The organism is Enterobacter sp. ENT03, assembly GCF_019218745.1.
GTDB lineage: Bacteria > Pseudomonadota > Gammaproteobacteria > Enterobacterales > Enterobacteriaceae > Enterobacter_D.
This window is the reverse complement of the sequence record NZ_JAHUXA010000011.1, coordinates 56,375-157,216: the sequence shown is the minus strand read 5'-3', so window position 1 is coordinate 157,216 and position 100,842 is coordinate 56,375. Positions and strand designations below refer to the sequence as shown.

Annotated in this window: 90 protein-coding genes, 3 tRNA genes and 1 pseudogene (1 of these 94 running past the window's edge); 32 read left to right on the top strand and 62 right to left on the bottom strand. The window is 56.4% G+C overall.

The genetic code is table 11. From position 1 onward, the window contains the following. Window positions 1–243: 243 nt before the first annotated feature. From KW828_RS15030 to ytfQ, 5 genes are all read right to left on the bottom strand, one after another. A complete protein-coding gene (locus tag KW828_RS15030; protein WP_218337079.1) occupies window positions 244–1,809 on the bottom strand; it encodes a methyl-accepting chemotaxis protein in 1,566 nt (521 codons plus the stop codon). 107 nt (window positions 1,810–1,916) lie between these two features. Beyond that, entirely contained in the window at window positions 1,917–2,918 is a 1,002-nt protein-coding gene (yjfF, locus tag KW828_RS15025; protein ID WP_088220591.1) for a galactofuranose ABC transporter, permease protein YjfF, read from the bottom strand. Next, window positions 2,905–3,930 (bottom strand): galactofuranose ABC transporter, ATP-binding protein YtfT, encoded by a 1,026-nt coding sequence (gene ytfT, locus KW828_RS15020; protein WP_218337078.1) that lies wholly within the window; start codon window positions 3,928–3,930, stop codon window positions 2,905–2,907. The genes yjfF and ytfT overlap by 14 nt, the downstream gene beginning before the upstream one ends. A gap of 10 nt (window positions 3,931–3,940) precedes the next feature. Then, window positions 3,941–5,443, bottom strand: coding sequence for a galactofuranose ABC transporter, ATP-binding protein YtfR (gene ytfR / locus KW828_RS15015; RefSeq protein WP_218337077.1), 1,503 nt, complete (start codon window positions 5,441–5,443; stop codon window positions 3,941–3,943). A gap of 110 nt (window positions 5,444–5,553) precedes the next feature. Next, window positions 5,554–6,510 (bottom strand): galactofuranose ABC transporter, galactofuranose-binding protein YtfQ, encoded by a 957-nt coding sequence (ytfQ, locus tag KW828_RS15010; protein ID WP_088220588.1) that lies wholly within the window; start codon window positions 6,508–6,510, stop codon window positions 5,554–5,556. Between the two features lie 399 nt (window positions 6,511–6,909). Between ytfQ and ppa the strand changes: the two genes are divergently transcribed. After that, window positions 6,910–7,440 carry an inorganic diphosphatase gene (gene ppa, locus KW828_RS15005; protein ID WP_218337076.1) on the top strand — a complete coding sequence of 177 codons (531 nt, stop codon included), beginning with the start codon at window positions 6,910–6,912 and terminating at the stop codon, window positions 7,438–7,440. Window positions 7,441–7,578: 138 nt separating this feature from the next. On the opposite strand, the gene KW828_RS15000 is transcribed toward ppa, so the two are convergent. The 3 genes from KW828_RS15000 to tamA are packed head-to-tail and all read right to left on the bottom strand — an operon-like array spanning window position 7,579 to window position 13,432. Beyond that, window positions 7,579–7,923: a gamma-glutamylcyclotransferase gene (locus KW828_RS15000; protein WP_218337075.1), complete on the bottom strand. Its 345-nt coding sequence runs from the start codon at window positions 7,921–7,923 to the stop codon at window positions 7,579–7,581. Window positions 7,924–7,925: 2 nt separating this feature from the next. Next, the gene (gene tamB, locus KW828_RS14995; protein WP_218337074.1) at window positions 7,926–11,702 is read right to left on the bottom strand and encodes an autotransporter assembly complex protein TamB; all 3,777 of its coding nucleotides are present in this window, start codon (window positions 11,700–11,702) and stop codon (window positions 7,926–7,928) included. Further along, the gene (tamA, locus tag KW828_RS14990; RefSeq protein ID WP_218337073.1) at window positions 11,699–13,432 is read right to left on the bottom strand and encodes an autotransporter assembly complex protein TamA; all 1,734 of its coding nucleotides are present in this window, start codon (window positions 13,430–13,432) and stop codon (window positions 11,699–11,701) included. The genes tamB and tamA overlap by 4 nt, the downstream gene beginning before the upstream one ends. Window positions 13,433–13,643: 211 nt before the next feature. Between tamA and msrA the strand changes: the two genes are divergently transcribed. Continuing rightward, a complete protein-coding gene (msrA, locus tag KW828_RS14985; protein WP_218337072.1) occupies window positions 13,644–14,288 on the top strand; it encodes a peptide-methionine (S)-S-oxide reductase MsrA in 645 nt (214 codons plus the stop codon). 85 nt (window positions 14,289–14,373) lie between these two features. Here msrA and KW828_RS14980 read toward each other — a convergent pair whose 3' ends face one another. Further along, window positions 14,374–15,420 carry a LacI family DNA-binding transcriptional regulator gene (locus KW828_RS14980; RefSeq protein ID WP_218337071.1) on the bottom strand — a complete coding sequence of 349 codons (1,047 nt, stop codon included), beginning with the start codon at window positions 15,418–15,420 and terminating at the stop codon, window positions 14,374–14,376. A gap of 190 nt (window positions 15,421–15,610) precedes the next feature. Between KW828_RS14980 and KW828_RS14975 the strand changes: the two genes are divergently transcribed. The 6 genes from KW828_RS14975 to KW828_RS14950 all read left to right on the top strand — a co-directional run bounded on the left by KW828_RS14975 (window position 15,611) and on the right by KW828_RS14950 (window position 23,127). Then, window positions 15,611–16,765 carry a Gfo/Idh/MocA family protein gene (locus KW828_RS14975; protein ID WP_218337070.1) on the top strand — a complete coding sequence of 385 codons (1,155 nt, stop codon included), beginning with the start codon at window positions 15,611–15,613 and terminating at the stop codon, window positions 16,763–16,765. A gap of 19 nt (window positions 16,766–16,784) precedes the next feature. After that, complete coding sequence (locus KW828_RS14970) at window positions 16,785–17,861, top strand: Gfo/Idh/MocA family protein (RefSeq protein WP_218337069.1); 1,077 nt, start codon at window positions 16,785–16,787, stop codon at window positions 17,859–17,861. Next, window positions 17,862–18,884: a Gfo/Idh/MocA family protein gene (locus KW828_RS14965; RefSeq protein ID WP_218337068.1), complete on the top strand. Its 1,023-nt coding sequence runs from the start codon at window positions 17,862–17,864 to the stop codon at window positions 18,882–18,884. 165 nt (window positions 18,885–19,049) lie between these two features. Further along, window positions 19,050–20,387 carry a hemolysin family protein gene (locus tag KW828_RS14960; RefSeq protein WP_218337067.1) on the top strand — a complete coding sequence of 446 codons (1,338 nt, stop codon included), beginning with the start codon at window positions 19,050–19,052 and terminating at the stop codon, window positions 20,385–20,387. A 293-nt stretch (window positions 20,388–20,680) separates the two neighbouring features. Then, the gene (locus KW828_RS14955) at window positions 20,681–22,102 is read left to right on the top strand and encodes an L-fucose/L-arabinose isomerase family protein (protein WP_218337066.1); all 1,422 of its coding nucleotides are present in this window, start codon (window positions 20,681–20,683) and stop codon (window positions 22,100–22,102) included. Next, window positions 22,102–23,127, top strand: coding sequence for an L-rhamnose/proton symporter RhaT (locus KW828_RS14950; RefSeq protein ID WP_218337065.1), 1,026 nt, complete (start codon window positions 22,102–22,104; stop codon window positions 23,125–23,127). Before KW828_RS14955 ends, KW828_RS14950 begins: the two co-directional genes overlap by 1 nt. An 80-nt stretch (window positions 23,128–23,207) precedes the next feature. Here the strand turns inward: KW828_RS14950 and KW828_RS14945 are convergent, their stop codons facing one another. Continuing rightward, window positions 23,208–23,414: a DUF1107 domain-containing protein gene (locus KW828_RS14945; protein ID WP_072570318.1), complete on the bottom strand. Its 207-nt coding sequence runs from the start codon at window positions 23,412–23,414 to the stop codon at window positions 23,208–23,210. Window positions 23,415–23,747: 333 nt separating this feature from the next. Here KW828_RS14945 and KW828_RS14940 point away from each other — a divergent pair, with 333 nt between their 5' ends. Beyond that, the gene (locus KW828_RS14940; RefSeq protein ID WP_088220582.1) at window positions 23,748–24,305 is read left to right on the top strand and encodes a YtfJ family protein; all 558 of its coding nucleotides are present in this window, start codon (window positions 23,748–23,750) and stop codon (window positions 24,303–24,305) included. Here KW828_RS14940 and cysQ read toward each other — a convergent pair. Beyond that, window positions 24,295–25,035 (bottom strand): 3'(2'),5'-bisphosphate nucleotidase CysQ, encoded by a 741-nt coding sequence (gene cysQ / locus KW828_RS14935; protein ID WP_218337064.1) that lies wholly within the window; start codon window positions 25,033–25,035, stop codon window positions 24,295–24,297. The two genes, KW828_RS14940 and cysQ, sit on opposite strands and share 11 nt — an antisense overlap. A 190-nt stretch (window positions 25,036–25,225) precedes the next feature. Here cysQ and KW828_RS14930 point away from each other — a divergent pair, with 190 nt between their 5' ends. Continuing rightward, window positions 25,226–27,172 carry a bifunctional 2',3'-cyclic-nucleotide 2'-phosphodiesterase/3'-nucleotidase gene (locus KW828_RS14930; protein WP_218337063.1) on the top strand — a complete coding sequence of 649 codons (1,947 nt, stop codon included), beginning with the start codon at window positions 25,226–25,228 and terminating at the stop codon, window positions 27,170–27,172. 154 nt (window positions 27,173–27,326) lie between these two features. On the opposite strand, the gene KW828_RS14925 is transcribed toward KW828_RS14930, so the two are convergent. Continuing rightward, window positions 27,327–27,719: a helix-turn-helix domain-containing protein gene (locus KW828_RS14925; RefSeq protein ID WP_218337062.1), complete on the bottom strand. Its 393-nt coding sequence runs from the start codon at window positions 27,717–27,719 to the stop codon at window positions 27,327–27,329. An 83-nt stretch (window positions 27,720–27,802) separates the two neighbouring features. Here KW828_RS14925 and KW828_RS14920 point away from each other — a divergent pair, with 83 nt between their 5' ends. The 3 genes from KW828_RS14920 (at window position 27,803) to KW828_RS14910 (ending at window position 30,577) form a co-directional block, all read left to right on the top strand. Beyond that, window positions 27,803–28,651: an SDR family oxidoreductase gene (locus tag KW828_RS14920; protein ID WP_218337061.1), complete on the top strand. Its 849-nt coding sequence runs from the start codon at window positions 27,803–27,805 to the stop codon at window positions 28,649–28,651. Window positions 28,652–28,732: 81 nt separating this feature from the next. Beyond that, a complete protein-coding gene (locus KW828_RS14915) occupies window positions 28,733–29,557 on the top strand; it encodes an AraC family transcriptional regulator (protein WP_218337060.1) in 825 nt (274 codons plus the stop codon). Window positions 29,558–29,632: 75 nt separating this feature from the next. Next, window positions 29,633–30,577, top strand: coding sequence for a DMT family transporter (locus tag KW828_RS14910; protein ID WP_218337059.1), 945 nt, complete (start codon window positions 29,633–29,635; stop codon window positions 30,575–30,577). A gap of 294 nt (window positions 30,578–30,871) precedes the next feature. Here KW828_RS14910 and KW828_RS14905 read toward each other — a convergent pair whose 3' ends face one another. Next, complete coding sequence (locus KW828_RS14905) at window positions 30,872–32,521, bottom strand: methyl-accepting chemotaxis protein (protein WP_218337058.1); 1,650 nt, start codon at window positions 32,519–32,521, stop codon at window positions 30,872–30,874. Window positions 32,522–32,781: 260 nt separating this feature from the next. Between KW828_RS14905 and ytfE the strand changes: the two genes are divergently transcribed. After that, window positions 32,782–33,444: an iron-sulfur cluster repair protein YtfE gene (ytfE, locus tag KW828_RS14900; protein ID WP_218337057.1), complete on the top strand. Its 663-nt coding sequence runs from the start codon at window positions 32,782–32,784 to the stop codon at window positions 33,442–33,444. Between the two features lie 124 nt (window positions 33,445–33,568). Here ytfE and cycA read toward each other — a convergent pair whose 3' ends face one another. Both cycA and fklB read right to left on the bottom strand, forming a co-directional pair. Then, window positions 33,569–34,996: a D-serine/D-alanine/glycine transporter gene (gene cycA, locus KW828_RS14895; protein ID WP_218337056.1), complete on the bottom strand. Its 1,428-nt coding sequence runs from the start codon at window positions 34,994–34,996 to the stop codon at window positions 33,569–33,571. A gap of 316 nt (window positions 34,997–35,312) precedes the next feature. Then, the gene (gene fklB / locus KW828_RS14890) at window positions 35,313–35,933 is read right to left on the bottom strand and encodes an FKBP-type peptidyl-prolyl cis-trans isomerase (RefSeq protein ID WP_218337055.1); all 621 of its coding nucleotides are present in this window, start codon (window positions 35,931–35,933) and stop codon (window positions 35,313–35,315) included. A gap of 232 nt (window positions 35,934–36,165) precedes the next feature. On the opposite strand from fklB, the gene KW828_RS14885 reads away from it, so the two are divergent. Further along, window positions 36,166–36,816, top strand: coding sequence for a LysM-like peptidoglycan-binding domain-containing protein (locus tag KW828_RS14885; protein ID WP_218337054.1), 651 nt, complete (start codon window positions 36,166–36,168; stop codon window positions 36,814–36,816). Between the two features lie 22 nt (window positions 36,817–36,838). On the opposite strand, the gene KW828_RS14880 is transcribed toward KW828_RS14885, so the two are convergent. The 11 genes from KW828_RS14880 to ulaA all read right to left on the bottom strand — a co-directional run bounded on the left by KW828_RS14880 (window position 36,839) and on the right by ulaA (window position 43,956). Then, the gene (locus KW828_RS14880) at window positions 36,839–37,774 is read right to left on the bottom strand and encodes a DMT family transporter (RefSeq protein ID WP_218337053.1); all 936 of its coding nucleotides are present in this window, start codon (window positions 37,772–37,774) and stop codon (window positions 36,839–36,841) included. A gap of 155 nt (window positions 37,775–37,929) precedes the next feature. Further along, a complete protein-coding gene (gene rplI, locus KW828_RS14875; protein WP_088220570.1) occupies window positions 37,930–38,379 on the bottom strand; it encodes a 50S ribosomal protein L9 in 450 nt (149 codons plus the stop codon). A 41-nt stretch (window positions 38,380–38,420) separates the two neighbouring features. Then, complete coding sequence (gene rpsR / locus KW828_RS14870) at window positions 38,421–38,648, bottom strand: 30S ribosomal protein S18 (RefSeq protein WP_000135199.1); 228 nt, start codon at window positions 38,646–38,648, stop codon at window positions 38,421–38,423. Between the two features lie 4 nt (window positions 38,649–38,652). Continuing rightward, window positions 38,653–38,967 (bottom strand): primosomal replication protein N, encoded by a 315-nt coding sequence (gene priB, locus KW828_RS14865; RefSeq protein ID WP_088220569.1) that lies wholly within the window; start codon window positions 38,965–38,967, stop codon window positions 38,653–38,655. Window positions 38,968–38,973: 6 nt separating this feature from the next. After that, a complete protein-coding gene (rpsF, locus tag KW828_RS14860) occupies window positions 38,974–39,369 on the bottom strand; it encodes a 30S ribosomal protein S6 (protein WP_218337052.1) in 396 nt (131 codons plus the stop codon). Between the two features lie 180 nt (window positions 39,370–39,549). Next, window positions 39,550–40,236: an L-ribulose-5-phosphate 4-epimerase gene (locus KW828_RS14855; RefSeq protein ID WP_218337051.1), complete on the bottom strand. Its 687-nt coding sequence runs from the start codon at window positions 40,234–40,236 to the stop codon at window positions 39,550–39,552. After that, a complete protein-coding gene (locus tag KW828_RS14850; RefSeq protein WP_218337050.1) occupies window positions 40,236–41,090 on the bottom strand; it encodes an L-ribulose-5-phosphate 3-epimerase in 855 nt (284 codons plus the stop codon). The genes KW828_RS14855 and KW828_RS14850 overlap by 1 nt, the downstream gene beginning before the upstream one ends. Window positions 41,091–41,099: 9 nt before the next feature. Next, window positions 41,100–41,750, bottom strand: a complete 651-nt coding sequence (locus tag KW828_RS14845; protein ID WP_218337049.1) for a 3-keto-L-gulonate-6-phosphate decarboxylase UlaD — start codon at window positions 41,748–41,750, stop codon at window positions 41,100–41,102. A gap of 12 nt (window positions 41,751–41,762) precedes the next feature. After that, complete coding sequence (ulaC, locus tag KW828_RS14840) at window positions 41,763–42,230, bottom strand: PTS ascorbate transporter subunit IIA (protein WP_218337048.1); 468 nt, start codon at window positions 42,228–42,230, stop codon at window positions 41,763–41,765. A gap of 9 nt (window positions 42,231–42,239) precedes the next feature. Next, the gene (gene ulaB / locus KW828_RS14835; protein ID WP_218337047.1) at window positions 42,240–42,545 is read right to left on the bottom strand and encodes a PTS ascorbate transporter subunit IIB; all 306 of its coding nucleotides are present in this window, start codon (window positions 42,543–42,545) and stop codon (window positions 42,240–42,242) included. 16 nt (window positions 42,546–42,561) lie between these two features. After that, the gene (ulaA, locus tag KW828_RS14830) at window positions 42,562–43,956 is read right to left on the bottom strand and encodes a PTS ascorbate transporter subunit IIC (RefSeq protein WP_218337046.1); all 1,395 of its coding nucleotides are present in this window, start codon (window positions 43,954–43,956) and stop codon (window positions 42,562–42,564) included. A 348-nt stretch (window positions 43,957–44,304) separates the two neighbouring features. Between ulaA and ulaG the strand changes: the two genes are divergently transcribed. Together ulaG and ulaR are read left to right on the top strand one after the other, a co-directional pair. Continuing rightward, window positions 44,305–45,369, top strand: a complete 1,065-nt coding sequence (gene ulaG, locus KW828_RS14825; protein WP_218337045.1) for an L-ascorbate 6-phosphate lactonase — start codon at window positions 44,305–44,307, stop codon at window positions 45,367–45,369. Window positions 45,370–45,490: 121 nt separating this feature from the next. Then, on the top strand, window positions 45,491–46,246 hold the full coding sequence (ulaR, locus tag KW828_RS14820; RefSeq protein ID WP_218337044.1) for an HTH-type transcriptional regulator UlaR: 756 nt from the start codon (window positions 45,491–45,493) through the stop codon (window positions 46,244–46,246). Here ulaR and yjfP read toward each other — a convergent pair. After that, on the bottom strand, window positions 46,243–46,965 hold the full coding sequence (gene yjfP, locus KW828_RS14815; protein WP_218337084.1) for an esterase: 723 nt from the start codon (window positions 46,963–46,965) through the stop codon (window positions 46,243–46,245). The genes ulaR and yjfP overlap by 4 nt on opposite strands. 186 nt (window positions 46,966–47,151) lie before the next feature. On the opposite strand from yjfP, the gene bsmA reads away from it, so the two are divergent. The 3 genes from bsmA to KW828_RS14800 all read left to right on the top strand — a co-directional run bounded on the left by bsmA (window position 47,152) and on the right by KW828_RS14800 (window position 49,999). Continuing rightward, the gene (bsmA, locus tag KW828_RS14810) at window positions 47,152–47,481 is read left to right on the top strand and encodes a biofilm peroxide resistance protein BsmA (RefSeq protein WP_218337043.1); all 330 of its coding nucleotides are present in this window, start codon (window positions 47,152–47,154) and stop codon (window positions 47,479–47,481) included. A 152-nt stretch (window positions 47,482–47,633) separates the two neighbouring features. Then, on the top strand, window positions 47,634–47,909 hold the full coding sequence (gene yjfN, locus KW828_RS14805; protein ID WP_088220559.1) for a DUF1471 family protease activator YjfN: 276 nt from the start codon (window positions 47,634–47,636) through the stop codon (window positions 47,907–47,909). A 164-nt stretch (window positions 47,910–48,073) separates the two neighbouring features. Further along, window positions 48,074–49,999 (top strand): methyl-accepting chemotaxis protein, encoded by a 1,926-nt coding sequence (locus KW828_RS14800; protein WP_218337042.1) that lies wholly within the window; start codon window positions 48,074–48,076, stop codon window positions 49,997–49,999. On the opposite strand, the gene KW828_RS14795 is transcribed toward KW828_RS14800, so the two are convergent. Then, the gene (locus KW828_RS14795; protein ID WP_218337041.1) at window positions 49,996–51,615 is read right to left on the bottom strand and encodes an isovaleryl-CoA dehydrogenase; all 1,620 of its coding nucleotides are present in this window, start codon (window positions 51,613–51,615) and stop codon (window positions 49,996–49,998) included. The two genes, KW828_RS14800 and KW828_RS14795, sit on opposite strands and share 4 nt — an antisense overlap. A gap of 253 nt (window positions 51,616–51,868) precedes the next feature. On the opposite strand from KW828_RS14795, the gene treZ reads away from it, so the two are divergent. Genes treZ through glgX form a run of 3 tightly spaced genes read left to right on the top strand, consistent with a single transcriptional unit; the run spans window position 51,869 to window position 58,263 of the window. Continuing rightward, window positions 51,869–53,656, top strand: coding sequence for a malto-oligosyltrehalose trehalohydrolase (gene treZ, locus KW828_RS14790; protein ID WP_218337040.1), 1,788 nt, complete (start codon window positions 51,869–51,871; stop codon window positions 53,654–53,656). A 41-nt stretch (window positions 53,657–53,697) separates the two neighbouring features. Further along, the gene (treY, locus tag KW828_RS14785) at window positions 53,698–56,172 is read left to right on the top strand and encodes a malto-oligosyltrehalose synthase (RefSeq protein ID WP_371316130.1); all 2,475 of its coding nucleotides are present in this window, start codon (window positions 53,698–53,700) and stop codon (window positions 56,170–56,172) included. 15 nt (window positions 56,173–56,187) lie between these two features. After that, complete coding sequence (gene glgX / locus KW828_RS14780) at window positions 56,188–58,263, top strand: glycogen debranching protein GlgX (RefSeq protein WP_218337038.1); 2,076 nt, start codon at window positions 56,188–56,190, stop codon at window positions 58,261–58,263. Between the two features lie 72 nt (window positions 58,264–58,335). On the opposite strand, the gene KW828_RS14775 is transcribed toward glgX, so the two are convergent. From KW828_RS14775 to nnr, 21 genes are all read right to left on the bottom strand, one after another. Then, window positions 58,336–59,499, bottom strand: a complete 1,164-nt coding sequence (locus tag KW828_RS14775; protein WP_218337037.1) for a glutathionylspermidine synthase family protein — start codon at window positions 59,497–59,499, stop codon at window positions 58,336–58,338. A gap of 2 nt (window positions 59,500–59,501) precedes the next feature. Further along, window positions 59,502–60,125: a DUF1190 domain-containing protein gene (locus KW828_RS14770; RefSeq protein ID WP_218337036.1), complete on the bottom strand. Its 624-nt coding sequence runs from the start codon at window positions 60,123–60,125 to the stop codon at window positions 59,502–59,504. Between the two features lie 9 nt (window positions 60,126–60,134). Further along, window positions 60,135–60,533: a DUF350 domain-containing protein gene (locus KW828_RS14765; protein WP_218337035.1), complete on the bottom strand. Its 399-nt coding sequence runs from the start codon at window positions 60,531–60,533 to the stop codon at window positions 60,135–60,137. Between the two features lie 14 nt (window positions 60,534–60,547). Further along, window positions 60,548–61,201 (bottom strand): DUF2491 family protein, encoded by a 654-nt coding sequence (locus KW828_RS14760; RefSeq protein ID WP_218337034.1) that lies wholly within the window; start codon window positions 61,199–61,201, stop codon window positions 60,548–60,550. Continuing rightward, entirely contained in the window at window positions 61,198–62,268 is a 1,071-nt protein-coding gene (locus KW828_RS14755; RefSeq protein ID WP_218337033.1) for a potassium channel family protein, read from the bottom strand. Before KW828_RS14755 ends, KW828_RS14760 begins: the two co-directional genes overlap by 4 nt. Beyond that, window positions 62,268–62,966 carry a PspA/IM30 family protein gene (locus tag KW828_RS14750; RefSeq protein WP_218337032.1) on the bottom strand — a complete coding sequence of 233 codons (699 nt, stop codon included), beginning with the start codon at window positions 62,964–62,966 and terminating at the stop codon, window positions 62,268–62,270. The genes KW828_RS14755 and KW828_RS14750 overlap by 1 nt, the downstream gene beginning before the upstream one ends. 15 nt (window positions 62,967–62,981) lie before the next feature. Then, on the bottom strand, window positions 62,982–63,383 hold the full coding sequence (locus tag KW828_RS14745; protein ID WP_218337031.1) for a YjfI family protein: 402 nt from the start codon (window positions 63,381–63,383) through the stop codon (window positions 62,982–62,984). A 122-nt stretch (window positions 63,384–63,505) separates the two neighbouring features. Then, entirely contained in the window at window positions 63,506–64,237 is a 732-nt protein-coding gene (rlmB, locus tag KW828_RS14740) for a 23S rRNA (guanosine(2251)-2'-O)-methyltransferase RlmB (RefSeq protein ID WP_218337030.1), read from the bottom strand. Between the two features lie 99 nt (window positions 64,238–64,336). Further along, the gene (rnr, locus tag KW828_RS14735; RefSeq protein ID WP_218337029.1) at window positions 64,337–66,802 is read right to left on the bottom strand and encodes a ribonuclease R; all 2,466 of its coding nucleotides are present in this window, start codon (window positions 66,800–66,802) and stop codon (window positions 64,337–64,339) included. A gap of 38 nt (window positions 66,803–66,840) precedes the next feature. Further along, a complete protein-coding gene (nsrR, locus tag KW828_RS14730; RefSeq protein WP_088220541.1) occupies window positions 66,841–67,266 on the bottom strand; it encodes a nitric oxide-sensing transcriptional repressor NsrR in 426 nt (141 codons plus the stop codon). A gap of 166 nt (window positions 67,267–67,432) precedes the next feature. After that, the gene (locus KW828_RS14725; protein WP_218337028.1) at window positions 67,433–68,731 is read right to left on the bottom strand and encodes an adenylosuccinate synthase; all 1,299 of its coding nucleotides are present in this window, start codon (window positions 68,729–68,731) and stop codon (window positions 67,433–67,435) included. Between the two features lie 102 nt (window positions 68,732–68,833). Continuing rightward, window positions 68,834–69,031 carry a DUF2065 family protein gene (locus tag KW828_RS14720; protein WP_088220539.1) on the bottom strand — a complete coding sequence of 66 codons (198 nt, stop codon included), beginning with the start codon at window positions 69,029–69,031 and terminating at the stop codon, window positions 68,834–68,836. 81 nt (window positions 69,032–69,112) lie between these two features. After that, the gene (hflC, locus tag KW828_RS14715) at window positions 69,113–70,117 is read right to left on the bottom strand and encodes a protease modulator HflC (RefSeq protein WP_218337027.1); all 1,005 of its coding nucleotides are present in this window, start codon (window positions 70,115–70,117) and stop codon (window positions 69,113–69,115) included. Window positions 70,118–70,119: 2 nt separating this feature from the next. Beyond that, window positions 70,120–71,376 (bottom strand): FtsH protease activity modulator HflK, encoded by a 1,257-nt coding sequence (gene hflK / locus KW828_RS14710; RefSeq protein WP_218337026.1) that lies wholly within the window; start codon window positions 71,374–71,376, stop codon window positions 70,120–70,122. Between the two features lie 67 nt (window positions 71,377–71,443). Beyond that, entirely contained in the window at window positions 71,444–72,724 is a 1,281-nt protein-coding gene (gene hflX / locus KW828_RS14705; protein ID WP_218337025.1) for a ribosome rescue GTPase HflX, read from the bottom strand. Between the two features lie 136 nt (window positions 72,725–72,860). Then, complete coding sequence (gene hfq, locus KW828_RS14700; protein WP_072570268.1) at window positions 72,861–73,169, bottom strand: RNA chaperone Hfq; 309 nt, start codon at window positions 73,167–73,169, stop codon at window positions 72,861–72,863. Between the two features lie 96 nt (window positions 73,170–73,265). After that, entirely contained in the window at window positions 73,266–74,216 is a 951-nt protein-coding gene (gene miaA, locus KW828_RS14695; protein WP_088220535.1) for a tRNA (adenosine(37)-N6)-dimethylallyltransferase MiaA, read from the bottom strand. After that, the gene (mutL, locus tag KW828_RS14690; protein ID WP_218337024.1) at window positions 74,209–76,101 is read right to left on the bottom strand and encodes a DNA mismatch repair endonuclease MutL; all 1,893 of its coding nucleotides are present in this window, start codon (window positions 76,099–76,101) and stop codon (window positions 74,209–74,211) included. The genes miaA and mutL overlap by 8 nt, the downstream gene beginning before the upstream one ends. A gap of 9 nt (window positions 76,102–76,110) precedes the next feature. Next, the gene (gene amiB, locus KW828_RS14685; RefSeq protein WP_218337023.1) at window positions 76,111–77,448 is read right to left on the bottom strand and encodes an N-acetylmuramoyl-L-alanine amidase AmiB; all 1,338 of its coding nucleotides are present in this window, start codon (window positions 77,446–77,448) and stop codon (window positions 76,111–76,113) included. Between the two features lie 16 nt (window positions 77,449–77,464). After that, on the bottom strand, window positions 77,465–77,926 hold the full coding sequence (gene tsaE, locus KW828_RS14680; protein ID WP_218337022.1) for a tRNA (adenosine(37)-N6)-threonylcarbamoyltransferase complex ATPase subunit type 1 TsaE: 462 nt from the start codon (window positions 77,924–77,926) through the stop codon (window positions 77,465–77,467). Beyond that, on the bottom strand, window positions 77,919–79,445 hold the full coding sequence (gene nnr, locus KW828_RS14675) for a bifunctional ADP-dependent NAD(P)H-hydrate dehydratase/NAD(P)H-hydrate epimerase (RefSeq protein WP_218337021.1): 1,527 nt from the start codon (window positions 79,443–79,445) through the stop codon (window positions 77,919–77,921). The genes tsaE and nnr overlap by 8 nt, the downstream gene beginning before the upstream one ends. On the opposite strand from nnr, the gene queG reads away from it, so the two are divergent. After that, window positions 79,444–80,583: a tRNA epoxyqueuosine(34) reductase QueG gene (queG, locus tag KW828_RS14670; protein WP_218337020.1), complete on the top strand. Its 1,140-nt coding sequence runs from the start codon at window positions 79,444–79,446 to the stop codon at window positions 80,581–80,583. The two genes, nnr and queG, sit on opposite strands and share 2 nt — an antisense overlap. Before the next feature lie 269 nt (window positions 80,584–80,852). On the opposite strand, the gene KW828_RS14665 is transcribed toward queG, so the two are convergent. The 4 genes from KW828_RS14665 to orn all read right to left on the bottom strand — a co-directional run bounded on the left by KW828_RS14665 (window position 80,853) and on the right by orn (window position 81,892). After that, window positions 80,853–80,928: transfer RNA gene (locus tag KW828_RS14665), tRNA-Gly, on the bottom strand. Between the two features lie 36 nt (window positions 80,929–80,964). Further along, window positions 80,965–81,040 (bottom strand) — tRNA-Gly (locus KW828_RS14660). A gap of 37 nt (window positions 81,041–81,077) precedes the next feature. Further along, window positions 81,078–81,153, bottom strand: a tRNA-Gly gene (locus tag KW828_RS14655). A gap of 193 nt (window positions 81,154–81,346) precedes the next feature. Continuing rightward, the gene (gene orn, locus KW828_RS14650) at window positions 81,347–81,892 is read right to left on the bottom strand and encodes an oligoribonuclease (protein ID WP_218337019.1); all 546 of its coding nucleotides are present in this window, start codon (window positions 81,890–81,892) and stop codon (window positions 81,347–81,349) included. Window positions 81,893–81,999: 107 nt separating this feature from the next. On the opposite strand from orn, the gene rsgA reads away from it, so the two are divergent. From rsgA to mscM, 3 genes are all read left to right on the top strand, one after another. Next, entirely contained in the window at window positions 82,000–83,052 is a 1,053-nt protein-coding gene (rsgA, locus tag KW828_RS14645; protein WP_218337018.1) for a small ribosomal subunit biogenesis GTPase RsgA, read from the top strand. A gap of 97 nt (window positions 83,053–83,149) precedes the next feature. Next, window positions 83,150–84,112, top strand: a complete 963-nt coding sequence (asd, locus tag KW828_RS14640; RefSeq protein ID WP_218337017.1) for an archaetidylserine decarboxylase — start codon at window positions 83,150–83,152, stop codon at window positions 84,110–84,112. Between the two features lie 19 nt (window positions 84,113–84,131). Continuing rightward, complete coding sequence (gene mscM / locus KW828_RS14635; protein WP_218337016.1) at window positions 84,132–87,467, top strand: miniconductance mechanosensitive channel MscM; 3,336 nt, start codon at window positions 84,132–84,134, stop codon at window positions 87,465–87,467. Between the two features lie 48 nt (window positions 87,468–87,515). On the opposite strand, the gene KW828_RS14630 is transcribed toward mscM, so the two are convergent. The 5 genes and pseudogenes from KW828_RS14630 to epmA form a co-directional block, all read right to left on the bottom strand. Further along, on the bottom strand, window positions 87,516–87,833 hold the full coding sequence (locus tag KW828_RS14630; RefSeq protein ID WP_218337015.1) for a YjeO family protein: 318 nt from the start codon (window positions 87,831–87,833) through the stop codon (window positions 87,516–87,518). Continuing rightward, complete coding sequence (locus KW828_RS14625; RefSeq protein WP_218337014.1) at window positions 87,833–88,540, bottom strand: hypothetical protein; 708 nt, start codon at window positions 88,538–88,540, stop codon at window positions 87,833–87,835. The genes KW828_RS14630 and KW828_RS14625 overlap by 1 nt, the downstream gene beginning before the upstream one ends. Before the next feature lie 175 nt (window positions 88,541–88,715). Then, window positions 88,716–89,099 (bottom strand): annotated as a pseudogene (locus tag KW828_RS14620) (amino acid--tRNA ligase-related protein); the annotation flags it as partial. Between the two features lie 36 nt (window positions 89,100–89,135). Further along, complete coding sequence (gene yjeM / locus KW828_RS14615) at window positions 89,136–90,626, bottom strand: glutamate/gamma-aminobutyrate family transporter YjeM (protein ID WP_218337013.1); 1,491 nt, start codon at window positions 90,624–90,626, stop codon at window positions 89,136–89,138. A gap of 243 nt (window positions 90,627–90,869) precedes the next feature. Further along, window positions 90,870–91,847, bottom strand: a complete 978-nt coding sequence (epmA, locus tag KW828_RS14610; RefSeq protein ID WP_218337012.1) for an elongation factor P--(R)-beta-lysine ligase — start codon at window positions 91,845–91,847, stop codon at window positions 90,870–90,872. A 282-nt stretch (window positions 91,848–92,129) separates the two neighbouring features. Here epmA and frdA point away from each other — a divergent pair, with 282 nt between their 5' ends. Genes frdA through frdD form a run of 4 tightly spaced genes read left to right on the top strand, consistent with a single transcriptional unit; the run spans window position 92,130 to window position 95,423 of the window. Next, entirely contained in the window at window positions 92,130–93,920 is a 1,791-nt protein-coding gene (gene frdA, locus KW828_RS14605) for a fumarate reductase (quinol) flavoprotein subunit (protein ID WP_218337011.1), read from the top strand. Further along, a complete protein-coding gene (locus KW828_RS14600; protein WP_088220524.1) occupies window positions 93,913–94,647 on the top strand; it encodes a succinate dehydrogenase/fumarate reductase iron-sulfur subunit in 735 nt (244 codons plus the stop codon). The genes frdA and KW828_RS14600 overlap by 8 nt, the downstream gene beginning before the upstream one ends. 10 nt (window positions 94,648–94,657) lie before the next feature. Then, on the top strand, window positions 94,658–95,053 hold the full coding sequence (frdC, locus tag KW828_RS14595; RefSeq protein ID WP_218337083.1) for a fumarate reductase subunit FrdC: 396 nt from the start codon (window positions 94,658–94,660) through the stop codon (window positions 95,051–95,053). Between the two features lie 10 nt (window positions 95,054–95,063). Continuing rightward, a complete protein-coding gene (frdD, locus tag KW828_RS14590) occupies window positions 95,064–95,423 on the top strand; it encodes a fumarate reductase subunit FrdD (protein WP_218337010.1) in 360 nt (119 codons plus the stop codon). 35 nt (window positions 95,424–95,458) lie between these two features. Here frdD and KW828_RS14585 read toward each other — a convergent pair whose 3' ends face one another. The 4 genes from KW828_RS14585 to KW828_RS14570 all read right to left on the bottom strand — a co-directional run bounded on the left by KW828_RS14585 (window position 95,459) and on the right by KW828_RS14570 (window position 100,540). Next, window positions 95,459–96,334: a MurR/RpiR family transcriptional regulator gene (locus tag KW828_RS14585; RefSeq protein ID WP_218337009.1), complete on the bottom strand. Its 876-nt coding sequence runs from the start codon at window positions 96,332–96,334 to the stop codon at window positions 95,459–95,461. A 68-nt stretch (window positions 96,335–96,402) separates the two neighbouring features. After that, window positions 96,403–97,272 (bottom strand): hypothetical protein, encoded by an 870-nt coding sequence (locus tag KW828_RS14580; RefSeq protein WP_218337008.1) that lies wholly within the window; start codon window positions 97,270–97,272, stop codon window positions 96,403–96,405. A 4-nt stretch (window positions 97,273–97,276) separates the two neighbouring features. Beyond that, window positions 97,277–98,998: a sulfatase gene (locus KW828_RS14575; protein ID WP_218337007.1), complete on the bottom strand. Its 1,722-nt coding sequence runs from the start codon at window positions 98,996–98,998 to the stop codon at window positions 97,277–97,279. Window positions 98,999–99,001: 3 nt separating this feature from the next. Next, the gene (locus KW828_RS14570; RefSeq protein WP_218337006.1) at window positions 99,002–100,540 is read right to left on the bottom strand and encodes a PTS transporter subunit EIIC; all 1,539 of its coding nucleotides are present in this window, start codon (window positions 100,538–100,540) and stop codon (window positions 99,002–99,004) included. 153 nt (window positions 100,541–100,693) lie between these two features. Between KW828_RS14570 and KW828_RS14565 the strand changes: the two genes are divergently transcribed. Continuing rightward, a protein-coding gene (locus KW828_RS14565) for an anaerobic sulfatase maturase (RefSeq protein WP_218337082.1) crosses the window boundary here: on the top strand, window positions 100,694–100,842 show its 5' portion. 1,093 nt of this gene lie beyond the right edge of the window; 149 of the gene's 1,242 nt are visible here — the first part of the coding sequence; the start codon lies at window positions 100,694–100,696; its stop codon lies off the right edge, out of view.

Genomic DNA, 100,842 nt, shown 5'->3' with positions numbered 1-100,842 from the left:
AAGGACGAGGAGAAAAATTTGTGGCAAACTGTCTGTAAAGGCACGATGAGGTCTCTTCTGTATTGTTAGCGCAACCAGTAGATCACACTTCATCGTGCCTTTCATTTTTCTGGGGATACCTCAGCCCACAGGGAGAGGGAACAGATCGAGCGCGGATTCACCTTTATCCCTCTCCCCAGGCAGAGCACTTGCCCGCTCTTCTCCCTCTCCCCCGGGAGAGGGCCGGGGTGAGGGGTAACGTACTTATCCCGCCGTCTGTAATCTGAACGACGCCATGGCTTCCATCAGCGCACGAGACTGTTCTTCCAGCGAACGGGTCGCGGCTGCGGATTGCTGGACTAGCGCGGAGTTCTGCTGCGCCGTTTCGTCCATCTGGTTTACCGCGATATTCACCTGCTCAATGCCTTTGCTCTGCTCGTGCGAGGCGCTGGCGATTTCACGCAGCAAGGTAGTCATACGCATCACTTCACCCGCGATTTCATCCATGGTTTCCCCGGCCTGCATCGCCAGATCGTTGCCTTCGCTGACGTGAGCTTTGGAATCGCCGATCAACGTGCGGATCTCTTTCGCGGCATCGGCGCTGCGTCCGGCAAGGTTACGGACTTCCGCGGCGACCACGGCAAAACCACGCCCCTGCTCCCCTGCTCGCGCAGCTTCCACCGAGGCGTTCAGCGCAAGAATATTGGTCTGGAAGGCAATGCCATCGATAACGCTGAGGATGTCGGCGATACGGTTGGCACTGCCGGCGATATCACTCATTTTTTCGATCACGTAGCACACCATTTCACTGCCGCGATCGGCGGTATCGGAGACGGTTTTCGCCAGCTGGTGCGCCTGTTCGGCGTTGTCGGCATTCTGCTTCACAGTGGAAGTGATCTCTTCCATGCTCGCCGCCGTCTGCTCAAGGGAGCTGGCGGTGGATTCGGTGCGCTGCGCCAGATCCATATTGCCGGCGGTCAGTTCGCGGCTGCCGGTATCAATGTGCGCACTGGCGTCCCGTACACGGGTGACGGATCCCACCAGCGCATGACGCATCTCATCAATAGCGGCGAGCAGGCGGTTGAACTCCTTGCTGGCGGGGGCGGCGCTGACCGGCGTCAGATCGCCTGCGGCCACCTGCTCCAGTTGACGAATCGAGACGTCGAGCGGTTTTAACAGCATGTGACGCAGTACCAGCCATGCCAGTACGATGACCCCGGCCGTCAGCAGCGCGGCAATAATGATAAACACCATGACGCGATTTTTACTGCTTTGCACCGCTTTCACTTCGTCTTTGCCACGGTTTTCGCCCCACGTGAGGAAGGCCTGCATGTCGTTATCGAACTGACGCGATACCGGGATCAGCGTGTTTTCCAGTAGATCGTAATAACCGTCCGGGCTTTGCTCATTGAGCGCTTTCTGCATCGGCACGATGCCCTGCGTATTGTATGCGGCATAGCTTTTCGCCAGGCGGTCCAGCAGCGGTTTTCCGGCCTCGTCATCGACGCCCGCCTCGATCACCGCCTGCAGGCCTTTTTGCGCCTGGGTGATTTCATTGTTGATGCCCTTGACGGATTTTCCGGCGTCATCCAGTAAGCCGACCTCCATCATGCGTACGGCCTGACCGGCCTCGTTGCGGGCGCGTAAAATCAGGTTATACCCTTCATTCAGGCGCGCCATCTGCTCACCCTGAAGGTGATTAATGCGTTGCAGGGAAGAGGAACTTTGCGTGAGGGCGTAAATCCCCATGCCGCTGACCAGCAGCAGGAGTAATGTCATAACGGCCAGTAAAGACAGCAAGCCGGTGCGAATCGATAGCGTTTTTAGCATGATGATGATTCCGGTAGCAGGGATACTTCGTGGCGCAAACAGAGCGTAATTTTGAGTTATCGGCTGCCACCGGAAAATCTTTAGCGTTTTTGAGGTAATTCAGTGTGTTATAGCTTTGTTGCCGCCGTGCTAATGCGTGTCACCGGCGAGCTCTGGCGGTTCTCCCACAACACCGTCAGGCCACGCTGTAGCGCGATAAAGATAAACAGCAGAATGCCAATGGCAATCTTCGTCCACCACGAGCTGAGCGTGCCGTCAAAGTTAATATAGGTCTGGATCAGCCCCTGGATCGCCACGCCGAACAGCGTACCTAATACCGTCCCGACGCCGCCGCTTAACAGCGTGCCGCCAATCACTACCGACGCAATAGCATCCAGTTCCACGCCCACGCCCGCCAGCGCATAGCCCGCCTGGGTGTATACCGAGAAGACAATGCCCGCCAGCGTCGCAAGACCCGTGGAGAGCATATAGATGCGCACGGTGGTGCTGCGCGTGGAGATGCCCATCAGGTTTGCTGAGGTGGCGCTACCGCCGATGGCGTAGACCTGATTACCAAAGCGCGTGCGGTGCGCGAGAAAAATGCCGATCACCACCACGCCGAGCATCAACAGCCCCATCGCGCTGAGCCGTCCACCGCCGGGGATTTTCCACGCCAGGCTGGAAAGCGTGTCGTAAATCGGATGGTTAATGGGAATGGACTCTTCAGACACCAGGTAGCTGACGCCGCGCAGAAAGAACATTCCCGCCAGGGTGATGATAAACGCCGGGATTTTCAGCCCGTCGATCAAAAGCCCCATAAACGCACCAAACGCACAGCCCATCGCCAGCACCAGCGGGAAGGCCACCAGCGGCGACATCCCCCAGAAGCCGATCGCTTTGGCAAGAAAAACGCCGGTAAACGCGATCACCGAGCCTACCGACAGATCGATACCGCCGGAGAGGATCACAAAGGTCATGCCGACGGCAATAATGCCGAGAAAGGCGTTGTCCGTCAGAATGTTACAGATCACCCTGGTCGAGGCAAAACCGGGGAACTGCGTCAGGCAGTAGAGGTAGCCAAGCACGAACACGCCGAGCGTGATCATCAATGGCAGGTTACGTTTTATCATGACCACGGTTCCTTTTAATCAGCGCAATAAATCGCGGGGACTGCACGATCAGCACACACATGACGACGACGGCTTTCACCACCTGATTGAGTTCCGGCGGGAAACCGGACAGCAGGATCCCGGTATTCATCCCCTGAATAATCAACGCCCCCACCACCGACAGCAGCAGGTTAAAGCGCCCGCCCATCAGCGATGCGCCGCCGATCACCACCGCCAGAATGGCATCCAGCTCCAGCCACAGCCCGGCGTTGTTGGCATCAGCGCCGCGAATATCCGCGGTGACGATAATACCGGCAATGGCCGCACACACGCCGCTCAGGACGTAGGTCAGCATCACCACCATGCGCGTGTTCACGCCCGCGTTTTTCGCCGCACGGATATTGATCCCCACCGCCTCGATAAACATGCCGAGCGCCGTTTTGCGGGTGAACAGCCAGAAGGCGATGAGCGTTAACAGCGCGATGATCACTGGCGTCGGAAACAGCAGCAGCGAACCGCTGCCGAGCCACGACAGACTGGGGGCGTTAAAGGTGACGATCTGCCCGGAGGTGATGAGCTGCGCCACGCCGCGTCCGGCCACCATCAGGATCAGCGTGGCAACAAAAGGCTGGATCTTTAAGATCGCCACCAGCACGCCGTTCCATAATCCGGCCAGCACGCCGGATCCGAGCGCGGCCAGGATCACCACCGGCAGACTGTGCCCGGCGACGGTCATCGAGGCCGCCGTCGCCCCGGCAATGGCCATCACTGCGCCGACAGAAAGATCGATGCCGCCGGTGGCGATCACCAGCGTCATCCCAATCGCCAGCAGCGCGACGGGGGCGGCGCGGTTAAGAATATCAATCGGGCTGCCGAACAGGCGGCCATCCTGCAAAATCACCTGATAAAAGTGCGGCGCGACCAGGCTGTCCACCACCAGCACCAGCAGCAAGGCAATGATTTGCGGCGTACCCACCGGCCAGCTGAAGCGGCGTTTGGGTTCCCCCGACCGGGGCAGAGACTGAGGCATCACATGCTTCTCCTTAGGCCGCAATGGCATTCATGATCGCCGGGACGGTAAGTTCCGCCAGCGGGATCTCCGCGACCTGTTTGCGATCGCGCATGATGATCACCCGATCGGCATAGCCAACCAGTTCTTCCAGTTCGGAGGAGATGACCAGCAGCGCCAGACCGTCGGCGCAGAGGGTTTCGATAAGCCGGATGATCTCGGCATGCGCGCCCACGTCGATGCCGCGCGTCGGCTCGTCGAGGATCAGGAACTGCGGCCGTGTCAGCAGCCAGCGGGAGAGCAGCACTTTTTGCTGATTGCCGCCGGAGAGAAATTCAATCGGCTGTTCGGCGCTCGGCGTGCGGATCCCCAGCTGACGAATAAAGCGCGCGGCGATCTCATTCTGCTCTTTACGCGGGATTGGTCGCAGCCATCCGCGCTGGGCCTGTAGCGCCAGAATAATATTTTCCCGCACCGAGGCGGCGGCAATAATGCCGTCGGTTTTACGATCTTCCGGGCAGAAACCAATGCCTAGGCAGGAGGCCTGGTGCGGCGAGCGCAGCGTTTGCGGTTTGCCTTTGATCAGCGCCGTGCCCTGATCGGCGGGTTTGATACCGAAGATCACCTCAGCGGTTTCGGTACGTCCGGAGCCTAACAGTCCCGCCAGGCCAACGATTTCACCGGGACGAACCTCAAGATCGAAGGGCGCGATCACGCCTTTTTTGCCGAAATCTTTAAACGCGGCGACCGGTTTGTCGCTGAGCAGCGTGCGCCCCGCCCGTTGCAGAGCGTTGTTGTCCAGTTCACGGCCAAGCATCATTTTAACCAGCTCGATTTGCGGCAGTTCCCGCGTCTCTTTGCAGCCGACAAAACTGCCGTTGCGCAGCACGGTGATGCGGTCGCTGACGTCATACACCTGATCGAGAAAGTGGGTGACAAAAATCAGGCTGACGCCCTGATCGCGCAGCTGGCGCATCAGGGTAAACAGCATCTCCACTTCCTGAGTATCGAGACTGGCGGTAGGCTCATCGAGGATCAGCACTTTGGCTGAGAGGTCGATGGCGCGGCAAATGGCGACGATCTGCTGCATCGCCACGGAAAAGCGGTTGAGCGGCTCGCGCACGTCGAGAGAGAAGCCGTAGGACTCCATCAACGCGGTGGCGCGTTTTTCCATCTCTTTACGGCGCAGAAACCCGAAACGCCGGGGTTCGCGGCCAATAAACAGGTTATCCGCCACCGACATATTCGGCAGCAGGTTCACTTCCTGATAAACGGTGCCGATCCCCAGTTGCTGGGCATGGGCGGTATTTTTTGGCGCGATAAGTTCGCCTTCCAGATGAATGGTGCCGCGCTCAGCGTGATACACCCCGGTCAACGCTTTAATCAGCGTCGATTTTCCCGCGCCGTTTTCACCGAGCAGCGCCATAATTTCGCCGCGCCGCAGGCTGAAATCGACGTTATCCAGTGCCTTGACGCCAGGGAAGAATTTGCTTAAGCCCTCTGTCCGGAGGATTTCCTGGTGCTGTTCAGTGGTCATGGTTCCCCCTGCATCAAGCCGGATGGCGCTACGCTTAGCCGGCCTACAAAAGCGTGTACTGTAGGCCGGGCAAGCGCAGCGCCGCCCGGCTTTTTTCCTGGCTTAAAGGCTTAATAGCCCATGTTTTTCTTCTTCTCTAACTCTTCTTTCGCCGTATCCGGCAGGTAGAGCGTGGATTTGGTGATGGTGACTTTTTCAGGCTGGGTGCCGTCTTTTTTGAATTTTTCCAGCGCATCGAATGCCGGGCCAGCCATGTTTGGTGTCAGTTCAACGCTGGCATTGGCTTCGCCGTCGATCATCGCTTTGTAGATGTCCGGTACGCCGTCGATGGAGCCGGTCAGAATGTCTTTGCCCGGTTTGAGGCCCGCTTCTTTGATGGCCTGGATCGCGCCGATCACCATGTCGTCGTTATGGGCGTAAACCATGCAGATGTTCTTGCCGTTGTTTTCCGCTTTAATAAAGCTTTCCATGACCTCTTTCCCTTTACTGCGGGTGAAGTCGCCGGACTGAGAACGAATAATTTTGATGTTAGGGGCTTTACTGATCGCCTCGGCGAAGCCTTTTTTACGGTCGATGGCGACGCTCGCGCCCACCGTACCCTGTAGCTCCACCACGTTACACTGCTTGTCGCCGACGGTTTTCACCAGCCATTCGCCAATCAGCTTGCCTTCCAGCACGTTGTCTGCGGTAACGGTGGTCATGTAGAGCGATTTATCTTTCACATCAATGTTACGGTCGAGCAGGAAGACCGGGATCTCCGCTTCTTTTGCTTCTTTCAGTACCGGCTCCCAGCCTGTCGCCACGACCGGCGCAATAAAGATCGCATCCACGCCCTGGGCGATGAAGGAACGAACGGCTTTGATCTGGTTTTCCTGTTTTTGCTGACCATCAGCAATTTTCAGGGTAATACCCCGCTTTTCCGCTTCGCTTTTCGCGACGCTGGTTTCTGCGGCACGCCAGCCGGACTCAGATCCGACCTGCGAAAAACCGACGGTAAGGGGTGCGGCCATCGCCATAGACGACATGGCTGCCGAAACTGCTGTGACAAGAAGTAAGCGCTTCCACATAGGGACATCCTCGTAGGGTTATTGTTGGCTATAACTTCACCTGCCTGGACACTATAGACAACCAGAGATGTAACAGAATGCGTTACATCACACTTCGGAAAAGTGAATGAAAGGTTAAGAAGCAGATGAGATCCAGCGCGCGAAAAGTGACGTTTTAACAGACCTTTGACATACCTGAAATTTGCGGAAATTTTACCTGCGTCAGGGTCACGGAATGCGTTGTGTAAACGCTTCCACAAATTTATTCAGTATGCAGCTAACTTTATGGACAATCCGCGCGTCAGAATGCTCCGGATCCGCCGATTAGCCGACTGAACGGAAGAAAACAGCCAGAGACATTCCCGAGGAGTTGGCTATAATACCCGGCACTTGTTTGCACACATTTTAAAGGAAACAAACATGAGCTTATTGAACGTACCTGCGGGCAAAGATCTGCCAGAAGACATCTACGTGGTTATCGAGATCCCGGCCAACGCCGATCCGATCAAATATGAAATCGACAAAGACACCGGCGCGCTGTTTGTTGACCGTTTCATGTCTACCGCAATGTTCTATCCGTGCAACTACGGCTACATCAACCACACCCTGTCTCTGGACGGTGACCCGGTTGACGTGCTGGTGCCGACGCCGTACCCGTTACAGCCAGGCTCTGTGGTGCGCTGCCGTCCGGTTGGCGTGCTGAAAATGACCGACGAAGCGGGCGAAGATGCCAAGCTGGTTGCGGTTCCGCACACCAAACTGAGCAAAGAATACGATCACATTAAAGATGTGAACGACCTGCCGGAACTGCTGAAAGCGCAGATCACTCACTTCTTCGAGCACTATAAAGATCTCGAGAAAGGCAAATGGGTGAAAGTGGACGGCTGGGACAACGCAGAAACGGCGAAAGCTGAAATCGTGGCCTCTTTCGAGCGCGCAGCGAAGAAATAATTCCGTATCGCGGGTTTATTTAAAGCATGACTAAAAACGAACCCTGCTTATGCAGGGTTCGTTTTTTTATTTCTTTTAAAAGCCAAAGTAAAAACTATCGCGCTTTAATCAGCCGGCAGACCGCGCCCGCCAGGGGGATTAATACTGATCCCGATCCAGCCAGTTTCCGGATTCTATCCATGTGCGTCCGTCGACCGGGCGCTGGTACACGTACATCCATGCGCTGCCGTACGGTGTCTGGATCAACTGACGTTTATACTCACCGCCTGCGGTGCGTAATGCATCCAGTTCGGCAAGGGTCGCCGAATCGATACGATAGACTTCACCCTGCACATGACCCGTACCCGGCACCGCGCCGGGGTAGTGGCCGAGGCTGTACAGTCGAAAATCTTCAACATTGTGATCGCCCAGCCACTGAGCGTTGGTCATCCAGTGGCTGTTGCCTTGCTTGCGTCGTAAACTGCCGTAGACAAATATTCGCATTGCTAAAACTCAAACTGATAGAGCAAATCAAGTGCCTGATCTATGCCAGACACCGCTTCGAGATAAAGCTTAGGCATCAGGCGATAGCGCAGCGTGAGCGTTGCCAGAGAATCAAAAATACCCACTCCATACTTCACCTGCAGACCCGGCAGTACGTAACCGCTGACCACCACCTGGGAGGAGTCCCCCACGCCGGCAGTATCCAGTGCCAGATTGCTGACGCCGAACGTCTCGCCGATTTTACCCACAACCTGCCCACTTTGTGCAACCCCCAGACCAACAAGGGCCGAGGTCATTGCCGCGCTGTCGCTCTGATCGCTATCGAGCGGCTGGCCACGCAGTAAATAAGAGAGCGCTTCCTGCTGCGACATCGCCGGATCGGAGAAGATCTCCGCCTTCGGTTCGTCGGCGGTACCGGTCACCCGCACGCCAGCAATCACATCGTTTTCGGTGGCCTCGGGGTTACGGATCGCTTCAATGTTAAGTAAAGGTTGATCCGGTGGACCCGAGAACAATAACTCACCTTTGCGCACAATCAAATCCTGACCGTAGGCATGGAAGCGTCCTTCGGGGATATTTATTTGTCCGTTCAGGCCAAGCCCTTGATTATCCTGAGCAACTTTTAAATCACCGTTCAGACGTGCTTTCAGGCCAAACGCGTCCATACGCACGTTATTGCCGACATGCACGATAAGGTTGCTGTTGATCGGGATGCTGGCGGACTGCGGTTTCTCCGGTTCCAGGTTGGCATTCAGCATGACTTCGTCGTTAGACACGCCGACCGCGCTCTCTGGTACGTCGTGTACCACGATGCGCGCCCACGGAATATCAATGCTGCCATCAAGGGTGAACAGATCCGGCGTGGCGACAAACACCACATCCGGCGACGCATCGAGACGGATCATCGGCGGCACGGTAATGCGCACCTTGCTGCCTTTGGCGGCAACCCGTGCGCGCCAGTTGTCGAGCTGGCTCCAGTCTGCATCGCCGCTAAGGTTGATCTGCCCCTGCTGGGTGCGCACCACCCCCTGAAGCGTCGAACTCTGACCGTTAAAGTTCATCGCCAGCTGGCTCGGCTGCATGTCGAACGGCATAAAGTTGCCGTCGATGTCCACGCCGTTCAGTTGCATTTGCCCGAACAGCTGTGGACTCTGCGCATCCCCCGCCAGCCGCAGGTTCGCACTCAGCGTACCCGCCGCTTTTTCGCCACGGGAGAAGATAGCGTTGACCATGCCGATGGAGAAGTTGCGGATATTAACGTTGCCGCCCAGATTACGCCGCCCCTGCGGATCGATGATCTGCACCTGGCCGTCAAACTGCCCGTTATTGGTCAGCCGCATCATCCAGCCCAGATCGGCCCGGTTGTCGCGCAGCCGCGCATTAAGATTTAGGGTGTCGAAAGCCACCAGCAGCGGCGCGTCATTAATAGTCTGCGTGACACGCACGTTGCGCCCGGAGAGGGTCACTTCACCCTGCGGCAGCCCTTCTTTCGTTGTATCCCAGCTCACATCGGCCTTACCGCTGAAAATACCGCTGGCCTGGGTGGCATTCGGCATAAAGGGTTTGACCATCGCCAGATCGAAGCGATTAAGGTTCACCACCGCGCGCCCTTCGGCTCCGGCGTCGATGGTTTGCGGCACGCACAGTTCCGCATTCGGGTTATTCCAGCAGTGTGGCCCGATGCTGATCTTCTGCTCCGCGTTGCGGTAATCCAGCGCAATCGCCCGATTAAGGGACCACGGCCCGACCGGGGTGGCAAAGCGGGTATCGCTCAGGCTGCCTTTCCAGCGTTCGGTGGCGCGATCGAAGCTGCCCGCGAGCTTGAGCTGACCGGATACCGGCTCGCCCTGCACACGCAGCTGTAGCGCATGCTGCTTCTCACTGCCTTTTGCCTCCAGCTGGACCAGGCTCAGGTTAACGCCCGGCTGCACGATGCGCTCAGCGCGCACGTTGAGGTGGCCGGCGATCTGATCGGTGGACTTCACATCGCCGTCCACGCGCACACTGGCGACGGACAGCTCCTGCCAGCGCAGTGCGCGGGCGGTAATATCTGCCAGCACCTGCGGGGCCTCCACGGTGCCGCGCACTTTCACCAGGCCTTTTGCCGTGCCGCCAAGCCCCGGCAGCGCGTTATCCAGCCCCGGCGCGTTAATCACCGCATCGAGGTTGAGATCTTTTACGCCCAGCTCGCCTTTCACCTCGGCGCTGTTCGGACCCAGTTGCAGATGCAGACCGGGGATCACCCATTGCAGATAGCTGTTCCCTTTCAGGGAGCCGTCCACATCCACTTTATTTTGCTTAACGTTACCGGTGATTTTCAGCTGCGGAATATCCATCTGCCAGGTTCCGCCGTACAGACTGCCACGGGTTTTGATAACGCCGTTCAGTTTTGACGGCCAGTCCGGGAATTCTTTCGCGGTATTGATGCCGTTCAACGTCAGATCGCCGCGCCAGCTGATTGCCTGCTGCCAGTCGAGCAGCGCTTTCAGCTCGGTCTTGCCCTCCAGCGCCGCAATGGTCAGCTTATCGAGATTGATCTGCTGCTCATTACCCTTCGCATCCAGCAGAATAGTGGCAGGCGGCACGCTCTGCCCTTTCACCGCGGTGCGGAACGACAGGGTGTAGTCGGTCATTTTGCCGCTGAGCTTCAGTTTCAGATCGTCGGCCTGATACTCGCGCTCGCCGGTAAACGGCCAGTACAGCTGCTCGCTCACCACCTCCAGGTTCAGCGGCAGACCCGCTTCGGCAAGCTGCGTTTGCGCACGCAGCACCATATCCACCGGGCCGGAAAGATTAATGCCAACGTCGAGCGTGTCACGCAATGCGCCGCCCACCTTGAGCTTCACTTTCTCGCCTTTCAGCGGCTCGACATTCAGCGTGCTGTTGAGCGTCAGATCTACCGGCCAGTTATGGCTGAGCTGCGCAGTACCGGTGGCGTTGACCGTGCCCTGGTTTGAGTCGATGTCCAGCGCGTCGAGGGTCATATTCCCATCCTGGGTACTGACTTTCAGCAGCATGTTACGCACCAGAATGTCGGTATCGCCGGTCAGCCGCAGGGATTCGCCGCGAAACTCCTCGATATTGAGATTCAGCGGTAGATGTACGTCGGTCATTTCCGGCAGCACCGGCTTCGAGAACAGGTCTTTCAGCGTTTCACCCAGCGGCTTTTCATCCGGATGCGGGTTATTGATCTTCGGATCGACCACCTCTTCCTGCGCCACTTCCGCCACTTTTGGCAGCGCGATCAGCAGGCCCTGAAGCGTAGTCGGCTTCAGCGTCAGGTTTTTCTCCTGCCAGTTCAGCCCGCTGGTGAATTCGATCAGCGACACGGTGGTGTCGTCAATTTTGATATTGATGTTATTGAGCGCCACCCGGCTCAAGGTGATGGCGTAAGGGGTGGAGAGATCCAGCGGGCCGGTATCCTCTTCTTCCACCTGCTCAGACTTCGGCATTTTCTTGCTGTCTATCACCACGTTAATGTCTTTTAGCGACAGATCGTTCACGCACAGGCTGGAGTCACGCAGGCAGCCGAGTTTCACCGCCAGATGAATATCCCCGGCGTTAACCGCCACGCCAGGCTGCGTGTAGCGCAGGTTTTTCAGATGCAGATCGCGCCAGCCGCCGGTGACCTGGCCAATTTCCAGCCCCGGTACCCAGCGATTGGCGGCCTTAAACAGCGTATGCAGGCCGGTGGTGGTCCCCACCAGAAACGCCACGGTGCCCAGCAGCAGCAGGATAAAGATCAGTACGCCGAGGCTTATTTTCTTCCATAAACTCATAATTCAGGCCCCAGACCGATGTAAAACTGTAATCCATGCTCGTCTTTGTCGCCGACAGGGACGGCGAGGTCGAGCTTGATCGGGCCGACCGGCGATTGCCAGCGCACACCGACGCCTGCGCCGGTTTTGAAATCGCTGCGGCGAATGTCGCTTACCGCTTCGCCGCTGTCGATAAAGGTCGCACCCCACCATTTCCCGGTGACGTTGTACTGGTACTCCAGCGAGCCGGTCGCCAGTTTCGACGCCCCTTTCAGCTTGCCGTCATTATCTTCTGGCGAAATGGATTTGTATTTATAACCACGAATACTGCGATCGCCACCGGCGAAGAAACGCAGATCCGGCGGCACTTTGTCGAAGTCGCCGGTTTCGATCCAGCCGAGGTTGCCGCGCGCCACAAAGCGATGGCGATCGTACAGCGTGCGGATCCAGACGTTCTGCGCCTGTAATACCGAGAAATCGACGTCCGAGCCCCAGGCGGTATTGGAGTAATCAATGGAGTAGCGCTGGGAATCGCCCCAGGTCGGCATCAGGCCGCCGCGCGAGCGGGTACGGCTTATCATCACGCCCGGATAGAGCAACATCGTGGTGTGGGTGACGTTGCCCTGGGTAAAGTGATCGAGACTCCAGCGCAGGTTAATGGCGCGTTGCCAGCCGCTGGAGAGATCCCAGTAACGGGACACCGCAAGCGTGGTGGAGTCGGCTTGCGTATCGTTCAGATCGGTACGCTTCAGGCCACCCTGCACCAGGTAATACTGCTCCAGCGGATTTTTTAACAGTGGCACTTTGTAGCTGAAATCCAGCTGCTGCTCCGGGGCAGAGATGCTGGCGTTGGTGGTCAGGCTATGGCCGTAGGAGTTCATCCACGGTTTTTTCCACGAGGCTTTTACCCGCGGTCCGACGTCGGTGGAATAGCCGACGCCGGTTTCAATGGTGTTTTCCGTGCGCGGCGACATCACGCCATGCAGCGGCAATACTTTGGTTTTACGCGATTTTTCAAATTCAGGGGCGACGATCACCGAGTTAAACCAGCCGGTGGCAGACAGGCGACGGTTCAGCTCTGCCAGGTCTTTGGTCTGGTAGTAATCGCCCTCTTTGAAGGGCACCAGATTTTGCAAATACTCTTCGCGGATTTGCGAGCCTTCAAACGTGACCGCGCCAAAGCGGTAGCGCGTGCCGCTGTCGTAATCAATATCCCAGAACGCCTGATGGCGATCGAGGGCAACACCCAACTGGCTTTTATTAAACTGACTGTCGAAATAGCCTTTGCGCAGGGCAACGTTGGTCAGGGATTTTTTGAAGCTGTCGTAATCGTGGTGATTCAACACAGTACCGATGGCCGGACGGGTTTTCAGCAGGTCGAGATAATCATGATCGGTACGTGCGCCGCCGCGCAGGATCACGTCCGTACCGCCGATGCGTACCGGTTCACCCGGCGACACGCGGGCGATCAGCACCTGGCGGCCTTTCGCCGGAGGCGGTCGCAGATCAAACTCAATGGTCGGCTCGTAGTAGCCAAGCGCCTTCAGACCATCACGGATCGCATCATCCACGCGAGCGCGAAAGCGGCGATCGGGGGTGACCTCATCGCTTTCAATCGTCGATAGCTGTGCGCGGACGTTTTTTTGTAGCGCGCCTGATAACCCCTCAACCTGCAAACGGACGTTAGCCGCAAAGGCGTGACCGCTTGCCAGCAGTAAACTGGCAACACATATAAGACGGATCTGTGGCACGTTCTCTCCTGAATATCCTTGTCCTGGCCCTGGAAGGAAACCAAAATGCCGCTCCCGGCTTAACAATAATTCAACAATGCGGGTTGAAAAACAGACGACAACCTCAATATTTCTTATGTTTAAATTTAGCCGTATTTAAGGCACTTATTGTGTTAAAAGACGAGCGCCGTTACAACCCTAACCACAATTCCCTTTCCCCGGAGGCCACACCGTGAGTCTATTTGATAAAAAACACCTTGTTACTCAGGCGGATGCATTGCCGGGCCGTAACACACCGATGCCAGTTGCCAGCCTGCATGCGGTCAATGAGCATTCGATGACGAATGTCCCGGACGGGATGGACGTCGCATTTTTCGCCATGGGCTGTTTCTGGGGCGTTGAACGTTTGTTCTGGGTTTTACCGGGCGTTTACAGCACCGCCGCCGGGTATATGGGAGGCTATACGCCGAATCCGACCTATCGCGAAGTGTGCAGCGGCGACACTGGCCACGCCGAAGCCGTGCGCGTCGTCTACGATCCGAACGTCATCAGCTATGAGCAACTGTTGCAGGTTTTCTGGGAGAATCACGATCCGGCTCAGGGGATGCGCCAGGGCAACGATCACGGCACTCAGTACCGCTCGGCGATTTATCCCCTGACGCCAGAGCAGGACGCCGCGGCGAAAGCGAGTCTGGCGCGCTTCCAGGCCGCTATGCGTGCGGCGGGCGACGATCGCGAGGTCACCACCGAGATCAAAACCGCCGGGCCGTTTTACTATGCGGAAGATGACCACCAGCAGTATCTGCATAAAAATCCGTACGGCTACTGCGGGATCGGCGGGATTGGCGTCTGTCTGCCGCCACAGGGTACCGCGTAATCTTCTTCCCTCACCCGGTCCTCTCTCTGGGGAGAGGGGGAAATCAGGCCCGCGCTCGATCTGTTCCCTCTCCCTGGGGAGAGGGTTAGGGTGAGGGGAAAACCTGCGCCGCATGGCGGGTCGCCTGGCTGACCGTTCCGCCCTCCACCAGCCGCCCCGGTAGCAGCAGATTAAACACCGGGGCCTGCGGGCGGTTCAGGCGCGTCTGTAACAGATGCACCGCCTCCACGCCCAGTTCGCGACAGGGCACCGCAATGCCGGTCACGCTGGCGTCCAGTTGCCCGCGCACATCGGTGCTCATCAGCGCCAGATCCTCTGGCACACGCAACCCGCGCTGTGCCAGCACGCGCTGGATCCCTGCCGTCATGTCGGCGCTGCCGCACAGCAGCGCCTGCGGCCATTGTTGCGCTGGCCGCGCGTCGAGCCACTGCGCCAGTCGCTGTGCGGCCTCGTCGCCGCTAAAACCTTCTGTCACCAGCAGATTTTCTTCGCCATCAAAAGCCACATGAAAGTGGCGGTACGCCTCTTTAATACCTTCCAGCCGCACATGCAGCGTTTCGCGTCGCAAAGTCGTGATGGTGAGAATACGCCGGTGGCCGTGGCTAAACAGATGGTGCGCGGCGTTAAAGCCGATGGCCCGGTGATCCGGCGATACCGCGTCAAGGTGGCTTTCGCGGTTACTGGCGTTAATTAACACGCAGGGTTTGCCGAGGGTTTGTGCCAGCCGATGAATGGCCGGATCGTCGACGCCAATAATAATCAGCGCGTTGATATTTTTGTGCCCTGCTTTCGCGAGGAACAGCGCCAGATCGGCTTCCTGCTCCTCCAGGCTGCAATAACTGAGATAAACATCATGGGCGGCGGTGGCCTCCGCAATGCCGCGCGTGACCGCATGATAGAAGGTATCGCCGCGCGCGCTGAACGTGCGGGCCGGCGCAAACACCGCGATGCCGTTGATCAAGAGGCGTCCGCAGGCCAGCTCATCCAGCACGCCGAGCCGCCGTGCGCAACTGACGATCGCCTCACGCGCCTGTTCACTGGTGGCGGATTTCCCGCTTAACACCCGCGACACAGTGCTGACGGAGTAGCCCGTTTGCGCGGCAATCACGTCCATTTTCAGCTTTCCTGCCATAGTGTGATCCTACTCTCAATCAAAAACTGCAAATTTTTGCAGCGTCAGTATGATGATTTTAAAACCCTTTTTCAGATTGCCGCGCAGTTTCCTCCCTGGCCTGCGAGCATTCTCACAAATTGTATTTGTCGCACTTTTGCCGCCTCTTTATTTTGCCGGTATCCCCCTGCTTTATTCACGAAGGTGAAACATGAAAAAGGTTCGTTTTGGCATTATCGGCATCGGTAATATCGGCACCGTGCACGCCCGCTATCTGCTGGCCGGAAAAATCAGCGATGCCACCCTGGCTGCGGTGTGCGATAACAATCCCGCGAAACATAAGGCGATCCGCGCGCTGACAGGCGATGACGTGCCGCTGTTTGTTGATGCGCAGGCCATGCTGGCAAGCGGGCTGATCGACGCGGTGATCGTCGCCACGCCCCACTACGATCATCCGGGTTTATCGATGATGGCGATGCGTCAGGGCATTCATACACTGTGCGAGAAACCAGCGGGCGTCTACACCGCTCAGGTGCGGGAGATGAACGCCTGCGCGCGGGAGTGCGATGTGGTGTTCGGCATGATGTACAACCAGCGCCCGGAGCCGCTGTATCAGAAAGTGAAAGATCTGATCGACAGCGGTGAACTGGGGGAGATCCGTCGCTCGAACTGGATCATCACCAACTGGTATCGCTCGCAGAGCTATTACAACTCCGGCGGCTGGCGGGCAACGTGGAAAGGCGAAGGTGGCGGCGTGCTGCTCAATCAGGATCCGCATCAGCTCGATCTCTGGCAGTGGCTGGTGGGCATGCCGGTGCGCTTGCGGGCGTTCTGTCACTTCGGCAAGCACCGGCAGATTGAAGTCGAAGACGACGTCACCGCCTATGCGGAATATGCCAACGGCGCAACCGGCGTGTTTATTACCAGCGTGGCGGAAACGCCGGGCACGAATCGCCTGGAGATCACCGGCGATCGCGGCAAAGTGGTGGTGGAAGACGGCAAATTACGTTTCTGGCGGCTGCGTGAATCTGAAACCGACTTCAACGCCCGCTGGCAAAACGGCTTTGGCGAGCCGGAATGCTGGGAGATCACGGTCCCCGTCGCCGCGCCTTGCAGCGATCACCAGGTGATCACCGCCAATTTCACCGCCGCTATTCTACGTGGCGAGGCGCTGATCGCACCGGGATGCGAAGGCATCCACGGCCTGACGCTCTCCAACGCCATGCACCTCTCTACCTGGACCGACGACTGGGTCACTCTGCCGCTGGACGAGGCGCACTTTCTGACGTTGTTAAAGGCGCGCATTGCGCAGTCGGTGGAAAAAAACGTTGAAAATCGAACCCTGGACGCTTCCGGGACCTGGTGATGGCCAAAGGAAAGAGATCATGAATAAGCAGGATGGAATGAACTATGCGCCGCGCGGCAAACCGCAGCCGGTGGTGGTGGCGGGCGAATTTGTCTTTGCCGCCGTCGCGCTCGATCACGGGCATATTTACGGCATGTGCAACGGCCTGACGGAAGCGGGCGCAACGCTGAAATGGGTTTATGATCCCGACCCGGCGAAGGTCGAAAAATTTCGCCAGCAGTATCCACAGGCACAGGCCGCGGCATCGCTGGATACGGTGTTAAACGATCCCGAAGTGAAGCTGGTTGCCGCGGCGGCGGTCCCCTCGGAACGGTGCCCGCTGGGGCTTACGGTGATGGCGGCCGGAAAAGATTATTTCACCGATAAAGCGCCGCTCGTAAGCCTCGAACAACTGGCGGATGCGAAAGCGATGGTGGCGAAAACCGGGCGCAAGTACGCCGTGTATTACAGCGAGCGGCTGCATGTGGAGAGCGCCGTGTTTGCCGGGCAGCTGGTGGCGCAGGGGGCGATTGGGCGGGTGATCCAGACGCTGGGCACCGGGCCGCACCGCGAAGGCACCGGGCGGCCGGACTGGTTTTACGATCGCCGTTACTACGGCGGCATTCTGTGCGACATCGGCAGCCATCAGATCGAACAGTTTCTGTTTTATACCGGCAACCAGGACGCGCGCATTGTGGCGAGCCAGGTACGCAACGTTAACCATCCGCAGTATCCGACCTTTGAGGATTTTGGTGATGCCATGCTGGCGGGTGCGAACGGCGCAAGCGGTTATTTTCGCTGTGACTGGTTTACGCCAGACGGCCTGTCCACCTGGGGCGATGGTCGCCTGACGCTGCTCGGCACGGACGGCTATATCGAGATCCGCAAGTATATCGACCTGACGCGCGGCGAACAGGATGTGTTGTATCTGGTGAATCAGTCGGGTGAGTTCCGCTATCCGGTGGCCGGAAAAATTGGCTTTCCCTATTTTGGCGAGTTGATCCAGGACTGTCTGCATCGCACCGAAAACGCCATGACCCAGGCGCATGCCTTCAAAGCGGCGGAGCTGTGCGTGCGGGCGCAAATGCTGGCAAATGCGCATCAGCCGGAGGCGTAAATGGACGGGCTAAACGTCGCGATTATTGGCGCGGGGGCGATCCACGGCTGTCATAGGGCGGCGCTGCAACACACGCCGGGCGTCCGTCTGCGCGCGCTGGTGGACATCGACGCTGAAAAAGGCGCGGCGCTGGCCCACCGTTACGGCTGTTGCTTTTATACGGATTATCGCGAAATGCTGCTCGATACGCGCATTGACGCGGTGCATATCTGTACCCCGCATCATCTGCACCGGGAGATGATCATCCAGGCCCTTGCCGCCGGAAAACACGTGTTCAGCGAAAAGCCCCCCGGCTTGTCGCTGGCAGATGTGGCGCTGATCCGCGAGGCCGCCACCGCTGCCAGAGGGCTGCTCGGCGTCTGTTTTCAGAACCGATACAACCCCACCAGTCAGGCGATCCTAAGGCAACTGGCGAGCGGCGCTATCGGCACTCTGCGCGGCATGAAAGCCAGCCTGACGTGGTCGCGCGGGGAAAACTACTATACGCCCGGCGGCTGGCGCGGACGCTTTGCCACCGAGGGCGGCAGCCTGTTGATCAACCAGGCGATCCATACCCTCGATCTGATGCAGTGGTTCGCGGGCGGGGTAACGCGGCTAAAAGGCGTGGTCGACAGCACCTTATTACACGGACTTATCGAGACAGAAGACAGCGCGATGGCGACGCTGGAATTCACCGGTGGGGCGCATGGCGTGTTCCATGCCACGACGTGCTACTCACGGGATGCAGCGCTGGCGCTGGAGATTGACGGCGAAAAGGCGTGTTTACGACTGGAGGAAAATCAACTCTGGCGCATTACCGATAAGGATCGCCTTCTGCTCGCCACGGATAGGCCGCCGAGCGGCGATGGAAAAGGTTACTGGGGCGACGGTCACGGCCGGGCGATACAGCAGTTTTATGCCACCATCCGCGATCCCGCGCACCCTGCGCATGTCTCTCTTGACGAGGCTGCCCGCTCGCAGGCACTGGTGGACGCAATCTATCGATCTTCGCAGATCCGCCAATGGATAAGTCTGGCGAATTGAAGGCGGTGCTTTCCTGACCAGCCCGTTCTGGCAACCCAACGCTGCCTTAGGCTATACTACCCCTGAAATTGCGGGTCAATCTTCCACGACCCGCATTTACTTTGCTTTACCACATAGATTTTCAACCTTCCCCTTTCGAGGATCTGGCCTATGGCTGGATAAGATATGTTAAACAGTATTTTACTAATACTCTGTCTGATCGCTGTGAGTGCGTTTTTCTCGCTGTCGGAGATTTCGCTCGCCGCTTCCCGTAAACTCAAACTTAAACTGATGGCCGACGAAGGCAATATCAATGCCATGCGTATCCTGAAAATGCAGGAAACGCCGGGGATGTTCTTCACGGTGGTGCAAATTGGCCTGAATGCGGTCGCCATTCTTGGCGGTATCGTGGGCGATGCGGCGTTTTCACCGGCCTTCTATAATGTGCTGATCAACGTCATGTCACCGGAGCTGGCCGATCAGCTCAGCTTTATCATTTCCTTCACCCTTGTTACCAGTATGTTCATCCTGTTTGCGGATCTCACTCCGAAACGCATCGGTATGATTGCGCCAGAAGCGGTGGCTTTGCGCATCATCAACCCGATGCGCTTCTGCCTGTTCCTCTTCACGCCGCTGGTGTGGTTCTTCAACGGTCTGGCAAACGTGATTTTCCGTATTTTCAAACTGCCGATGGTGCGCAAAGACGACATCACCTCTGATGATATTTATGCAGTGGTAGAAGCCGGTGCGCTGGCGGGCGTGCTGCGTAAGCAGGAGCACGAGCTTATCGAGAACGTTTTTGAACTCGAATCACGTACTGTGCCGTCGTCGATGACCTCGCGCGAAAACATCATCTGGTTCGATTTGCATGAAGATGAGCAGAGCCTGAAGAATAAAGTGGCGCAGCATCCGCACTCTAAATTCCTCGTCTGTAATGAAGATATTGACCATATCATCGGCTATGTGGATTCCAAGGATCTGCTGAACCGTGTGATTGGCAACCAGAGCCTGACGCTGGTCAATGGTGTGCAGATCCGCAATACGCTGATCGTGCCGGATACCCTGACCCTCTCCGAAGCGCTGGAAAGTTTCAAAGCGGCGGGGGAAGACTTCGCGGTGATCATGAACGAATACGCGCTGGTGGTGGGCATTATCACGCTGAACGATGTGATGACCACGCTGATGGGCGACCTCGTCGGTCAGGGCCAGGAAGAGCAGATCGTGGCACGTGATGAGAACTCATGGCTGGTTGAAGGCGGTACGCCGATTGACGACGTGATGCGCGTGCTGGACATTGACGAGTTTCCGCAGTCCGGCAACTATGAAACCATCGGCGGTTTTATGATGTTCATGCTGCGTAAAATCCCGAAACGCACCGACTCGGTGAAGTTCAACGGCTTTAAGTTCGAAGTGGTGGATATTGATAACTTCCGCATCGACCAGCTGCTGGTGACGCGCATCGACAGCAAGCCGACGGTGCTGGTGCCGAAAATGCCGGATAGCGACGAGAAAGGCGCGGCGTAATTCCCCTCATAATCCCCACGATGTTCCGTGGGGATTATCATTCACTCGTTGAATATATAATAATTCCCGTCCTCCCCCATTAACGCCTTTTTATTTCTGCTTTATTTCTGCGTCCTGCCTGTTACCAGGTAAATGTGATCCTCTGCACGGCAATCATGATATTTATGCCATGGTTTTACCCTCTGTGGCACTCATCAGCATGAATTAAATCACCAACGCGCTACTGTCCAATAACGTCATTTCTCTGTGACGCACTTTCTCTGAACCTTACCAAAACAACTAACAGGTATTCTATGAAAATTGGACTTTTCGGCATTGGCCTGGATACTTATTGGCCGCAATTTGACGGACTAAAAAATCAACTTAATGCTGCATTGCAGCACGTTTCCCAAAAACTTATTCAACAAGGCGTTACCGTCGTTGAGGGCGGTCTGGTGGACGGTACAGAAAAAGCCGACGCCACCGCCGCGCTTTTTAAAGAGCAACAGGTCGATGTGCTGGTGCTTTATATTACGACGTATGCGTTGAGTTCTACGGTGCTACCCCTGGTACAATATTGTCGTGTTCCGGTCATTATTCTGGCGCTTCAGCCACTGCCCGACATCCCGCGGGCCGCCATCAATACCCTGACCGACCGCGGCGCCCGAACAGGGCAATGGCTGGCACACTGCCAGGCCTGCACCGCGCCGGAACTGGTCAATGTTTTTCAACGCGCCGCCATTCCTTTTGAACTGATAGTGGGGTATCTGGACGATCCTGATGCCTGGCGAAAAATGGATGCCATCCTGACGGCGCTCACTATTCGCCAGCAATTACAGTGTTGTACTGTGGGCGTGCTGGGACATTATTACAACGGCATGTATGACGTCTATTCCAATATGACTAATTTGAGCGCGCAACTTGGGGTGCGTTTTAAAGTTCTGGAAGTCTGCGAACTGGTAGAAGATCTTTCCCGCATTAACGAGGCCGATATTAACCATAAACGCGCAGAGATAAATAAGACGCTCGACGTCGATCCGGGCTGTGAAGAAAATGAACTGACCAGGGCCGTAAATACATCAATTGTGCTTGATAATCTTGTCACCCGACATCATTTAGGCGCACTGGCTTATTATTATGAAGGCGCACCAGGTTCGCTGCATGAAAATATTATGACCTCCGTTATTCTGGGAAATACGCTCCTCACTCACCGCCAGGTGCCGGTCGCCGGAGAGTGCGAAATTAAAAACGTGCTGGCGATGAAAATATTCAGTCTGATGCAGGCAGGCGGTTCGTTCTCTGAGCCGTATGGCATTCATTTCGTTAATGATACGGTGCAATGGGGGCACGATGGTCCTGCGCATCCGCTGATGTCGGCGCATAAAGTCAGGCTGGTGCCATTACCGGTGTACCACGGTAAACCCGGTAAAGGCGTGTCGATCCAGATGAGCGTTGTCCCCGGCCCCGTCACCTTCTTGTCGGTCGTGGAAAAACAGGATGGCACCCTGGTGCTGCAATACGCGGAAGGCGAGTCCGTTGCCGGCCCGGTGCTGGATATTGGCAATACCAACAGCAACTATCGCTTTCCACTTTCGGCTCGCGAATTCACTGAACGCTGGTGCCTGGGTGGACCGGCCCATCATTGCGCTATCGGTCTGGGGCACCGGGGAGAGGTGATTGAGCAACTGGCAAAATGGACTGGCGTTACCGCGTATAACGTTTGCGGGAGGCAATAATGGACGCTTCCGTGGGACTGGGCATTTTCTATCACCTGCTGGGCGCCCTGGCGGCGGCCTCGTTTTATATCCCTGTTAAGCTGGTTAAGAACTGGGAATGGGAAGCCTCGTGGCTGGTCAACGGCATCGCTTCCTGGCTTATCATGCCGCTGCTGGTGTCATCGCTGTTGCTGCCGAACGTCCTTACGTTTTTCCTCGCCATTCCCCCGCAGGTGGCCGCCAAAACATTCGTGTTTGGCGCGCTATGGGGACTGGGAGGCTTAACGTTTGGCATGACGCTGCGCTATCTGGGGTTATCAGTAGGGTATGGCGTGGCAATCGGCATCACGTTGGTTGTCGGCACACTCACTCCGCCGCTGCTCAATGGCACGCTGATGACCTTATTCACCCATGCCTCAGGGCTGATGGCGCTGGCGGGCGTCGCCATCGCCGTCGTGGGCATCGCGCTGACCACCCTCGCGGGTCAGAAGAAAGAGCGATCTAAAGGGGTACAAAATAGCGAGCTGAATGTGCGTAAAGGCGTGGCGATTGCCATCTTCTGCGGCATCACCAGCGCATTTATGGCGTTCGCCATCGATGCCGCCGGGCCGATCCAGGCCATGGCGCTGGCCGCGGGCGTTGACCCGTTGTATCAGGTTATGCCCGGCTACGTCATTATCATGCTCGGCGGTTTTGTCACTAACGCCATCTATTGCCTGTACCAGGCGAAGCGCCACCATACCTTTGCAAAAATCAGGCGCGATCCTTCCCATTTCTGGCGGAATGTTATGCTTTCTGCCACGGGGGGCGTGATCTGGTATATGCAGTTTTTCTTTTATGGCTGGGGACATGTGCAGATGTCAGCGGTCAATCTGGCGTTTGTCAGCTGGACTTTTCATATGTCCATGCTGGTGCTGTGCGGTGGCCTGTGGGGGTTGATACTGAAAGAGTGGCGTAACAGTGGCAGAGCGCCGTTGTCTTACCAGCTTGCGGGAATGCTGGTGATTGTGCTTTCAACATTCATTATTGGTATCGGTGGCAGTTAGCCCCTGCGCCAGAAACATCAACGGCCCCTTTGGGGCCGTTTGCATAGTAGTTTTAGGCGAACAACTGCATAGCACATCAATTACGCCAAATCAGACTGCAAGCGCAGTACCTGGCGGTTAACTTCAGACATTACCGAGTAATGCTGTTTGTCTTTTACTTTCGGCAGCAGGATCTTACCCTTATCAAACTCGAAAGCCCCGACGTCCTTGATGTACAACCGTCCACGGAACAGGATTTTTACGTATTTCGCTACCTGCAGCGGGTTGTATCGTTGGAAAATTTTCATTGTTGTCTCTCTTATGCTGAGTCTACGCCCTTGCGGTACCACAATCGGACCGACTGTTATGAACGCAAATTTTGTTGCTCAATGACTATAGATCACAAACCCTCTGTTACCCAGTTTGCAGCAGGTTATTTACCGTTTGATGACAATTAATCAGAATATTCTTTTCCGTGTTGAAACAGAGGCAGTATAAGTCTTCGTTTTTTTACAAATGTGTGCGTTATGCCGCAAAGTGGCATCAGGATTGCGAGAAAACCGGATCGATCGCACTTATGATTAAATTGTTAAGACCAAGTGGTCGGATCACCTGCAAACAATAATACAGAAGGAAACCTCATGACCCTACGCACTCTGCTGGCAGCCACCTGCCTGCTTCTGCCGCTGATGGCGTCTGCCCATCGCTTCGAAAACAATCAGCGCGTTCCGCCGGTTGGCATCGCCGACAGGGGGGAGTTGATCCTCAGTAATAATGAGTTTAGCTACAAAAAATGGAACAGCTCGCAGCTGCCTGGAAAAGTGCGAGTGGTGCAACATATTGCCGGTCGTTCGTCGGCAAAAGAGAAAAACGCGGCGCTGATTGAAGCGATCAAGTCGGCGAATTTGCCCCATGACCGCTACCAGACCACCACAATTATTAATACCGATGATGCCATTCCCGGCTCGGCGATGTTCGTGCGCAGCAGCATTGAGAGCAATAAAAAGCTCTATCCCTGGTCACAGTTTATTGTCGACAGCGATGGCGTGGCGCGAAAAGCCTGGCAGTTAGATGAAGAAAGCTCTGCGGTGGCGGTGCTGGATAAAGACGGACGGGTGCAATGGGCGAAAGATGGCTCGCTGACGCCGCAAGAAGCGCAGCAGGTGATCGCCCTGCTGCGTCAGTTACTCAGTAAATAGAGACCCGGAAGCCGGGATTGAGGAAGGATTCACGCGGCGTATAGTCGAGGGTTTTACCCTGCCAGTCGTGAACGTGCGCCCCGGCGGCGGCGGCCACCGCATGGCCCGCCGCCGTATCCCAGACGTTGGTTGGCCCAAAGCGCGGATAAAGCTGTGCCTGCCCTTCTGCCACCAGGCAGAATTTCAGCGACGAGCCAATGGAAGTGGTCTGATGCTCGCCCAGCTGTTGCAGGTACTCTTGCAGTTCATCGTCACTGTGTGAACGGCTGATCACCACCAGCGGCGGGCGGGCATCGCGCACCTGGATCGGCTTGCGGATGCCGCTCTCTTCTTTCCAGGCTTTCCCGTCGGCGGCGCCGTACATCACGTTAAGCACCGGCGCGTAGACCACGCCGAGTACCGGCTTACCCTCTTCGATCAGCGCAATGTTAACGGTGAACTCGCCGTTGCGTTTGATGAATTCTTTGGTGCCATCCAGCGGATCCACCAGCCAGTAACGCTGCCAGTGCTGGCGAACGTCCCAGGACGGCGGATCTTCTTCTGACAGCACCGGGATCGCCGGCGTTAAGGCCATCAGCCCCTGCACAATGATCTGGTGAGCGGCAATATCGGCCGCCGTGACGGGTGAGTCATCGGTTTTACTGGTGACGTCCATCGGCTGATGGCCGTCGTACACCTGCATAATCGCATCCCCTGCCTCGCGGGCAAGCTGACAAATCGCATCTAACATCGTCCACCTCTTTTTATTTTCAGTGGGTTAACTCGTTGTTTTACTTATATCGCATCATAAAGGGATCCGCCATCTGTGATAGTGATTCCGGTTTCCATAACAACTTTTATGGCAAGATTCACAATTCTGTAAGCAACAAAATGTAAATACATTCTCTTTTGTGGCTTAGATCTTAAAAAGGACATCTCTGATGATTAAGTTTAGCGCAACGCTCCTGGCCACGCTGATCGCCGCCAGCGTGCAGGCTGCAACGGTGGACCTCCGCATTATGGAAACCACTGATTTGCATAGCAATATGATGGACTTCGATTATTACAAAGATAGTGCGACAGAAAAATTCGGTCTGGTACGTACCGCCAGCCTGATTAACGCCGCCCGCAGTGAAGCCACTAACAGCGTACTGGTGGATAACGGGGACCTGATCCAGGGCAGCCCGCTCGGCGATTATGTTGCCAGCCACGGGCTGAAAAAAGGCGATGTGCACCCGGTGTATAAGGCATTAAATACCCTCGATTATGCGGTGGGTAACCTCGGCAACCACGAATTTAATTACGGTCTGGATTTTCTGCACAAGGCGCTGGGAGGCGCAAAATTCCCGTACGTTAACGCCAATATCATCGACGTTAAGACCAAAAAACCGCTATTCACCCCTTACATCATCAAAGATACCCGGGTAAAAGATAAAGACGGCAAAACCCATACCCTGCGCATCGGCTATATCGGTTTTGTGCCGCCGCAGATCATGACCTGGGATAAAGCCAATCTCAACGGCAAAGTCACGGTCAACGACATCACCGAAACCGCGCGCCGCTATGTGCCGGAGATGCGCCAAAAAGGCGCGGATCTGGTGGTCGTGGTGGCTCACTCCGGGCTGTCAGCCGATCCTTATCAGGCGATGGCGGAAAACTCCGTCTACTACTTAAGCCAGGTGCCGGGAGTCGATGCCATTCTGTTCGGCCATGCCCATGCGGTATTCCCGTCAAAAGACTTCGCCAGTATTAAGGGCGCGGACGTGGAGAACGGCAAGCTGAACGGCGTGCCGTCGGTGATGCCGGGCATGTGGGGCGATCATCTGGGCGTGGTGGATCTGACGCTGAACAATGACAGCGGCAAGTGGCAGGTCACGCACTCGAAAGCGGAAGCGCGTCCGATTTACGATGCGGTGGCGAAAAAATCGTTGGCTGCCGAAGACAGCAAGCTGGTTAAGGTGCTCAAGCACGATCACGACGCCACGCGGGAGTTCGTCAGCAAGCCGATCGGTAAATCCGCCGATAACATGTACAGCTATCTGGCACTGGTGCAGGACGACCCGACGGTGCAGGTGGTGAACAACGCGCAAAAAGCTTACGTTGAACGCTTTATTCAGGGCGATCCGGATCTGGCAAAACTGCCGGTGCTGTCCGCCGCCGCGCCGTTCAAAGTGGGTGGCCGTAAAAACGACCCGGCGAGTTTTGTTGAGGTGGAAAAAGGCCAGCTCACCTTCCGTAACGCCGCCGATCTCTATCTTTATCCGAACACGCTGGTGGTGGTGAAAGTCAGCGGTAGCGAGCTGAAAGAGTGGCTGGAGTGCTCCGCCGGGCAGTTTAATCAGATCGATGTTAACAACAGTAAGCCGCAGTCGCTGATCAACTGGGACGGTTTCCGTACTTATAACTTCGATGTGATCGACGGCGTGAACTACCAGATCGACATCACGCAGCCAGCGCGCTACGACGGCGAATGCCAGAGCGTGAACCCGAAAGCAGAGCGCATTAAAGATCTGACCTTCAAGGGTAAACCGGTCGATCCGGCGGCGACCTTCCTTGTCGCCACCAATAACTACCGCGCTTACGGCGGCAAGTTTGCCGGTACCGGCGACAGCCATATCGCCTTTGCCTCGCCGGATGAAAACCGCGCCGTGCTGGCAAAATGGATTGGTGATGAGTCGGCGCGCGCAGGAGAGATCCACCCGGCAGCGGATAACAACTGGCGTCTGGCATCGATCCACAGCAAAACGCCGCTCGATATTCGCTTTGAAACCTCGCCGTCGGAAAAAGCCGCGGCCTTTATCAAAGAGAAGGCACAGTACCCGATGAAAAACACCGGAACCGATGACATCGGTTTCGCGATTTATCAGGTGGATTTAGGCGGGAAATAAACCCCGCCATATATTAGCCGACGAAACGCCCGGCGGCGCAGGCTTGCCGGGCCTACATGTTCACCATCTCGTAGGCCGGGTAAGGCGTAGCCGCCACCCGGCATATAGCACGCCATCCCCCAGGCCGGGTAAGGCGAAGCCGCCTCCCGGCACTTTACGCCGCGCGCTCGTCGCGAACCGCCAGCACCTGCGGCAAATTCAGCTCGATCCAGTCTGCCAGATCCGCCACTTTCTCACTCACCTGCTCGCCCAGCGGCGTCAGGCTGTATTCCACATGCGGCGGTACCACCGGGTACGACACCCGATTGATAAAACCATCCTGCTCCAGCCATTGCAGGCTTTGGGACAGCATTTTCTCGCTGACGCCGCCCATCTTGCGGCGCAGTTCGCTAAAGCGGTGCGTGCCGTCGCGCAACGCCATCAGGATCAGGACACCCCAACGGCTGGTGACATGTTTAAGCACATCGCGGGAGGGGCACTGCTCGGCAAAGAGATTGCCGTCGCGCAGCTGTTCGCTGAGCGTGGCCGGGCGGTCGACTTTTTTCATACTAACCTTTTTGTACGTACTTACTAAAAGTGAGTTAGGGTGCTAGTGTCTCATAACACACCCCAGAGACGAAGGAGTTTTCCATGATTGCGATCACCGGCGCCACCGGCCAGCTTGGCCAGTTAGTTATTGCCGCCCTGCTGAAATCCGTTCCCGCCAGCCAGATCGTGGCTGTTGTGCGTAACCCGGCAAAAGCCGATGCGCTGGCCCAACAGGGCATCGTGGTGCGCCAGGGCGATTACGGCGACGAAGCGGCATTAACCCGCGCACTGAACGGCGTGGAGAAACTGCTGCTCATCTCCTCCAGCGAAGTCGGCCAGCGTGCCGTCCAGCACCGTAACGTCATTAATGCTGCCAAGGCCGCGGGCGTCGGCTTCATTGCCTACACCAGCGTGCTGCATGCGGATACCTCACCGCTCGGCCTCGCCACAGAACATATCGAAACGGAAAACATGCTCGCGGCCTCCGGCATTCCTTATGCACTGCTGCGTAACGGCTGGTACAGCGAAAACTATCTCGCCAGCGCCCCGCCGGCGCTTGAGCACGGTGTGTTTCTCGGCGCTGCCGGTGACGGCAAAATCGCCTCGGCCACCCGCGAAGACTACGCCGCTGCCGCCGCCAAAGTGATCAGCGAAGAGGGTCATGCCGGTAAGGTGTATGAACTGGCGGGCGATACGGCCTGGACGCTCAGCGAGCTGGCGGCGGAGCTGTCTGCGCAGAGCGGTAAAAACGTGGTCTATCAGAACCTCAGCGAAGCCGAGTATGCCGCGGCGCTGCGTGGTGTCGGCCTGCCGGACGCCTTCGCCAGCCTGCTGGCGGATTCCGACACCGGGGCGTCGAAAGGCGGCCTGTTTGATGACAGCCATACGCTCAGCAAACTGATTGGTCGCCCGACCACGCCGCTGGCAGACAGCATTAAAGCCATGCTGTAACTGTTACAAACTGGTTAATTTTTGTAGCATGCCGCCGGGTCATCCTTAATAATGATGGCATGACCCTGGCGGAGAGAGCATGTGCAAGGCGTACCGGAACAGTTCAGCGATGAGAAAGACCGCGCCCGTTTTCGGCACCTGCCGCAGTTGCCCGGCGTCGAGCTGTATCAGGCGCATATCTCCCGTTACGCCTTTGAACCGCATACCCATGAAGCCTTCGGTATTGGTGCCATAGAAGCCGGTGCCGAGCGCTTTCGCTATCGCGGTGCCCAGCACGTCGCCCCGGTGAATTCCGTCGTCACCATGAACCCTGATGAACTGCACACCGGCGAAGCGGAAACCGCTGACGGCTGGCGCTACCGCATGATTTATCTCGAGCCTGACCTGCTGGAGCAGGTCACCGGCATCCGCCACTGGTGGTTTGCCGACGCGTCGCGTCACGATCCGCTGCGTTCGCGGCAGATCTGCGCCCTGATCCACGCGCTGTGGCATACCGACGACACGCTGGCGCAGCAGGGGTTTCTGCTCGATCTGATCGATGCCTTTCAGCCGCTGGCCCGCCATGCGCCGGTAAGTACCGAAGCGGCGCACCGTTTTGAGCGGGTGCGGGAATACCTGCACGACAACTATATGCAGCCGCTGACCCTCGACGAACTGGCGCGCGTGGCGTCACTCAGCCCGTACCATTTTCAGCGCCAGTTCAAGGCGCACTATCATGTCACCCCGCATCAGATGCTGATGGCGATCCGCCTGTGGCGGGCAAAAAACTTCCTCACCCACGGCCTGCCCGCCGCCGATGTCGCCGCCTTGACCGGCCTTACCGATCAGTCGCACCTGACCCGCGCCTTTACCCGCCGCTATGGCATCACGCCGGTACGCTATCAGAAGCAGGTTGCCCGCCGCTGATGCGCAATCTCATACAATATTCTTCCCCTGCCCTTCCCTACACTGATGACCAACCAAAACGGTCTGGAGGGCAGAATGATTAGTGGTGTGCTGTACGCCCTGGCGGCAGGGTTAATGTGGGGACTGATTTTTGTCGGGCCGCTGCTGGTGCCGGATTATCCGGCGATTTTACAGTCCACCGGACGCTATCTGGCTCTCGGGCTTATCGCTATACCGCTGGCCTGGCTGGGGCGCGGACGTCTGCGCCAGTTGAGCCGCCAGGACTGGCTGACTGCGCTGGCGCTGACCATGGCGGGTAACCTGATTTATTACGTCTGTCTCGCCAGCGCCATTCAGCGCACCGGCGCGCCCGTCTCGACGATGATCATCGGCACGCTGCCGGTGGTGCTGCCGGTGCTGGCGAATCTGCTCTACAGCCAGCGCGACGGCAAGCTGCCGTGGCTGCGCCTTACCCCCGCGCTGCTGTGCATTACCGCAGGGCTGGTGTGCGTGAACATCGCCGAGCTACGACACGGGCTGCCGGATTTTAGCGTGTGGCGCTATGGTTCCGGGATCGCGCTGGCGCTGGTGTCGGTGGTGTGCTGGGCGTGGTATGCGCTGCGTAATGCCCGCTGGCTACGGGAAAATCCGACCCGGCATCCGATGATGTGGGCCACGGCGCAAGGCCTGGTAACGCTGCCGGTGTCGCTGGCGGGCTATGTGGCGGCCTGTCTGTGGTTACAGGCGGATCAGCCCGCGTTTGCGCTGCCGTTTGGTCCGCGGCCGCTGGTGTTTATCGGCCTGATGACGGCGATTGCCATTTTGTGTTCATGGGTGGGTGCGCTGTGCTGGAATCTTGCCAGCCAAAAACTGCCGACGGTGATCCTTGGGCCATTGATCGTCTTCGAAACGCTGGCGGGCTTGCTGTATACCTTTTTGCTACGCCAGAGCGTCCCGCCGTTGTTGACGGCGTCAGGCATTGCCTTGCTGGTGGTGGGAGTGGTGATCGCGGTACGGGTAAAACGGGTGGTGAGCGGGTAAGGTTGCCGGGTGGCGGCTACGCCTTACCCGGCCTACAAGGTAGCCAGACGCCGCAAAGGTGCGACGCCGCGTACCAGGTTAAGTATGTAGGCCCGGCAAGCGTGCGCCGCCGGGCATCAGGTTAAGTATGTAGGCCCGGCAAGCGTGCGACGCCGCGCATCGGGTCAAGTATGTAGGCCCGGCAAGCATGCGCCGCCGGGCGTCAGGTCAAGTATATAGGCCCGGCAAGCGTGCGCCGCCGGGCGTCAGGTCAAGTATATAGGCCCGGTAAGCGTGCGCCGCCGGGCATCGGGTTTAGAAGGTTTCCCAGTTCGCGTCGGTGGTCGCGGCTACCGGCTTCATTTTCACCGCTGCCGGGCGCGTGGTCGCTACAGCCGCTGGCGCGCGACGGTTCACTTTGAACACCGCCACGGTATCGTTAAGCAGGGACGCCTGCTCTTCCAGCGCTGCCGCAGCGGCAGCGGATTCTTCCACCAGCGAGGCGTTCTGCTGCGTGACGCGATCCATCTCAGCCACCGCCTGACCGACCTGATCGATACCACGACTTTGCTCGTCGGAGGCCGACGCGATTTCGCCCATGATGTCGGTCACGCGGGTGACGGCGCTGACGATTTCCGCCATGGTTTCACCGGCTTCGTGCACCAGTGCGGAACCGGCATCCACGCGACTACCGGAATCGTCGATCAGTGCTTTGATCTCTTTAGCCGCCTGCGCACTGCGGCTTGCCAGGGTACGGACTTCACCGGCGACTACCGCAAACCCACGACCCTGCTCACCGGCACGGGCGGCTTCCACCGCGGCGTTCAGCGCCAGAATATTGGTCTGGAAAGCAATGCCGTCGATGACGTTGGTGATCTGCGCGATTTTGCTGGAGCTGGTGGCAATTTCGTCCATCGTGCGCACCACGCCGTCCACCACTGCACCGCCTTTCTGCGCGGTTTCAGAGGCCGTTTTCGCCAGCTGCGTCGCCTGACGGGCGTTGTCGGCATTCTGCTTCACGGTCGCGGTCAGCTGTTCCATGCTGGCAGCGGTTTCTTCCAGCGAAGCGGCCTGTTGCTCAGTACGGGAAGAGAGATCGTTACTGCCGGCAGAGATTTCACCCGCGCCGGTAAAGATGGTATCCGCGCCATCGCGCACTACGCTGACGGTTGTCGCCAGCGCCTGCTGCATGTCGCGCACGTTAGACGCCAGCAGTGCCATTTCGTTTTTGCCTTCTGCATCAATCTGATGCGTCAGATCGCCCGCCGCGATATGGCGGATATGGCCCATCACTTCATGTAACGGCTTGAGCAGTACACGCTGCATCGCGATCCAGCTGGCCACGATCACCGCCGCGACCAGCAGCATAATGGCGCCCACGATCCACATGATGCGCACATAATCCTTTTCGTTATCGATGACGCCTTTATTCGCCAGATCGGCCTGCACGGCGCGCCATTCACGATAGACGCTCTGCATGGCGTTCTGTTTCTTTTCTGCGCCCTGCTTGAACATCGCTTCCAGCTCACCCGCCGCCAGCAGGCGGTTCATTTCGGTCAGCGTGGTGGAATAGATTTCGTACTGTTTTTCCAGTTCCGGCGGCAGGCGGGGATCCATACCCGGCGTTTCCGGCAGTGCATCGTAGATTTCAAAATGCTTATGCGCATCGGCCAGCAGGTTTTTCGCGGTGTTCACCAGTTCACCCAGTTCGCCGCCGTTGATTTGGCTCGCGGTGCTGCTTTGCAAACGTAACATACCGCGGTTAAGCGTCACGCGGGCCTGGTTAAGGCTGATCCAGGCGTCGGTAAATTCCGCCACGTTCTGGCTGGCAACCTGAGAGACCGTAAAGTTGTTTTTGTCATTTTTGAGCGCGTTGATAAACACGCCCGCCGCAATAAGTTGCATCGCGCCAAGGACGAAAAGCACCATAATCAACAGGGTTATAACTTTTACACGTTTAAACATCGGGAACCTTTTATCGGATGCAGGATTTTTATGTGACGGGGGTATATCGGCAGGTTTTAACGCTTGTTTAACGAAGATATTGCACACTTGATACCAAATATTCACTTTAACAAGTAGTTTCAATGCGTTATGACCCGTAAATTTTTGTGACGCAGCGCACAAAATAGGACGAATAAATCCCATCACTCATCAGGGGTATAGCGCCCGCTTAAAGATGTATTTAAAATGCATCTTATATTCCGACTACTGAGGTAACTGTCATGGCCTTTCGCGATCAACCTTTAGGTGAGCTGGCGCTGTCCATTCCCCGCGCTTCTGCCCTGTTCCGTCAATACGATATGGATTACTGCTGTGGGGGTAAGCAAACGCTGGCCCGTGCCGCCGCGCGCAACGAGCTGGATGTGGAGATGATTGAAGCACAGCTGGCGAAACTGGCCGAGCAGCCGCCGGAGAAAGACTGGCGCACAGAACCGCTTGCAAACATCATCGACCATATCATCGTGCGCTATCACGATCGCCACCGCGAGCAGTTGCCGGAGCTGATTTTACAGGCCACCAAAGTTGAACGAGTCCACGCCGATAAGCCCAACGTGCCGCGCGGCCTGACCAAATACCTGACCATGCTGCATCAGGAGCTTTCCAGCCACATGATGAAAGAGGAGCAGATCCTCTTCCCGATGATCAAACAGGGAATGGGCAGTCAGGCTGCCGGGCCGATTAACGTCATGGAAAGCGAGCATGATGAAGCGGGTGAACTGCTGGAGGTGATCAAACATACCACCCAAAACGTGACGCCGCCGCCGGAAGCCTGCACCACCTGGAAAGCGATGTATAACGGCATTAATGAACTGATTGACGATCTGATGGAACACATCAGCCTGGAAAATAACGTGCTGTTTCCGCGAGCGTTAAGCGGAGAGTAATCCCGTTGCCCGGAGGCGCTACGCTTACCGGGCCTACATTTTGCAGACCGGATAAGCGCAGCAGCACCGCGCAGGATTACGGTGTAGGCCGGATAAGCACAGTGCCATCCGGCATTACAGGCGACTATTGGCGCATACGTGCCATACGCTTCTTACCCACTAAGAACCAGAACGCACCCAGCACAATAAACCACAGCGGCGTGACGAGCAGCGCCTGGCGGGTATCTTCTTCCAGCGTCAGCAATACCAGTACAAAGGCGAAGAACGCCATACATACCCAGCACATCACCTTGCCCAGCGGCATCTTATAAATCGACTTTTCATGCAGATGGGGACGCTGTTTGCGGTAGACCAGATACGAGCAAAGAATAATGGTCCACACGAACATGAAGAGGATCGCTGACACCGTGGTGATCATGGTGAACGCCGAGATCACGCTTGGATTGACGTAGAGCATCACCACGCCGCCCAGCAAACAGATGCAGGAGAAGGTCAGGCCCGTCGCCGGTACCGCGCGTTTTGACAGCTTACCGAAGCTTTTCGGCGCGGCCCCGTCTTGCGCCAGACCGAACAACATACGGCTGGTGGAGAATACGCCGCTGTTCGCCGACGATGCGGCTGAGGTCAGCACCACAAAGTTGATAATGCTCGCTGCCGCCGGTAAACCGACGAGGATAAACAGCTCCACGAACGGGCTCTTATCCGCCACCACTGAGCTCCACGGCGTCACCGACATAATAATGATCAGCGCAAACACGTAGAACATGATGATGCGGATCGGAATAGAGTTAATGGCGCGCGGCAGGGATTTTTCCGGGTCTTTGGTTTCTGCGGCGGTCGTGCCGACCAGCTCAATCCCCACGAAGGCAAACACCGCGATCTGGAAACCGGCAAAGAAACCACTGATGCCTTTCGGGAACCAGCCGCCGTCATTCCACAGATGCGCGAAAGAGGCCTGCACGCCGCTCGGCGAGGTAAATTCGGTCAGCACCATCACCAGGCCCACCACGACCAGCCCGACAATGGCGACAATCTTGATCATCGCGAACCAGAATTCCATTTCGCCAAACATCTTCACCGTCGCGAGGTTAAGGCTCAGCAACAGCAGGATCACCGCCAGCGAAGCCACCCAGTCGGATAAGTTGGGGAACCAGAATTGCGCATAGGACGTGATCGCCACCACGTCGGCCATGCCGGTCACTACCCAACAAAACCAGTAGGTCCAGCCGGTGAAATAGCCCGCCCACGGCCCCAGTAAGTCGGCGGCGAAATCGCTGAACGACTTATATTCCAGATTCGACAGCAGCAGCTCGCCCATGGCGCGCATCACGAAAAACAGCATAAAGCCGATGATCATATAGACGAATATGATCGACGGGCCGGCAAGACTGATGGTTTTTCCTGAGCCCATAAACAGGCCGGTGCCGATAGCACCGCCGATGGCAATAAGCTGGATATGACGGTTGGTGAGATTGCGCCGTAGCGACTGTTCAGCCGGAGCCTGCTGGTCAGCAGCCTGCTGGTCAGCGGCGACCTTCGTTTGATCTACCATGTATTTTTTCCTGTACCTGTCTGTGTTGTTGAGGCTCTTCTGGCCTTTCATGGTGTCACGTGCGTGACAATGCCTGGATTTTTGACTCATCGATAGTAGGTAAGAATCGGCGGGATGAATACTGTGATTTAAATGAGATGTTAAATTTATGTTTAAACTGAGTGTTATATCACTTCGTCTGTGCGAATTAGGTCACAAAAATACACGCAACAAATGCATTTGCAAGATTAAATATCGACTCTGAACCAAAGAATGGCATATGTGCACAGAAACGACGCCCCCTCCCCGTTAAGGGAGAGGGATCGTTGGAGGGGAATTACAGGATTTCCAGCAATTCCACTTCGAAGACCAGCGTGCTGAACGGCGGAATAGACGCGCCTGCGCCACGCTCACCGTACGCCAGGTTCTGCGGAATGGTCAGTTCCCACTTCGAGCCAACCGGCATCAGGGTCAGCGCTTCGATCCAGCCTGGGATCACGCCGTTAACCGGGAATTCAGCCGGTTCGCCGCGAGCCACGGAGCTGTCAAACACGGTGCCGTCGATCAGTTTACCGGTGTAATGCACACGCACACGGTCAGTACGGGCCGGGATCGCGCCTTCGCCCTGCGTCAGTACACGGAACTGCAGACCGGATTCGGTGCTGTTCACGCCGTCTTTTTCACGGTTTTCGTCCAGATACTTCACGCCTTCAGACGCCATCGCTTCGAAGCGCTCGCGACGTACTGCATCAGCGCGTTCGTGGATTTCACGCAGGGCGCGGTGAACCACATCGACCGGCACTGCCGGCTGAGTGCCTGCCAGCGCATCGGCAATGCCCGCTACCAGTGCTTCCGGTAACAGCCCCTGCAGGCCAGACTCGCTTAGTTGCTGCCCTACCTGCAAGCCAATGCCGTAGCTTGCCTGCGCTTCGATAGTGTCAAAAGTCGGGGTTGTCATGGGTTTTCCTTTCATCGCATTTAAAGTAGCGGGCAGCATAGCAGTCAGGCTGCGACGGGTAAAACTTTGTCGCGGTGATTGATGACAAATCGCAGGGAAAAAGAAACAATGGTCGCCGTAAGATTATTCCCGAACAGATGTCACGAAAGACCGGTTTGCCACGCTCATCAGGCAGTTACCCATCTATACTCAGTGACACAGGATACTAACGACGCGGAGCAGGAGGATAGCCATGCCCGGGCGATTTGAACTGAAACCAACCCTGGCGAGGATCTGGCACGCGCCGGACAACGTGCGCATCATGGATCCGCTCCCGCCGGGTCATCGCCGTGGCATTATTTTTGCCGCTGCGCTGATCGTCATTGGATTCTTGCTGCCGACTACTGACAACAACGATGCGCCGTCGGCCACGCGCGATGCGCAGCTCGACCTGCAGTCACAGTCCCAATCGCAACAGATGCAATCCGCACAGCCTGAACAGCCGCCGCTGGTATCATCGCCGCCACAAAATGACGGCCAGGTGGCACCCATCACGCCTGAGCCGATTCAGGAGCAGGAACAGGAGCAGCCGCAGACTACGCAGAATAGCGCCCCGTTGCAGGAGCCGACCGGCATTGAGCAGCAGTGGCGCACTTATCGCGTCGAGCCGGGCAAAACGCTGGCGCAGCTGTTCCGCGACCATAATTTACCACCGACGGATGTCTATGCGATGGCGCAGGTGGAAGGCAACGGTAAACCGCTCAGCAATCTGCAAACCGGGCAGATTGTGAAGATCCGTCAGAACGCTAACGGCGTGGTCACCGGGCTGACGATTGAAACCAGCGGCGACCAGCAGGTGCTGTTTACCCGTCAGACGGATGGCAGCTTTATCCGCGCACGCTAATCGCCACTCACAGCGGGGAACGTCAGGCGTTCCCCTGTTTTACTTTATTCACCCACCAGATGCCCGAGCAGACCAGCACCAGCGCCACCGCATATTTCCATTCGAGAATGTTCTCGCCTAAGAAAATCGACGACAGCACCGCGCCCGACACCGGGATCAGGAAGTTAAACGGCGCGATCATGCCCACGCGGTTGTACTTCAGCAGAATACTCCACAGCGCAAAGGCCACCGATGACAGCAGCGTCAGATAGCCCAGAATGGCTACTGAAGAAAATCCATGTACGGTGAGCGAGCCGCCCGACAGATAGCCGCCCACCACCAGCGCCAGCCCGCCCATTCCCAACTGATAGCCGGTCATGACCGTCGGATCCACTGTTTGCGAGATACGTTTGCCGTACAGCGTAGCCGCCGAAAGAATAAACGCCGCCAGCACCACCGAGCCGTCACCCAGCAGCGTGAAGCTAAAGTCCATGCCGCTGTTGAAGTTAACCACCATCACCCCGGCAAAGCCCAGCACGCAGCCCAGCGTTTTGTTGTAGCTCAGTTTGTCATTCTGATAGATGAAATGCGCCAGCAGCACACTGAAAAAGGTGCCGGTGGCGTTCATGATCGAGCCTTTCACGCCTGTGGTGAACGCCAGCCCGATATAAAAGAAGATGTACTGCAAAGAGGTTTGCGTCAGGCCAAGCACGGCGAGCTGGCCGTACTGGCGACCACTGAGGCGGGCAATGGGTTTACGCTGCATCATGGCGAACAGCAGCAGCAACAGCCCGGCAAACAGGAAGCGATAACCAGCAAAGACGATTTTTGATGGAATATCATCGGTGGCGATCTGAAAAATCTCGTAGCCGCTCTTAATCGCCGGATAGGCGCTACCCCACAGCAGGCAGCAGAGCGCGGCCCCCATATAGACGACGTTTTTGCGGGCAAACAGAGGTGTCTGGTGGTTTGTATCCATGCTTTACCAAAAAATAAAATAACGTTTTATTTTTCTATTATCGCGAAAAGGTAAAGCAATAGCCAGTCAGAAAAGTGTCAGGTGCGTGGAAGGCAGAAAAGCAAAACGCCGGCACAAGGCCGGCGTTTCGTTGTTATCAAAACGTGGGTTGCAGATTACTCAGCAACAACGTTGATGATAACTTTAGCGAACACTTCGCTGTGAACCTGGAAGCTCACTTCGTGCTCACCAGTGGTACGCAGAACGCCGTTCGGTAAACGAACTTCGCTCTTAGCCACGTCAACGCCAGCTGCAGTTACAGCGTCAGCGATGTCGCGAGTACCGATGGAACCGAACAATTTACCTTCGTCGCCTGCTTTAGACGCGATGGTAACAGTGCCCAGTGCGTTGATTTTCTCAGCGCGAGCTTCAGCAGCGGACAGAACGTCAGCCAGTTTGGCTTCCAGTTCAGCACGGCGTGCTTCGAAGAATTCAACGTTTTTCTTGGTAGCAGGAACAGCTTTACCCTGCGGTACCAGGAAGTTACGAGCATAACCCGCTTTAACGTTAACCTGATCACCCAGGCTACCCAGGTTTGCTACTTTATCAAGCAGAATAACTTGCATTACCTTATCCTCTCAAAGTCGTATTAATGGACCGTGACCGATTACTGATGACGATCAGTGTACGGCAGCAGGGACAGGTAGCGAGCGCGTTTGATAGCGCGAGCCAGCTGACGCTGATATTTTGCACGGGTACCGGTGATACGGCTTGGGACAATCTTACCGCTTTCGGTGATGTAGTTTTTCAGCGTTGCGATATCTTTATAGTCGATCTCTTGAACGCCTTCCGCGGTGAAACGGCAGAACTTGCGACGACGGAAATAACGTGCCATTTGGCTAGTCTCCAGAATCTATCAATTCAATCTGCTCGGCATGCAGTACCATTTTTGTCAGTCCGTTCTTTGCCTTATGGCAACTAATGAACCCCTGAACGGTGACTGCGCTACCGACCGTTATACTGTGAGTAATGGCCTGGTTCTCGTGCCCGCTGATTATTACAGGCATCTGACACCACGCCTGCCGGTGAAAACCGGCTTCCTCTTGCACAGAACGGTGCTCAAGCACGAACTGGCAATGAGGTATTCCTGATGGACTGACCTTTCGAAGGGGCATCCTGCACACAGTGCCGGACAACACCAGACGGTTGGTCATCAGAAATTACTCTTCAGAATCCCCAGCATCATCAGCATCTGCGGTTTCGCTTGCGAAATCATCGCGACGCTCACGGCGCTCGTCTTTCGCTTTAACCATCGGAGATGCTTCAGTAACAGCGTGTTTGGTACGCATAACCATGCTGCGGATAACGGCATCGTTGAAGCGGAAGTTTGTTTCCAGCTCATCGATCGCTTCCTGCGGTGCTTCAACGTTCATCAGAACGTAGTGGGCTTTGTGCAGTTTATTGATCGGGTAAGCCAGCTGACGGCGGCCCCAGTCTTCCAGACGGTGGATCGTACCTTCTGCTGCAGTGATTGCACCAGTGTAACGCTCGATCATACCCGGAACCTGTTCGCTCTGGTCAGGATGGACCATAAAAACGATTTCGTAATGACGCATCGAATTGCTCCTTACGGATTATTCAGCCTCCTGTCAGGGTCAGCCGCGGCCCATGGAAGCAAGGAACGTGTTTGAAAGGCGGCTGAAAAATTGACGCGTAATCATACTTGCGACGCCCATCGAACTCAAGCGAATTGCACAAATAATTCGCATACCGCGCAAAACGGGTCTACGCGCTATTTACTGCTGCCCATAATAGGCATCAGGGCCGTGCTTGCGCAGAAAATGCTTCTCTAGCAGATAGCCATCAATGGGTTTTAACTGCGGGTTAATGCCGCAGGAAATCCACGCCATACGCGCGACTTCCTCCATCACCACCGCATTATGCACCGCGTCTCCGGCGTCTTTACCCCAGGCAAAAGGCCCGTGCTGATACACCACCATCCCCGGCCTGTGCAGCGGATCGGCGTCCCCCAGGGTTTCAATGATGACCTTGCCGGTGTTCAGCTCATAGTCGTCCCGCACTTCCTGTTCGGTTAACGCGCGGGTGCAGGGAATATCACCGGCGAAATAATCCGCGTGGGTCGTGCCCAGCGCCGGGATCGCTCGTCCGGCCTGCGCCCAGGCTGTCGCGTGGGTTGAGTGGGTATGCACCACGCCACCAAGCGCAGGATAACGGCGATACAGCGCCAGATGCGTGGCGGTATCCGAGGAGGGACGCAGATGGCCGTGCAGCACCGCGCCGGTGAGGTCAACAATCACCATATCGTCGGGCGTCATGGTTTCATACGCTACGCCGCTCGGTTTGATCGCCACCCAGCCGCGCTCGCGATCGATGGCGCTGACGTTGCCCCAGGTAAACGTCACCAGCCCGTAACGCGGCAGCGCCATATTGGCGTCATACACCTGCTGTTTGAGTTGCTCCATTATCCCGCCTCCTGTAAACCGGCCCGCGCCATGCGTTCACGTACCCAGTCCCGCGCCTTCGTCACCTCGGCTGCCGGATCTGCCGCTGTTTCGCTCCACATTTCAATCAGATACGGCCCGCAATAGCCGCTCTTTCTGAGGGTGTCGAAGCAACGTTCAAAATCCACCACGCCTTCGCCAAAGGGGACATTTTTAAACTCACCCGGACGGGTATCTTTGACGTGTACCGCGACGATATGACCGATCCCGGCCTGCAATTCCATCTGCACGTCGTTATCCCAGGCCGACAGGTTGCCGATGTCCGGGTAGAGCTGGAACCAGGGGTTATTGAGGTAATGCGCGTAGCCCAGCGCTTTGCTGATGGAGTTCATTAGCGGGTAGTCCATGATCTCCATCGCCAGCGTCACCTGGGCGCGGCTCGCCATCACCACGCTCTCTTTCAGCCCGTCGCGAAAGCGGCGGCGCGTTTCATCGCTCGCCTGCTGGTAATAGACGTCGTAACCCGCCAGCTGGATCACACGAATACCGACGTCCTGCGCGAACCGGATCGCCTTACGCATGATCTCAAGCCCGTGCTGGCGCACGTGGTCATCTTCACTGCCGAGCGGAAAGCGACGGTGCGCGCTCAGGCACATGGACGGCACCCGCACGCCGGTTTCGGCAATGGCATTGACCAGCGCCAGCCGCTGCTCGCGGCTCCAGTCGAGGCGCGAAAGGCGGACATCGGTTTCATCTACTGACATTTCGACAAAATCAAACCCCAGCGTTCTGGCGCGCTGAAGGCGCTCAACCCAGCACTCCCCGGCGGGGAGTGCTTTTTCATAGATGCCAAGCGGCACCTGTTTCGACAACATAGCCGCTCCTTAGCCCCACAGCTGCGCGATGGTACGCTTGAACTGCCGGGCAGCTTCCACCGGCGAGGCAGCGTCACGGATACTGCGCCCGGCGATAAACACATGGATGGGAATGCCCTGAAACAGCGGCAGATCTTCCAGCGCCAGCCCGCCAGTAACCGTCACCTTAAAGCCCATATCCGCCAGACGCCTGATGGCGGTAATGTCCGACTCGCCCCACGCCACACCTGCCGCCTGCGCATCACGGCTGCGATGATAAACAACCTGCCCGATCCCGGCATCACGCCAGCCCTGCGCCTGCTCCCAGGTCCAGTAACCCGTCAGTTCAATCTGCACATCGCCGTTGAACTCCTGGGCCACTTCCAGCGCGCCTTTGGCGGTGTTCAGATCCGCACAGCAGATCACCGTCACCCAGTCGGCGTTTGCCTCGAAACACATGCGCGAGAGGATTTTCCCGGCGTCGGCAATTTTGGCGTCCGCCAGCACGATTTTATGCGGATAGAGTGCTTTCAGATCGCGAACCGCGCGCACGCCTTCGCCCACGCACAGGATGGTGCCGACTTCAATAATATCCACCTCTTCAGCAATCAGACGGGTGGTCTCATACGCGTGGGAAAGCGTCTGGTTATCCAGCGCCACCTGCAACATTGGTAATGCCATGGTAAGTCCCTCTTAAACAGCCGCCGCATTGGCGTAATCGATAAGATCCAGCACGTCCTGCGCAGTGCGGCAGGCGCGTAAGCGATCAAAATTGGCTTCGTCGTCAAACAGGTTGACGATCTGCATGATGCCCACTTCCTGATGGGTGTTAGCGTCTACCGCCGCCATGGTGATGAGAATATCCACCAGATCGTTATCCTCGTGGTTAAACGACAGCGGGGTTTTCAGCGTTATCAGGGAGAATCCGGTGCGTTTGACGCCCTCATCCGGGCGGCCATGGGGCATGGCCAGGCCGGGAGCGATAACAAAATAAGGGCCATACTGCGCCACGCCGTCGAGGATCGCCTGGTAATAGCGCGGCTCTACCACATCAGCGTCGACCAGCAGATCGACGCCGATTTTCACCGCCTCCTGCCAGGTGCTGGCCTCGACCTGCAAGCGAATCGAGTTATTTTCCACCAGCGAATCACGTAATTTCATTGAGCACCCTTACTTCATATCCTGAGGAAAATGCGCGGCAATCACTTCCATCAGCTTTGGTCCAAAATCAGCCGGCGACAGCATGTTGCGCACGCCGACCACGTATTTATTGCCGCTGACGGTGATTTCACCGGCAATGTGGGTGGACGCAATAATCACATCGGCACCGTTCAGCTCGCTTTTGTATTCGCCCACGGCGCAGCTGTTCACACTGTGATCCACGCCCTGTTGCGTCAGGAACTGATCCACTTTCATTTTCATGATCATGGAACTGCCCTGCCCGTTACCGCATACCGCCAGAATTCGTACAGTCATTACGTAACTCCTTTTATTAAGCAGAAGGTTCTGCCAGAGGGTGTTCTGCATCTTCTTCCGCACGCAGCGCGCGTCCTGCGAAGAACATGTATACCAGCGCGATCAGGATGATGACGCCCATAAACCACAGGCCGAGGGTGAAACCCTGCATCATCGGCGGCGCCAGAATCGACCAGTCCGCCATACCCATCCACGCGCTCATGCCGGTGAGTTTTACTGCCCACACGCAGCCAAAGATTTCGATCATGCCCATCACCAGGCAAATTTTGAGCGCCGCCCGCCAGCCGCCGAAATGGTTGGCAAAGACGCCGATGGTGGCGTTAGAGAAGAACATCGGGATAAAACCGGGAATGATCAGAATGGAGGAGCCGCAGGCCAGCAAAATACCCACGGCAATCAGCTGACCGACGGTACCCCACATAAAGCCCCACACCACCGCGTTAGGCGCGAAGCTGTAGATGGCTGCGCAGTCGATAGCCAGCACGGCGCCGGGGATCAGCCGCTGGGAGATGCCGTTGAACGCTTCCGAGAGTTCAGCGACGAACATCCGCACGCCCTGCACGATGATGAAAATCGCCACCGCGAACTGGAAACCGGTTTGCAGGATGTAGATCGTCCAGTGGGTTTTACCGGCCATCGCCTGGACCACATCAAGCCCAAAGGAGATGAGGATCGCGCCGAAAAACAGAGTCATGACGATGGCGGTAGAGACGATATTGTCGTGGAAAATATTCAGCCAGCCGGGCAGTTTCAGATCCTCCACGCTCTCCTCTTTTTTGCCGAGGAACGGGGCGAGCTTATAAGCCAGCCAGGAGGCAAACTGCTGCTGATGGCCAATGGAAAAACCGCAATTGTCGGTCACCTCCTGCGTGGGCTTGTACATCATGTTGGAGGTGATCCCCCAGTACAGCGATACCAGCACTGCCGTGCAGACGATAGTGGTCCACATCGGGTAGCCGAGGATAAAAAAGAACACGGCAATAAGCCCGGCCTGCTGAAACATAATGTGGCCGGTCAGCATGATGGTGCGGATACCGGTCACGCGGCGGAACAGCACATAGACAATGTTGAGCGCCAGCGCCAGCAACACCGCATACCCCACCCAGCTGTAGGCCTCGCCCATGCGTTCAATGGTGGCCATCATCGACGCATAGGTGTCCGAGATAGCGCCATTAATGCCGTAAACCTCCGACATTTTCGCCACGACCGGTTTAAAGGTGCTGGTCAGAATGCCCGACCCTGCCTGTAACAGCATGAAGCCGATAATGGTTTTGATGGTGCCTTTGACGATCACACTGACGCTTTTGCGCAGCAGGATATAGCCCAGGCAGGTGACGATACCCAGCAGCAACGGGGCATTGGTCATGACCTGGTTAAAGAAAACGGTAAAGACGCTGTAGAGGATCTCCATAACTCTCTCCGGAGGGTAAGGGGGCACCGGGCATCGGTACCGGGTGTGCCCACACTCTACCAATCACAAATAATCACCAAAAGATTGAATTTGATTATTTGTGATGCGCTGCGCAAATTATTTCCACACCACGACAAAGCCCATTCACTCACAACTAAAATTAATACTATTTACAGAGAGATATAAAAATACACCCCGTGTTTTCAGCGCGTTAAAATCACAAAATCAGAACGTTCCTCGCATAAATACTGCAAATCATCTCGTTGCATTGCTGAAAAAAGCGTGACAACATGAATCAATAACAATCACTATTTGATTACATTTGACATGAAAAGCGAGGAGTACAGAATGAGTAAAGTGGAGAGCATCAGCCGTGAATCATGGATCCTCAGCACCTTTCCGGAGTGGGGAAGCTGGCTGAATGAAGAAATTGAGCAGGAGCAGGTCGCACCAGGCACCTTTGCCATGTGGTGGCTCGGCTGTACCGGCATCTGGCTGAAATCAGAAGGGGGCGCCAACCTCTGCGTCGATTTCTGGTGCGGCACCGGCAAACAAAGCCACGGCAATCCACTGATGAAAACCGGCCATCAGATGCAGCGTATGGCAGGCGTCAAAAAGCTTCAGCCGAATCTGCGCACCACGCCTTTTGTGCTCGATCCCTTTGCCATTCGGCAGATCGACGCGGTGCTCGCCACCCACGATCACAACGATCATATCGACGTGAACGTGGCGGCGGCGGTGATGCAAAACTGCCCGGAGACGGTGCCCTTTATTGGCCCGCAGACCTGCGTCGATTTATGGACGGGCTGGGGGGTGCCGCGCGAGCGCTGCATCGTCGTCAAACCGGGCGATGTGGTGAAGATAAAAGACACTGAGATCCATGCGCTTGACGCGTTTGATCGCACGGCGCTGATCACCCTGCCTGCGGATCAGAAAGCCGCCGGGATCCTGCCGGACGGCATGGACGAGCGCGCGGTGAATTATCTGTTTAAAACGCCGGGCGGCTCGCTCTACCACAGCGGGGATTCACACTACTCGAATTATTATGCGAAGCACGGCAATGATCATCAGATCGACGTGGCCCTCGGCTCGTACGGCGAAAATCCGCGCGGTATCACCGACAAAATGACCAGCGTTGACATGTTACGTATGGCGGAATCACTGAACGCGAAAGTGGTGATCCCGTTCCATCATGATATTTGGTCAAATTTCCAGGCGGATCCGCAGGAGCTGCGCGTGCTGTGGGAGATGAAAAAAGATCGTCTGCAGTACGGTTTCAAACCTTTCATCTGGCAGGTGGGCGGCAAATTCACCTGGCCGCTGGATAAAGACAAGTTTGAATACCACTACCCGCGCGGCTTTGACGACTGCTTTACCACCGAGCCTGATTTACCCTTTAAATCCTTCCTGTGATCGCCACAGGCTTCACGTCCGGCGGCCTGTGCTGCCGGACGGGCATTTTTTTACTCACGCTTAGTAATTGCAGGCTATTTCAAATATCATCTAAAAAAATCATTATTTATCGGAATAGCTCATGACGGAAGCGCAACGACATCAAATTCTGCTGGAACTGTTGGCACAAACGGGCTTTATCACCGTCGAGCAGGTGATGGCGCGGCTGGATGTCTCCCCCGCCACCGCCCGGCGGGACATCAATAAGCTCGACGAGAGCGGCAAACTGAAAAAGGTCCGTAACGGCGCAGAGGCGATCAGCCAGCAGCGACCGCGCTGGTCGCCGATGAACATTCATCAGGCGCACAATCTGGATGAAAAAGTGCGTATCGCCAGGGCCGCCTCGCAGCTGGTAAAGCCTGGGGAGAGCGTCGTCATCAACTGTGGATCGACCGCCTTTTTACTGGGCCGCGAAATGTGCGGTAAGCCGGTGCAGATCATCACCAACTATCTGCCGCTGGCGAATTACCTGATCGATCAGGAGCACGAGAGCGTGGTGATCATGGGTGGACAGTACAATAAAAGCCAGGCCATCACCCTCAGCCCGCAGGGCAGCGAAAACAGCCTCTACGCCGGGCACTGGATGTTTACCAGCGGAAAAGGCTTAGCCGCCGATGGTCTGTACAAAACCGATATGCTGACCGCCATGGCAGAGCAGAAAATGCTGAATGTCGTCGGAAAACTGGTGGTTCTGGTGGACAGCAGCAAAGTCGGCGAGCGCGCCGGGATGCTGTTCAGTCGCGCCGATCAGATCGACATGGTGATCACCGGCAAAGCGGCCAACCCTGACATCATCAAGCAGCTCGAAAGTCAGGGTGTGAAGGTGATGTGCGTTTAAAGGTGCGCGCGGAAGAAATCGACGGTGGCCGCCAGCGCGACGGGCGTAATGCGATGCTTCACCCCCGCTTCCCATACGCAGGTTAGCTGCTGATCCAGCCCGGCCTGCGTCAGCGCCTGCTGTAACCGCCAGCTCTCCTCTGCCGGAACGACGTCGTCCTCCTCGCCGTGCCACAGCAGCAGTGGCCGGTCTGCCAGACGCGGTAAATGTCGGGAGACGTCCCGGTCGGCAAGCGGGGCTATCGCCTGTTGCAGATCGTCAGGCGGAAACAGCGTGCGGGCAAGCGTAGTGAAGTAACCGGAGCCCATCAGGCTGGCGACGCATTTCACCTCCGGGTGCTGCGTCATGATGCCCAGCGCGGTCATGCCGCCCATCGACGCACCGCCTACCGCCAGCCGGGCATCCTTGATCAGTCCTTCGTCATAAAGCGCCTTTTGCAGCGCAGCAAACTCCAGCAGATTGCTGTGCAGGATCTGCCAGAACTGCCCGAGCCGCGCGATGGCGTCGCCGTTGAATCGCGCGCCGTGATCGCGAGCGTCCGGCATCACCACTCTCATTCCCGCCTGCGCCAGCGCAACGGCAAAGTAGCTGTACACCAGTTTCGATGAGCTAAACCCGTGGTAAAACACCACTGTCGGCAGCGGTTGTTCACGCTGCCCGGCGGGGGTGGCATGAAGGATTTCAATCCCGGCAAGGTGCCGCGTTTCAAGTTCAATCATCATCTTCTCCTGGGTTATTTTGCAGATATGCCATGCAGGGCCGCATTACGCAAGCCAGGAGCGGCGATGCTTTGCCATAATGTTGAGATGTCCATTACGCTTTTGGGTGATTTTCAGTCGAAAATCACGTTGTAGATAACAATTCGGGAACATTCCCCCAAAGGGGAATTCACGAGGAACTACACTATGGCAATCAGGAAACGGGAAATAACGATGAGTCGGTTCGCCCCTGTTGTGCTGGCATTATTACTGAGCGGCTGTAGCGTATTGCAGGGCACGCCACAGCCCCCGCCCCCGGCGAAAAGTCAGCCACAGGAGATCAGCCGTAATCAGACGGAAGGTTTGCAGCGTCTGGGCACCATCAGCGTGATGGTTAAAGGCTCTCCCATGGATGCGGAGGAGGAAATAAAGGCCAAAGCCGCTGCTGCTCACGCTGATTATTACGTCATTATTCTTAATGACGATACGGTATTCACTGGCCAGTGGTATTCGCAGGCCATTCTGTATCGTCAGTAACGGTCCGTTGCTTTTTAAGGTTGATTTACACTGCTTTGCACCTTTAGACGTATTCCTGTGCACAATGAATTCGATGCTTCGGCAAAGGAGAGGATTTATACGCGATGGATTGCCCTGCCATGACTCAGGGTCACGTTAAATGGAGCTGACAAATGAAACGATCGCTTGCTTTAACCACATTGCTGCTCTCCGTTGGCTTAGTAAGCACAACGGCGCAGTCTGCCGAGTTTGCCAGCGCCGATTGCGTCACCGGGCTGAATGAAATCGGCCTGATCTCGGTGAATAATGTTTATGGCAGTGCACAGGATGTGGAACGGGTCATCGCCTTTAAGGCGGATGAGCAAGGCGCATCCTGGTATCGCATTATTGCGATGCAGGAGGATTTGCGGGCCGATAACTGGCGCGTTCAGGCCATTCTGTATGCGTAGCTCTCCGAAGCCACCTTTTATGGTGGCTCTCCTTTATGTTGCTTTTAAATTACCTTACTGTTACTAAGTCAATAATTTCTTGTTACTTTTTGTTACATAGATCCGCTAAATTTTAGCGCGTAAATGCCGTTGAACGAGCACACCTTTCGATCAATGGATATTTTATGAACGCTTCTTTTCGCCATGCCGGTCTGGGCACCAGGCTTTCTTTACTGACAGGCGTGAGCGTTGCGGTGCTTTTCCTGTTGTTCACCTTCCTGATGAGTCGTAACGCCAGCCAGCAGCTCGAAACCCTCGCCGTCGAAGATCTTCACAGTCAGTCCACCGGTGTGGTGGATATGGTTGAGATGTTTAACACCAGCCTCACCGAGGAAGTAGAAAGCTATACGCGGTTATTCAGTAGCTTTGTTCCGCAGCCGGTCAGCGTGGATATTACGCAAACCCGCACCATTCAGGGGATCACGGTGCCGCTGTTGAAAGGCGGTGACAGTGAACTGCATGAGAATAATGCCGTACCGGACGATTTCCTCAACCGTACAGGTGCCATTGCGACCCTGTTCGTGCGCAGCGGTGATGATTTTGTGCGCGTGGCGACCTCGCTGCGTAAAGAAAACGGCGATCGCGCCATCGGCACAAAACTGGATCAAACCAGCCCGGCGCTGGCTCCCGTCATGCGCGGCGAGGCCTATCGTGGCCTGGCGCTGCTGTTCGGCAAACGCTATATCACCCAGTATCAGCCGGTAAAAGATGCCAGCGGCAATATCATTGCCATTCTGTTCGTCGGCGTGGACATCAGCCGTTCGTGGGCCATCATGCGCGATAAGATCCTGCAACGCCGCCTCGGCGAAAGCGGGCATTTCTACGTGCTGGATCGCAACGCCGGTAAAAATTACGGTAATTACCTGTTCCATCCGCGCGAAGAAGGAAAGCGTCCACAGTGGGATGACGCCACGCAGAAAGCGCTGCTCGGCAGCGAATCCGGTACGCTGGCGCGCACCGATGCCGACGGCAATACGCAAATGATCTCCTGGACCGCCCTGCCCGGCTGGAACTGGACGGTTGTCGGGGAAGTGGATAAAGCCGTGCTGTTGCGCGATGTGAATACCATGCGTAACCAGTTCCTCATTGCCGGTGTGGTGATCTCGCTGCTGTTTGCCGCGCTCTTTGTGGTGATCATCCGCCGCTGGCTGACCCGCCCGCTGCGCGATGTGATTCAGATGGCACAGCGCTATGCTTCCGGGGATTTACGCGCCACGCTGGACGTGAAAAGCAAAGATGAAGTGGGTCAGTTGATCGAAGCCATCAACGGCATCGGCCACGGTCTGCAAACTATGGTGCAGCAGGTGCGCGAAGCGGCGGGTGAGATTAATCAGGGCACCAGCACCCTGGCCGCCGACAGCGGCGAGATCACCGAGCAGATCAACAAGCAAGCCAGCAGCGTGGAAGAAACCTCCGCCAGCATGGAACAGCTTGCCGCCACCGTGCAGCAAACCGCGGAAAACATGGATCAGACCCAGCGTCTGGTGCATGAAACCTCCGGCGCGGTCCAGCAAGGCGGCCAGACGGTCAGCCGTGCGGTTGCGACCATGAACGATATTCGTGACGCCTCCCAGCGTATCGCCGCCATTACTCAGGTGATTGAATCTATTGCCTTTCAGACCAACATTCTGGCGCTAAACGCCGCCGTGGAAGCGGCGCGGGCGGGTGAGCACGGTAAAGGGTTCGCCGTAGTCGCGCAGGAAGTTCGCGCACTGGCGGCGCGCAGTGCGCAGGCGGTGAAGGAGATCGAAGAGCTGATCGCCGACACGCTGGCGAAAGTCGCTGAAGGTCACGCCCTGTCAGAACAGACGCAGAAGGCGATGTCGGCGATTATCGACCACATGGGCAATATCAATCAGCTGGTGACCGAGATCAACCACGCCTCCCGCGAGCAGTCTGCCGGTATCGGCCAGGTGAATCTGGCGATGACGCACATTGGCGAAGCCACGCACATCAACGCCGATCGCGCGTCACGCAGTGAAAACATTGCCCGCACGCTGCGTGAAAAAGGCAGCCATCTGAGCCAGCTGGTCAGCCTGTTCCGCCTTTAACCCACCCCGCCCGTGGCGCGTGACAGCAGGTGGTTTTGCACCTGCTCGTCGATCAGTGAGCCGCCACGGGTATCCAGCATCATCTGACACCAGGCCTGCGCCAGCGGCGGTGACGCATGGCGCAGCAGCTGTGCGCCCGCCGCCAGCCGGTAAAGTTGCCGGGCGATCTCCCGGGCCTGGGCTTCCTGCGGTTTACGCAGTTGCTGCTGTAACTGCCGCCAGGCGCGGTCAAAATGGCGATCCTGGCCTTTGACCTCGCCGAACGCCTGTGCCAGTAGATCCATCACGCCATGCTGTTTTGCCAGCACGCGCAGCACGTCCAGACACATGATATTGCCGGAACCTTCCCAGATGCTGTTGACCGGCATTTCACGGTACAGACGCGGCAGTTCGCTCTCCTCGCAATAGCCAATGCCGCCGAGCACCTCCATCGCTTCCGCCACAAAGGGAATGCCCGCCTTGCAGACGGCGAATTTCGCCACCGGCGTAAACAGTCGCGCCCACAGTGCCGCCAGGGGATCGGTACGATTATCCAGCGCCCCCGCCAGCTGGAACAAAAAGGCCGTTTGCCCTTCCAGCTGCAACGCCATGCGGCTGAGCACGTCACGCATCAACGGCTGATCGACCAGATTTTTGCCGAAGGCCTGGCGCTGATGCGCATGATAAAGCGCGACGGAAAACGCGCGGCGCATCAGGCCGTGGCTACCCAGCGCGCAATCGACGCGCGTCAGACCGCCCATTTTCAGGATCTGCCGCACGCCGTCACCTTCCTCGCCGAGCAGCCAGCCGCAGGCGTCCTGAAATTCCACTTCGCTGCTGGCGTTCGATCGGTTGCCGAGCTTGTCTTTCAGCCGCTCAAGGCGCACGCCGTTGCGCGTGCCGTCCGGCAGAAAACGCGGCACGAAGAAGCAGGACAGACCACCGCTCGCCTGCGCCAGCACCAGATGCGCGTCGCTTTGCGGCACCGAGAAAAACCATTTGTGGCCCACCAGTCGGTAAACATCGCCGCTTTTTTCCGCCCGCGTGGTATTGCTGAGCACGTCCGAGCCGCCCTGCTTTTCCGTCATCCCCATGCCGATCAGCAGGCCGCGTTTTTGGGCGCCGGGCAAGACATGCGGATCGTAGCGATCGCTTAACAGCGGTTTTAGCCAGTCGCGAAACGGTGCGGGCAGGGTTTGTTGCAGCAGCGGCGTGGCGGCAAAGGTCATGGTCACCGGGCAGAGCGTGCCCGCTTCGACCTGCGCATGCAGCACAAAGCGCGCCGCACGCGCGACAAAAGATCCCGCCCGCGCGTCGTCTTCCCACGCCAGATTATGTACCCGGTTGGCGCACAGTCCCTGCATCAGCAGGTGCCAGGCCGGGTGGCAACGCACATCATCCAGCCGTTCTCCGGTGCCGTCATAACGCAACAGTTCAGGCGGATTAACATTGGCCAGGCGTCCCAGTTCAAGGGATTCCGCCGTGCCAAGCTGCTGACCAATACTCGCCAGCAGTTCGGCGTCCCAGCCCGCCCCTTCCCGCACCACGGCATCACGCAGCGAGGCGTCTGAAAGAAAAAGATTGCTGTTATTGAGCGGCAACGGTTGATTAAAAACTGTATGGGTTTGCCAGCGCATTCTGAGTCCCTCCTTCATTGGCATTACAGGTAAGTATGGATAGCGGTAAGGATTTTGGTGCAGAGCATTGTCACAAAAGCGTGAGTCGCGCCCGCAGACGCCGCTCTGCTGCCCGATGTTGTGCCGCGTTCTTCTTTATCGGAAGCCCTTTCAGTTGCCGTATCTGAACTATGATTGTTTTGCAACTGCGGTGGGGAACGTGACCATTGCACATCGATTCAGTGCTCACTGATGAGCTATACGGGGTAATTGTATGACGTCCAGGACCTTTACGAAAAGTTGGGGGGCCGAATACACAGAGGCCAATGCCGTGCGTTTTCGTCTGTGGGCTTCCGGTCACTCCAGGGTAATGCTCCGGCTTTCCGGGGAAGACAAAGAAATGAATGCGGTCGGCGACGGCTGGTTTGAACTGACCGTGCCTGGCGTTGCGCCGGGTGCGGAGTACCAGTATGTCCTGCCCGACGGCATGGCCGTTCCGGATCCCGCCTCGCGCGCGCAGAAAGCCGATGTGAACGGCCCGTCGCTGGTCGTCGATCCCGCCCACTATGCCTGGCAGAACACCGACTGGCAGGGTCGCGCGTGGGAAGAAACCGTGGTGTACGAGATGCACATCGGCACCTTTACACCCGAGGGCACATTCCGCGCCGCCATCGATAAACTGCCGTACCTCGCGCAGACCGGCATCACCATGATCGAAGTGCTGCCCGTGTCGCAGTTCGGCGGCAATCGTGGCTGGGGCTATGACGGCGTGCTGCTGTACGCTCCGCATGCGGCCTATGGCTCCCCGGATGATTTCAAGGCGTTTATCGACGCCGCGCACGGTCACGGGCTGTCTGTGGTGCTGGATATTGTGCTCAACCATTTTGGGCCGGAAGGTAACTATCTGCCGCTGCTTTCCCCGGCATTCTTCCACAAAGAGCGCCATACGCCCTGGGGCGCAGGCATCGCCTATGACGTGGACGCCGCACGCCGCTATATGCTGGAAGCGCCGCTCTACTGGCTGGAAGAGTACAACCTCGACGGCCTGCGTTTTGACGCCATCGATCAGATTGAAGACACCTCAGACACGCATCTGCTGATCGAGATCGCCGAACGCATTCGCGAGCGCATCACCGATCGGCCCGTACACCTGACCACCGAAGATAGCCGTAACGTCACCTTCCTGCATCCGCGCGAAAAAGACGGTTCGGTGCCGCTGTTTACCGGCGAGTGGAACGATGATTTTCACAACGCCGTACACGTTTTTGCCACTGGCGAAACGCATGCGTATTACCAGGATTTTGCCCGCGAGCCGGAAAAACTGGTGGCCCGTACGCTGGCGGAAGGTTTTGCCTATCAGGGGGAGATCTCCGCGCACTCCGGCGAGCCGCGCGGCGTGAAAAGCACCGACCAGCCGCCCACTGCGTTTGTGGATTTCATCCAGAACCATGACCAGACCGGCAACCGCGCCCAGGGCGATCGTCTGATTTCGCTGGCGGGGGCCGAGCGCACCCGCGTGCTGCTGGCAATGCTGCTGCTATCGCCGCATATCCCGCTGCTGTTTATGGGTGAAGAGTACGGCGAAACCCATCCGTTCCTGTTCTTCACTGATTTCCATGGCGATCTGGCGAAAGCCGTCCGCGAAGGCCGCGCCAGAGAGTTTGAAGGTCATGCGGGTCATGAAGGGGAAAGCGTCCCGGATCCGAATGCCGAAGAAACCTTTGCCCGCTCAAAACTCGACTGGCAGAAGCTGGATACGCCGGAAGGTCAGGAGTGGCAGGCCTTTACCCAGGCGCTGCTCGACGTGCGTCGGCAGTACATCGTTCCGCTGCTGTTAACGGCGGGTGGCAACAGCGGCAAGGTGGTGGAGACGGATGAAGGGTATCTCGCCGTCACCTGGCGCTTCCCGCAGGGCACGCTTTCCATGGCGCTGAATATCAGCGATCGACACCAGCCGCTGCCGGATCAACCCGGCGAGACTATCTATGTCTGGCGCTCCCCGGCCGCCGATCTGCCGCCGAATTCCATTATTGTCCGTCTTGCTCCGGGAGATGTATCGTGAGTATCCCAACCGCGACTTACCGAATTCAGTTCCGCAACGGCATGACTTTTGATCGTGCCGCCGCGCTGGTGCCGTACCTGAAACGACTCGGCATCAGCCATCTTTATGCATCCCCGGTGTTTACCGCCACCAGCGGCTCGACCCACGGCTACGACGTCACCGACGCCAATGAAATCGATCCGACCCTCGGCGGGCGTAAAGGCTTTGACCGCATGGCGCAGGCGCTGAAAGCCGCCGGTCTGGGTCTGATCATCGATATTGTGCCGAATCACATGGCCGCCTCGCTGGAAAATCCCTGGTGGCGTGATGTGATCGAGCATGGCGAAGACAGCCGCTACGCGCGGCACTTCGACATCGACTGGTCACGCCGTCTGACCCTGCCGTTCCTCGGCGATACCTTTGAGGCGGTGCTGGCGAACGATGAGATCAGCGTCCAGCCCGATCCGCAAACCGGACGCCCGGCGCTGGCCTATTTCGACAACTTTTATCCGCTGACCCCCGCCAGCTGGCAGGGGCGTGAGGCAGAGGTGCTGGCGCTGACCGACAAGGCGGACATCGCGGCGCTGCACGAGCAGCAGCCGTGGCGCTTAATGTCCTGGCGCGATGCGCCGCGCGATCTCTCCTATCGCCGCTTCTTTGAGATCACCGGGCTGGCTGGCGTGCGCGTGGAAGACGACACCGTATTTGATGATACCCACCGGCTGATCCTCGAACTGGTGCATTCCGGCGCGGTGGACGGCCTGCGGGTGGATCATGTGGATGGCCTTGCGGATCCGCAGGCCTATCTGGCGCGTCTGCGTGAAACTGCCGGGCCTGAGTGCTACATCACCGTCGAAAAAATCCTCGGCAAGGGCGAACATATTCCCGAAGACTGGCCGATCTCCGGCACGACGGGTTACGAGTTTATTGCCGCCCTCTCTGACGTGCTGGTGGATGACGATAAGCTGGATGCGCTGCGCCAGGCCTACGATGAGGCGGTCGGCAAACCGGTGGATATGAAAGCCGAACTGCGCGCCGCCAAGCTGCTGATGGTGGATCGTAATTTTGAAGGCGAGTTCACCACCCTGCTGCGGCTGGCGATGGACATTGCCGCCACGCAGCACCGCACGCTGGACGAAACCCTGGTGCGCGCCGCCCTGCGTGAGCTGCTGGTCGCCTTCCCGGTTTACCGCACCTATGGCACCGCCAGTGGACTGCCGCAGGCCAGCCAGCAACTGCTGCAAAAAGTGGTCGCGCGGGTAAAAAACAGCGATTACGCCCCGGATACGGCGGCGCTCGATTTCGTGGCGGCGATCCTTGCCAGCGACGAACCGGCGGCCGCCACCTTCCGCGCCCGTTTCCAGCAGCTTACCGGCCCGCTGATGGCGAAGTCGGTGGAAGACACGCTGTTCTTCCGTCAGCACATGGATCTGGCCCTGAACGAAGTGGGCGCTGAACCGCTGCCGCGCGTCTTCTCTCTTGATCGTTTCCACGCCGAGATGAAAACCCGCCTCGATCGGCAGCCGGATGCGCTGTCGGGCACCTCGACCCATGACACTAAACGCGGCGAAGACGCGCGTGCGCGACTGTACTCCCTCACCGAAGCGCCGGATGACTGGGCGGCGCATGTCGTGCGCTGGCACCAGATGAACGACAGCAAAGTTACTGTGCTGTTTGATGGTCCGACGCCAAAGCCAGAGCTGGCCTGGATGCTGTATCAGGCGCTGGCGGGCGTCTGGCCGGTAACGCTGACGCCCCAGGACACCGCCGGTTTACAGGCGCTGGAAGAACGTTTTATCCCGTTCGTGGAAAAGGCGCTGCGTGAAGCGAAGCTGCGCACTGACTGGGCCGACAGCAATGACGTGTATGAGACGGTCGTGCTCGACTATGCCCGTCACCTGCTCTCCCCGGATAACCAGGCGTTCCTTGAAGACTTTTACCAGACGCTGCAACCCTTTGTCCGCGCAGGGCTGGTCAACAGCCTGACCCAGACGGTGATCAAACTCACCGCCCCCGGCGTGCCGGATATTTATCAGGGCAGCGAAACGCTCAACTTCAGCCTTGTCGATCCCGATAACCGTCGCGAGCCGGATTTCGCCGCCCTTGAACAGCACCTGTTCAGCGATGACGAACCGGTGCCGACCTCAGAGGCAGACTGGATGAGCGGTGCGCTCAAGCAGCAGGTGATCACCCATGTGCTGCACTATCGCCAGCGTAAACCCGATCTGTTCCGCCGCGGTGACTATGTGCCGCTGGCCGCCACGGGTGACAACGCCGATCACCTCATCGCTTTTGCCCGTCAACAGGGCAGTGATGCGCTGATCGTTATCGCACCGCGCCTGGTGCTACCGATGCAGCAGGCGAGCGATGCACTGACCACGCCACAGCGCTGGCCACAGACAGCGGTGACGCTGCCTGCGACGCTGGCAAACCGTCGTTACCGGGATCTTCTCACCGGCGAGGAAGTCGTGCTGACTGACCAGATCCACCTTGAAAATGTTGATTGCTGTTCGTCTGTCATATACGTAAGCCAATGAGTTAAGAGGGAATAAATGTCTGATAATAATAGTTTTAAAGTTCTGGCGGGAACCAGCGAACGGCTTGGCGCCAATTTTGATGGTGAGGGTGTCAACTTTGCGCTTTTCTCTGCACATGCAGAACGTGTTGAACTTTGTCTGTTCGATCAGGACGGTAAAACCGAGATCGCCCGTCTGGATCTGCCGGAGTATACGCATGAAATCTGGCATGGTTACGTGCCGGGCCTGCAACCGGGCGCGCTCTACGGCTATCGCGTCTATGGCCCGTACGATCCGGAAAACGGCCACCGCTTTAACCCTAACAAGCTGCTGCTCGACCCTTATGCCCGTGAGCTGGCAGGCGACATCGAATGGAACGACGCGCATTTTGCCTACGAGCTGCTGCATGAAGACAAAGATCTGACGTTTGATACGCAGGACAGTGCGCCCTTTACGCCGAAATGCCGGGTCATCGATCCTAATGAATTTGACTGGCATGATGAGAACCGCCCGAACATTCCGTGGTCGCAAACGGTGCTCTATGAAACCCATGTGAAGGGCTTTACGCAGCTCAATTCCGCTATTCCGGAAGCACTGCGCGGCACCTACGAAGGCATGGGCCATCCGGCGACGGTGGAGTACATCAAGAGCCTCGGCGTGACCTCCGTGGAACTGCTGCCGGTGCACTGGTTCCCGGACGATCAGCATCTGCTGGATAAGGGGCTGAAGAACTTCTGGGGCTATAACACCCTCGGCTTCTTCGCGCCGGCCTCGCGCTATTTCGGGCCGAACGGCATTCAGGGTTTCCGCGACATGGTGCGTGCTTACCACGATGCGGGCATCGAGGTGATCCTCGATGTGGTGTACAACCATACGGCAGAGGGCAATGAACTCGGCCCGACGCTCTCCTTTAAGGGCATCGATAACTTCTCCTATTACCGCACCATGCCGGATCAGCATCGTTATTACATCAACGATACCGGCACCGGTAATACGGTAAACACCTCGCACCCGCGCGTGTTGCAGATGATCATGGATTCTCTGCGTTACTGGGCAGAATCGATGCATATCGACGGTTTTCGTTTCGACTTAGGCACTATTCTTGGTCGTGAGCCGGAAGGTTTTGACCAGCGCGGCGGCTTCTTTGACGCCATCATGCAGGATCCGGTGCTGTCGAAACTGAAGCTGATCGGTGAGCCGTGGGACATCGGACCGGGTGGCTATCAGGTGGGCGGTTTCCCGCCAGGCTGGGCGGAATGGAACGACAAATACCGCGATACGGTGCGTGAGTACTGGAAAGGCGTCAACGTCTCTACCGACTTTGCCGCGCGTCTGTTAGGCTCCGGCGATATTTACGATCTGCGTGGCCGCCGTCCGTGGTCGAGCGTTAACTTTATCACCGCTCATGACGGCTTCACGCTCAACGATCTGGTGTCCTATAACGAGAAGCACAACGACGAGAACGGCGAAGACAACAACGACGGTCATAACGATAACCGCTCCTACAACTACGGCGCAGAAGGCCCGACGGACGACGAAGGCATCAACAACGTGCGTGAGCGCCAGAAGCGTAACTTCCTCACCACGCTGTTCCTGTCCCACGGCTCCCCGATGCTGCTGGCAGGCGATGAGTTTGGCCGCAGTCAAATGGGCAACAACAACGGCTACTGCCAGGACAGCGAAATTTCCTGGGTTCACTGGGATAATTTGCCGGAAAGCAGTGAAGCACTGCGCGAGTTCACCCGCAAGCTGATCAAGATGCGTGCGAAGCAGCCGCTGCTGCGCCGTGAAAGCTGGCGCGACGGCACGGAGATCAAGTGGTTCAACGCCGGCGGCGGTTATCAGCAGCCGGAGCAGTGGGATGAAGGCTCGACGCTGGGCGTCTCACTGACCCGCCACGATTTGCAGGACGAAGAAGGTCTGTGGCACGAGGTGCTGGTGCTGTTCAACCCGTTCGAAGGCAACGTGCCCTTCCTGATCCCGCAGTCGACGGATGAGGGGTGGATGCTGGAACTGACCACATCCGATACCGCCAAACGCGGGCTGATCATTACCAAAGAGAAAGCGTTCGAGCTGGAAGGCCGCAGTATCGCGCTGTTCAGAAGACCGTAACGCGCGTTGCTGTCATAAAAAAAGGGCCATCACGTTGATGGCCCTTTTTATTGCCTGTACAACAGCCTGCAACTACCCGGCAATGTAATGTGGAACAAAGCGTGAAGTATCTTTGGTGATCAACGAGATATCTTCGCGGATACCCATGCCTACCGCCTCATCGTCCACCACCCAACTGCCGATTAACGTATAGCTGTCACCAAAGCGTGGCAGCGGCGAGAAGGCCTGGTAAATCATTGGCTCATTGGCGTAATCCCCTTCCTCATGTACCAGCATATTATGCTGACCATCAAAGATAGTGACGTTACCACCTTCGCGAGAAAACAACGGCTTGCGTACATAACCCATGCCGGGCGACACCACCGGCGTTTCGCCGTCAAACCATGCCGGCAGCAGGTTGGGATGGCCGGGGAAGAAGCGCCACAGTAGCGGCAACAGCCCCTTATTGCTGAGTACGCTTTTCCACAGCGGCTCGATCCACTGCTCGCTACGCTTACGCAGCAACGGACCGTTTTCATCGCGCATCATCCACTCCAGCGGATAGAGTTTAAACGCCTGGCGGATGACGTTATCGTCCAGATCGGTCAGTACGCCGCCCACACCGAGACCTAAATCGTCAATATAGATAAAGCGCGTATCCAGCCCCGCCTGGCGGGCGCAGTCTTCCAGATAGAGCACCGTACCGCGATCTTCTTCAGTATCTTTACAGCAACAGAAATAGAGCGGGTTCACATCGCGTATTTCTGCGAAGCGGGCGATCAGCTTGTCCTGAATATTATTGTACTGATCGGCGTCACGAGGGATCAGCCCGCTACGGCGAGCATCTTCCAGCCACAGCCACTGAAAATAGGCAGATTCATACAGGGAGGTTGGCGTGTCAGCATTGTATTCCAGCAATTTCACCGGATCCTTCCCGCACCAGACGAAATCCATGCGCCCGTAGAGCGAAGGATCGTTATCGCGCCAGCTTTCGGCGATGGCATCCCAGTACAGCGCCGGGATCGCCAGTTGGTCGAGCAGGCCGTCATCTTTGATCACGCGATCGACCACCTCCAGACACATTTGATGCAGCTCCGCGGTCGGCTTCTCAATTTGATCCTCGATCTGCCGCAGCGTGAAGCGGTACGCACGGCTCTCGTCCCAATAGATCTCATCGTCAATGATATGAAAATCAAAACCGTGCTCGCGGGCGATCCTCTCAAGCGCGGGGCGTACAGGCACTTCATGACGTAACATGCCTAGCCTCCCCAGCTGCCGCGGGCGCTGGATGAACGACCGTATCCGCCACGCGAGACAGTAGTGGCTTTTCTGGTGGTAATGGCGTGCTTGGTCGTCGCAGCACTGCCGCCGCCGGAGCGCCAGGCATAATCTCCCTGTGATGTGCGCCAGACGGCGCGGGAAGCGTAATTGTTGCCGCCATATACATAGTGGTAGTCGTCGTCGCGATCTTTCCGGATCTGCTGGCTTAACAGAAAGCCGGTCATCATCGGTATCCAGCTTTCACCGTAGCGATCGTAAAAGCAGTTGCCGTATTGCTCTGTACAAAAGCTTTGCGACATTGATTTTGGATATTCGCTTTCAAATTTCGTTTTGGCGTTATTCCATGCGTCCGCACAAATTTGCGCGCTGTTACCATCGTCAATGCAGCTATCTACCGTGGAATAAAAGACGCCATCACCGTTATTGTCGTCCTGGTCGTTATCGGCACAACCTTTTAACGCAAAGAACGCGGCCCCGCCCATCAGCGCCAACGTCAGATAACGACCGCTTTTACGTTTGCCCGCGGTGGCATTTCCGTATTGCTTAAATTCGGTCTGCTTCGCAGGGTTAACTGTTTGGTTTGATCTTCTCTTTCTGGCCATAATTATCCATTACCATGTCATGCAGGCGGCGTTGAAAATACCGCCCGCCAGCGCAGCCGTTCCCATAAACAGGCCAGCAGCAAGATTTTTATTGATAATTTTCTCACTCAGGTTATGCATATATAAACGTACACCGCCATACACCATTAATTGCACAACTAATGCAATAAGTCCCCAGATGAGATAATCAGGAATACTGACCGCATTAATAGCGGCGCTGGACAGGGGCACAATGTATCCCAGCAGCGTACCGCTAAACGCCATTGAGCCAGCAAGATTATTATTTTTAATCAACTGCCATTCATTATGCGGGGTTATTTTCGTGTAAATAAACAGAAAACAGAGCACCATCGCAATGCCAATAAAAAAATACGAACAAAACGCCAGTATGGGATCCAGAATATGCATTTTACCTTCCTTAATTAGCCAACAACCTTTATTGAGGTTAACGGAATATCAACGCCCAGCGCACGCGAAAATAACCACTCTGGTTCGTCGTCGTCATTAAAGGTTTCCTCACCGGTTAATAACAAATATTCGAACAGCTCTTCGCTGACCTGGCGCTGATAAGCCATCATAAAATTGTGTACGTCCCAGCACTCACCCTCGGTATTCACCACGTTTTCTATCGCGTGGATCGGCGCAATCCGCCCTGCTTCCTCGGCATTGAATACGCGCTGCCAGGTGGCGTTCTGCCAGCGAATTTGTCTGTCGCCCAGACTGCTCAAGGTGTCTTGCCAGGCTTTCGCACCCGAAATACCGCTGCTGTCCTGATAAACAAACAATTTAATATCGTCGATATTTTCGCTTTCCTGACCGCCGGTGGTACTGATTTGCAGGAACTCATCGCCGGAGGTGTAGTAGCGATGAATGGCGCTCCCGGCCCCTAAATCAAAGGTGCCACAGGCGCTGACGGTATACATCTCGCCGGGAATGCTTATCTGTAACTGGTCTTCGCACAGGCGAAACATCAGCGTCTCGAGCGTGAAACCTGCCTGTTTATGTAAACCGAGCGGCCCGCGAGTCAGGGTTGGCGCGGCCTGGTTGCCAAACAAACGACTAAAAAAACCTGTCATACGATTTTACCTATCTCGTGCCATGCAACGTCTTTCGCATGGATGCGTTGATTACCAATCAGATGCAGCCACAAACCGCCATTAACAGGCGTGGCGATGACCGGATTCAGCTCCATCCCACGACCGTTTTTACAACTGCTGATCCCCATCACCGTCGCATCGTGGTGATATTTCATATACGAGAATAATTCGCCGTAGCTGACGGGCTTAATATCCTGCGGCACACGCAGCACATAGCCGGTATCCCCCAGCATCGGGTTCATAATGGATGAAACGGATTGCGATGAACCGGGATCCTGGAGGGAACGAGATAGCTGCTCGGCAGACAAACTGCGGACAATCTCAATATCCGGACAGTGCGACGCCAGCAACGCGGCATAGTCGTCATTCTCCAGCCAGGCGACGATGTGACTGTTGGCGGGCACCGCATTTACCACAGAGAGCGCCACCGATAATGTCTGCTCATCCGTTGGCGGATAAATCATGACGCTCTGGCAATGTGCCAGCCCCATTCGCTGATGCTCTGCGGGATCGCTAAAACTGCGAATTTTAATGAAATCGACCTGCTCGTTGCCTGGCAGCGGATGTTCTATTTCCTCCTGCACACACAACAGGACGCGCGAAAATGTCTGTCGCGCATCGTAGAGCAGCAAAGAAATAATTTTTTCGGTTTGCTGCCCGCGCCAGCCGACAATCACCACGTGATCGCGTAAATAGTGATAGCTGCCCATCCCCATCATCCCTTTATGCAAAAAACCCTGTACCAGGGCGATGGTTTTCCCCATCGCCGCGCCAAACAATCCCACACCCACGGGAATTTGCCAGAGCGCCGTAAACAAGCGTCCACCCGGCGTCTGCGGGGTTAAATCACCAAACCCCAGCGTTGAGCCGACCACCGAGCAATAGTAAATAAAGGTGCTCAACTGACCGACCAGCGTCGCCTCGCCCAGTAATCTGAACAGCAGATAACAAAGCATGTAGTGACCAACAAAGAGAAGACTCAGCGCGGGCCACGTCAGGCGACGCAGGTGATGCTGGCAGGTTTTAATCACCCACGAGATAAACATTACTCGCCTTGCTGACGTTGCAGGCGCGCCAGCACATCCTGAGCTGAGGTTTTATTGCTGCCGCCGATCCCCGCCTGCGCCAGTTTTTCATCCAGATCGCGGCCATCGGCCACTTTCTCCAGCTGCATCGCCGCATCCAGTCGCGCCTGACGTTCCGCCTGACGAGTCTGTAAACGCTTGAGCGAATCTGCCGCCGTCGCCACGCTGCCGGATGCGCCCACGGTAGAAACCGTCACCGCTTGCTGCGCACGTTGCATCGCCTCGGTGGCGGTGATCACTTCCATCTGCTGCTCAAACTGCGAAATACGCGCAGCCGTCATATCCACGGCTTTCTCTACCGCATCACGGGACGCTTCAAGGTTAGTGAGCACCTGCTGTTCAATGGTGATGGCGTTTTCCAGACGGGCAATCTCTTCTGCCACCTCGTTTAACAGCACGGCATCAACGTTCTTTTCCATCGCCTGTAACGCGCGCGTTTCATAGCTCGCTTTGCGGGTACGTAAATCGATGAGCTTATTCTTACTGAGCGTGACGCGTGCCATCAGGTCAACGCGGGATTGGCCTGCTTTGTTCAGTTCAGCTTTAGCATTTCGAATATGTTGTTGCAGTAAACGTACACCCTGCGTTTCTTCGATGGTTTCTTCCGTCTGCGCCACATACGAACGTCCAAGGGTAAAAAGGTTCTTTAAAATTCCCATGACAAACTCCTGTTATTAATGCGTAAATTCATCCGTTATTTCAGCCAGGTCGATGGCATTTTCCGCCAGCGCGCTGATTTCTAATAAAATATCATCCAGGGAAGAGTGTAATGAAAGCGCGCCAAACGCGACGTAATATTCTTCTCCCTGCAACAGCGAAATACCGACGGAAGAAAGCGGAAGGAGTTTCTGATTGCGCAGCAGGAACAAATTAAATTCATCCTGGTTGTTAATTTCCCGTACCGGACAAATATAAGTTTCAATAATAAGTTGATGAGATGTGAAGACAATATTTAATTGAAGATCGCCATAATCATTCATTTTAATTATGAGAGATTCAATTTCATTCACGGTTTCAATATTTAGCGCAGGCGTGTCTGATAACACTCCGGCTAGTGACGCGGGAGTCCATACCATTTATTTGTATCCTTAGTTGATCCATTACAATATATAAAGGCGGGTTATATTTTAATGCGGAGATATAATAGCAGTCTCTAAAAATAAATAAACCACCCTCGCGGGTGGTTTTATGTAAAGGATCAACCGCGCTGGCGTACTGCTTCGAACAGGCAGATACCGGTCGCCACCGAGACGTTCAGCGAGGAGACGCTGCCCGCCATCGGAATGCTGATCAGTTCATCGCAGTGCTCGCGGGTCAGACGGCGCATACCTTCACCTTCCGCGCCCATCACCAGCGCCATCGCGCCAGTCATTTTGCTCTGGAACAGCGTGTGATCGGCTTCGCCCGCCGTACCGACGATCCAGATATTCTCTTCCTGCAACACGCGCATGGTGCGCGCCAGGTTGGTGACGCGGATCAGCGGCACGTTTTCGGCAGCGCCACAGGCAACTTTTTTCGCCGTCGCATTGAGCTGCGCAGAGCGGTCTTTCGGTACGATGACCGCATGGACGCCAGCCGCATCGGCGCTGCGCAGACAGGCGCCGAGGTTGTGCGGATCGGTAACGCCATCGAGGATCAGGAAAAATGGCTTATCGAGGCTTGCGATCAGATCCGGCAGATCGTTTTCCTGATACTGACGACCCGGTTTCACCCGCGCAATGATCCCCTGGTGGACCGCGCCTTCGCTTTTCTCGTCCAGAAACTGACGGGAGGTGACCTGCACCGGAACGCCCTGCGCTTCCAGCGCATGGATCAGCGGCATCAGGCGCTTGTCTTCGCGTCCTTTCAGAATAAAGACTTCCTGAAAGCGCTCAGGGGCGCGTTCCAGCAGTGCCTGCACCGCGTGGATGCCATAAATCATTTCACTCATAAGATACTCGTGTAGGGCGGGCTACGCCGCGTTGTACGCATTTCTGTGCATTATAACTGAGGGAGGCTCCCCCTTTATAGCGAAAGGGGGAGGATTGTTTTATTCAGCGACTTTCTTTTTTGCTGCGCGTTTTGCTTTGGTGGCCGCCGCGATTTTTTGCGTTTTCGCCGATGGCGCTGCCTTCGGCTTTTTCTCTTTCTTCGCTTTCGGCTGCGCGCTGTCCGGGTTTTTGGCTTTTGGTTTGCCTTTCTCACCACGGAACGCGTTGTCCGGCTCGAAGTTCACTTTTTTACCAACCTGACGACGGCGGCTGCTATTGCGTCCTGGCGCGCCTTTTTTGGCTTTTTCGCGTTCGGTTTTGCCGACGTTACGCGGCGCACGTTCGCTGGAGATCAATGTGAAGTCGATTTTACGCTCGTCCATGTTGACCGCTTCCACGCGCACTTCCACACGGTCGCCCAGGCGATAGGTTTGCCCGCCAGATTCGCCAATCAGACGCTGGCCGACCTGATCGAAACGGTAGTAGTCGTTGTCGAGGGACGAGACGTGCACCAGGCCGTCGATAAACAGATCGCTCAGGCGCACAAAGAAACCAAAGCCGGTAACGCTGGCAATGACGCCAGAGAAGGTGTTGCCGACTTGATCCTGCATAAAGTCGCATTTCAACCAGTCGGAGACTTCGCGCGTGGCTTCGTCGGCACGGCGTTCCGCCATGGAGCAGTGCTGGCCCAGTTGCAGCATCTCTTCCACGCTGTAGTGCCAGCCGCCGGTTTCGGTGCTGTCGCCTTCATGGCCCTGCTCTTTCGCCAGCAGGTATTTGATGGCGCGGTGCAGCGAGAGGTCGGGATAACGACGGATCGGCGAGGTAAAGTGCGCATACTGTTGCAGCGACAGACCAAAGTGACCACGGTTTTCTGGATCGTAAATCGCCTGTTTCATCGAGCGCAGCAGCATGGTTTGCAGCATTTCATGATCGGGACGATCGGCGATGGATTCCAGCAGCGCGGCGTAATCGCCCGGCTCCGGTTTGCTGCCGCCCGGCAATTCCAGGCCCAGCTCCGCCAGTACCGAGCGGAATGAGGTGATCGCTTCGTTGGTCGGACGGTCGTGAATACGGAACAGCGCCGGCTCTTTCGCTTTCTCGACAAAACGCGCTGCCGAGATGTTGGCGAGGATCATGCACTCTTCGATCAATTTGTGGGCGTCGTTACGTTCGGTCAGCTCGATACGCTCAATACGGCGTTCAGCGTTGAAGATAAACTTCGCTTCTTCGCTCTCAAAGGAGATGCCACCGCGCTCTTCACGCGCCTGGTTCAGCGTTTTGTAGAGGTTGTGCAACTCTTCGATGTGCGGCACCAGCGGCGCATACTGCTGACGCAGTTCCTGATCGCCTTCCAGCATGTGCCAGACTTTGGTGTAGGTCAGGCGCGCATGGGAGCTCATCACCGCTTCATAGAATTTGTAGCCGGTTAAGCGGCCTTTGGTGGAGATAGTCATCTCACACACCATACAGAGACGGTCAACCTGCGGGTTAAGCGAGCACAGACCGTTGGAGAGCACTTCCGGCAGCATCGGCACTACCTGCGACGGGAAGTAAACCGAGGTGCCACGGTTGTGCGCTTCGTCGTCCAGCGCTGTGCCAGGGCGTACGTAATAGCTGACGTCGGCAATGGCTACCCACAGACGCCAGCCGCCACCGCGTTTTTTCTCACAGTAGACCGCATCGTCGAAGTCGCGGGCGTCTTCGCCGTCGATGGTGACCAGCGGCAGGTTGCGTAAATCAACGCGACCTGATTTCGCCGCTTCCGGCACCTGCTCGCTAAGCGTGGCGATCTCGTCTTCGACAGCTTTCGGCCAGACGTAAGGGATTTCATGGGTACGCAGCGCCATATCAACAGCCATGCTGGTGCCCATGTTATCGCCCAGCACTTCGACAATTTTGCCGATGGCTTTGGTGCGACGGGTCGGACGCTGGGTCAGTTCAACCACCACCACGAAGCCCATACGCGCGCCCATGATCTCTTCCGGCGGCACGAGGATGTCAAAGCTCAGACGGCTGTCATCCGGCACCACAAAGCCCACACCGGCGTCGGTGAAGTAGCGGCCCACGATCTGCCCGGTACGCGGCTCCAGCACGCGCACGATACGCGCTTCGCGGCGGCCTTTACGGTCAGCGCCGAGCGGCTGCGCCAGCACGATGTCGCCGTGCATGCACATTTTCATCTGCTCAGAAGAGAGATAGAGGTCGTCTTTACGGCCTTCAACGCGCAAGAAGCCGAAGCCATCGCGGTGACCGATGACCTTGCCTTTTAGCAGGTCGAGACGTTCCGGCAGCGCGTAGCACTGACGGCGGGTGAAGACCAGTTGCCCGTCGCGCTCCATGGCGCGCAGGCGGCGACGCAGCCCTTCGAGCTGTTCTTCACCTTCGATATTGAGTTCTACCGCCAGTTCTTCGCGGTTAGCGGGTTTTTCGCGTTTGGATAAGTGATCGAGAATGAATTCACGACTGGGGATAGGGTTGGCGTACTTTTCAGCTTCGCGGTCCTGGAAAGGATCTTGTGACATTGCGGTTCCTCCGTTGTCAGCTCTGGCGGAAATTTCTGTCATTCCACCAGCAATAATTTATAAAGCGGTTGATTCTCTTCAACCAGGTCGGCCAGCGTGTAGCTGTCCAGCTCCTTTAGAAAGCTCTGCACGGCCTGGGAAAGGGCCTTTTTCAGGCGGCAGGCAGGTGTGATATGGCAAAATGCGCTGCTGCAATTGACCAGTGTCAGCGGCTCCAGCTCACGCACAACATCACCGATACCTATATCACGGGCTGGCTTACCCAGCCGGATCCCGCCGTTTTTACCCCTGACGGCCGTCACATATCCTGCCCGGCTCAGCTGGTTGATGATTTTGACCATGTGATTACGGGACACACCGTACACTTCTGTCACTTCAGAAATACTGGTCATTCGCCCTTCCGGTAACGACGCCATGTAGATTAAGGCTCGCAATCCGTAATCGGTGAAACTCGTTAACTGCACATCAACCTCAGGAAATAAGAAAAAACGCGGGACACCCGTGGTGTATTGACAGTATTGATGATAAACCAGCCACCAGCCAGGCTGCTAATTTATTTAGAATTGAGCGGTGATGGGTATGCGAAATAACTGAAAAACAAGGGGCGCTATGAAGGCGCCCCTGGCGTGATTATGCGTCGAACGGGTCGCGCAGGATCATAGTTTCAGAACGGTCAGGACCGGTAGAGATAATATCGATCGGTACGCCCGTTAATTCTTCAATACGCTGAATGTAGTTCAGCGCCGCCTGCGGCAGGCCGCTACGTTCTTTCACACCAAAGGTGGTTTCTGACCAGCCCGGCATGGTTTCGTAAATCGGCTCGATGCCTTCCCAGTCGTCGGCAGCCATCGGCGTGGTGGTCACTTCGCGGCCATCCGGCAGACGGTATGCCACGCAGATTTTCACTTCTTTAAGACCATCCAGCACATCAAGCTTGGTCAGGCAGAAGCCAGACAGGGAGTTGATCTGCACCGCACGGCGCACCGCAACCGCATCCAGCCAGCCGGTACGACGGCGACGACCGGTGGTCGCACCGAACTCGTTACCCTGTTTGCACAGGAACTCGCCGATGTCGTCAAACAGTTCCGTCGGGAACGGACCTGCGCCAACGCGGGTGGAGTAAGCTTTGATGATGCCGAGCACGTAATCCACATAGCGAGGACCGATACCGGAACCTGTCGCCACGCCACCTGCGGTGGTGTTGGAGGAGGTCACGTACGGATAGGTGCCGTGGTCGATATCCAGCAGCGTACCCTGCGCACCTTCGAACATGATGAAATCACCACGTTTACGCGCCTGGTCGAGCAGATCGGAGACGTCCACCACCATGGAAGTGAGGATGTCGGCAACCGCCATCACATCGTCCAGCACTTTCTGGTAGTCAACGGCTTCAACTTTGTAGAAGTTAACCAGCTGGAAGTTATGATATTCCAGCACTTCTTTGAGTTTTGTAGCGAAGGTGTCTTTGTCAAACAGGTCGCCAACGCGCAGACCGCGACGGGCCACTTTATCTTCGTAGGCCGGGCCGATACCACGACCAGTGGTGCCGATAGCTTTCGCACCGCGCGCTTTTTCACGCGCTACGTCCAGCGCCACATGATAATCGAGGATCAGCGGGCAGGCTTCAGACAGCAGCAGACGCTCGCGAACCGGGATACCGCGGTCTTCCAGTTCTTTCATCTCTTTCATTAACGCAGCAGGAGACAGCACCACGCCGTTACCAATGATGCTGGTGACGTTATCGCGGAGAATACCTGATGGAATAAGATGGAGAACGGTTTTTTCACCGTTGATTACGAGAGTATGGCCTGCGTTGTGACCGCCCTGGTAGCGTACAACAAATTTAGCCCGTTCAGTCAGGAGATCGACGATCTTCCCTTTACCTTCGTCACCCCATTGGGTGCCCAGTACGACGACGTTGTTACCCATTTTTCAAGATCACCGTTTGCTTAAAAAAGGATTCTACCATCGCTTTTTCTGATTATCAGCACTTTTTACCCGCTAATTTCGCCAACTCTGCGTGCTTTTCCTTCAGCCAATCGTTTTCCTCAACATATAGTAGACAACGACGCCTGCAACCACTAGACCACCGCCAAAACGACGTAAAACGTTATCGGGAAGTTGAATGAGTGCGCCGATCATTCGTCGCCATGCGCGGGGATAAAGCATCGGCCCGAGGCCTTCCAGTACCAGTACGAGCGCCAGTGCAAGCCAGATTGTGGTGTTCATTTATGAGGATCCCTGAATGAGAAAACCACCGGTCCCTGAAGAACCCGGTGGTCTTTAGCAGTTAAAACAGTCTGGCGGTACTTATCGTACGGCGTTGCCCGGCGTCTTCATATAGCGGAAGAAATCGCTGTCCGGGCTGAGCACCATCACGTCCTGGTTGCTCTGGAAGCTGTTCTCATAAGCACGCAGGCTACGAATGAAGGCGTAGAAGTCAGGATCCTGGCTAAAGGCATCAGCAAACAGTTTTGCCGCTTCGGCATCCCCTTCACCACGCTGGATACGGCCTTCACGCTCGGCTTCTGCCAGCGTTTTCGTCACTTGATAATCGGAGGCGGCGCGCAGCTTCTCAGCTTCTTCCTGGCCCTGTGAACGGTGGCGACGGGCAACCGCTTCACGCTCGGCGCGCATACGGTTGTAAATCGCTTCCGACACTTCGTTCGGCAGGTTGATCTGCTTGATACGCACGTCGACCACTTCAATACCTAACGCCGCCATACTGTTCGGGTTCACCACCGGCACTTTTCCGTTGGTTTCCGCCGTGATGCGTTTCGCGGCTTTCGCGATTTCGTCATCGGCAGCAGGCGTTGCCACTTCATCTTCGGTGCCAGCAGAGCCTGAGTTCAGAGCATCGCGCACTTCCAGCGTCAGACGACCACGGGAATCGGTCACAATGTCTTTCACGTCCAGACGACCAATCTCAGAACGCAGACGGTCAGAGAACTTACGTTTCAGCAGCACTTCCGCCTGAGAAACGTCGCCACCACCGGTTGCCAGGTAGTAACGGCTGAAGTCGCTGATGCGCCACTTGATATAGGAATCAACAATCAGGTCTTTCTTCTCTTTGGTCACAAAGCGGTCGGCCTGGTTATCCATGGTCTGGATACGGGCGTCGAGCGTTTTAACCGCTTCGATAAACGGCAGTTTGAAATGCAGACCCGGTTCAAAGACCAGCGGTTTGTTTTCGTCGTCGCGGAGGACTTTACCAAAACGCATGGTAATGCCGCGCTCGCCTTCTTTCACCACGAAAATAGACGTATAGAGCACGACCAGCACGATAATAATTACCGCAATAATAGACTTACGCATCGTTATTCCCCCTGACGCTGTGAGTCGTTACGCTGCGCGTTAGCACGGCGTTGGTCCATGATGTCACCCTGGCTGGCAGTCGGTGCTGTGCCGGCATTGCTGCCGGAGTTTGAGGCAGGCGGCAGGCGCAACAGATTGTTGGCACCGTTAGTCTCACTCTTTGCTCCGCTGGCGTTACCGCCTTTCAGCATCTGATCCAGTGGCAGTACCATCAGGTTGCCGCCTTTATCGTTAACCAGCACTTTGCGGGTGTGGCTCAGCACTTTTTCCATGCTTTCGATATACAGACGTTCACGGGTAATTTCCGGTGCGGCTTTATATTCCGGCAGCAGCTTGGCAAAACGCGCCACTTCACCCTGTGCTTCCAGGATGGTCTGCGTGCGGTAAGCGCGGGCTTCTTCCAGAATACGCTGTGCCTGACCGTTCGCACGCGGCTGGACTTCGTTCGCGTAGGCTTCCGCTTCACGGATGGACTGCTGTTCGTTTTCACGCGCGGCAATCGCATCATCAAAGGCGGCCTGTACGGCTTCCGGTGGACGTGCCGCCTGGAAGTTCACGTCCAGCAGGGTGATACCCATGTTGTACGGACGGATCGTCTCTTCCAGTTCACGCTGGGTATCGCTACGAATAACGGTACGGCCTTCGGTGAGGATACGGTCCATAGTGTATTTGCCGATCACGCCACGCAGGGCGCTGTCGGTAGCCTGACGCAGGCTGTCATCCGCGCTGGTCACGCTAAAGAGATAGTGCTGCGGATCGGTCACGCGGTACTGCACGTTCATTTCCACACGCACGACGTTTTCGTCGGAGGTCAGCATCACGCCGGAGGCCGCCAGTTCACGGACGGATTCAACGTTTACCGCCGTCACGTTGTCGATGAACGTAGGCTTCCAGTTAAGGCCTGGCTCAACCAGATGGCTGAATTTACCGAAACGGGTGACGACACCGCGCTCGGCTTCTTTAATGGTGTAGAAACCGCTGGCAGCCCAGATAATGACGGCGGCCGCAGCGACGATACCGACCACACGTCCACCCATATGACTGCGAGGACCTGGCGCGGAGCTTCCCCCGCCTGAACCGGTGCCTTTACCCCCGCCCAGACCGCCGAGCTTTTTGCTCAGCTTACGGAAAATATCATCTAAATCAGGCGGCCCCTGTTCGCGACCGCCTTTGTTTCCCCCAGAGTTACCGTCGGGCTTGTTGCTGCTTCCCCACGGGTCGCGGTCTTGTCCGTTATTACCGGGCTGATTCCACGCCATGTTTGTGCTCCATATTTGTTATGCGGTGATACCCCCAGAGGGGGAATGTCTTCAGGTGATACGCCGGTTAGACCACGTAGTCCACCAATGCCGGTTCTTGTTTACAGAGGCGACGCCAGTCAATGATCGGCATGCGTACCTGCATACCCACGGTGCCGTCGTCCTCCATCCACTCTTTTTCTATCGCCTGAAGCTGGTGAAACCGGCTTCGCAAACGACCTTCTTCGGGGGGTAAACGCAACGTGTGCTGCGCGACTTCTCCGGAAAGCCGTTCGGTTAACGCCTGGAATAACAGTGGTACACCGACGCCGGTCTGCGCAGAAAGCCAAACCCGAATCGGTTTATTCTCGTCGTCACGATCGATACGCGGCTCGAAATCGTCGAGCATATCGATTTTGTTCATCACCATCAGCGTGGGGATCTCGTGTGCGTCGATCTCTTCGAGCACCGTATCCACCGCGGCAATGTTGTCCTGCAGACGAACGTCTGCCGCGTCGACAACGTGCAACAGCAGCGTAGCCTGACGGGTTTCCTGCAACGTCGCTTTAAACGCGGCTACCAGATCATGCGGCAAATGGCGAATAAACCCTACGGTATCCGCCAGCACGGTTTCGCCCACGTCTGCCACGTCAATGCGGCGCAGGGTCGGATCCAGGGTCGCAAACAGCTGGTCTGCGGCGTAAACCTGGGCCTCGGTGATCTGGTTAAACAGCGTCGATTTGCCGGCGTTGGTATATCCCACTAAAGACACGGTCGGAATATCGGCTTTCTGACGGGAGCGACGTCCCTGCTCACGCTGCTTTTCAACTTTCTCAAGCCGCGAGAGGATTTGCATAATGCGATTGCGTAGTAAACGACGGTCGGTCTCGAGCTGGGTTTCCCCCGGACCACGCAAACCAATCCCGCCTTTCTGTCGCTCAAGGTGGGTCCAGCCACGCACCAGGCGCGTAGCCATGTGGCGCAGCTGCGCCAGCTCAACCTGCAACTTACCTTCATGGGTACGTGCACGTTGGGCGAAAATGTCTAAAATCAAGCCGGTGCGGTCAATAACACGACATTCGCATAACCGTTCAAGATTACGTTCCTGAGCAGGGGTCAATGCATGATCGAAAAGTACGACCGAAGCCCCTGTTGCCTTTACGGCTTCCGCTATTTCAACTGCCTTACCTTCACCAACAAAATACTTTGGGTGCGGTGCTTTACGGCTACCGGTAACCACCTGCATTGCTTCGACACCAGCTGAAGAGACCAAGGATTCAAACTCCTGGAGATCTTCCATATCTTTGTCTTGCGAAAAATAGATGTGTACCAGAACCGCCTGCTCACCGGCGTCATAACGGTCAAACAAGCGTAAACCCTCTTAAAATACCAGCGGGGAACCCAGATACTCGTCGTCTTTTAAGCTGCATGTGCGTTAACTTTCCTGCAACTTAAAATCCATTGAGTACGATGTGGCTCCCCGACATGGGCAACAACAACTAACCTTACTCGGCGTCGTCGCTGTCTTGTTGCGTCGCAGAGGACCCCTGCGCGTTACTGCCATGATGATAGTTACTGGAGCCGCCAGTCGTGTTGTTGCTGTGATGAGAAACTGGACGAGACGGGACAACAGTAGAAATTGCGTGCTTATAGACCATCTGGCTGACCGTGTTTTTCAACAGGATCACGAACTGATCGAAAGACTCAATTTGACCTTGCAGCTTGATACCATTCACCAAATAAATAGAAACCGGAACACGTTCACGACGCAGTGCGTTCAAAAACGGGTCTTGTAATGATTGCCCCTTAGCCATTCTATCTTTTCCTTATATGCTTGTTTTGTACTTAGAACCCGAAGGCCCTGAAAACTGCGTAAAATTTTGCGCACGATACGGGGTAATTGTACACATTCAGTTTGCGTTAGCACCAACTACCTGTAATACCGCGTTTCTTGCCTGTTCTGGTGATTCGCTGTCTAACCAGTGAACCCCGTCCCAGCTACGCAGCCAGGTGATCTGACGCTTCGCTAACTGCCTCGTGGCGCAAACTCCTCGATAAACCATTTCATCATATGAAATTTCGCCTTCAAGATATGACCACATCTGGCGGTATCCCACACAACGAATGGAAGGCATGTCCGTATGCAAATCTCCACGGGCAAAAAGCGCCCGCACTTCTGCTTCAAAACCTGAAGCTAACATCTGATGAAAACGCTGCTCAATTCGCTGATGGAGCAGTTCACGGCTCGCCGGGGCGATGGCGAACTGATGCACCTGATACGGCAGAGCCTCTCCTGACGTTTGCGTCAGTTCCGTTAAAGTTTTACCCGAAATGAAAAAAACTTCCAGTGCCCGGGAAAGCCTTTGCGGATCATTCGGATGAATTCGCGCACCGGCTACCGGATCTATCTCCAGAAGTTGCCTGTGCAGCGCGTCCCATCCCAGCTCGGCCGCCTGTTGTTCAATTTTAGCTCTTACTGCAGGATCCGCTGAGGGTAAAGGCGATAAACCTTCCAGCAGCGCCTTAAAGTAGAGCATGGTACCACCCACCAGTAACGGAATACGCCCGGCGGCGGTGATCTCGGCCATGTGCGCCAGGGCATCGCGGCGAAAATCAGCCGCTGAATACGCCTGTGCCGGGTCGAGAATATCCAGCAACCGGTGCGGTGCCGCGCGTAATTCGTCGGCATCTGGCTTCGCGGTACCGATATCCATCCCTTGATAAATAAGGGCAGAGTCCACGCTTATCAACTCTACTGGCAAAACTTTACGCAACTCAATGGCTAACGCCGTTTTGCCCGAGGCCGTTGGCCCCATTAAAAAAATTGCCTTAGGCAGGCTCGCCATACTCTGGTCAGTCATGTCTCAGGGCGTTCATCGCCGAATGTAAATCAACAGGTTGAACCAGACCACCCGGCGGGGCTTTCACCAGTTGCGGGCAAAGACGTTCGACATCGGCCAGCAGGGTGATGGCCTGGGCCACACTCCACTGTGGGTGGACGCTCTCAAGCTTACGGGCAATCCACTGGGCGGTATTCGCCACATCTAACGTCGTTTGCTGCGCCAGGTAGCCTATCAGTTCAGGAATCAAGATTTGTAAATTTTGTTGGCGTAAGGGTAAAGGCACGGCGCGAATGGTCACATGATGCGCATCATACTGAAATTCGACGCCCATTTCCGCCAGCATTGCCTGGGCGCGTTGCAACGCCGCGCGCTCATCAGCACTCACTTTGAGGCGAACCGGGATGAGCAGCGGCTGGGCGCAGGCCGCCGTACTACCCGGCGTCAGCTGTGCCTGTTTGTACCAGCGCTCCGCCACCGGCAGCGCCAGCAGGAATAACGTATCGTTGCGCTCCAGCAGGGCGCAATCCTGGCCGATAATGGTCAGCACGCGGCCAAAGCTCTGGCTGTGCGCGTCCAGGGCGGATGGCGTCGGTACAGGCGCGGGGGCATTACGCTCAACGGCGGGTGTCTCCAGCAGCTGGCGATATAGCGCCCCTTGCTGCTTTTGATAGCCCGGCTGGGCGTTCGGCCAGCTTGCACCACCGCTGCTTTGCCCGCTGGTATGCGCCCCACTTTGCCCGCCATGTTGACCACTGCGCGGCGCGGTAGTCGGTGCGGCATAACGCTCGGGCGTTGGCTCGCGAGCGACGGCTGGTTCAGCAAACTGGTTTTTACCCGCCGCGATACGGTTTTCCGGCATACTGCGCGGTTCAGGCGCATCGGTCAGCGGCAGCGGCGACTCCAGCTGTTGTTGCAGGACGCTCAACACGCCCTGATAGATAAAATCGTGCACCAGCCGCGACTGATGAAAACGCACTTCGTGCTTGGCCGGGTGCACGTTGACATCCACCTGATGCGGATCGATTTCCAGATAAAGCACAAACGCCGGTTGTTGATCGGCCCCCAGCTTATCTTCACAGGCCTGACGGATGGCGTGGTTGATCAGCCGGTCGCGCATCATGCGCCCATTGACGTAGCAGTACTGGATCTCAGCGAAAGCTGAGGTGGTAGATTTTGGATCGGCCACCCAACCGCGCATGCCCAGATCGCCGTGCTGCCATTCAATTTGCAGCGCCTGTTCGATAAAAGGCACACCGCAAATCGCCCCCAGACGGCGTTCTTTCTGCCCGCCAGGCGGTACGGCACGATACTGGCGCACCATTTTCCCGTTGTGGTTCAGGTTGATGGTCACGTCGAAACGCGCCAGCGCGATACGGCGGATCACCTCATCGATATGTCCGAATTCGGTTTTCTCGGTACGCATAAACTTACGGCGGGCAGGGGTGTTGTAAAACAGATCCAGCACTTCAAGCGTCGTGCCCACTGGATGCGCGGCGGGTTTGATCGTCACGTCCATGTCGCGCCCTTCGGCGTAGGCCTGCCAGGCTTCGGGCTGATCTTCTGTGCGCGAGGTGAGCGTCAGGCGGGATACCGAACTGATACTGGCCAGCGCCTCGCCGCGAAACCCGAGGCTGATAATGGCTTCGAGATCGTCGAGGGAGGCGATTTTACTGGTTGCATGACGCGCCAGCGCCAGCGCCAGTTCGTCTTTTTTGATGCCGCAGCCGTTATCACGAATACGGATAAGCTTGGCCCCGCCGCGTTCAATATCAATATCAATGCGGGTCGCCCCGGCATCAAGGCTGTTTTCCACCAGCTCTTTCACCACCGACGCAGGGCGTTCCACCACTTCGCCAGCGGCGATCTGGTTCGCAAGCTGTGGCGGCAAAACCTGAATCGGCATGAAGTCTCCTTAGTTAACGAACGCGCCGCCTGCTGAGGCGGCACTTGCCGTCTGACCGGCACCGCCCTGCGGTGCCGACTGGATCGGATGTGCCTGGAAATACTGGCGCAGACCGGCGTAAATCGCTTCTGCGAGCTGTTGCTGATACGCATCGCTGCCCAGCAGGCGCTCTTCGCTGTTGTTACTGATAAAACCGGTTTCTACCAGCACTGACGGAATATCGGGCGAGCGTAACACACCAAGGCTGGCATGTTCCGGGCGACGCTTATGCAGCGAACCAATGCGCTGCAACTGGCCAAGCATATTCACCGCAACATCATACCCGACCCGCTGGGAATGACCGAACTGCAAATCCAGTACCGCCTGACTCAGGTAGGGATCGGACTGACTGTTCGCCAGCACATCCCCTGCCCCGCCCAGCAGTTCGGATTGCTTCTCGTGCTGCTCAAGCCAGCTGGCCATTTCACTGTTGGCGCGACGGTTGGACAGCACCCAGACGGACGCGCCGGTGGCATCGCGATTCGGCGCGGCATCCGCATGGATCGACACCAGGAAGTTCGCGTTCTGTTTACGCGCCACGTCAGAACGGCCCATTACCGAAATAAAGTAATCGCCGTCGCGGGTCAGCACGCCTTTAAACATCGGATCGTCATTGAGCAGCGCACGCAGTTTGCGGGCAACCGCCATGGTGACGTTCTTCTCACGCGTCCCGCCAGGGCCGATGGCGCCCGGGTCCTGGCCACCGTGACCGGCATCAATGGCGATGATCACTTTGTCACCGGAGACGCTGCGCGACTGCATGGCCGGACGCGTCACCGTATTGCTGCTGGTCACGCTGGTCACGCGGTCGTTTTGATTTTTGAACGGATTACGTGCTGGCTCTGCCGCGCGCGGCGCAATAGCGGGCGCAACGGCTGGCGTTTCGACACGCTTAACCACGACCGGCGGCGGTGGTGGAGGCGCATCAGCATTAATGGTAAACACCACGGTATAACTGGCGCCGTTTTGCTGCTTCACCGCGCGGGTTTTACCGTTTTGCGTCAGATCGACCAGCAAACGCAGGGATTGATTATCTTTTGGCGTGCCGGAACGAATAGCCTTCACCAGATTGTTGCCGCTGAATTGCAGCGGCAGCCCCTGAATGACGCCGGTCTGTTTGATGTCCAGCGCCACGCTGCGCTTGCCGTCCTGGGAAAAAGCGTATTCCGGATCGCCCATAAAGCTCAGGGTGATGCGTGCCTGATTATCCCCGTTGGACACCTGAATATCGGATAACGTCGCCGCGCCCGCCTGAGTACAGGCCAGCAGCAGCATTGTCGCGAACCAGCTTTTAACGCGATTGATCATCCCGCCATTCCTACAGTTAACCGGCCAGTCGCGCCAGTAACGAATTGCCCGATGAGGAAACGGCAGAAATGCACGCCTCACGCCCTTGTGTCTGATATGACAGATGAATTTCAATGTCCGGTTCAGGCAGCACGCCTGCCCCTTGCTGCGGCCATTCGACCAGACAAATCGCGTCACTGGCAAAGTAATCGCGGATGCCCATAAATTCCAGTTCCTCCGGATCGGCGAGCCGGTACAGGTCAAAGTGATAGACCATCAGTTTGTCGAGGGTATAAGGCTCGACCAGCGTATAGGTCGGGCTTTTCACGTTGCCGTTATGACCCAGCGCCTGCAAAAAGCCCCGGCTGAACGTTGTTTTACCCGCGCCCAGATCGCCGTAAAGATAGATGACCGTCGCGCCATCACAGGCCTGCGCCACGCGCTTGCCGAGATCTAAGGTTGCTTCTTCGTCAGGTAAAGGGATCACTCGATTAATCATGGTTTACGTCAATCACATCCGGGTTAACTACACGCCGCAGCGTGGAAAAAAGATCGGTCGCTAACATACCGCGCGTGCCGTCACGCGCCGCGAGCCTGTCGGCAGCGGCACCGTGCGCCACACAGCCTGCACAGGCGGCATCGTACAGGGTGTTTTTTTGCCCTGCGAGCGCGCCAATAATACCAGAGAGCACATCACCCATGCCGCCGCTGCCCATTCCGGCGTTACCGGCATCAATAATGCCTGTCTCACCGTTCTCGCTGGCGACGATCGTGCCGGCGCCTTTCAGCACCACCACACCCCCGTAACGTTTTACCAGACGACGGGCTGAAAGTAAGCGATCACTTTCAATTTCTGCAACGCTGCAGTTGAGTAGCCGCGCGGCTTCGCCGGGGTGCGGCGTCAGGATGCGATTGTGACGTTTATCGGGATGTAATGCCAGAAGGTTCAGTGCGTCGGCATCCCACAGCATCGGTTTGCGAAAATTCTCAATTTTACGCAGCGCGTCTTTGCCCCATGCCTGTTGACCCAGACCCGGCCCGACGACCACCACGTCGGCCCATTCGAGGCTTTCCTCCAGCGTCTGCGCCGTGAGTTCATGCACCATCAGCTCCGGGCGGGCGGTGATAATAGGACCGATATTTTCGCTGCGCGTCAGCACGCGAACCAGCCCGGCACCGGCGCGCAGCGCGGCCTCTCCGGTCATGCGGATAGCGCCGGCCGTACCGTGATCGCCACCGACAATCGCCAGGCGTCCGTTATCGCCTTTGTGGGAGGTTGGCCGCCGGGGCGGGAACCACGCTGCCAGCTGCGTGGCATCGAAGCGGGTTATAGGGGTTTCCTGTCCCGCCAGCCAGCTCTCCAGTCCCAGGGCATGATGATGCAACTGCCCTACCACATCGCGCGCTTTGCCGGTCAACAGCCCAGGTTTAAGGGCGATGAAGGTGACGGTGTGCGCAGCGTTGATCACCGCACCAGGCGTTGCGCCCGTTTGCGCCAGCAGGCCCGACGGAATATCCAGCGCCAGCACCGGCGCGGGATGCTGATTGGCGTGTTCAATAAGCGCAGCGATGTGCTCACGCGGGGCATCGGTGAGGCCGGTACCCAGCAGACCATCAATAATTAACGCCACGCCCTCCGGCCAGGCCAGCGTCGGCGCATGAATGGTGCCACCGGCATTAAGCCACGCCTCACGCGCTGCATGGGCTTCTTCCGGTAGCGGTTTATCGCTCTCCTGCGCCAGCAGCGTCACCTCAATGCCCGCGGCCGCAGCCAGACGCGCCACGACGTACCCATCGCCGCCGTTGTTGCCGTGACCGCAGAGGATCAGCCAGTGCCGGGCATCGGGATAGTGTTCCTGCGCGACAGCAAAAGCGGCCTGACCGGCGCGCTGCATCAGTTCATACAGCGTGATGCCGAGGCTGTCGGCCGCCTCTTTTTCCGCGCGTTTGAGCGCATCCGCAGGCCAGATGGAGTGTGGTATACTGGCAGTGTTTTTCTTCACTGTATGGTCCGTCATGTCACAGCCCCTCGATCTCAATCAGTTAGCGCAAAATATTAAACAGTGGGGCACCGAGCTGGGCTTTCAACAGGTCGGTATCACCGATACTGATCTCAGCGAAACCGAACCTAAATTGCAGGCATGGCTGGATAAGCAATATCACGGCGAAATGGACTGGATGGCGCGTCACGGTATGATGCGCGCCCGTCCACACGAGCTTTTACCCGGTACGCTGCGGGTGATCAGCGTGCGCATGAATTACCTGCCCGCAAAAGCGGCATTCGCCAGTACGCTGAAAAACCCTTCGCTGGGCTATGTCAGCCGCTACGCGCTGGGGCGCGATTACCATAAGCTCTTGCGTAACCGCTTAAAAAAGCTCGGTGAAAAAATCCAGCAACAGTGCGTGTCGCTGAATTTTAGACCCTTTGTCGATTCTGCGCCCATTCTGGAACGCCCGCTGGCTGAAAAAGCCGGGCTTGGCTGGACAGGTAAGCACTCACTTATCCTTAACCGCGAAGCCGGTTCGTTCTTCTTCCTCGGCGAGCTACTGATCGATTTGCCGTTGCCCATTGACCAGCCAGTGGAAGAAGGCTGCGGTAAATGCGTGGCCTGCATGACCATCTGCCCGACCGGCGCGATTGTCGAACCCTATACCGTCGATGCGCGCCGCTGCATCTCTTATCTGACCATTGAGCTGGAAGGCGCGATCCCGGAAGAATTCAGGCCGCTGATGGGTAACCGTATCTATGGCTGTGACGACTGTCAGCTGATCTGCCCGTGGAATCGCTATTCGCAACTGACGGACGAAGAGGACTTCAGTCCGCGCAAAGCGCTGCACGCCCCTGAGCTTATCACTCTGTTTAGCTGGAGCGAGGCGCACTTCCTGAAAGTCACCGAAGGATCGGCGATCCGCCGTATCGGCCATTTACGCTGGCTGAGAAATATCGCCGTCGCGCTGGGCAACGCTCCGTGGGATGAAGCGAATATTCGCGCGCTGGAACAGCGTAGAGGTGAGCACCCACTACTCGATGAGCACATAGAATGGGCGATTGCGCAGCAAATTGAGAAGCGTAATGCCTGTGTTGTCGAGGTGCAATTACCGCAGAAATTGCGGCTGGTGCGGGTGGTTGAAAAAGGGCTGCCGCGCGATGCCTGACCTTTCCACAGCTTGTGCATAAAAATAAAAACACATTGCTAATCAAGGCGGAGAAGTTCGTCAAGGGATCGAATTAACATTTTGAAATGAAATTTTTGTGACATTTATCATATAGTTAGCAGAAATTTATTCACATCCTGAATCATTATGCGGGATGTGCAAAAAAGCCAAACCTGTGGATAAGTCTGTTTACAAGAATATGTCAAAGAGGAAATAAATCGTCCGCGGCAAGGGATTCCGCTGTGGATAAAGTATTCAGAGAAAAAATTTGGAGCGGGAAACGAGACTCGAACTCGCGACCCCGACCTTGGCAAGGTCGTGCTCTACCAACTGAGCTATTCCCGCTTGGGTGGTGCGTGGCTGTGAAAGCCAATCAAATTTTGGAGCGGGAAACGAGACTCGAACTCGCGACCCCGACCTTGGCAAGGTCGTGCTCTACCAACTGAGCTATTCCCGCTTGGGTGGTGCGTGGCTGTGAAAGCCATTTCAAATTTTGGAGCGGGAAACGAGACTCGAACTCGCGACCCCGACCTTGGCAAGGTCGTGCTCTACCAACTGAGCTATTCCCGCTCTGTGTAACGTTGCAATTTCTGCATCGGTACGGGAGGCGCATTATACGAGAATTCATTTTAGCTGCAAGCCCTCAAACTGAAAAATTTAATTTTTTTGTTCAAGTGCTGCATTAATCGACAAGATGGTTATTTTGCCATCAAAATCCGGGTGATGGCCCCGTATCCTCGTGAGACAGGGGGCCAAAAAAATCTTACAACTTAATAAAATGCTCGCGGTAATACGCCAGTTCGGCCACCGACTCGCGAATATCATCCAGCGCCTGATGCGTATTCTGCTTCTTCAGACCGTCAAGCATCTCCGGCTTCCAGCGGCGTGCCAGTTCTTTCAGCGTACTGACATCCAGGTAGCGATAATGGAAATACGCTTCCAGCTCCGGCATGTACTTAAACAGGAAGCGGCGATCCTGGCCGATACTATTACCACAAATAGGCGATTTGCCTGCCGGCACCCACTGTTTCAGGAATTCAATCGTCGCCAGCTCCGCAGCACGATCGTCCTGGGTACTGGCCTTCACGCGGTCTACCAGACCGCTGCCGGTATGGGTACGCACGTTCCAGTCATCCATTAGCGCCAGCTGTTCATCCGACTGGTGCACGGCGATAACCGGGCCTTCTGCCAGAATGTTCAGGTTCGCATCGGTGACCAGCGTCGCGATTTCGATGATCTTATCGCGCTCTGGATCGAGGCCGGTCATTTCCAGATCGATCCAAATGAGGTTGTTTTCATTTGCACTCATGCTATTTTCCACCCTTCTCGCATAACCAGCTACATCTGGTTAACTAGTATAAAATAGCGTGTATCATAGAGGTTTTGCCCATCAGGGGCGACCAGGAGTCAGCACGATTGAGTAAAAATAAACTCTCCAAAGGCCAGCAGCGCCGCGTCAACGCCAACCACGAGCGGCGGCTAAAAACGTCTGTGGAGAAACCGGACCTTGACGACAACCTGTTTGGCGAAGCGGCTGAAGGCATCGTCATCAGCCGTTTTGGCATGCATGCCGACGTAGAATCCGCAGACGGTGAGACTCACCGCTGTAACATTCGTCGCACCATACGTTCGCTGGTGACCGGCGATCGCGTGGTCTGGCGTCCCGGTAAAGCCGCAGCGGAAGGCGTTAACGTGAAAGGGATCGTCGAAGCGGTGCACGAGCGCTCCTCGGTACTGACGCGCCCGGACTTTTACGACGGGGTAAAACCCATCGCGGCGAACATCAATCAGATTGTTATCGTTTCGGCTATCCTGCCGGAGCTGTCGCTCAACATCATTGACCGCTACCTGGTGGCGTGCGAAACGCTGGACGTTGAGCCTATCATCGTGCTGAACAAAATCGATCTGCTGGATGCGAAGAGCCTCGATGTTGTGAACACGCAGATGGATATTTATCGCAACATTGGCTATCGCGTGCTGATGGTGTCCAGCTACACCCAGGACGGTTTAAAACCGCTGGAAGAGGCGCTCACCGACCGCATCAGTATTTTTGCTGGCCAGTCTGGCGTGGGCAAATCCAGTCTGCTGAATTCGCTGTTAGGCCTGCCGGTTGAGATCGTGGTGAACGATGTTTCCGATAACTCCGGCCTCGGTCAACACACCACCACCGCTTCCCGTCTGTACCACTTCCCGCACGGCGGCGACGTCATTGACTCCCCGGGCGTGCGCGAGTTTGGTCTGTGGCACCTGGAGCCTGAGCAGGTCACCCATGGTTTTGTCGACTTCCACGACTATTTGGGCCACTGCAAGTATCGCGACTGTAAGCATGATACCGATCCGGGATGTGCGATCCGCGAAGCGGTTGAGCAAGGCAAAATTGCCCTTTCCCGCTTTGAAAATTACCACCGCATTCTGGAAAGCATGTCACAGGTAAAAACGCGTAAAAACTTTTCGGATACCGATAGCTGACATTTAAGCTAAGCATCGCCAGAATTGTCACCCTTTTGAAGGATCCGCCGTTTTTACGGGGATCAGGAACGGTAAAAACATTAGCCTGGAGGCTACCTTGTTAGACTCATTTAAACTTTCGCTTCAATACATTCTGCCTAAACTGTGGCTCACCCGCCTCGCAGGCTGGGGCGCAAGAAAACGCGCAGGCTGGCTGACCAAACTGGTAATCGACCTGTTCGTCAAATACTACAAGGTCGATATGAAAGAGGCGCAAAAGCCGGACACCGCCAGCTATCGCACCTTTAACGACTTCTTTGTTCGTCCGCTGCGCGATGAAGTGCGTCCGCTGAATACCGATCCGAACGTGCTGGTCATGCCTGCCGACGGCGTGATCAGCCAATTGGGCAGCATCGAAAACGACAAACTGTTGCAGGCCAAAGGCCATAACTACAGCCTCGAAGCGCTACTGGCGGGGAATTACCTGATGGCGGATCTGTTCCGCAACGGGTCATTTGTGACCACTTACCTGTCACCCCGCGACTATCACCGCGTCCACATGCCGTGCAACGGTATCCTGCGTGAAATGATCTACGTGCCGGGGGATCTGTTCTCGGTCAACCATCTGACCGCGCGCAATGTGCCAAACTTATTTGCCCGCAACGAGCGCGTTATCTGCCTGTTTGATACCGAATTCGGCCCGATGGCACAGATCCTGGTCGGCGCGACTATTGTCGGCAGCATCGAAACCGTCTGGGCGGGCACTGTCACCCCACCACGCGAAGGCATCATCAAACGCTGGACATGGCCGGCGGGTGAAAGCGATGGCGCGGTTGCGCTGTTGAAAGGCCAGGAAATGGGTCGCTTCAAGCTTGGCTCGACGGTGATTAACCTGTTTGCGCCGGGCAAAGTGGAACTGGTTGAACAGCTGCAAAGCTTATCGGTCACCAAAATCGGCGAACCGCTGGCGATTTCCACCGAAGCCATTGTGATGCCGGAGCCGACCCCCCTGCCGCAAGAAGAGATCGACGCCGAGCACGACGCCAGCCCGCTGGTAGACGACAAGAAAGACCCGGTCTGATTTAAAAAAGGTAACTGATGTGCGCCTGATTATCGCTTTTCTGATGGCCTGGTGCCTCAGTTTCAGTTTGGGGGCGTTCGCTGCGACGGCCCCCGACGCTAAACAAATTGCTCAGGAACTGGAGCAGGCTAAAGGCGCGAAAAGCGCGCCGGATCAGGCCGAAACCGTCGAGGCTCTCCAGGCCGCGCTGAACGCGCTTGACGAGCGAAATGGCTCGCTTGAGCGCGCCAAACAGTATCAGCTGGTCATCGACAACTTCGCAAAAACCTCCCAAACGCTGCGTGCGCAGCTGAATAACCTGCGTGACGAACCGCGCGCCATTCCCGAAGGCCTTAGCTCTGACGCCCTTAATCAGGAAATTTTACAGGTCAGCAGCCAGCTACTGGATAAAACCCGCCTGGCGCAGCAGGAGCAGGAGCGCGCCCGTGAAATCAGCGACTCCTTAAGCCAGCTGCCGCAGCAGCAAACCGACGCCCGTCGCCAGCTCAATGAGGTGGAACGCCGCGCCGGGACGCAAAGCGGCACAACGGCGCTGGCCCAGGCACAGGCCCTCAGCGCCCAGGCGGAATCCGCGAGGTTAAAAGCGCTGGTTGATGAACTGGAACTGGCGCAGCTTTCAGCCAACAACCGTCAGGAACTGGCGCGTATGCGTTCTGAACTGGCGCAGAAACAGGCAGGCCAGCTGGATTCCTATTTACAGGCGCTGCGCAATCAGTTGAACAGTCAACGGCAGCGTGAAGCCGAACAGGCGCTGGAAAGCACCGAAATGCTGGCAGAAAACAGCGCCAACCTGCCGGCCGGTATTATCGACCAGTTTAAAATTAACCGCGAACTCTCCCAGGCGTTGAACCAGCAGGCGCAGCGGATGGATCTGGTCGCCTCCCAGCAACGCCAGGCGACAGGCCAGACGCTACAGGTGCGCCAGGCGCTGAATACGCTGCGTGAACAGTCCCAGTGGCTGGGCGCGTCGAATATGCTTGGCGAAGCGCTGCGGGCGCAGGTCGCCCGTCTGCCGGAGATGCCGAAACCACAGCAGTTAGATACCGAAATGGCCCAGTTGCGCGTACACCGTATGCGCTATGAAGATCTGCTGAACAAGCAGCCGCAGCTGCGACAGATCCGCCAGATCGACGGTCAGCCACTGACCCGCGAACAGAACCGGATCCTTGATGCCCAGTTGCGCACCCAGCGCGAACTGCTGACCTCGCTGTTGCAGGGCGGCGACACGCTGATTCTGGAACTGACCAAGCTCAAGGTATCGCACACCCAGCTGGAAGATGCGCTGAAAGAGGTCAACGAGGCGACGCACCGTTACCTGTTCTGGACCTCAGACGTCAGCCCGATCAGCTTCAGCTGGCCGCTCGACATCGTGCAGGATCTGCGCCGCCTGATCTCGCTGAATACGTTCAGCCAGCTGGGCAAAGCAACGCTGATGATGCTGACCACCAAAGAGACGCTGCTGCCGCTGTTTGCCGCGCTGTTCCTGGTTGGCTTCAGCCTCTACTCACGTAAGCACTTCACCCGCTTCCTGGAGCGTTCGTCCGCCCGCGTCGGCAAGGTCACTCAGGATCACTTCTGGCTGACGCTACGCACGGTGTTCTGGTCGATTCTGGTAGCCTCTCCGCTGCCGGTGCTGTGGGCCACGCTGGGGTATGGCCTGCGCGAGGCCTGGCCGTATCCGCTGGCGGTGGCGATTGGCGATGGCGTGACCGCCACCGTACCGATGCTGTGGGCGGTGATGATCTGCGCCACCTTTGCCCGACCGAACGGCCTGTTCGTCACGCATTTTGCGTGGCCGCGGGCGCGGGTGGCGCGCGGTATGCGCAACTATTTACTCTGTATTGGCCTGATCGTGCCGCTGATTATGGCGCTGATCATGTTCGATAATCTTAACGACCGTGAGTTCTCCGGCTCGCTGGGTCGACTGTGCTTTATGCTGATTTGCGGCGCGCTGGCGATGGTCACCCTGAGCCTGAAACGCGCCGGCATTCCGCTGTACGTCGACAAAACCGGCAGCAGCGAGAATATGGGCAACCATCTGCTATGGAACCTGCTGGTGAGCGCCCCGCTGGTGGCGATGCTGGCAGCGATGGTGGGTTATCTGGCAACCGCACAGGCATTGCTGGCGCGACTGGAAACCTCGGTGGCGATCTGGTTCCTGCTGCTGGTGGTCTACCATATCATTCGCCGCTGGATGCTGATCCAGCGCCGTCGTCTGGCGTTCGATCGCGCCAAACATCGCCGCGCCGAGATCCTCGCCCAGCGTGCGCGGGGCGAAGAAGAGACGCATCACACCACCAGCACCGAAGGCATGGTGGACGTGGACGAAAGCGAAGTGGATCTGGATACCATCAGTACCCAGTCGCTGCGCCTGGTGCGCTCCATCCTGATGCTGATCGCCCTGCTGTCAGTGATTGTGCTGTGGTCAGAAATCCACTCTGCGTTTGGTTTCCTGGAAAATATTTCGCTGTGGGACGTGACGTCCACCGTACAGGGCGTGGAAAGCCTTGAACCGATCACCCTTGGCGCGGTGCTGATTGCCATTCTGGTATTTATCATCACCACGCAACTGGTACGCAACCTCCCCGCCCTGCTGGAGCTGGCGCTGTTACAGCACCTCGACCTGACGCCGGGGACCGGCTACGCCATCACCACTATCACCAAATATCTGCTGATGCTGTTCGGCGGGCTGGTGGGCTTCTCGATGATCGGTATTGAGTGGTCAAAATTGCAGTGGCTGGTGGCGGCACTCGGTGTCGGGCTGGGTTTTGGTTTGCAGGAGATTTTCGCCAACTTTATTTCGGGCCTGATCATTCTGTTCGAAAAACCGATCCGTATCGGCGATACCGTGACGATCCGCGATCTGACCGGCAGCATTACCAAGATCAACACCCGCGCCACGACGATCAGCGACTGGGATCGCAAAGAGATCATCGTGCCGAACAAGGCGTTTATCACCGAGCAGTTCATCAACTGGTCACTGTCGGATTCCGTAACCCGTGTGGTGCTGACGGTGCCGGCCCCGGCTGATGCCAACAGCGAGGAAGTCACGCAGCTGCTGTACACCGCCGCGGAACGCTGCTCGCTGGTGATCGACAATCCGCCGCCGGAAGTATTCCTCGTTGATTTGCAGCAGGGTATTCAGCTGTTTGAGCTGCGTATTTATGCCGCTGAAATGGGCCATCGCATGCCGCTGCGCCACGAGATCCACCAGCTGATCCTCGCAGGCTTCCGTGAACACGGTATTGATATGCCGTTCCCACCGTTCCAGATGCGTCTGGAAACGCTGGGCGGTAAAGCGACCAACAGAACGCTGACCTCTGCCGGGCGTGGCCGCCCGGCGGGGAGCTTGTAAATTACATATACCGGCCACTATCTGGCCGGTATTTTTTCATGATGTTGATTACCACAGACAAAGCTGGTAGCGAATAAAAAATTGCCATAGCCAGTATCCGCTAATAAGAAACGTCACCAAATAAATAAACCAATATCGTTTTCTTTTAATGAGAATGGCATAGATTGCCGGAAAAAATATCGGTGATGAAAAGAAGATCCCTACATCTCGGGCATCATCACTTTCAATATACTCCATAAGGTCACAAATATTTTTTATACCATCAGTTCCTATCCACCACTCTTTATCCTGGACAGATAATATAGCGGTTAAAAAAATGGAAGCAATGAACCATAAAAGACCAAGCGTAAATACTTTCCATGTCATTACTGATTCTCCAGAATTTTAATTATAGTCTCTTTCTTTTTGATAATCTGGCGTCCATATTCACTGTATTCGCGTAATGGCGAACCTATGGGTGCATGAATAGAATTGATGATAGCGGCGGCACTTCTTGTTACTCCACGATTATAACGAGAGCCGGCAAGTATAATCTGTTCTTCTGAGAGGTTGGCTGTATTGATACCAGGGTTGTCATACAAAATTAAGTCACGCAGGTGGAAGGCAACGACACGGATATTGAAGCTATTGTCCAACAAACATTGTGCAAGACGGAACTGCTGGGAATGATCAAGTGTTGCAGGGGCGATGCCCAGTGTTTGGGCGGCAACGCCAAGTTGAATGGCGATAGCGCCTACTGAGGTTGTATTAGAGTATTTATTCTTTTCATTTAATACTTCATCTATAACTTGCTTAGCTTGCAGAACACCTAACCCCTTAAACCTTTCAGGCATACCTCCAACTTCTGACACAGCAACGCCTGCAAGAAGGAGTACCGGGATTTGGGCTTCGAAAGCATACTGTTTTATCATATTCCTATGGTAAATAAGCCAGGCGCTTTTATAAATCCATAAATATGCATCGCCGGTCAGGTAATCCCAGTGGGTTGGAATAATGTACCAACGGAAAGCATCGAAACCATCCCAGTGGGGAAATCCAAACTTATCGATTTTGCAGAAAAGCAATTCTTTCATTGAGGCCTCGTTTCTTTATAGAGGTTGGTAAAAATACCATTCCCGATTATTTAAAACGTGACAGTTGCGACAAAAATAAAATGATGGGAAATTCATGCTCCATACCATTTATAAATTAAAACTAATCTATAAATGGCATAGATATATTGAACCACTCGTTTAAGAGCGTAATAAATCAGGCACGATCAACCGTAAACGCAATCACATCGCCCAATTGTTCGGCACCGAGCGCCAGCATGATCAGGCGATCGACGCCCAGCGCAACGCCTGAGCAATCCGGCATTCCGACTTTCAACGCTTCCAGCAGATTCACATCAATCGACTGCTGCGGCAGGCCGCGGGCGGCGCGCTTACGGTTATCCTGCTCAAAACGCTGCTGCTGCTCGCGCGCGTCCGTCAGCTCATGGAACCCGTTCGCCAGTTCAAGCCCTTTGAAATAGACCTCAAAGCGCTCAGCCACGCGATGATCTTCGGTGCTGATTTGCGCAAGCGAAGCCTGGCTTGCCGGGAAATGATAGACAAAGGCCGGGCGGTCTTTGCCAATGTGCGGCTCAACGCCCAGACCTCTGCCGGGCGTAGCCGCCCGGCGGGAAGTTTATAACAGCACTGGCGTTAAACGGCGCTGGTAATTCTGATAGATTGCCAGCGCCATTACCGAGAAGAATATCGGGCCGCCAACCATCCACAGTGCGCTACTCATATCACCGGCCTCGATCACCGGCTGGATCACCGTAAACACATTGGCGAAAGCGACGACCAGCGTCACCACCAGCGTCGCCAGCAACGTTGAACCGCGGGTTTTAAAGATCACAAACGGCCGTTCCAGCCCGGTTTTCGCTTTAAAGTATGGGAAAGCCAGCGCGAGGAACAGGTAGGGCAGCGTCATCGACACGTTCGCCATTAACGTCAGCTTGTTATAAAACGCCGAGGCGGTATCGCCGCCAAACGACACCAACAGAATAAATAAACAGACCAGCAGGCACTGCATCCACATCGCCATCGCGGGCATTCCGCTGGTGTTCAGACGCGTCATCGGGGCGGGCCATAGCGCTTTCGGCGTTCCCTGAATTATCGCTTTCAGCGGCGAGTAAATCAGCGTGAAAAATGCGCCAGTATAAGCAAGGAACATCGACAGCCCGGTGATGCGCGCAAACCACACGCCAAGGGTCAGCGCGGCATCCGGCGACAGATTCAGCGCCTGGCCCAGCGTCATACCCAGGCTTTTCATCAGGACGTAAGTGATGTTACCGAGGTTGGTGGTGTTATTACTTAATACCTGCTGCCAGTTAGTGCTCACGCCCCACAGAAAGATCGCCAGCGAATAACCAACAGAGATGACCATGGCGGCAATAACGATGCCTTTGGCGAAATTCTTTTCCGGATTTTCGGTTTTATCCACCAGTCCGCCGACGGCTTCAATCCCGCCATAAGCAAATATGGCGAAAACCACGAAAGAGAGCATCGACAATCCCGACTGATAGCCCGGATTCGGTGAGGCAATAAAATTCACATCCTGTGCAAAATGGCCGCCATTTAATAACAGAATGGTGATACTGACGCCTAATAACACCAGGTTCAGACACATCACCGCAATACCACCGACCGCGGTGATCCTGGCAATTTTATTAATGCCCTTTGCGGCGATAAAGGTCACCAGCAGCATCCATCCGACAGCGAGAATGCCTACCGACTGGGTGGGCGTCAGACCGAGCAGATGCCAGCGCTGCGTCATATCTGCGCCGAAGATAAAGGTGGAAAACGGCACCCAGACCTTCGCGGCGGTACTGACCATCCAGATCACATAGGATGAGAACCACATAAAGGTGCCGATAAACGCATAGCGTGGGCCGACGCTGTGTTCCATCCACGAATAAATCCCGCCCTCTTCTTTACGATATGCCGCGCCCATTTCCGCCATCATCAGCGCAAAAGGAATAAAAAAGAAGAGTGCGGAAAATATATACCAGGGCGTTGCGCTGTATCCCATTAAATAGAATGCCGAGGGGCTATTCGCAAAACCGAATACCGATGTGAAGATCATTAATATTAACCCGGTGAGGGTCATTTTTTTCATTGTTTCAGCCATAGATCCATCCATCATCCTGAATAATATCTTCAGAAAAATTAATTATTTAACTGGCCTCACATCGTCCAGCAGAGGCCCACCCGAAAGCCGTACAGCAGAATGGCGCAGGATGGTAGCAAAAAGCCGGATTAAAATTGTGACTTTGCAAAGGAAAATGAAAAAATGCCCCATAAGGAGCATTTTTTACGACATTTTATATTCAAGAATAAAATGTGACCCCGACAGATGCCGGGGCGGCGGGTGTTACGCCCGGTCGACGGTAAAGGCGATCACTTCACTTAAGGTTTCAGCGCCCAGCGCCAGCATGATCAGGCGGTCGACGCCCAGCGCAACGCCTGAGCAATCCGGCATCCCGACTTTCAACGCTTCCAGCAGATTCACATCAATCGGCTGCTGCGGCAGGCCGCGGGCGGCGCGCTTACGGTTATCCTGCTCAAAACGCAGCTGCTGTTCGCGCGCGTCCGTCAGCTCATGGAACCCGTTCGCCAGTTCAAGCCCTTTGAAATAGACCTCAAAGCGCTCGGCCACGCGATGATCTTCGGTGCTGATTTGCGCAAGCGAAGCCTGGCTTGCCGGGAAATGATAGACAAAGGCCGGGCGGTCTTTGCCAATGTGCGGCTCAACGCCCATGGTGAACAGCAGTTGCAACAGCGTGTCACGATCGTCTTCGGTATCGGCGATGTTGCTCAGATCCAGCTTCGCCGCCACGTCGCGCAGCTGCTGTTTATCCGCAGAGAGCGGATCGATTTCCAGATGGCGCTGGAAAGCCTGCTGGTAAGAGAGGGATTCCGCCGGCGGGCATTCGAGCACCTGTTGCAGCAGATCGTCCACTTCATTCATCAGACGGTACATGTCGTAATGCGGGCGATACCACTCCAGCATGGTGAATTCCGGGTTGTGATGACGCCCCATCTCTTCATTACGGAAGCTGCGACACAGCTGGAACACCGGGCCACAGCCCGCCACCAGCAGGCGCTTCATGTGGTATTCCGGGCTGGTCATCAGATAGAGATCCATCCCCTGAGAATGACCAGGGCCAACAAAACGGGTTTCGAACGGGAACAGATGAACATCCGTCACCGTCGCCTGACTCATGCAGGGCGTTTCCACCTCCAGTACACCGCGGTCGGCAAAGAAACGGCGGATTTCCGCAATCTTCGCGGCGCGTTTCAGTAAATTGGGGATGGATGCGCTCGGCTGCCAGGTTGCCGTCTCGCTCATGGTAATTCTCCGTATGCTGATAAGGGCACGAAGTCTACCCGTTACCCGCCGGAGAGACAAATTTTGCACAGTAATTTATTACTCGCGGCGTACGGGCAATAAAACTGCCCCGATCCATTAAACAGAGTGATAAATGACGCCGTGGATCGGTAAAAAAATCGAACGCATCAAATTTCCCTTTCTCCCGCAAGGTTATACTGCCTCCCCATAATGGAGCAGTGGACATGCTTTCGCGACGCCTGTAATGCGCGAAGCGGAATAACTAAAACCTGGAGGAATGTCGTGCAAACCTTTCAAGCCGATCTTGCCGTAATTGGCGCAGGTGGTGCCGGATTACGCGCCGCGATAGCCGCGGCACAAGCGAATCCCAATGCTAAAATCGCCCTGATCTCAAAAGTCTATCCTATGCGTAGCCATACCGTGGCCGCAGAAGGAGGGTCTGCCGCCGTCGCGCAGGATCATGACAGCTTTGATTACCATTTTCACGATACCGTGGCCGGTGGAGACTGGCTGTGCGAACAAGATGTGGTGGATTATTTCGTGCATCACTGCCCGACAGAAATGATCCAGCTGGAACAGTGGGGCTGCCCGTGGAGTCGCCGCCCGGATGGTTCCGTTAATGTGCGCCGTTTTGGCGGCATGAAAATTGAACGTACCTGGTTTGCCGCCGACAAAACCGGCTTCCACATGCTACACACCCTCTTCCAGACCTCCCTGCAATTTCCGCAGATCCAGCGCTTTGACGAGCACTTTGTTCTGGACGTGCTGGTGGATGATGGCGCGGTGCGCGGCCTTGTCGCCATGAATATGATGGAAGGATCGCTGGTGCAGATCCGCGCCAATGCGGTGATCATGGCCACCGGCGGTGCCGGGCGTGTGTACCGCTTTAACACCAACGGCGGCATCGTTACCGGCGACGGCATGGGCATCGCGCTTAACCACGGCGTGGCGCTACGCGACATGGAGTTTGTGCAGTATCACCCGACGGGCCTGCCAGGTTCCGGCATCCTGATGACCGAAGGCTGCCGTGGCGAAGGCGGTATTCTGGTGAACAAAGACGGTTACCGTTATCTCCAGGATTACGGTATGGGCCCGGAAACGCCGCTTGGCGAGCCGAAAAACAAATACATGGAGCTGGGGCCGCGCGACAAAGTGTCCCAGGCCTTCTGGCACGAGTGGCGTAAAGGCAACACGATCCCGACGCCACGCGGCGACGTGGTCTATCTGGATCTGCGCCATCTGGGCGAGAAAAAGCTGCTCGAACGTCTGCCGTTTATCTGTGAACTTGCCAAAGCTTATGTGGGTGTCGATCCGGTTAAGGATCCGATCCCGGTGCGCCCGACCGCGCACTACACCATGGGCGGCATCGAAACCGATCAGCACTGTGAAACGCGCATCAAAGGCCTGTTCGCAGTGGGTGAATGCTCGTCCGTCGGGCTGCACGGTGCGAACCGCCTTGGCTCGAACTCACTGGCTGAACTGGTGGTCTTTGGCCGTCTCGCCGGTGAAAAAGCCATGGAACATGCCATGAGCGTACATCAGTCTGACGACGCAGCATTGAATGCACAGGCCGGAGATGTGGAGCAGCGTCTGAAAGATCTGGTTAATCAGGAAGGCACGGAAAACTGGGCGCATCTGCGTGACGAAATGGGCATGTCGATGGAAGAAGGCTGCGGCATCTACCGCACACCGGAATTGATGCAGAAAACCATCGATAAACTGGCGGAGTTGCAGGAGCGCTTCAAACGCGTGCGTATCACCGACACTTCCAGCGTGTTCAATACCGATCTGCTGTATACCCTTGAACTGAAGCATGGCCTGAACGTGGCGGAGTGCATGGCGCACTCGGCCATGGCCCGTAAAGAGTCGCGCGGCGCGCATCAGCGTCTGGATGAAGGTTGTACCGAACGCGATGACGTCAACTTCCTCAAACATACGCTCGCTTATCGCGATGCTGATGGCACGACGCGTCTGGAATACAGCGACGTGAAGATCACCACATTGCCGCCGGCAAAACGTATGTATGGCGGCGAAGCGGAAGCAGCCGAGAATAAGGAGAAGGCGAATGGCTGAGCTACAAACCCTGAAAATCGAGGTGGTGCGCTATAACCCGGAAGTGGACAGCGCCCCGCACAGCGCGTTTTACGACGTGCCCTTTGATGAGCAAACCTCACTGCTGGACGCGCTGGGCTACATCAAGGATAACCTTGCGCCGGACCTCAGCTACCGCTGGTCGTGCCGCATGGCAATTTGTGGCTCCTGCGGCATGATGGTCAACAAGGTGCCGAAGCTGGCCTGCAAAACCTTCCTGCGCGAGTACGAAAACGGCATGAAGGTAGAAGCGCTGGCTAACTTCCCGATCGAGCGCGATCTGGTGGTCGATATGACGCACTTTATCGAAAGCCTGGAGGCGATCAAACCGTACATTATTGGTAATCCGCGCACGCCGGATCAGGGCACAAACACCCAGACCCCGGCGCAGATGGCGAAATACCATCAGTTCTCCGGCTGTATCAACTGTGGCCTGTGCTACGCGGCCTGCCCGCAGTTCGGTCTGAATCCGGAATTCATCGGCCCGGCGGCGATCACGCTGGCGCACCGCTATAACGAAGACAGCCGCGATCACGGCAAGAAAGAACGTATGGCGCAGCTTAACAGCCAGAACGGCGTCTGGAGCTGTACGTTTGTGGGCTACTGCTCTGTCGTTTGTCCAAAGCACGTCGATCCGGCGGCGGCCATTCAGCAGGGAAAAGTGGAAAGCTCGAAAGACTTTCTTATCGCCACCCTGAAACCACGCTAAGGAGCGCATGATGACAACGAAACGTAAACCTTACGTGCGGCCGGTGCCGTCAACCTGGTGGAAAAACCTGCCGTTTTATCGCTTCTATATGCTGCGAGAAGGCACAGCGATCACCACCGTCTGGTTCAGCATCGTGCTGATTTATGGCTTATTTGCGCTAAAGCACGGACCTGAAAGCTGGACGGGGTTTGTCGGCTTCCTGCAAAACCCGGTGGTGGTCATTCTTAACCTGATCACGCTGGCGGGCGCGTTGCTGCACACCAAAACCTGGTTCGAGCTGGCGCCGAAAGCCGCGAATATCGTTATCAAAGACGAGAAAATGGGACCGCAGCCGATCATCAAAGGACTGTGGGTTGTCACGATTCTGGTGACACTGGCGGTACTGTTTGTCGCCCTGTACTGGTAAGGAGGCCAAAATGATTAATCCAAATCCACAACGCTCTGACGAACCCGTCTTCTGGGGTCTGTTTGGTGCCGGCGGTATGTGGGGCGCATTCTTCGCGCCGGTGATGGTGCTGCTGGTTGGCGTCCTGCTGCCGCTGGGACTGTATCCCGGCGAGGCGCTCGGCTTTGAGCGAGTGCTGGCGTTCGCGCACAGTCTGCCTGGCCGCGCCTTCATCTTCCTGATGATTGTGCTGCCGCTGTGGTGTGGCCTGCACCGTATTCATCACCTGATGCATGACCTGAAGATCCACGTACCCAACGGTAAATGGGTATTCTACGGCCTTGCCGCGATCTTAAGCGTAGTGACGCTGGTCGGGGTGATCTTCCTGTAAAACATCATGCCGGGTGGCGCTAACGCTTACCCGGCCTATCCCTCGCGCTTGATTCTTTCTTTAATCAAAATCTCTTTTATCGACTCCCCTGGCGAGGCGCTGTCTTTGGCATTGTGCAGGGTAATTTCCGTGCACAAAAATTCGATGATAAACAGCTGCGAGATACGCGTGGCAATAGAGTCGCCCTGATAGGGCCCGGCGGCGCCGCAGGTCAGTAAAAAATTATCTGCCAGCTCGTTGAGCGGCGACTGTGGACTATGGGTGATCGCCAGCCGGTGCGCCCCGGCGTTGTGCGCCAGCCGGAACGCGTTCACCACTTCAGGCGTTTCGCCGGAATGCGAAAATGCCACCACCAGATCATCGCGTTTCAGGTTGGCGAGCTTAAGCGTCATGGTAAAACGGTCGGTAAAGGCTTCCGAATCGATCCCAATACGGTTCATTTTGTCGCGCGCTTCCAGCGCCGCGAGGCCCGACGCGCCAAAGCCCACGAACATCACCCGCCGGGCGCGTATAAACTGCTCGACGATGTGTTTGATTTTACGCATATCGATCAGATCGATAGTTTCTTTCACCGTGGTATCCAGCGTCAGGGCGATTTTTTGCGCCACGTCGTTACGCGAGTCACCGAGAAAAATATCGGGCGAGGATGGCAGCGTGAAATCGCTCTCCGCCAGCAATTCGCGCTTTAATTCGGTTTTCAGACTCAGCAAACCGCCGTAGCCGATTTTCTTGCAAAACCGCACGATGGTGGCTTCGCTGACGCCGGAACCCAGCGCCAGTTTTTTCACCGGCAGTTGCACCACCTGCGCCGGATTTTGCAGGATAAATTCCGCCACTTTACGATCTGAGCCGCTAAGGCTGGTCAGAATATTGGCGATATAAACACGGACATTCTCTTTATTCACACTCATCCTGGCTCTCCCGACGCCTGCACGAACATGGCATCGCGCAAAAGAATATGCCGGGTAGTGTAGCTATCTTAAGCCTTCTCGTCTTGCATCAGGTTTACGCTAAGTTGTTGATGATAACGCTCACCTGCCGCCAGCCAGCGCATTCCGCGTTTATGGCGCACCTGGCCGTCAAAGTGCGGATCGTCGGTAGTGCCGGTCAGCGGCTCGATGCACAACAAATCCGCACCTGGCACGCCCCATAGCGCCAGCCACGGTGTATTTGGGGATTGCAGTTGCAGCGCGCACTCGCCCTGCGGCGAAACCACCGTCACCGCGCAATCCGCCACGTCGCCAAAGTAGACGGCTCCGTTTGCGAAGGCGTCGGCGGTGAGCGGGAATGCGCGGGTGTCAGGCAACGGCTCAGGAAGTGCCAGCGTGCGATTATGAGTGAAAAGCGGCCCGCTGACGGATCGGTCAAAACGCACCGACCAGCCGGGCTGGCTGGCGATCGGCAGCGCAAAGCCCGGATGCCAGCCGAGCGCAAAGGGAAACGCCCGGCGATCAAGATTCTCAACCTGCCAGCGCACGTCCACGCCCATGGCGGTCAGTTGCCAGTCCGTCGTTACCCGCCAGCGAAAAGGCCAGAGCGCGCGGGTTGAGGCGTTGTCTTCGCAGCACAGCGTGAGCGCCTGGTCGCGTTGCTCAACAAGCCTGAAACCCTGCTGGCGCAAAAAACCGTGGGCGGGCAGCGGCCAGAATTCCCCGTCATGATGCAGCCCGTTATGGATAAGCCTGCCAACCAACGGGAAAAGCTGGGTGGCGCTGTTGTTCCACACTGCTGGATCAGCCCGCCACAGCCGCTGCCGTTGCTGGCGCTGGTCCCACAGATCGCACAGTTCTGCGCCCTGCGCCTGCACGCCAATTCGCCAGCGGTCGTTTTCCAGCGTCCAGTGCGACATGACCTTACTCCACCCGTAGCAGCAGACGGACTTGATAGACCATCGCTTTGTGCCGATCGCCGCTGAAATGGCGATCAATAAGCGCAAAAATGGTCTGTCGATCAATCCACGGCGGTGTCTGCCGGGCGATGGCAGGCAACGCCTTGCAGATAAACGTCAGCGCTTCATACACGCCGTGATCGCTGCATTGGGCTTGCAGGGCTGCCTGTTGCCAGCGCTGCGCGAATTGCGCCTCCTGTGCGGCGCTAAGATCGTCGAGGCCAAAACGGGTATACAGCTCCGGCGGCGCGTCGTGAACCTGTAACAGGGGCTGCATGGCGCGGGCCATCGCCAGCGCTTTCCCGGCATCGTTCAGCGGGGTGTGCTGTCCTGGATCGCGCTTAACGTCAAACAACTTATCGCCAAACCGCCACGGATTGAGATAGCTAAAACTGGCCGGGATCTGCATCACCTGCGCGCCGCGCGTAAAATCAAAGCCGGGATGAATGCGGATATCGGTCAGCTCTTTGACGTTAAACGGGCTGTCGATACGCGTCGGCATCAGCGTGTACTCAAACAAATTGTCGTTGCCCGGCTCGCGCGGGCAGCGCATATACACGGATTCGCCATCGGTAATATTCAGATGCCCGCCAAAGTAGCCAAACAGCGCGTGATCGTGGATCGGCGTGTCATTTTCTATCGCCGGGCGTAGCGGTTTGCCGGTCATGGTCGCCGGACGCTCAACGCCAAAATATTCCAGCAGGGTAGCGGGAATATCAATGGTCTGCGCCAGTGCGCTGCGCCGCTCACCCGTTACGCCGCAACGTGGATCGCGGATAAAGAACGGCGTGTTGGCGATCTCGTTGTACACTGGCATGATGTTTTTGCCCCACCAGTCGTGCTCGCCCAGCAGGAAGCCGTGATCGGTGCAGACGATAAACAGCGTGTCTTCCCACAGGTTCAGGGCTTTGAGTTTGTCCATCACCTGGCCGAGATAATCGTCGCACATGGTGATCAGCGCCTGGTAAAACTTACGCGCTTTGTCGTCGTTCTCACCCCCGGGTGCGCCGCAGTAATAAGGCACCCAACCGTCAAAGTCTTCCGCCGTGCAGCCATACTGCGCGAGGTATTTTTCCGGCACGAAGAACGGCTCGTGGGGATCGAAGCATTCAATCTGCAAAAACCAGTTGTCCTGATGCTGGTTAGTGTCGAGAAACTCCATGCCTGCCGAAATCGTGCGATGGGTGAAATGTTCTGCCTGCGTGGGCATCGCGGCACGGTTGATCAGATCCTGCGTCATGCGCCCGGCGCGGCGACGGCGGGTGTCGTCGTCTTCCATGCCCTGCCAGCGGATTTGTGGTTTTTCGACCTGCCCTTTCCAGCAGTCCCCTTCCTGGCCACGAATAAATTCAAAGGTGGAATAGCGCGTGTGATAGGTCGCCCCGCCGTCGCGCCAGTAATGCTTGTGATCCGTCACCATGTGGGTGTGCACGCCGTGCTGGTGCAGCGCCTGCATAGCGGAAAAATCAAATGGCTCCAGCGGGCCCCAGCTACGGTGCAAAAAGTTATAGCGCCCGGTATGCAGTTCACGACGCGCAGGCATACACGGCATACTGCCGACGTAAAAGTTATCGAACTGCACCGACTCTGTTGCCAGCCGCGTAAAGTTTGGCGTGATGGCATCGCCGCCGTAAGGGGCGAGATGGTTACGCGTCAGCGTATCAAACATCAACATGACTGCTTTCATGATTTATAACCCGATGAACTCTTCAACTTCATTTTTAATAATGGTGACGTGCGGGCCATACACCACCTGCACGCCCTGCCCGCGAATAAACGCCCCTTTGCTGCCAAACTTTTTGAAATCATCAAGCTGAACCTTGGACGGCTCTTTTACCGTGATACGCAGTCGGGTGGCGCAACAGTCCACATCGAGAATGTTTTCCCGCCCACCGAGGGCTTCAACGATGCCCGCCGGACGTGAGCCGGTATGGATTTCCGCGGCGGCTGGCGCATCCTGGTCATCTTCACGCCCCGGCGTGTTGAGCTGTCGCCAGTGGATGAGAAAACGGAAGCTGAAGTAGTAGAGGCAGAACATTACCGCGCCCAGCGGCAGCATCAGCAGCCAGTTGGTTTTCGCGTTGCCCTGCAGCACGCCGAATAGCAGGAAGTCGATCAGGCCGCCGGAGAAGGTCTGCCCGACGGTGATGGCAAGCATGTGCGTCAGCATAAAAGCCACCCCGGTCAGCACGATATGTACGGCGTACAGCAGTGGCGCGCAGAACATGAAGGCAAATTCCAGCGGCTCGGTAATCCCGGTGACGAAGGCGGTCAGCGCGGCAGACAGCATCAGGCTGGCGACTTTTTTGCGGTTCGCGGGTTTCGCACTGTGGTAAATCGCCAGCGCCGCGCCCGGCAAGCCAAACATAAAGTCGGCAAATCGTCCGGCCATAAAGCGCGACACGCCGATGTAATACTGGGTCACGCTGGGATCGGCGAGCTGGGCGAAGAAGATTTTTTGCGTGCCCTGAACAGGATGACCATTCACCATCACCTCGCCGCCAACGCTGGTCAGCCAGAACGGCAGGTAAAAAAGATGATGTAAACCGAGCGGGATCAGGCACTTCAAAATCATGCCGTAGAATAGCGTGCCGATGTAGCCGGTCTTTTCCACCAGCCCGCCGAGGTGCGCGATGCCACCCTGCACCGGCGGCCACGCCCAGAACAGCGCGACGCCAAGAAAAATCGCAAAAAAGGAGGTGACGATGGGCACCAGCCGCGAACCGCTGAAAAATGCCAGAAGGCTGGGCAGCTCGGTTTTGTTGTAGCGATTGTGCACCCAGGCGGTCAGCAGGCCGCTGGCAATCCCGCCCATCACCCCGGTTTGCAGCGTCACCATGCCCAGCACGCTCGCCTGCCCGGCCGCCGCCAGATTATCGACCGCCAGTTTGCCGGTCAGTAACAGCATGGCGTTGATCGCCTTATTCATGACGATAAAGCAAAGCACGGATGCCAATCCCGCCGTGCCTTTATCGCTGCGTGCCAGCCCGACGGCGATCCCCACGGCAAACAGCAGCGCCAGATTATCAAACACCACGCTGCCGCACAGTTTCATTAACGTGAAAACGGCTTGCAGTACCTGATTATCCAGCGCCGGATAGGTGGCGATGGTGACCGGATTAGTGAAAACCCCGCCGATCCCGAGTAATAAACCGGCGGCCGGAAGCACGGCAATCGGCAACATAAACGATTTACCCAGGTTTTGTGCGCCTGCGAAAAGTCTGCTCATAAAAGCCCCTGATGTTGGCGTTCTGAATTTTAAATTTCATATTTATATGCTTTAATGAAATTATTATTTCCATCACTCAATGCAATGTCAACGGCAAAGGGTGAAACGGTGAACAGCATCACTTTTCTTAACGCGCTGCAGACAGGAGTCATGATGACAAAACCCTTTCACGTAATGGCAAAAGCGGTCAGCTATCAATGTAATCTCGCCTGCGATTACTGTTTTTATCTGGAAAAAGAACAGGGTACGTTGAAACCCAAAATGGCGGCGCGTCATATGGATGATGACACCCTGGAGGCGTA

Coding starts and splice junctions, on each gene's coding strand:
- KW828_RS15030 (WP_218337079.1), bottom strand. CDS start 1,809: ATGCTAAAAACGCTATCGATTCGCACCGGCTTGCTGTCTTTACTGGCC.
- yjfF (WP_088220591.1), bottom strand. CDS start 2,918: ATGATAAAACGTAACCTGCCATTGATGATCACGCTCGGCGTGTTCGTG.
- ytfR (WP_218337077.1), bottom strand. CDS start 5,443: ATGACCACTGAACAGCACCAGGAAATCCTCCGGACAGAGGGCTTAAGC.
- ytfQ (WP_088220588.1), bottom strand. CDS start 6,510: ATGTGGAAGCGCTTACTTCTTGTCACAGCAGTTTCGGCAGCCATGTCG.
- ppa (WP_218337076.1), top strand. CDS start 6,910: ATGAGCTTATTGAACGTACCTGCGGGCAAAGATCTGCCAGAAGACATC.
- KW828_RS15000 (WP_218337075.1), bottom strand. CDS start 7,923: ATGCGAATATTTGTCTACGGCAGTTTACGACGCAAGCAAGGCAACAGC.
- tamB (WP_218337074.1), bottom strand. CDS start 11,702: ATGAGTTTATGGAAGAAAATAAGCCTCGGCGTACTGATCTTTATCCTG.
- KW828_RS14980 (WP_218337071.1), bottom strand. CDS start 15,420: ATGGCAGGAAAGCTGAAAATGGACGTGATTGCCGCGCAAACGGGCTAC.
- KW828_RS14975 (WP_218337070.1), top strand. CDS start 15,611: ATGAAAAAGGTTCGTTTTGGCATTATCGGCATCGGTAATATCGGCACC.
- KW828_RS14970 (WP_218337069.1), top strand. CDS start 16,785: ATGAATAAGCAGGATGGAATGAACTATGCGCCGCGCGGCAAACCGCAG.
- KW828_RS14965 (WP_218337068.1), top strand. CDS start 17,862: ATGGACGGGCTAAACGTCGCGATTATTGGCGCGGGGGCGATCCACGGC.
- KW828_RS14960 (WP_218337067.1), top strand. CDS start 19,050: ATGTTAAACAGTATTTTACTAATACTCTGTCTGATCGCTGTGAGTGCG.
- KW828_RS14955 (WP_218337066.1), top strand. CDS start 20,681: ATGAAAATTGGACTTTTCGGCATTGGCCTGGATACTTATTGGCCGCAA.
- KW828_RS14950 (WP_218337065.1), top strand. CDS start 22,102: ATGGACGCTTCCGTGGGACTGGGCATTTTCTATCACCTGCTGGGCGCC.
- KW828_RS14945 (WP_072570318.1), bottom strand. CDS start 23,414: ATGAAAATTTTCCAACGATACAACCCGCTGCAGGTAGCGAAATACGTA.
- KW828_RS14940 (WP_088220582.1), top strand. CDS start 23,748: ATGACCCTACGCACTCTGCTGGCAGCCACCTGCCTGCTTCTGCCGCTG.
- cysQ (WP_218337064.1), bottom strand. CDS start 25,035: ATGTTAGATGCGATTTGTCAGCTTGCCCGCGAGGCAGGGGATGCGATT.
- KW828_RS14930 (WP_218337063.1), top strand. CDS start 25,226: ATGATTAAGTTTAGCGCAACGCTCCTGGCCACGCTGATCGCCGCCAGC.
- KW828_RS14925 (WP_218337062.1), bottom strand. CDS start 27,719: ATGAAAAAAGTCGACCGCCCGGCCACGCTCAGCGAACAGCTGCGCGAC.
- KW828_RS14920 (WP_218337061.1), top strand. CDS start 27,803: ATGATTGCGATCACCGGCGCCACCGGCCAGCTTGGCCAGTTAGTTATT.
- KW828_RS14910 (WP_218337059.1), top strand. CDS start 29,633: ATGATTAGTGGTGTGCTGTACGCCCTGGCGGCAGGGTTAATGTGGGGA.
- KW828_RS14905 (WP_218337058.1), bottom strand. CDS start 32,521: ATGTTTAAACGTGTAAAAGTTATAACCCTGTTGATTATGGTGCTTTTC.
- ytfE (WP_218337057.1), top strand. CDS start 32,782: ATGGCCTTTCGCGATCAACCTTTAGGTGAGCTGGCGCTGTCCATTCCC.
- cycA (WP_218337056.1), bottom strand. CDS start 34,996: ATGGTAGATCAAACGAAGGTCGCCGCTGACCAGCAGGCTGCTGACCAG.
- fklB (WP_218337055.1), bottom strand. CDS start 35,933: ATGACAACCCCGACTTTTGACACTATCGAAGCGCAGGCAAGCTACGGC.
- KW828_RS14885 (WP_218337054.1), top strand. CDS start 36,166: ATGCCCGGGCGATTTGAACTGAAACCAACCCTGGCGAGGATCTGGCAC.
- KW828_RS14880 (WP_218337053.1), bottom strand. CDS start 37,774: ATGGATACAAACCACCAGACACCTCTGTTTGCCCGCAAAAACGTCGTC.
- rplI (WP_088220570.1), bottom strand. CDS start 38,379: ATGCAAGTTATTCTGCTTGATAAAGTAGCAAACCTGGGTAGCCTGGGT.
- rpsR (WP_000135199.1), bottom strand. CDS start 38,648: ATGGCACGTTATTTCCGTCGTCGCAAGTTCTGCCGTTTCACCGCGGAA.
- priB (WP_088220569.1), bottom strand. CDS start 38,967: ATGACCAACCGTCTGGTGTTGTCCGGCACTGTGTGCAGGATGCCCCTT.
- rpsF (WP_218337052.1), bottom strand. CDS start 39,369: ATGCGTCATTACGAAATCGTTTTTATGGTCCATCCTGACCAGAGCGAA.
- KW828_RS14855 (WP_218337051.1), bottom strand. CDS start 40,236: ATGGAGCAACTCAAACAGCAGGTGTATGACGCCAATATGGCGCTGCCG.
- KW828_RS14850 (WP_218337050.1), bottom strand. CDS start 41,090: ATGTTGTCGAAACAGGTGCCGCTTGGCATCTATGAAAAAGCACTCCCC.
- KW828_RS14845 (WP_218337049.1), bottom strand. CDS start 41,750: ATGGCATTACCAATGTTGCAGGTGGCGCTGGATAACCAGACGCTTTCC.
- ulaC (WP_218337048.1), bottom strand. CDS start 42,230: ATGAAATTACGTGATTCGCTGGTGGAAAATAACTCGATTCGCTTGCAG.
- ulaB (WP_218337047.1), bottom strand. CDS start 42,545: ATGACTGTACGAATTCTGGCGGTATGCGGTAACGGGCAGGGCAGTTCC.
- ulaA (WP_218337046.1), bottom strand. CDS start 43,956: ATGGAGATCCTCTACAGCGTCTTTACCGTTTTCTTTAACCAGGTCATG.
- ulaG (WP_218337045.1), top strand. CDS start 44,305: ATGAGTAAAGTGGAGAGCATCAGCCGTGAATCATGGATCCTCAGCACC.
- ulaR (WP_218337044.1), top strand. CDS start 45,491: ATGACGGAAGCGCAACGACATCAAATTCTGCTGGAACTGTTGGCACAA.
- yjfP (WP_218337084.1), bottom strand. CDS start 46,965: ATGATTGAACTTGAAACGCGGCACCTTGCCGGGATTGAAATCCTTCAT.
- bsmA (WP_218337043.1), top strand. CDS start 47,152: ATGGCAATCAGGAAACGGGAAATAACGATGAGTCGGTTCGCCCCTGTT.
- yjfN (WP_088220559.1), top strand. CDS start 47,634: ATGAAACGATCGCTTGCTTTAACCACATTGCTGCTCTCCGTTGGCTTA.
- KW828_RS14800 (WP_218337042.1), top strand. CDS start 48,074: ATGAACGCTTCTTTTCGCCATGCCGGTCTGGGCACCAGGCTTTCTTTA.
- KW828_RS14795 (WP_218337041.1), bottom strand. CDS start 51,615: ATGCGCTGGCAAACCCATACAGTTTTTAATCAACCGTTGCCGCTCAAT.
- treZ (WP_218337040.1), top strand. CDS start 51,869: ATGACGTCCAGGACCTTTACGAAAAGTTGGGGGGCCGAATACACAGAG.
- treY (WP_371316130.1), top strand. CDS start 53,698: ATGACTTTTGATCGTGCCGCCGCGCTGGTGCCGTACCTGAAACGACTC.
- glgX (WP_218337038.1), top strand. CDS start 56,188: ATGTCTGATAATAATAGTTTTAAAGTTCTGGCGGGAACCAGCGAACGG.
- KW828_RS14775 (WP_218337037.1), bottom strand. CDS start 59,499: ATGTTACGTCATGAAGTGCCTGTACGCCCCGCGCTTGAGAGGATCGCC.
- KW828_RS14770 (WP_218337036.1), bottom strand. CDS start 60,125: ATGGCCAGAAAGAGAAGATCAAACCAAACAGTTAACCCTGCGAAGCAG.
- KW828_RS14765 (WP_218337035.1), bottom strand. CDS start 60,533: ATGCATATTCTGGATCCCATACTGGCGTTTTGTTCGTATTTTTTTATT.
- KW828_RS14760 (WP_218337034.1), bottom strand. CDS start 61,201: ATGACAGGTTTTTTTAGTCGTTTGTTTGGCAACCAGGCCGCGCCAACC.
- KW828_RS14755 (WP_218337033.1), bottom strand. CDS start 62,268: ATGTTTATCTCGTGGGTGATTAAAACCTGCCAGCATCACCTGCGTCGC.
- KW828_RS14750 (WP_218337032.1), bottom strand. CDS start 62,966: ATGGGAATTTTAAAGAACCTTTTTACCCTTGGACGTTCGTATGTGGCG.
- KW828_RS14745 (WP_218337031.1), bottom strand. CDS start 63,383: ATGGTATGGACTCCCGCGTCACTAGCCGGAGTGTTATCAGACACGCCT.
- rlmB (WP_218337030.1), bottom strand. CDS start 64,237: ATGAGTGAAATGATTTATGGCATCCACGCGGTGCAGGCACTGCTGGAA.
- rnr (WP_218337029.1), bottom strand. CDS start 66,802: ATGTCACAAGATCCTTTCCAGGACCGCGAAGCTGAAAAGTACGCCAAC.
- KW828_RS14725 (WP_218337028.1), bottom strand. CDS start 68,731: ATGGGTAACAACGTCGTCGTACTGGGCACCCAATGGGGTGACGAAGGT.
- KW828_RS14720 (WP_088220539.1), bottom strand. CDS start 69,031: ATGAACACCACAATCTGGCTTGCACTGGCGCTCGTACTGGTACTGGAA.
- hflC (WP_218337027.1), bottom strand. CDS start 70,117: ATGCGTAAGTCTATTATTGCGGTAATTATTATCGTGCTGGTCGTGCTC.
- hflK (WP_218337026.1), bottom strand. CDS start 71,376: ATGGCGTGGAATCAGCCCGGTAATAACGGACAAGACCGCGACCCGTGG.
- hfq (WP_072570268.1), bottom strand. CDS start 73,169: ATGGCTAAGGGGCAATCATTACAAGACCCGTTTTTGAACGCACTGCGT.
- miaA (WP_088220535.1), bottom strand. CDS start 74,216: ATGACTGACCAGAGTATGGCGAGCCTGCCTAAGGCAATTTTTTTAATG.
- mutL (WP_218337024.1), bottom strand. CDS start 76,101: ATGCCGATTCAGGTTTTGCCGCCACAGCTTGCGAACCAGATCGCCGCT.
- amiB (WP_218337023.1), bottom strand. CDS start 77,448: ATGATCAATCGCGTTAAAAGCTGGTTCGCGACAATGCTGCTGCTGGCC.
- tsaE (WP_218337022.1), bottom strand. CDS start 77,926: ATGATTAATCGAGTGATCCCTTTACCTGACGAAGAAGCAACCTTAGAT.
- queG (WP_218337020.1), top strand. CDS start 79,444: ATGTCACAGCCCCTCGATCTCAATCAGTTAGCGCAAAATATTAAACAG.
- nnr (WP_218337021.1), bottom strand. CDS start 79,445: ATGACGGACCATACAGTGAAGAAAAACACTGCCAGTATACCACACTCC.
- orn (WP_218337019.1), bottom strand. CDS start 81,892: ATGAGTGCAAATGAAAACAACCTCATTTGGATCGATCTGGAAATGACC.
- KW828_RS14630 (WP_218337015.1), bottom strand. CDS start 87,833: ATGACATGGAAAGTATTTACGCTTGGTCTTTTATGGTTCATTGCTTCC.
- KW828_RS14625 (WP_218337014.1), bottom strand. CDS start 88,540: ATGAAAGAATTGCTTTTCTGCAAAATCGATAAGTTTGGATTTCCCCAC.
- yjeM (WP_218337013.1), bottom strand. CDS start 90,626: ATGGCTGAAACAATGAAAAAAATGACCCTCACCGGGTTAATATTAATG.
- epmA (WP_218337012.1), bottom strand. CDS start 91,847: ATGAGCGAGACGGCAACCTGGCAGCCGAGCGCATCCATCCCCAATTTA.
- KW828_RS14600 (WP_088220524.1), top strand. CDS start 93,913: ATGGCTGAGCTACAAACCCTGAAAATCGAGGTGGTGCGCTATAACCCG.
- frdC (WP_218337083.1), top strand. CDS start 94,658: ATGACAACGAAACGTAAACCTTACGTGCGGCCGGTGCCGTCAACCTGG.
- frdD (WP_218337010.1), top strand. CDS start 95,064: ATGATTAATCCAAATCCACAACGCTCTGACGAACCCGTCTTCTGGGGT.
- KW828_RS14585 (WP_218337009.1), bottom strand. CDS start 96,334: ATGAGTGTGAATAAAGAGAATGTCCGTGTTTATATCGCCAATATTCTG.
- KW828_RS14580 (WP_218337008.1), bottom strand. CDS start 97,272: ATGTCGCACTGGACGCTGGAAAACGACCGCTGGCGAATTGGCGTGCAG.
- KW828_RS14575 (WP_218337007.1), bottom strand. CDS start 98,998: ATGAAAGCAGTCATGTTGATGTTTGATACGCTGACGCGTAACCATCTC.
- KW828_RS14570 (WP_218337006.1), bottom strand. CDS start 100,540: ATGAGCAGACTTTTCGCAGGCGCACAAAACCTGGGTAAATCGTTTATG.